Here is a 115,343-nt window from a genome sequence, read left to right on the forward strand (position 1 = left end):
GGCGGCATCTGGGCCAACGGCGGCAACAAGGGCGGCATCTGGGCCAACGGCGGCAACAAGGGCGGCATCTGGGCCAACGGCGGCAACAAGGGCGGCATTTGGGCCAACGGCTTCTCCAAGGATGCTCTGATGTAAACCTCTTCTTCTGAATCAGATCACCGGTTGGTCTTCGCCGGGAGACCAACCGGTGTCGGTCAGATAATTTATTCTGTGGACGTCGAGCGCCTTTTCATCAAATGCCCCCTCAATCGCTCGGCTTACAGGAGCATTCGTCACATGGCTGCACAATCTCACCTCTCAGATAGACAGCGTTGATTTGTCACAACCCTCGCTTTCTCGCTCACCCCACATTCTCAAGCCTCTTTGGGCGCAATCAGAATAGAAGTTACGCAGTTGAGCCTGGCCATCGTTCGACCGGATTGAGCAAATCGCCGGCGGCGAGGGAGGGTAGCTGCGGCTCTCCATCCGCACGTTCTCGAATGAAGCGGAAGATTTTGGGAGAATCCGGAAAGGGCAGCTACGAGCAGCGCCTACGGGTCGTTAGAATCATTTGTTCAGTTCCCATCTAGCCGACCGGGAAGATCGTACATCTACGAGAAAATCTCATCCGCCTGCACAACCCCTATCAGAAAAAAACGGCGCGTCATTTTTTGGCAGTTTGCGGGACGGCTTTATAATCGAAGACATCGCACAGGGATTGTGCATCCCGTCAACAAAGCTGCTTCGTGAACGCCCGTTTGAGCTTCCCACATCTGAATCTTTCGCCGAAACGTAGTACGACTTGGACAGATCTGTGTATCGACGCAAACTAAACAGAGCCTGGGATACGTTGAGGTCCATGCCAATGCCCGCCATCGCCTCCGACCGTTTGGTTGACCTCCACAACGACCTGACGCACTACGATACGACGGTTGCCCATGAATTGCGCGAGTTTTTGCGCGGCAACCCGGTGAATCGTAGCCGCCTGAAGGTGGACACGGAGTTGGAGGAGATGCTGCGGGCGTTCAAACCGGAGACGCCGGCCGAAGTGGAGTGTCGTCGCGATATGTTGCGCTACAAACGGCGCATCGACGACGTCGTGTGCGAGTTGCTGCGCATGCTCGACGACCGACCACCAACTCGGCGCAGAACCAACGAGGAAAAAGGCAAGAAGCGCGCTTCAACGTAGGCTCCTGCTCGTGCAGTGGAGCCAGAAATAGAGGGGCTGGCGCTGGAGTCACCGATTCAAATCAGCATCGCGCGCCAGCAGATCCGCCAGCGTTTCACGACGCTGGATCAAGGTGACGTTCCCCCTTTCCAACCAGATCACCGCCGGTCGCCTGGCGCCGTTGTAGTTGCTCTGCATCGCCAGATGATAGGCGCCGCTCATCGGCACAACGAGCAATTCGCCTGCAGCCACCGCGGGCATCGGCAACGCCTCGATCAACACGTCGCCGCTTTCACAATAGGGCCCGGCAATCCATGCCGGCCCGCTAGAGGGTCGCTCCGGATCGCTCACCGGTAGAGCGCTGTAGCGCGCGCCGTAGAGCGCGGGTCGCGGGTTGTCGGCCATGCCGCCGTCGATGAAAAGCCAGCGCCGGGAGGCGGTCTGTTTGACGGCGCCAACGCTGTAGACGGCGACGCCGGCGCGCGCCACCAGGCTTCGCCCCGGCTCCAGATGCAACTTCGGCAATGACAGGTCGCGGCGACGACATCCTTCCACCACAGCCTGGCTCACAAAGCGCACGTAAGTTTCAATCTCCGGGTGTGGCAGCTCGTCTTCATGATACGCCATGCCCCAGCCGCCACCTGGAGAAAGCGCCTCCATCCGCCAGCCCATTGCGCTCAGCGTTGCGGCGAGGTCGAGCACGGTCTCTAACGCCAGACCGATGGGAGAGGGATCGCGGAACTGCGACCCTTGATGAAAATGCAGCCCGCGGAGCAAGAGATTTTGCTCCTGGCAATACTGCGCCGCCTGCAGCGCTTCCTGGGGCGACATGCCGAATTTGCTGTCTTCCTGGCCTGTCTGGCGATAGGCGTGCGTCTCCACGGCCACGCCGGGGCGCACGCGCAGCCACAGCGTCGGTTGGTCTTCGGCGTTGCGCAGGCGCAGGGCGAGCCGTTGCAGCTCCGTCAGGTTGTCGACGACGATGACGCCTGCGTGCGCAACGGCGGCGTCGAGGTCTTCCTCGCTTTTGTTCACGCCATGCACCAGGATGCGTTGGCGCGGCGCGCCGGCGGCCACGGCAATCCCGATTTCGCCGGCGCCGGTGCAATCGAGCCAAAAGTCATGGCGCTGCGCCCACTGCACGATCGCACGCGACAGATACGCCTTGCCCGCGTAGGTCACGGCGGACTCAGCCGGATACCAACGGCGCAACGCCGTGCGATATTGCTCGGCGGCGGCGTCGAGCGTGGCGGCGTCGAAACAGTACAGGGGCGTGCCAAACTGCTCCGCCAGCGCCCGCACGCAACAACCGCCGATGGTCAGCTCCGAGCCTGCGCTCCCTTCTGCGCTAGGCTGATATGCCGCGGTGATGGGAAGCAATTCGAGGCGGCGTTGCACCACCGAAGCGTTTTCGCTCATGGCTGCCTTTCATACAGAACCAGAATGATGCCGCACAGCGTGACGGCGATGCCCGCCAGCGTCAGCAGGCTGGGAATTTCGCCGAGCAGCAGCGCGCCGAGCAACACGCCGCCGGTGACCTCCTGCGTGGCGACGAGATTGACGGTGGTGGCGCGCATGCGGCGCAGCGCAGCGTTATATAGCGTGTGTCCCAGGCCGAGCGGCAACGCCGCCAGCGCCACAACGCTGAGCACTGCGGGCAACGTATAGCCCCCGTTGGAAAAATTAAGCGCGGCCAGCGGCGTGAGCCAGACCCCCCCGAGCAGATAGACGGCGCCGGCGTACATCAACAACGACATGCGTTGACGCTGACGTCGTCCGGCGATGCTGTAGATGGCGAAGGTGATGGCGCTCACCAGGGCTAGAGCGTCGCCAATCAACATGCGCGTATCGAACTGCGGCTCAAAACCGGCCATGATCGCCACCCCGATGACGGCGATCACGACGCCGAGCCACTGATGCGGCCGCAACGCCTCCCCAAGGATCCACCACGAGAGCAGCGCCGAAAAGATGGGGGCGGTGTAGACGATGGCCAGGCTGTGGGCGATGGTCGTGAATTCCAGCGAAGCAATGTACGCGCCGAAGTGAAGGGCGGCCACCAGGCCGACGACGATCAACATCGGCCAGGCGTACGGGGAGGGCCGCGCCTCATGGCGCAAAAGCGCCACGCCCAACACCATGCAGCCCGCCAACAGAAGCCTGCCCGCCGCGATTTCATAGGCGGTCAGGCTCTCTGCGGCCCAGCGCACCAACACGGGGCTTGTGCTGAAAAAGAAAACAGCGACGCCCACCAGCAACAGACCGCTGCGGGAGACGACGTCGCCGGTCGGAGGGTTCGACTGGGGGCTCAAACTGACGAACCTTTAGAAGGGTGTTGTAATCAGGGATGCAAAGATGCTGAAGACCATGCTGAAGATGATCAGCAGACTCACCGCATAAAAAATCTTTTCGTTGCGCGTCAACTTCCTGCGAGCCATGATGCTGTGATGCCTCCTTCTATGCCAGATGCAGCCGGAATTTGTGTATTCCTGGTGCGTGTTTCGTGGTGCGTGTTTCGTGGTGCGTGTTTCGTGGTGCGTGAAGGATAGATTACACACACGAAACACGAAACACGGAGTACAGAACGCGCGCCCCTCACAATTCACGGCTACTTTTCCCATTTTTTCCTATTCTACCATGTCCGCCCACAGATGGGCATACTTGAGACCGCTGCCGGTGTTGAAAAGCACCACGCGCTCGTCGGGTCGAATCCAGCCTTGTTCGAGCAGATGAATCTGGGCCGCCAGGGTGGCGGCGCCTTCCGGAGCGGGAAAGACGCCGCTCTGCGAGCCCATGACGCGCGCGTAGCGCAGCATCTCCTCGTCGGTGACGGTGACGGCGACGCCGCCGCTCTCCCGAATGGCGCGCAAGATCAAAAAGTCGCCGATGGCGACCGGCACGCGCAGGCCGTCGGCGATGGTTTTGGCGCCTTGCCAAAGTTCAGCGTGCTCTGCCCCCTGCTCGAACGCGCGCACGATCGGCGCGCAGCCGCTGCTCTGCACCGTGACCATGCGCGGGCGTTGCGAGCCGATCAACCCCATCTTCTCCATCTCGTCGAAGGCTTTCCACATGCCGACCATGCCGGTGCCGCCGCCGGTCGGGTAGATGATGACGTCGGGCAGCTCCCAGTCCATCTGTTCGGCCAGTTCGTAGCCCATCGTCTTCTTGCCTTCGACGCGATAGGGTTCCTTGAGGGTGCTCACGTCGAACCATCCGTGGGCGGCTACGCCCTCGCGCACTTTGACGCCGCAGTCGTTGATCAACCCATCGACGAGCGTGACGTTGGCGCCCAACTCGCGACACTCGACCTGAAAGAGCGTCGGTGCATCTTTGGGCATGAAGACGTGCGCCGGCAGGCCGACGGCGGCGGCGTAAGCGCTCATGGCGCAGGCGGCGTTGCCCGCACTGGGAATGGCCAGCTCCCGCGCGCCCAACTCATACGCCCGGCTGACGGCCATCGCCAGGCCGCGGGCTTTGAAGGAGGCGGTGACGTTCAATCCTTCGTCCTTGATATAGGTGTTGGGGCAGCCGATAGCCTCACCGAGGCGCCGGGCGTGATGCAGCGGCGTCCACCCTTCGCCCAGCCGGAGCATGGCCCAGTCGTTCTGCACCGGCAGCACCTCTTCGTAGCGCCAGAGGCTTGCCTCCCGCTTGCGCAGCGATGCTTTCGTCATGGAGAGCGCAGCCTTGCCCAGGTCATAACGCGCCAGCAAAGGCTTTCCACATGCATGGCAGAGATTGAGCAGGCGGCCGGGATCGTAGATTTTGCCGCACATGCTGCACTCAAGATGGGTCAAGGTGGATAGCGTTCGAGCCATGAATTGCGCCTCCGCTAGGATTGCTCAGGGTTGATTCTCACCTGCAGGACGTCAGTATATTGCGAGACGGCGCTCCCCGGCAAATCGTTCCTCCGCAATCCCTCCGATAGGGCGCGGCGCGCTTTCATGGTAAAATCCTGCCTATCTGCCGGATTGGATAGAAAGGAAACGCTTTTGCCTATGGGCAACTCCAGAGTCCGCATCGGCTTTGTCTCCACCCGCTTCGCCGGCAAAGACGGCGTATCGTTGGAGGTGGAGAAGTGGGTGAGCGTGCTCGAAGGGATGGGGCATGAATGTTTCAACACCTCTATTATTCTTTCGCCAATTTGGAGCGCGCGCTGGCGGCGTTGCTGAGTCGATGCCTCGGCGCGTAATTGCATGGAAAGCAGAAGGACAGAAATGCAGAGAGAGACCATCTTCGCAATCCCTGAAAGGCCATCCCTTCTGCCAGCCGAGCCTTTTAAGCGTAGCCTGGCGCACCACGCTGCTTCCGCCATTCACAGCGCATTTGAAGACTATCACACGGCCTTCAAAGCCATCACGCATCGCGCCCAGGAGCGCTTCGAGCGCCGCGAGTGGACGAAATGGCAGAATGACTCGATCGAACGGCTGGAGCTGCGCGAGCAGATCATCCGGCGCCTGGTCCACGGCCTGCGCACGATGCTCGGCGAGCAGGTCAACAGTCGTTCCGTTTGGATCGCCATCAAAGACGCCTACGCCCGTCAGATCAACCAGCGCAAGGACGTCGAGCTGGCCGAGACCTTCTACAACTCGGTGACGCGACGCGTGCTGAACACCGTGGGCGTCGACCCGGCGCTGGAGTTCGTCTGGTTCGGCGCCACCACGCTGCCCACCGGCGAGACGCCGATCATGCGCGTCTACACGCAGGTCGGCTCGCTCGAGGCGATGATCAAGGCGATTCTCTGCGACTATCGCTTCGCCGCGCCCTACGAAGACCTGGAAGGCGATGCGCGCCGCGTGGCGCGCGCCATGGAGCGCGCCCTACGCGCCCACTGGGACGCGCCGGACTTCGACGTCGTCGAGATGGTCAAGTCGGTCTTTTATCGCAATAAAGCCGCCTATCTGGTTGGCCGCGTGCGCAAACGCAACCGCGTCATCCCGATCATTTTGCCGTTGCTGCATGAGGAGCGAGGAATTTATGTCGACACGGCGCTCTTTTCCGAGGAGGAGGCCAGCGTCGTCTTCAGCTTCACGCGCGCCTATTTTCACGTCGACGCCGAAATCCCGGGCGACCTGGTCGGTTTTCTGAAGAGCATTCTGCCGCTCAAACCGATCGCCGAGCTGTACATTGCCATCGGCTATCACAAGCACGGCAAGACCGAGCGCTACCGCGCCCTCTACCGTCACCTCAACAACTCCAACGATCAATTCGAGATCGCGCGCGGCTCCAAGGGCATGGTGATGACCGTCTTCACCCTGCCTTCCTACGACATGGTTTTCAAAGTGATCAAAGATCAATTTGCGTACCCCAAGACTACGACGCGTCAGCAGGTGATGGAGCGGTACCGGATGGTCTTTCAGCATGACCGCGTCGGCCGCATGGTGGATGCGCAGGAATTCGAAGGGCTGACCTTCAGCCGCGACCGCTTTTCTCCGGCGTTGCTCAAAGAGCTACAGGAGACCGCCGCCAAAACGGTGACGATCACCGACGACGAGGTCATCATCAAGCATCTGTACACGGAACGCCGCCTCTACCCGCTTGATCTTTACATCAAGGAAATGAGCTTCGAGCGCGCCAAAGCCGCCGTGATCGACTATGGTCACGCCATCATCGATCTGGCGACGGCCAACATCTTCCCGGGCGATCTCTTCATCAAGAATTTCGGCGTGACGCGGCATGGCCGCGTTGTTTTTTACGACTACGATGAGCTCTGCCTGCTCACCGACTGCAACTTCCGCAAGCTGCCCGAATCGCGCGATTACGATGATGAAATTGCAGATCAGCCCTGGTTTCCCGTCGCCGAAAACGACATCTTTCCGGAGGAATTCCGCAAGTTTCTCTGGTTTCCGCCGCCGTTGCGCAAGGTGATGGAGGAGCACCACGGCCAGCTCTTCACCGTGGAATTCTGGCAACAGTTGCAGGAGCGCGTGCGCAGCGGCGAAGTGATCGATTTTTTCCCGTACGACCCGGAGAAGCGGTTTCGGAGAGGGGCGAGGGGAGAAGAGTGAGAAAAGGACGATTGGGGATCGAGCGGTTTTATAAAGCGATCCCCAATCGCCGGCGCCCTGAGCTTAGTCCTCGATTTGCACCCACCGTCTTTCGCGGGCGGCCCGGTACATCGCTTCCATGACGGCGCTGCGGGCGGCGGCTTCCTGCGGCGTGACCAGAGGCCCGGTCGAGCCGCCGACGACGGCGTCCAGGAAGAGGTCGAACGCGTGCGGCCACGCCTCCGGCAGCTCGCTCCAGGGCGTCTGGCCGTCGGCGCCTTCGACGTGGCTGCTTTTGAAGAAAAGTTTTCCCTCACAGACGTAGGCGTGCCCCTCCGTCCCGCTCACGAGCAGGGTGACCGGGTTTTGCACGTCCACCCAGCCGGCGGCCAGCGTGCCGACGACGCCGTTCTCGAAGACCAGCAGCCCTTCACCGAACTCGTCGGTCTCGCCATAGTTGCCCACCGCCGTATCGATCACCGCCGTCACGCGCGCCACGTCGCCGAGCATCCACATCAAGATATCGAGCGAGTGCGTCCCCAGGTCGCCGAAGGCGCCCACGCCGGCCTGCGCCAGGTCGGTCATCCAGAGCCACTCGCTGTCGAACCAGCGTCCCAGCGAGCCGCTATGACAGTTGGAGTGGCGCACACGCGTGATTTTGCCGAAATGGCCCAGGCGGATCTGCTCGCGAATGAACTGATGCACCGGCTGACCGCGCATAAAATAGCCGGTCTGGAAGATCACACCGGCAGCCTCGATGGCCTCGGCCATGCGCGCGGCGTCGTCGCGGCCCATGCCCAGCGGCTTTTCGACGAAGAGATGCTTCTTCGCCGCCGCCGCTTCCATCACCAACGGCTCGTGGCGGTTGGTCTCGGAGCAGATGATGACCCCCTGGATCGATTCATCCTCCCAAATTGCAGCCAGCTCGGCGACCGTTGCAGCGCCCAGTTCGGCGGCGTAGCGGGCTGCGCGATGGGCGTCGTGGTCCCAAACAGATTTCACGCGCACGTCGTTGCGCGCCAGAAGGCGCCGAATAAAATTCGGCGTGTGAATGTGAGCGGCGCCGACCAGCGCCAGGTCAAGCGGCGGCACGCATCACCTCGATCGGAACAATCGGCGCGAGCGAATCGAGCAGAATTTCGCGCCCTTCTTTCTGGCTACGATAGATGCCGTCCAGGATCGTGATCACCTGCAGCGACTGCTCCGCCGGCACAGGCGAGGGCAACCCTTCGTACACCGCCTTGGCGAAGGCGACGCATTCGGCGGCGTGCGGCTCCATGCTATCTTTGGTCAGGCGCAGGCTACGGTTGTACAACTGGCGCGTCGCGTAGTTGGTCTGATAGATTTCGCATTTGGGCCAGTGGCAGCCACCCTCGGTGCCGTAGAGCCAGAGCTGCATATCCTCGTTTTCGGTGTCGTGATGCAGCAGCCAGCTCACCTCCAGGATCAGCGAGGCGCCATTTTCAAAACGCACAAAGGCGGCGGCGAAATCCTCCACGTCGAAGTCCTTGGGGATGGGCGTATCCTGCCACACCGCCCAGGCGCCGTCGTGGGTCGCCAGCGCCGTGCGCGAGACGCCGCTGACCGAGACCGGCCGCGGGTTGCCCATCAGCCACAGCGTGAGGTCGAGGATGTGCACGCCGATGTCGATGCCGGGGCCGCCGCCGCTCAGCTCGCGCCGGATAAAGGTGGGCGTGGCGATCAGGCCATTGCGGCGCAGCATCCAGGCGCGTGCGTGGTATATGTCGCCGAGCGCGCCAGCTTCGATCTCGCGCTTCATGGCCTGAGAGCTGGCCTTGAAGCGGAAATGCTGAGCGGTCATCAACAGCTTGCCCGCCCGATCGCGGGCGGCGATCATGGAGCGAATTTCTTCTGGCGTCGGCGCCAGCGGCTTCTCGCAGAGCACATGCTTGCCTGCTTCCAGGGCAGCCAGCACGAGCGGCGCATGCAGTCGGTTGGGCGTGCAGATGTCGACGATGTCGATCGATGGATCGGCGAAAATCTCGCCGGCGTCCGGGTAGAGTCGCTCGACGCCGAAGCGACGTCCGAACTCTGAAAGCGCCTCTGGATTTGGATCGGCGGCGGCCACCAGCTCCGTATAGGGCGAGGCCTGCCAGCCGGGCACGTGCGTGCGCGCAATTCCGCCCGCGCCAATGATAGCAACCTTCAATGGCTTGCTCATACACTCTCCACTTGTCGTTGTGAACCAGAAAGGAAGGAAAAGTAAACCCTTTTAGTATGCAATAGAAAGGGATGCGATGCAAACTTTGCCTCCTTTTCATCAGGCTTCTTCTGAGTGCAACCGCTGCACGCGCAAAGAATAACAGGAGTGCGGCTCGTAGGGGCAGGCCCTCACCCCCTGGCCCCCTCTCCCAATCCTGGGAGAGGGGGAGGAAGGGAGCGTCGTAGGTGCGGCTCCCAGCCGCACATTCTCAATAGACCATAAATTTTTGGATGATTCGAGCGAGCGCAGCTATGAGCAGGCGCCGGATTTCCCACCGGCGGGCGTGTTGGCATCGCCGGCGTCATTTTTAAGGAAAAGATGCGATTGCGATAATGATGCAAAAAGCATCCACCCGCTCATCAACCGACCATAATTGAGAGGAAAACCATGGACGCAGAAGTCACCGTCGCAACCTTGCGCCAGCTTGTGCAACGCTTTGTCGAGGAGCGCGACTGGCAGCGCTTCCATACGCCGAAAAATCTGGCCATGAGCATCGCCATCGAGACGGCGGAGCTGATGGAGCATTTCCAGTGGCTGACCGTCGAAGAAAGCATTGCGCTCGTGCAAGACGAAACGGCGCGCGCCGCCATCGCCGAAGAACTGGCCGACCTCCTCATCTACTCGCTCAGCTTCGCCAACAGCGCCGACATTGATGTCAGCGATGCAATCTTTCGTAAGATGGATCGTAATCAAACCCGCTTTCCGGCGAAGGCAGTTCAAGGTACACTGAGTCGCAGCAGCGGAGGAAGCAAGGAGCACAACATGTGAGTCTCTCACTATCAGGTTCTACGCCGCAGCTGGTGCGCAATACTCAGGCGCGGATTCCCACCGCCTATGGCACATTCTTTCTCTATGACTACACGGACAAACGCGATGGGAAAGAACACCTCGCCCTGGTGATGGGAGAAGTCAATGGCTGCGACGATGTGCTGGTGCGCGTTCACTCCGAATGCATGACCGGCGACACCTTCGGCTCGCTGCGCTGCGACTGCGGTGAACAGCTCCACATGGCCATGCAGCGCATCGCCGAGAGAGAACGCGGGGTCATCGTCTATCTGCGCCAGGAAGGCCGCGGCATCGGCCTTGTCGATAAATTGCGCGCCTATAATCTGCAAGACAAAGGCTATGACACCGTCGAAGCCAATCTTTTGCTTGGTCATCAGGCCGACGAACGCGACTACTGGGCCGCCGCCGACATCTTACAAGATCTCGGCGTGCGGAGCGTGCGCCTGCTCACCAACAACCCCGCCAAAATCGAAGCGTTGCGAAGCTACAATATCCGGATCAATGAGCGCGTGCCCTTGCAGCCGACCCTTCATGCCGAAAATGCAGCCTATCTGCGCGCAAAGGTGGCGCGGATGCGTCACCTGCTGCAGTTGCCGTCGACGCCTTCTCCATCGGTCAGCGTCCCGCTGACGGTAGACTTGCATATACGCGTCACCATCCTCCAAGAGCGCATGGCGCGCCATTTCGCCCACACCCAAACGCCCCATGTCACCTTCGCGTACGCCCAGAGCCTGGACGGCAGCCTGGCCGCCGCACCGGGGGCGCCTCTGGCGTTGAGCGGCGCCGCTTCGATGACCCTGACCCATGCTCTGCGCGCAGCCCATGACGCCATCCTCGTCGGCGTCGGCACGGTCCTGGCCGACGACCCGCGTCTGACCGTGCGCCTGGTCGCAGGTCGCGATCCCCAACCGGTCGTGCTCGACAGCGTGCTGCGCACGCCGCCGACGGCGCGACTGTTCGACCATCCGCGCAAGCCGTGGATTTTTACGACAGAACGCAGCGAAGAAGATGCACGACGCAGACTCTCCGAACGAGGCGCTGAAATCGTCCTCTTGCCCGCCGACGCAGCGGGCCGCGTAAGCCTGCTGGCTGCACTGGAGGCCATGCAAACGCGGGGGGTGCGCAGCGTGATGGTGGAAGGGGGCGCGCAGGTGCTGGAGAGTTTCGTCGCTGCGCACCTTGCGCATTACGCCGTAGTCACGCTGGCGCCGCGCTGGATCGGCGGGGTGCATGCCTTTCACGCCAGCGCTAACGGCGCACTCCCCCGCCTGGCCTATGTAGCCTATACGCAGGCGGGCGACGACCTTATCGTCTGGGGCGAACCCACCTGGACGCCGACTTCCAACGCAGGGGGCGAAGCAGCTTAGCTCAATGGTGCGCAGAAGCGTGATTTTTACAGCGCCAGGCAAGGTGGTTGTTCGGGCTGAGCCAATTCCCCAGCCCCAGCCAGGAGAGCTGCTGGTGCAGACTCTAGTCTCCGCCATCAGCGCCGGCACCGAGCTGCTCTTTTTGCGCGGAGAGGTTCCCGCCAATATGGAGGTGGACAGCGCCATTCCTGCGCTCAACGGCGCCGTGCGCTATCCGTTGCGCTACGGTTACGCCTGCGTCGGTCGCGTCATTGAGGCCGGGGAGGAACAGGACAGAGGCTGGCTAGGATGCACCGTCTTCGCCTTTCATCCCCACGCCAGCCATTTCGTAGCGTCGACGGCGCAGATCCTTCCCGTGCCTGACGATCTCACGCCCCATCGGGCTGCGCTGTTGCCCAACATGGAGACCGCCGTGAACCTGGTGATGGATGGGCAGCCAGGGATCGGCGAACGCGTGGCGGTCATTGGGTTAGGAGTCGTTGGGCTGTTGACCATTGCCCTGCTGGCGCGTTTCCCGCTGGAGAGACTGCTCGCCGTCGACCCGCTGCCACAGCGACGCGGCCTGGCGACGGCGCTGGGCGCGCACGCTGCCCTCGCCCCTGAGGAACTGACCGAGCGGTCAGGCTATGATCTCGTTTACGAAGTGAGCGGCTCACCCATTGCGCTCAACACTGCGCTGGCGCTGACCGGCTTCGCCGGCCGCATCGTGATCGGCTCCTGGTACGGCGTCAAGCAGGCGCCGCTCGACCTGGGCGGGGCGTTCCACCGCAGCCGCATCCGTCTGCTCGCCAGCCAGGTCAGCACCATCGACCCGCGTTGGTCGGGACGATGGAATAAAAAACGGCGCATTGACCTTGCCTGGGCGATGTTGCGCGCCGTAGAGATCGAGCGACTGATCACTCATCGCCTGCCTGTGGAAGAAGCGCCTACAGCCTACCGCCTGCTCGAACAGGAGCCTGAACGCACGTTGCAGGTGCTATTTGAATATGGATAAGGAGCAGCGTTCATGTACACACTGGCCGTCCAACGCGACTTTGTCGCCCAGCACTTTTTAATCGGCGGCGATTGGGGTGCGGAGAATTTCTGGCACTCCCATCACTATCGGCTGGAGCTCATCCTGGAAGGCGATGCGCTCGATCAACACGGGTATCTTGTCGACATCGTGCATGTCGAACGAGAACTTGAAGCCATCGTCGCCCACTACAAAGACAAAACGCTCAACGATCTGCCCGAGTTCGCCGGCCTGAATCCAAGCATCGAACACTTCACACGCATCGTCTGTCTCAAGCTGAACGAGGCGATCCCTGCGCCGAATATCCGGGCGCTGACGGTGAAAATCTGGGAGAATCAGATCGCCTGGGCCGCTTATCGCTGCGAGCGATAGAGACGATGCACGTCGGCCTCATCATCTACGGCAGCCTGGACGCGCTTTCCGGCGGCTATTTGTACGACCGCATGTTGGTGCGGGCGCTCGAAGAAGCCGGCCATCGCGTCACCCTCTTCAGCCTACCGTGGCGCAGCTATCCTCGCCATTTGGCCGACAACTGGCGCCTCGATTGGAGAGCGCGCCTGCTCGCTGCGCCCGTCGATCTCTGGCTGCAGGATGAGCTCAACCATCCTTCCCTGTTCTGGTTCAACCGCACCCTGCGAAAACGTCGCCCGACGCCAATTGTGAGCATCGTTCACCACCTGCGCAGCAGCGAAGCGCACCCGCGTCCCCTGCTGCACCTGTATCGACAGGTCGAACGCGCCTATCTCGCCTCGGTCGACGCAAGTTTGGTCAACAGCCACACCACGCTCTCCACGGTGCGAGCGCTGGCGCCGACGCACCGGCCAGCCCATGTAGCCTATCCCGCCGCCGACCATCTGCCCGCCTTCCCCGAAATCGACGCCGAAACCATCGCCGCCCGCGCTTTACTTGCCAACCGCCTGCGCGTCCTGTTCGTCGGCAACCTCATCCCGCGCAAAGGATTGCATTTTCTGTTGGACGCACTGGCGATGGTCGGTGAGGAAATTGAGTTGACCGTAGTGGGAAGTCTTGATCTCTCTAATGACTATACAAATTTATTGCGACAAAAAATCAACACACTGCACTTGCATCCACAGGTGCGCTTCGTCGGCAGAGTTGATGACGCAACGCTGGTCTCACTCTACCGCAGCCACCATGTGTTTGCAGCGCCGTCCTATGAAGGGTTCGGCATCGCCTATCTGGAGGCGCAGCGCTTCGGGCTGCCGGTGATCGCCCTGACGATCGGCGCCGCTCCTGAAGTCGTGATCGACGGCCATACAGGCGTATTGGTCAAACCCGGCGACAGCGCCGCGATCGCCGCAGCGCTCCAACGGCTGAACGGCGATCGCAGTCTATTGCTGGCGATGGGCCTTGCGGCTCGCCTGCGGTACACGCTTCATCCAACTTGGAACGAAAACATGAACGCCGCAGTGCGCTGGTTAGAGGCCATAGCAACGTGCGCCGCACATAAAAGGCCGGTTCTGACGAATCAAGGGTGAAAATGGATTCACGACCAGTGCCGCATCGGCAAGCCAGGAATCGGCGAACGGAACGTCGGCAGCCGCTGCATTCCCAGCGAGCCAACGTACACCGTACGCAGATCGGGGCCGCCAAAGGTGATGCTGGCGGGCAATTGCAGGTGAGCGCCTGCGCACGCAAACATGTCCATCGGCGTCAGCGAGCCATCTGAAAGTTTCGCAACAGCGTTGTCGATTGCCGGTCGATTGGCGTCCGACAGAATCGTGTACACCTCGCCGTCAGGCGTGACGACGACCACCTCATTGCGCACCACCAGCGTGACCCACAGATTTCCTTCCACGTCAAAGGCGAAGCCGTCCACATAGGCGCCGTGGCCTAAATCTCCGGGCGGCGCAACCTCTTGTGCGCCAAGTGAGCCATCGGCCAGGACCGGATAGCGCACAATTCGACGCTGCATGGTCTCCGCCACGTACAGATAGGACTCATCGTGATTCATGCGCACTTCGTTGGGAAAATAAAGGCCGTCGGCGACGATCTGCGCGCCTTTTTCGTCGATGCGCACAAGATAGCCGTCCGGTCGCGCGTGCTGGACGGCCGGCCACCACGGCAGCTCGCGTGAGGAGACGGAAACCCACAGGCGGTCGCGACGGTCGACAAAAACAAAATTCGCTGCGCCCAGGGGCGACCGTGCGCCGACGCTTTCGAGCAAGACCTGTTCCTGCCCCGCCCGATCCATGCGATAAACGCGACCGTCGCCGATGTTGGCGATGTAAATCGTTTGACGATCTGCGCTCATGGCAAGGCCGTTCGGCTCATGGCCCTGTGCACCCAAAAGCGTCTGCCTGCCATCCGGATCAATGCGTGTAACGGCGCCGCGGGCGTCGGAGCACCAGAGGACGCCGTCAGGCTCGGCGAGCACGCTTTCGGGGCGAGCGAGGTCGTTCCCCCAAAACGCCAGCTCGGTCACATCCACGTGAAAGTCCTTCAGTGACATCAAAACACCTCCTTGCTCACCTTGTTCTCCCTAAGAATGAAAACCCCGTCCGGGAAGTTTAGGGTTTCCAGGACGGGGGCCGGCAACGGCTACGCCACGCCGTATTGCTCCTGAACAAAGGGCAACAGCCCTACCTTCTCGAGGCGATCGAGCGGCGCGCGGAAGGTCACCTGCACCACGCCGGGGTGACGGCCGATTTCGATGGCGCCCGTAATGGTGGCGCGATTCTTGACCTCGGGCACGCTCATCTCCAGCAAGCGGGCCGCCCGCTCCAGGCCGTTGTCGGTGGCGGCGTTGAGATCAGGCCCGGTGCCGATCACGGAGATCGGCGCAGACTCCTCCAGCGCATCCAGCCCCCACTGTTTTGCAATGGCCAACGCCCGGGCCTTCTCTTCGGCGCTGAGCGGTTTCGCCAGGAAAGGCAGGTCCTCGACGACGGGCAGCAAGATCGGCCCGTCGATGGGAAAGTTCTTGAGCACATGCACCTGCAAGGTCACCACGCCCGAGACATCGCAGGTGTGTCCGGCGATCTCGCCGTCGCCCTGCAAGGCGTGCATATCGCCCAGATAGACGCCGCCGCCAGGCGTTTTGACTGGGCAGATCAGGATGGCGCCGGCGCGCACGGCGTCGATGTCCATGTGTCCATCCGTGCGGTGAGCAAGCTGCTCGGCGGTGAGGCCGTATTCATGCGGCGCGCCGATCAGAAATGAGCCGAAGTCGCCGGCGTTGTGGGAGTCGGGGAAGGGGATCGAAGGGGTGGTGCCCAACTGCCCCATGAACGGCCGCAAACGCGCCGCCAACCCCACCAGATCGTGAGGCGCAAAGGTCAAAATCGGGTTCTGGATCGAGTTGTCGGGCAGGGCGGCGTAGCGCCTCGCCTCCCACGCAATGGCCTCGGCGGCTTCCTTGTGCAAAGTGACGCCGATGGAACGATCGGCGTCGAAGACGATGGTGTAGCCGTTGGTGAAGGTGAACGGCGTGGCGTCGGCGCCGCAGTGGGCGCAGCGCACCGCCGTTTGACCGATGCCGCGCAATACGGTCTTGGGGTAAAGGGCACCGCACTGGGGGCATTTCCCTGCCACGTAGGGATCGCCCAAGAAGCGGCCGCTCATGATGCGGTCGTTGCCGGAGGAGGTGGCCAGCGAGGTGACCGTGATGTCCTTAATGCGAATGACGATGGCGTCGCCGACTTCTGCGCCCGCCACGGCCACCGGCCGGGTGACTTCGTGGCCGCCGCGAATTTCGGGCGTGATCATCGGCCCCCAACAGCCCGGCGCCGTGTTGGCGACGATGTGGCCGCCATCGCGCACAGGACCCAGCATGGGCTGATTGGGATCGAGGACGCCGTTGGTGAACTCATTGACAAAGACGGTTTCATAGCCCGTCGTGGCGCTTGTTTCCACGGACGGCGTCTGCAAAGCGGAAGGCGAGACAGTCATAGGTTATTCTCCTTTGTTAAACAAACGGTGAAACAGACAACGAATCGATCCTGGTCGAAACACTCGAAACTGGGGAGCGAGTGTTATTGAGAATAGCCGGCTGAAAGCCGAACCTACGTGAACTTCCAGATGCGTTTATCCGGCTCCGCCCGCCACGGGCAGCAGAAACGCCACTTCTTCGCCCTCGTTCACCCGATCGTCGAGAGCGGCATGCCTGCCGCCGACCATCGGCACCGCGCGTTGCAGGCGAGAAGCCAGCTCCGGGTGAACGGCGGTCAACGCTTCGATCACGTCCGCCACGGTTGCGCCGTCGGAAACTGCGATCTGGAGGCGGGGTGCACCGCTGATTTGCGCCAGCGCTGCGCTGAGTCGCACAGGAATTTGCATTTGCGTCGCTCCTTTCAATTTCCTAGCGCCAGCGTCCCCCACTCCGTCGGGTTGTTATACGTCGTGCGAGCGGGGGAGGAGGAGATCACCGTCTGCTGAGCAGGGACGTCGCCGTCGTTGTCGTTGACGCTGACGTTGAAACCGAAGCGCATGCCGGGCAGCAGCTCGGCCGGGCTGATGTCGAAATAGAGCCAGGGAATCAGCGCCTCGATGGCGTACTGGCCCGGCCCGCTTGTCACGGCGCCGGGCGGGTCGAAACGCGCCTCGCCGGCGAGCGGCAGCCAGCGATAGCCGCGCAGATAGACGAAGGTCTCGTTGGGCGTCAGCCCGATCTGCGTGTCGTCGTCGTTGGCGCGCGCGTCGAAGAAATCCTCGGCCAGCAGGCGGTCGAAGTGCACCTCAACGCCGTCCCCCTGCCACATGTTGCTGCCGTCGGGGCCAGCGCGCAACACATCATCGTTGACGGCGACGGCCAGATACAGCCCCTCCGGCGCCCACATCACCTGAAAGGCGGCGGATAGATCGCTGGGGCCGCTCCATTGCTCGCGCCCCTGCACAACTGCGCTGATGGGATACCAGGGGCCTGGCCAGTCGTCGAAGCGGCCATCGAGCGCGCTCGGTTGACCGCGACGGGCAGTGAAGACGCCGTGCTGCACCGGCCGCGTCGATGTATCGACTGTGCTCGTCGCCGGAGGGGGCGCCTGCGGGGAAGCGGCAGGAGGTGCAGGCGTTGCGCCGCCGGGCGCCCACGTCGTCTCGGCGCTGCGCCAGCGTCCACCGTTGAGGAGGGTGAACAGGAGCGGCCGCCAGTCGGCGTCGAAGACGTGGTTGTAAAGATTCTCCGGCGTACAGCTGGGAACGGCGGCGCTGGCAAGGGCGAACCCCTGTTCAAAGGGTTGGATGGCGGCGCAGAAGCCCTTTTCCGGCATCGTAGCCCAGCCAAGCCGCGCAAAGACGTCGTCGCGCATGGCCCACACGTAGCCAAAGCCGCGCTCCGGTCGATACAGCCCTGGCGGAGGCTCGCCGCGCGTCGGAATTTCGCGACCGTCCCACGCCAGGTTAGAGAGCTCCCAGCTGCCGTCGTTGTACAGGATGTAGGTGAGATTGGTGTCGCTGCGCCACACCATCGCCCCGCGCTCGAAGCGTTCGTAGGCGGCCCAGACGATGCTCGTCGGCGCCGTCGGGCAGCCCAGCGCGCCCGGGTCGAAGAGGACGGTGAACTGTCCATCGAGCGGGACGGGGCAGACGCGCGTGGGCGGCGGTTCGGTCGCCGTCGGCGAAGGCGAGGGCGTCGGGGAGGCGGGCGCCGGCGAAGGCGTGGCCTCAGGCGTCGGCGTCTGCGCAGAAGGGGTGAGCTCCGTCTGCGTCGCTTCGCCGGTGGGCGTTCGGCCGGGTTGCGAGGTCACCGCCACCACCGGCGCTTCGGTGGCCGCGCCCGGCCCCAGCCGGTCGGTCAACGTCGCCCAGCCGACGCCAACGGCAAAGGCAAAGATAAACAACACGACGGCGCCCGCCACCCAAAGCCACAGACGGCTGCGGCGCGACGGCGGCGGCTCAGAGGGCGCATCAGGAATAATCTCAAAATCCTCGGGATTCGCCACGATTCTCCCCTCGATTACTACCTACCCAGCCAGGAGGTCGCTTGTTCCAACAACGCCTCCCAGGAGATCCCTTGTTCCATTGTCAGCACCGAGAAGGCAAGCAGCGCAACCAACAGGGCGACGCCGACCATCAGCCACCCAGAGGGTTTTCCAGGTTCGGTCGGTGAAGAACGCCTGAAACGCATGGCGCCCGCTTCGGGAGCGAACAGCCGCACCGTCTGCATCCGTTCTCCGCCTGGCCCGCTCTCTTCCACCACGCAAACCGCCACCTTGAGGCCAATCCAGTCGCCGGCGAAGGGGCTTGCGCTGAGCCGCACCAACGTCTGGACGTCGCTTTCCGACAGTGCGACCGGCTTGCTTAGGCCGGTGATGTAGACCAACGGCGTCAGCGCATCCAAGCCCTGGGTGTTGACGCTGTGAATCGCTCCCACATGGCGTCCGTCCGGCAGGTCGGACGGTTGGAGGCGATAGCGCCGGACGATCCACTCGGCGCGGCCTGCGATCGTTTGCGGAGCAAGCGTGTGCTGCATCTCGGCGGCGATGCGCTCGGCTTGCGCAATTTTGTTGCTCATGGCCCCGCCTACCGTTGCAGAATCTCGTCGATCACCTTGCGGTTGATGGCGCCGGGGCGCACCTCCTGGATCAGGCCGTCGGCGTCCAGAAAGACGCTGGTCGGCAACCCGCGCACGTTATAGCGATCGCTGATGGCGCCTTGGGGATCGAGCACAACGGCTGCATCCATGCGAAACTGCTCGGCGAAGCGGCTGACCGCCTCCGGCGTTTCGCTCACGTTGACGGCCAGCAACACCAGGTCGGGATATTCGCGCGCCGCCTGCAACAGCTCCGGCATCTCGGCGCGACAGGGCGGGCACCAGGTCGCCCAGAAGTTGATCAGCACCCGCTTTCCTTTGAGATCGGAGAGCGCCGTGTAACGACCGTCGGGCAACAGCAGGAAAAAATCCGGCGGCGCATCCCCGCGGCGCAGCATCTGCGGCGGGCCTGGCTCCTTCAGCACCCCTTGCGGATAGCCCAGGCCGAGGCTGTTCGGAAATTCGCTCAACGCCACGCGGCGCGCGCCGGCCGGCAGAGCGCTGTGCGCCTTCTCCCCACAGCCCGCCAGCAATACAACCAACAACAATAACGGCAAGATGCGTTTCATCTGTCTACCTGCGTGATGCGTGATGCGTGTTGCGTGACGCACCTCGCATCACGCCTCTCCCTCTTCACCCCAAATCACGACGCACCTGTTGCACCCACGCCTCGTCCTGCGCAGAGAAGATTTCGCCGTTGTGGTCGCGGCTCCAGGGGCCGACCAGCCAGTAGATCAATTCGGCCACCTCCGAAGGCGGGCGCAGCGCGCCGCGCTCATACAGCTCGTGGAAATAGGATGTGTCCAGCCGCGTGCCGGCCGTGTCCACGCTGCGGATGTCCTCCTGCATGGCTGTGTCGACCACGCCGGGATGCAGTGAATTGACGGTGACGCCTGTGCCGGCCACTTCCAGCGCCAACACGCGCGTGAACATGTCCAGCCCGGCCTTCGCCGCGCAGTAGGCGCTGGCGCCGGCGATCGGCTTCGTCGCTGCGCCGCTGCTGATCGAAAGGATGCGACCGTAGCCCTGCTCGAGCATCAAGGGCAGTACGTTGCGCGCGAGCATGAAGGGCGCCACCAGGTTGACCATGATGTTGTAGGTCCATTCGTCGGGATCGGTCTCGGCGACCTCTTCGATGGGCCAGATGATCGCTGCGTTGTTGATGAGAATATCGACCCGATTGAACTGATCCAGCGCGGTTTCGACCACTTCTTCCACTACATCCGGGTCGCTGACGTCGCCCGGAACCGCCAACGCCAGACACCCACGTTGACGCAGCTGCGCCGCCACGCCTTCGACCTCTTCCTCCGTGCGCGCGGTCAAGACCAGCCTGGCGCCGCTCGCCGCCAGCCGCTCCGCCGCCGCTGCGCCGATGCCGCGGCCGGCTCCGGTAATGATTGCAACCTGTCCTTGCAGCTTCTTCTTCGCCATAGCAGGCAGTGTAGCAGATTGAAAGAGGACTGTCTATTTGTGCAGGAGGAAGTGCGCAAGACAGGAGGATTTGCCATGGCGTGAACAGAGTTCGACCTCCGACGGAGGACCACAGCCGCAGCGCCTCTCCTCCGGCGCACCAGGAGGCGGCATGCGCCGGGTGTTTCTGGCAGCGACGTTCGTCGCACCGATGAACCTTTTCACCTATCAACGGCCATATGACCTCAGCGCCGGCTTGACAACATCCCAGAGGCAGATATATATTTCTGCACGGAAAATTTCTGAATAGAAATTTTCCGTGCAGAAGCATTTAAGAATGATTCAAACGGAGGAAGCCTTGAGCGCCCCATCCCAGGAGTTGGCCGGCGAAGCCATCCATAAATTTCTGATCATCAATCGCTATTTACGTCAGTACGCCCTTCAGATGACGGAGCATGGCGTGCGGCCCAGGGAGTTTTCTGTGCTGCGCTTTCTGTTGGAATCGGGTCCGGCCACCGTCGGCCAGATTCAAGAATACCTCTACCGCAGCGCCAGCGTAGCGTCCACCGTCATCGCACAGCTAGAGGCGGATGGCTACGTCACGCGAACTCGCTCCCCTGAAGACAACCGGGTGGTCATCGTGGAGCTGACGCCGGCGGGCCGAGAGATTGCAGAAAAGGCGCCGATGGGCGGCATCCCTCTGCTGCGACGAAGGCTGGTCACGCTGCCTCCGGAGCGGCTCCAGATCATTATCCAGGCGTTGGACGACATGATGGCGCTCATGGAGGTTCAAGAAGTCGAATGAGATCGTTGCGTCGGATGAGCCGCTATTTAGGCCCCTATCGTTGGGTGCTTCTGGCAGGGCTGGCGACGACTGCGCTGCCGGTGGCGATGGAGCTGTTGACGCCGCGGCTGCTCCAATATGTGGTCGATCAAGGGATCCGCGTTGGGAATTGGGAGGCGATTTGGCGAGGCTCATTGGTGATGCTGATCAGCGCCCTGGTCGGCGCCGCCGCCACCTTGGGGCAGGGGGTTTTTCGGGCGCAGCTTTCTCAGGGCATCGCCTATGACTTGCGCAATGAGCTTTTCAGGCATATCCAGAACCTCTCCTTCGCCAATCTGGATCGCATGCAGACCGGGGAGCTGATGACTCGCATCTCCAGCGACGTCGATGTGGTGCGCATGTTCCTCAGCGCCGGCCTGGCGCTCCTTTTGCGAGCCTTGCTCATGATTCTCGGCAGCGTCATCATGCTGACCCTCACCGACCTGCGGCTCTCGTTGGTCATCTTTGTCATGTTAGGGGCGGCTGCAGTGCTCATCCGGACCATCCTTCGGGTGGCGGCGCCGCTCTTCATGGTGGTGCAGAAGAAGCTGGCGGCGCTGAACACCATCGTCCAGGAGAATCTGGCGGGAGTGCAAGTGGTGAAGGCTTTCGTGCGCGAGCCTTACGAGATTGAGCGTTACCAGCAAGGCAACGAGGCCTACATGATGGAAAACATCAAAGTGGGCCGGCTGATGGCGCTGGCGATGCCCGGCCTGGATTTGATCACCAACGTCGGGATCGTGGCCGTAGTCTGGTGGGGCGGCCTGGACACCTTCAACGGGCGCATCACGGTGGGCCAGTTGATCGCCTTTGTCAACTACCTGATGATCGGCATGGCCCCGCTCCTGTTGCTCAGCAACATGCTGAACATGGTGTCCAGGGCCCAGGCCTCCTCCACGCGCATCCTCGAAGTTTTGGACATGAAACCGACCGTCGAAACGGTGGAATCGCCCTATACAGCGGAAGCAATGGACGGGGCTGTGCGTTTTGAGCGAGTCTCTTTCCGCTATGAAGCGACCTCTTCTGCACAAGAACTCCCCGCAGAAGCCGGCGCCTTCCAGGGCAACGGCGCCGGCTTTCGCGCCGCATCGGTCGCCGACAAGGGGGGCGCGCTCGAGAACGGTCATCGGGATGTGTTAGAGGAGATCAGCTTTGAGGTGAAGCCCGGACAACGCATCGCCTTGTTGGGGGCGACCGGCTCGGGGAAGAGCACGTTGGTGAATTTAATCCCCCGTTTTTATGAGGCGACGCATGGAAGCGTCTCCGTGGACCGGGTGGACGTGCGGCGCTGGTCGCCTACGGCGCTGCGTCGACACATCGGCATGGTCATGCAACAGACGGTGCTTTTCAGCGGCACAGTGCGAGAGAACATCGCCTATGGCCGCCCCGACGCCTCGCTGGAGGAGGTCATCGCCGCCGCCAAGGCGGCCCAGGCGCATGACTTCATCATGGCGATGCCGCAAGGGTACGACAGCTTTGTAGAGGCCAGGGGCGCCAACCTTTCCGGCGGGCAGAAGCAGCGCATCGCCATCGCACGCGCGCTGCTGGTTGCGCCCAGCATCCTCATCCTGGATGACGCCACCAGCGCCGTGGACATGGACACCGAGTTCAAGATTCAAGAGGCGCTAGACGCCTACATGCGCCATTGCACCACCTTTATTGTTGCGCAGCGCATCAGCAGCGCGCTGAACGCAGACCAAATTTTCATCCTGGATGGCGGTCACATTGTGGCGAAGGGGACCCATCGGGAGCTGCTGACCACAAGCCCCATCTATCGCGACATCTTCCGTTCTCAGTTTGGCGAAGAGAGCCTGGCCAACCTTCCCCTCGATATTTCCCAATCTTTGCACGCGGACCGGAGGGATCAATGACGCAAAACACAGGCGGAGCCGCCAACCCCATCCGTCTGGGCATGGGTGGAGCTGGGCGCCTCAGCGGCGACAGCGCAAGAGACACGCGCTCCACCCTGGTGCGCCTGGGGCGGTATCTGCGCCCTTACGCGGGCCGGCTGCTGTTGGTGACGGCGCTGGTGATCGTCGGCGCTCTCTTGAGCCTATCCGGCCCGATCTTGTTGGGGCGAGCCATCGATCAATCTGTCATTCCTCGCGACCTCGCCGGTTTAGGGCGGATGGCGTTGTTGATGCTGGCCGTCTATGCCGGCGCAGGGCTGGCTGCTGCGCTTCAGGGGCTCCTGATGGTGAACATCGGTCAGCACCTGGTGGCCGACATCCGCGCCGCCCTCTTCTCGCATCTCCAGAGGCTCTCCATGAGCTATCATGACCGTCACCGGACGGGCGATCTGATGAGCCGTCTCTCCAACGACACGGAAGCGATCAACAGCGTGCTTTCCAACGGGCTGATCGATTTCACCACCAATATTCTCTCGCTGGGCGGCATCATAATCGCCATGTATATCCTGAACTGGCCCCTTGCGCTGGCCATGTCGGTGCTGCTGCCTTTGATGTTGTTCATCACAACGCTGGTCACCCGCTACAGCCGCAGGGCCTTCCGCAATGTCCAGCGCAATTTGGGCGGCTTAAACGCCGTTATGGAGGAAAACATTGCGGGCATTCGAGCCGTCAAGGCCTTCGCCCGCGAGGAGACGGCCATCGCCAGGTTTCAGGAAGCCAATGCGGCCAACCGGGCGGCGGGAATCAAAGCGGACATCATCACTGCGGCGCTGGGGCCGATGTTCACCACCATGAGCACGATCACGATTGCGATCACGGCGCTCCTGGGCGGCTGGTTGGCGCTGCGAGGGGTCGTTCAGGTGGGCGTGTTGGCGACCTTTGTCATCTACATCATGAACTTCTTTCAGCCAATGCGAGGCATCGCCATGGTCTACAACTCATTGCAATCGGCGTTGGCCGGCGCCGAGCGCATCTTTGAGGTGTTGGACGCAGAGCCGGATGTTTCGGACCTCCCCGGCGCCAAATCGCTGGAAAATCTCCGGGGGCATGTGCGCTTTGACCACGTCACTTTCTCGTATGAGCCGGGCAAGCCCGTGCTGATCGACGTCAGCCTGGAGGCGTCGCCGGGCCAGACCATCGCCCTGGTGGGGCCGACGGGCGCGGGCAAGACAACGATCATCAGCCTGCTCAGCCGCTTTTACGACGTGGACCAAGGCGCCATCTATATCGACGGCCATGACATTCGCACCGTCCAGCAGGCGTCTCTGCGCAAGCAGCTGGGCATTGTCCTGCAAGACACGTTTCTTTTTTCCGGCACGGTCATGGACAACATTCGCTACGGTCGCCTGGACGCCACCGATGAAGAGGTGATCGCTGCGGCGAAGCTTGCCAACGCCGACCGGTTCATCCGCCTGCTCCCCGAAGGATATCGCACGCATGTTTCCGAGCAGGGGCACAATTTCAGCCAGGGACAGCGGCAGCTTTTGGCCATTGCACGCGCCATCCTGGCCGATCCGCGCATCCTCATCCTGGACGAGGCCACCAGCAGCGTGGACACGCGCACGGAGATGCAAATCCAGGAGGCGCTGCTGCGGCTGATGCGCGGGCGCACATCTTTTGTCATCGCCCATCGCCTGAGCACCATCCGCAACGCAGACCAGGTGTTGGTGGTCAACGACCACCGCATCATCGAGCGCGGCTCGCACGAGGAGCTGCTCGCCCGCAAAGGCTTCTACTATGAGCTTTACATGAGTCAGTTCCGGCGCTTCGAGACGGCGCTGGCGCAGGCGCAGCGGGAGCCTGCCGGATGAGCGCCGCCTCCACTCACCGCTCCGAGGCGCCGAAAACCGACGGGTGCTCGCGAATCTGCTCGGCCAGGTCTCTGTTATAGCGCAGCGCGATCACCTCATAGCCGCGCGCCTGCAGCTCCCGACGCAACGCTTCATCGCGGCTTCGTTGCTCCGGCGCGTCGTGCACGGCGCCGTCGCAGAAAACGCAGATGTTGGGCGCATAGAAGAAATCGACGTTGCAGCGAGGCTCCGGAATGGCGACCTGCGCATCGTCCGGCAGGCGATAGCCGCCCGCCGCCAGCGCGTCGAGGAAGCGACGCTCCAGCTCAGAACGCGCGTCGGTCAGGCTGCGCAGCCACGCCAGGTGTTGGTCGTAGGAGCGGCCGGCGATGCGCGGCAGCGTACGCCCTGCGCTCAGCGCCCGCAGAGTTTCGACCACTTTATGGCGATTGAGCAGCAGCGCTTCCGTCTGGTTGTTGTAGCTCATCAGACACTCGTAACAGGCGGCGATGCAATCGGGCTTCTGGTCGGCGCCGGCTTCATCGAAATGACAGATCGTCAGCGCCTGGGCCGCCGCCTGCGCCAGCGCATCCGCCTCTTCGATCAGCCTGCGCAGCACGCCGCCGCCCCCCTCCACCGTCTCGTACAACAAAATGGCCGTGTGCGCCCCCTGGCCGACCATTTCCGCCGCCAGCTCGTTTTCTTCCAACTGAAAGCGCTGCTCCAGCCCGCGCTGGAGCGCATACCGGAAGGTGGCGGCGAATCCTGGATCGCTCAGGAAGTCGGGAGCGGCCCCGCGCAGCAGCAGAAGATTCTGGTCGTCCTGCACGGCGAGCCGCACGCTCTCCACCTGTGATGGATGCGGCTTGGGAGTGCGAGACTCTTCTTGAAGCTCCATCAGCTCCCCGCTCGTCAGGTCGACCAGAAAGCCGGGCGTGCGCGCCGTGTACGGCCCATGGTTCACGCGCATCAGCGTGGCCGTCGGCGCATAGAGCAGGCGCAACAGCGGCTTTCCGTGCACGACCACGTCTGCCTCCTGGAGACGAGCGCCGTCGCTCTCCGGGGCGAACTGATAGTAGGTTTCAATGCGGTAGCCGCGGCGCAGCCGCTCCTCTTCGTCGGACGTGATGCGTTCTCGCCGACGCAGCCTGACGTTGGGCATCTCCAGCAGCGTGACGAGCAGGCTGTTTTCGCCGTCGAAGCGCGTCCGGCAGACAGGGCAGAGATCGAGATCGGGCGCGCAGAAGCTTCCGCAGGTGTGGCAGAGCCGCATGCGCCGGCGGCGTTGCTCCAGACCGCCGGGCGGAGCCTGAAAGGCGATGACTTCCCAACGGGCGCCCTCGTGATACACGACGGCGTGCGGCGCGAACTCGCGAATCGCCAAAAAGCGGGGACGGGAGATAAACTCGCCCTCTCCGCGTGGAACCCAAGCGCGCACAGGCAGCGCCGGAAAGTTATAGCCGGGCAAGAAGCCTTCGCTGGCAAGATAGCGATAGGGATAGAAGTCACTTTCCTCGCGCTGCACGTCGATCTGCAACAGCAAGTTGCGTTGGCGGAGCGCCTCTTGTTGCAGACGGGTGGCCTGCTGTTGCTCCTCCGCCTTCCGCGCGCGCAAGAGCATCTGCTGCGCAGCGCGGAGCTGCTGATCGGCGGCGCGGTACAGCTCGCGCCAGCGGTCGAAGGCGCGGTCGAACGCGGCCGGCGCGGCGTCGATCACGCGATCGATCCAGTCATCGGTGAACCAGGCCGCCTGGCGCAGGCCGGCTTCATCGCTTTGCAGCACCTGGCGAATGCGGCTGCGCAACCTGGCGCGTCGCACCGGATCGAGTTGAATTTGACCGGCGACGTTCTCGCGCAAGGGCAAGGTCTCGAAGTCTGTGTCAATCACCTGCTCGATCGACTGTCCCAGCGGCAGGCGCACCTCGGCCAGCCACATCGCATGCATGTGCGCAATGAGCAGGCTTTCGTTGGTCAGGTCGAGGCGGGGAGGACGCACGCTGCCTGCGACCATTTCCTCGCGGCGGCGGAAGTAGTACTGGTCGTGGCTGTTGAGTGCGCCGCAATAGGTGAAGATCAGCCCGGCTTGCCCCTGGCGGCCGGCGCGGCCGCTGCGCTGGGCATAGTTCGCCGGCGTCGGCGGCGCGTTGCGCAGGTGCACGATGTCAAGATCGGCGATGTCGACGCCTAGCTCCATGGTGGGCGAGCAGATCAGGTAGGGCAGACGCCTGCCCAGCTCGCTCTCTTTGCGTTCGTCGTTGGCCTCCCAGCGAAAGCGACGCTCGCGGCGCTCGCGTTCGCCCGGCGTCACCACCTGTGCTGTGTGCTCGCGCGCCTCGAGCTGCGCCAGCTCCGCTGCGGCTTCCTGATAGAAGCGCTGAAAAAAGCGGTTGACCCGCTCCGTCGGCGAGACGCCGCCGCGGCGCATCGAAAATGGGTCCGCAGCAGGCGCGCCGTCGCCGGGTTGCCAGAGCAGGCAAGCGGCGTCCAGTTGAAAGCGTTGATGGTCGGCCACCGGCGGCAGCCGCGTGAGCAAGCCGTGGCGCACAAGCAGGTCGAGCAGCGGGGGAAGCAGGGCGTCATATTCCTTGCCGTCCAGGTGCAGCTCCCGTCGCAGATAGCGTCCGATGGCGCTGCGCGGCCCCAGACCGAAGCCATCAACCGACTTGGGCGAGCGTCCCCACAGGACAAAATCGTTGGCCGGCCGCAGCTCGCTCGCTTCTGGGTCCAGCCCCCAAAATTCGTTGAGCTGTTGCTCGCAACGCCGACGCAAGTTGACCTGCTCCTGTTCGCGCAGGAAGCGGGCGTCGATGGCAAGCTTGCGACGAAAACGGTCGAGCAGCGCGGTCAGCAACGCCTGGCGTTGGGCGGGCGAGCGCGCCGCCAGCTCCGGATGAAAGGCGAAAGCGGCTTCATCTGCCGCCAGCTCCGTCAGCCCGCGATAGCCGATGCGCAGCAGCCCCAGCTCCTCCAGATTGGGCTGGGTGATGCGCCAGCCTCGGCGCAGATCGTCGTAGAGCCGATACTCCACCAAGTCGGTGAAAACGCGCCAGACCTCCTGGCCGGCGGCGGAGTCGGGCGCCAGCTCCGGGTTGCGGGCGATGTCGCGCAGCGTCAGGCCGCAGTGGGCGACGACGACCTGAGCGACGCGATCCGACGTGAGGACGCCATGTTCCCGGAGCGCCGCGCAGAGCGCCGCGCGCAGGACGGCGAGATGCACCAGGTCGTTGAAGTGACCGGCCTGAAGCGCGGCGTCCTGGCGATTGTCGGTGAAGGTAAGCAGTTTGTCGCGGGCGACGCCGCTGCGCCTGGCGTGACGCAGCAGGGAGGCGGCGAGGATGGTGGTGGCGCTGCTGCGCGCCTCGCTGGAGAGCGTGGCCAGTTTGGTGAACTCGCGCTCGCGCGCGGTGTAAAATTCGCCGCAGCTCAGGCAGAGGGAAAACGGCTGAGGTTGAAACCACATTTTGACTGCATCTGCGCGCGGCGTCGCAAAGCAAGCGCCGTCGGGTCGCACCCAGAGAGGCCGAGGGACGCGGGCGCGATAGGTGGATTTGATGCGGCCACCGGGATCGCGCCATTCTTCGGGCAGAAGCTCCTCGCTCCAGTCGTTTGCGGCGGACGCCAGCATCAGGTAGCCGGCCTGCGCGTCTTCTTCCTCCTCGGCCCCGCGCTCGCCGATAGGGTGAGGGATGACGCCATCGCCCTGAAGCACTACGTGATAGTACTCCTGCCCGCACTGGCGGCAGAACTTGATCGGCGCCAGGATGCGCCCTTCGACGCCCTGCACCTGCCCTTCCAGCGAGAGGAGGCGGCGCTCGGCCGGCTCTAACGAAGCGTAGAGCGCGCGGCCCTGGCTGATGAACTGATGCAGCTTGAAAGCGAAGGCGCGGCCGCCGTCCTCGCGCCGGAGTTGCCCGCCCAGCGCCAGCCATGCACGCAGCGCCTGCTCGCACTGCTGCGGCTCAAGGCCGGTCTCCGCGGCGAGTTGTTTCGCTGCGTCGGGCAGCGTGCGCGGGGCGCGGCGTCGATAGCCGTCCTCCTCCGCCTCGAGGCCGAAGGTGTGCTCGATCCAGCGCGAGAGAGGATGGGCGCGGTAGGCGGAAAGGGCCCTCTCTTCCGGCCCCTCGGCCCTCTCCCCCGGCCCCTCTCCCAAGATGGGAGAGGGGGGTGGAGGCTCCCCTCCCCCTGTATGGGGGAGGGGTTGGGGGTGGGAGCCTATCGCCGCGCGCAACTCCTCCGCCGTCGGCGGGCCGCCGACGGTGAAAGGGACGAGCGTCTCTTCGATGACGTCCTCGGCGCGGAGGGGATGACCGAAGAGCTTGCCGGCGACGTCGGCCACCGTCTGGCGGCGCTGCGCCGGCGCAACGGTGGGGCCGGCGACCATGGTGGCGGAGGCGCCGATGTGCACAAGATCGGGCCCGGCTGCGCGCTCCTTGAGGCGCCGGATGAGCATCGCCACATCGGCGCCCTGCCGACCGCGATAGGTGTGCAGCTCGTCGAAGACCAGGAAGCGCAGCCCGCCGCCGGCTGCGTCCAGAAAGCGTTGGTCTTCGGGGCGAACGAGCATCAGCTCCGCCATCATGTAGTTGGTGAGGATGATGTGCGGCGGACGTTCGCGCATGGCCTGCCGCGCCTGCTCGCCCGTCTCACCGGTGTATTTGGCGAAGGCGACCGGAAAGGGCCGTCCGGTGCGGGATTCGTAGCCCGCCTTGAGCGTCTCCAGCGCCTGCAGCTGCGAGTTCACCAGCGCGTTCATCGGGTAGACGATGAGCGCCACCGTGCGGTCGACGGCGGGATGGCGCAGCACGGAGTCTACAATCGGCAAAAAGTAGGTCAGGCTCTTGCCGGAGCCGGTGCCGCTGGTGACGACGTAGCTTTCTCCGCGCTGCGCTTTGGCGAGCGCCTGCACCTGGTGGCGATAGAGATAAAAGGGATCGCCCCTGGCCGTGCGGAAGATGCGCGCCGCCTCGGGGTGCAGGTCGCCCCGCGCGGCCAGCTCGTCCACGCTGGCGTCGCGTGCGTAGGCCGGACTGACCTGGAGCAGAAAGGCGGGCCAGAGGTGGGCCTCCTCCGCAAAGGCGCGGTCCACGCGCTCGCGGATGCGCGGGTCGGCGACGAGCAGGAAGGAGCGTACAAAGTCGCGGTAGTCGGCCAGGACGGCGGCGTGCAGGTCGAAGATGGTCATGTGCGCCTCCGCATTTACAGCGCTTCCAGGTAGTTTAACCAGGCGGCGAAGTGGGGACAGCGAGCACGCAGGTTGGACAAGCCGATGCGCTCTGCGATCAAGGGGCCGTGGAGCGCCTTGCGATAACCTGGCAGAACCTGCATGATGCGTGCGGCTGGATGTGTCTTCTCGCCCTCGTTGATCTCTTCTGGAGAATCGAATTGTCCGATATTCTTAAAGGACGCGTCTGCCGGGCCCCTACTCAGCGCTGTAGGGATAGCCGACGGCTGCACGAACAGCAGCGCCTCGAACTCGTGCAACATCAGATAGGGACGAAAGCGGGGATGGTCGATGTCTTCGGCAAAAGCCTTTTCCAGGTGCGCCACGCGGTCATATGGGGTTGTGGCCGACAATGTCGCTTTGCCCGGAAAGTCCGGGGGTAGGCCATAATAGTCGAGCATCGTCGTGATACAGACGGCGTTGCTATCGCGCAGCAAGCTGTACACATCGCGGCGCACACGGGCGTAGGAGGTGACGCCGCCCTGAAACTCTTGCCCCGACTTGACCTTTTTGGTGACCAGGCCTGTGGGGGTGATGACTTTGTCAAACCGCAGAAGGTGCGGCGGCGCCAGGATGCGGGTGACAAAAGTCTCCTCGGTTTGACCTTCGCACAAGATCAGGATGCGCTTCATAGAGCCGGCCGCCCTCCCAAGACATTCTTCTCCCACAAGTCTCCCAGGCCGTACTCATCCAGCCAGTGGGCGATCTCGGCCTGTTCCAGGCGGCGGATGTCGGAAACACCTCCAGGACGGTCCAACACCAGGATTTCCTCTGGCGTGAACTGGTTGACCAGGGAAACCGACTGCGTCGCCAGGATGACCTGAGTGTGGTGGGCCACGCTATGCACCATCTCGGCCAGCAGGACGATGGCGTACGGATGCAGACCCAGCTCTGGCTCGTCGAGCACGATGGTGGCCGGCAGGTTTTCAGGGGGTTGCAAAAACAGCGTGGTCAGACAGATGAAACGCAAGGTGCCGTCGGAGAGGGCGTTGGCGCCGAAAGTCAAATCGGAGCCGCGCTCGCGCCATTCCAGGCGGATCTTTTCCGGGTTGAAGGGATGCGGTCGCAGGATGAAGTCGCCGAAGAAGGGCGCAGCCAGGCGAATGGTCTCGACGATGTTGCGGTAATGCTGAGGATGTTTTTCGCGCAGCAGGTAGAGATACGCCGCCAGATTGCCGGCGTCGGGCAGAAGATAGCGATTGTCATAAATGTTGCCCATCTGCTTAACGCGCGCACCTTCGCTGGTGTCATGGAAATGGTAGAGTTGCCACGAGCGCATGGCGTCGAACACGTAACGCGCCACTCTGCTAGAGGTCTTGGTCCATCGCGGCAGTTGGCTTTCCTCAAAAAGACCGCCATGCGTTACGTCCTGATAGGGCGCGGCGTATCGGGATCGATCGTGAAAATAGGTCCCTTCGCGCGCCACCAGGAGACGGTCTTCGGCTGGGAGCAGATGGCAGATGTAGCCGTTGGCCAGCTCTTCGCCGCGGCGAAACCACAGCTCGATCATCAACTGCTCCGTCGTCTTGCGCCCATAATGCAAAATCTGATCGGCGCCCCTGCCTGGGCCACGTAGACTTGTAGCTCCTCGTTCATCATGCGGTTGAGCATCTTGAACAGGCCAATGAAGTTCGACTTGCCGGAGCCATTGGCGCCGATCAAGACGTTCACCGCGCCGAGGACTAGGTCCAGTTCGCGGAAGGATTTGTAACCTTTCAGATTGATGCGCTCAAGCAGCAGGTCAGACATGATTCTGTTCGCTTTGTATGATTGGACGTCATTGTATCATGCCATCCCTTCCCATGCCTCCAACACCAGCCGCCGGGTGCGATATTCCCCAAACTCGCGCAGCTCCTTCTCCTTGAGCACGCGGAAGGTCTCGCCGGGAAAGTCGCTCTTGGCCGCGCGCTCGGCGTAACCCTGCGGATCGAGCGGGTCGGCGACCTCCTCCCACGGGTCGAGGATCTCCTCCAGCTCCCGCTCCGTGAGGTCCGCCGGGTCGAGGATGTAGCGCAATTGCTTGCGCGTCAGGCCGTAGAGCCGGGCGTAGTAGGCGTCCAGCTCGGCGCGGAGAACAGCGCGGCGCTCTTCGTTCCACCGGAAAGGCGGTATTGGGAGAGCGGGAGAGGGTGAGAGCGGGAGAGCGGGAGAGCGGGAGAGGGTGAGAGCGGGAGACCCGTGCTCTCCTGCTCTCCCGTTCTCTTGCTCTCCAGAATCGCCGCACGCAGCGCGTCGTCCGCCTCTCTCCACACGTCGGCGGCGAAGGGAGCGAGATTCCAGGCGGTGTAGGTCAGTTCCAGCACGCGCGGGACGATGAAGCGCAGGTGCTCCGTATCGGCCAAGGGCGGGAAGCCGACGCCGTCAGATGCGCTGCGGCGGCTGCAACACCCGCAGCCCAAGGTGGGCCTCGTAGGCGTCGAAGTCTCTGTCGTTGTGCAACAACGGAACGCCGTTTTCGATGCACCAGGTCGCGATCAGACTGTCTATCGTCTTGCGCACCGTCACGCCCCTGCGCCGCGGCAGACGATGGTTGCGGGCGCTCTGCAAGGCCAGGGCCGGTGTGACCATCTGCACTTGTTGAAATTTTGCCAGGGCCCGGCGCGCCGTGTCGAAGTCGGCGTCCTCGCGAAAGCCCTGAAGGACCTCTGCCAGGATCAGGTCACCCACCAGGATCAGGTCCTGGTCAAGCAGCGCGTCCAGGTAGTCGGTATGGGGCGTGCGCAGGCCGTTGAAGTAGTCCACCCAAACGGTGCTGTCCACCAGCAGCACGTCAGTCCTCCAGCCGGGCGAGACGCTGCTCGTGCAGGTCCCCCTCCCACTTCAACTTGCCGCGCAGCGCGCGCACCTCAGCCTGCTCGTGCAACCGGATCAGGGTGCGCAGGGCCTCGTGAACCACCTCGCGCTTGGTCTGCAGGCCGGTCAACTGGCGTGCTCGTTCCACTAGCTCGTCGTCCAGGACGATGTTGGTGCGCATGGTAGCCCTCTGTGTGTACTCAAATGACCTAGCATGTGTATTGTACGTTCATTTGCGCCTGGGTCAACCTGAGGCGTACTGCCAGGGGACGACCGGCGGGGTAGTAGCTCACGACGGCGGGAGCGTCAAGTGGCCCTCTCCCATGCCTCCAACACCAACCGCCGGGTGCGATACGCGCCGTACGGCGCAGCTCCCTTGACATTTTGAGGATCCGGCCACACGAACTGGACACCCTACACCTTGGGGAAGCACTTCACGCCCTCCAGGCCATCGAAGTGCTCGTCTTGCGTCCACAGGATGGCGCCATACTCGCGCGCGATAGCCAGGATGAGACTGTCCGCCATGGGGAGGCGATGCTGGGCTGAAAGCAAGGCGGCGTTAAGCGCTATGGGCGCAGTGATCTCAGCCACCTGGCCCTTCATCATATCCGCAGCGCGCAGCTCCGCCTGGGCTTGCCCCTGCGTTTGGTAGACTTTCTTGAAGACCTCGTAGAGGCAGATCACCGGCACGAGCAAGTTTCCGACGTCTTCAATGGCCGGTGCAAAGAGGTCGGCGCGATCGGTGTCGGCGAAGTACTCCAGCCATCCCGAGGAGTCCACCACGTTCACAGGCGGTCCTCCTCGCGTTCGATGGTGGTGTCCATGCCCTTAAGCGAGCCGCGCGCCTCTTGAATAGGGCGATCGGGCACCAGGACGATGCGCTGGTCGTAAGCGAAGACGATCATCTTCTGTCCGACCTTGAGGCCCAGCGCGTTGCGCGCTGCCTTGGGAAGGACCACCTGATACTTCGGCGAGACCGTCACGGTTTCCATACGTTCCTCCTATCGAACCGTCTTTTGTCGCACCGATTATAGCATGCCTTGCGCACCGGGTGAATTCCTTCCGCGCCAACAGGCGGATCGCTCAACCGGGTGGCTCTCGCATCCTCTCCCATGCCTCCAACACCAGCCGCCGGGTGCGATACTCGCCGTACTTGCGCAGCTCCTTCTCCTTGAGCACGCGGAAGGTCTCGCCGGGGCAGAACCAGGATGTGGATGACTCAGCGAAAGCGAAAGTTCAGCCTGCGCAGGAGGTCAAACGTGTTAATGACCGGAACACCGACCTGCTGACACACGTTGGGTATCTGGATTTTCCTTCCACCGATCTTTCCGGTGTTGCGGTCTGGGGTCTCCTGGCGCAAGCTCTCCATGGTCACCACAGTCAAGTTATGAGCCGCAGCATGGGCAATCACCCAGGGATCAGCGCCCCCCAGAAACGGCTGAACCAGATGGGGCTGATAACGCGCCTGGGCCAGGTTGGCTATGGTTTGGAAGTGGCTGTAAGTTTGCTCGTCCGGTTCGAGAAAGAGCGCTGAGCCTTCACTTTTGCACCAGCGACCAAGCGGGTCGTTGTTGCCGACCAGCTCGTCATAGACCGCCTGTGGACTGCAGATGATCTGCGCCTGCCCCCATTGCGCCAGCGCCTCCCAGAAGGACGGCGCAATGTCGAAAGCGTAGTAGAGCCTGTGCGCCTGCACGAACACGTTGGCATCGAGACAGAAGTCCACAGGCCTCTCCCCTACATCCGTTCCAGCGCTTTTTCCAGCGCACCCACGCGCACGTTGAGCAGGATGGCCGCCTCGCGGTAGAGCGCCTCCCCCTGGCGCAGCGCCAACAACACCTCGTCTACGAGCACCCGGCTGTTGCGAGAGCGCAGCGTGCGATAGAAGTCGCCCCCTCCACCCCCTTTGACCTCGACCGCGCTCGCCGCCTGCCGGGCCTGCTGATAGGCGTCGTCGAGCGCAGAGCGGCTGATCAGCCCTAGCTCGTAGGCGCGGATAAGCGCCACGAAGACGCTCACCCGAAACTCCTGGGCCAGGGCTTGAGCGCGCTTGTCGAGGGCCAGGCCTTCATGCCGCCGCCAGGCCGGGAGAAAGGCCTCTTTCGGGACCAGCAGCTCGCCCGCCACCCGATTGCAAAAGCGCTCGACCACGGGCATCTCCGGAGCCTCTCCAGGGATGGGATTGGAGACGCCGCTGGTTCCGCTCCACAGGTGCGCCAGCTCGTGGGCCAGAGTGAAGATGCGGCCTGCAATGCTATCGCGCGTATTGATGAAAATGACGGGCGCGTAGTCGTCCACCAGCGTGAAGCCGCGGAACTCTTCGACGGACAGCGGGCGCCGGTTGTCGCCGAGGGCAACGCCGCTCTGCAACACCACGATGCCGGCCTCTTCGGCGTGGGCAACCAGCCGCTGCAGGTGCGCTTCCCAGCTCTTCAGCCCGGCGGCGGGCGGCATGGGCAAGCCAAGCTGATCTCGGATGTCCGCCGCCACTTGATCGGCCGGTGCATCGGGGGTAAAGCGCCCGACAAAGGGCAGCGGCGACGCGCCCTCGCCGATCCGTCGCTCGCGCAGCCAGTCGCGCTTGCGCAGGGCGTCGTTGAGGGCGTCCTCTAGCTCCGGGCTGAAGCGGCCGGCCTGGACGCCGGGCAGGGTGCGGAAGTCGGCGATGGTGGGGAGCACGGTCTGGGGCGGCTCCGAAAGAAAAAGATAGCCGAAAGGAATGTGCAGGACACGCGCCAGCTTCTGCGCCTGGGGCCAGGAGGGACGCGCGGCGCCGCTTTCCCATTCGCCCACCCGCGCCGGCTGAAGCTGCAGCTTGCGCGCCAGGTCGTCAACCGTCAGCCCGGCGCGCTGACGGGCCCAACGCAGCAGTTGGGGATTGATGGGGACCTGGCTCATGGCGACCTCCTGTGGCGCGGATTATACCACTTTCCACGCTTCCCATACCAGCGACGAATGCGACACTCGCCGCACTGACCTAGTTCCTTCTCTTTTTAGCACGTGGAATTAGGGGATAATCCCTGTTGCATCCTGTAATCTCTTCATCACCAGACTAATCACCACTAATTGGTCAAGAGCTTCGTAAGCACCTATGCCAACCCAGTTTTTGTCTTTGGGCTGATGCCCTTTGGGGTTGCGAAACGCCTGAAAAACGCCTATCGTCATTGAGGAGAATCCTTTTTGTTCATCCAGCTGTGAAACAAAATCTGTAGATGTGGTATCTAGCGGATTCACCTTGACAAGGGGAGCCGAGAAATTATGTGAGCTCATATTCGGTTTGCCAAGTACGTCTTCTACCAGGGCAACGCCAATTCTGCTGGAACCAGATATGCGCTTTAGATAGTCTTCCAACGCCTTACATGCTTCAAAGACCGCTCCAAGGTAATTTCCTTGCTTGAAATCTTCTCCCGCAATCTGTCTTACTCTGGAGTGCAGCGGATAGTAATCGAATAACATGATCGGTTCCGGCTTGTTGGTTTGACCGATGAGCGCCTCGTAGAGCAACACTAGCTCCCATTCGGATAAAACGCGCCGATTATCGAAGACGTCCGACTTTTGAAGCAGGAGCGTATCTGCAATGTTCTCAAATTGCGACCACCTGTGAGTTTTGTTTGTGCTCTCTTCATACCTTTCGGCCCACCACAGCATAACAATCACATCAGTTGCGTCTGTTGGTGAGAGCGAGGGTAAAACCGGCGCTTCTCCCACTTCCTTCAACGCGGCAGCAAGCAGCACTTGGCGCCCCAGACTGCCTCTCATCTGTGTCGAGAGAGTTTTGACGAATCGGCTTTGTGTTTTTCTGCCTCGCGTAGAAATTCCGAGTGATATGAGAAAAACCTGCTCCGGATAGCGCCATGGCGAGAACTTGTCATCTGGGTTCAGGTTCCAAAGGGCTTTTGTGGCCCTTGTTACGAAAGCCTGACCTGCAGGGCGATTGAATTGTTCTTTAAGCCAGATGAGAAAAAGTAAGGGCGCAACGTTGCGTCGGAACTGCCAGACGACTTCTTCCTGCGACCATGCTTCCAAGCGCTCAAACACCTCCTGGGCCAATAATGATGTTGTACCACCTTCGCGCAGAAAGGCATAAGCCAACCAAGAGGCGACAAAGGGGTCCCATTCCTGGTTGAGTTCATCCTTGCGCGCAAGCAGAGCACGCTTTACTTCCGCTTGGTATTGAAAAAGATTTAGAGAAACCATGCCTTATCTGCCAGCAATTCCAGTTGGGCGATATGTTGAGTCCAGGTATCAACACCGATTTCAGCAATCATATTTGCAATCAAGCGCGAATAGTTTAGAGTGGCAGGTTTGGCTTGAGCATTGAATCCGCGCCAGTTGACTGCTGCAAAATCAAAAACTTGTCGCACTAAACGGGGAAATTCGCTTACATTGAGCGTGGATCGCGTGTCAAAACCAATTTCATACACGCCAGGAACACCTCGTCGAGTGCGGGTTTCTTCGCCAGTTCGAAAATCCCGCTTACGGCCATCTAGAAATAGCAAGTTTCTGGTTTCCGAGAGAGCGACCTTTATTCCAGGCTGAGGAACATAACTCGGATGGGCCGTATCGAACAGGCGATAAGTACTGTATTCATTCAAATGTAGAATGGCATAGGGCACTTTAGCTGCCAGTTGCTTCATAGCCTGCTCTGCCGCGGGAAACTCGCGAAACCTCCCAGGCTTTTTACACAGGTGGATCACAATTTCCTCTGGCTGTCCGTTCAGATCGCTGTAGTCATGATAGGCGCTCACGATAACGCTTGCCAGCGCTTCCTGATAGGCTTCTCGGTCATCCCAAAGGGTTGGGTTAGGAGCAATACTGGAGAAAAACAAGTAATCTCCATCACTGCTGAACAAGGTAACGAAGCCAACTACCAATCGCTTTTTCTCATCTTGGGCGCGACTGATACCCAATACCAGACTTCTTTGCCTTTGTAAAGACAGGACCGTCCAGGGCGTGCCGCCGATTTTGGCATACATTTGTAAGGCGATGTTTTCTAAGGTCCAGGGCAATTGATTGGTGTTGCTGAGTTTTTCCCGCGTGACAATCTGGCTTGGGACGCCAAGTCCAAGCAGCACAGATTTGGCAGTAGTATAAAACGACGGATTACGAGTCGAGGATAACAACAGCACAATATCCGGCCTCGTATCTCTCACTAAAACGGGCAAAGTCCTTTGTAATTGCACAGCAGTTTCGTCTGGCAGACTTCGTTCACCTATGATGGCAAGAGGAATGCGAAACAGTTTTTGGAATCCGGCAAATGCGCCATTCCCATTTTGTAAGCCACCGACGAGGGTTTGTTTTGCAGTCTGAAGATGACCTGGATACATGATCAGGCAATTGACCCTGTCTTTGCCCAACGTCAGTGCATCGTAGGGACCATAGTTTTGTAACCCGCGCCGGGGATGGTGGTCTCTTTGGCTGATGGATGACGCGCTGAATCGCAAAGCTGGAAGCGAGAGTCTTTCACCAACGAAGTACAACATGACACTCCTCCCTACAAAAGAACCGGAAAAGGAAGCGGCGCTATGCGCGCCTCACCGCCACAGGGTAAGGGGACGTTTTGAAATTCCTGTGCAAAGGGCAACAGGTAGCGATGCATTCTGATTTGAGAAATCTGCTGGTTGATGCGGTTGGTGCCGCGCAGGAATTCCTCTTGCACAACCAGGGCTTCGGTCAGAGCATTGCGCTCACTCATTTGTCGGGTATTGAGCGGGTCTCCATTTTTGTCCTGGTAAGCCCAGACGACATCAACAATCAATCCCAGTCTCTCGACCGCCGCATGGTACGTGCAACGAAGATCGTATCCAGCAAAAACCCTGACGTTTCCCCGCGCGACAACGCCGGCCAGTTGCTGCCGAAAAATCTCGGTACGCCCAACTACGCTATGCGGAGAAAGCCGCCTGCGCTGCCAAAAGCCGCGCGCCAAAGCCAGGGATACTATCCCGTCTATGACAAGATGAGCGCCGAGCGCAGGCAGAGAAGGAAGATGGATTTGCGTTGCTTGAAACCCTTTGGTCGAAAGGAAACTTGCTGCGTCTTGACCATATCCATACACGCGGTCTTGGTGAGCATAGACCTGCACAGGGACGCCAGAAGCCCGAATCTCATTAATCAGCGGGCGCAAGTCAACAGCTTTGGCGCGTTCAATGGCCATAACCGTAACCGGCTCTTCAGGCAGAGCGACCGGAAAAATGTTGGTGTAGATACCAGGTGGCAGCTGCACCTCATCCATGTTGACTCTCCTCTCGTGCAATTTGTTCATTCAACTCCATCAACCTGAAGATCAACTCCCGCCTTGCCTCCGCGCACGGCATGAAGCGGATCTGGCCGCGGTCGTTGGGGTAGAAGTCGTGCCTCAGCGCCAAATCCTCCCAGCCGTAGCAGGCAAGGATCGCGTTGTCCATCGCGGCGTGCAGCTCGCGCAGGCGGACGATGTCGGCGTCGCCCACGGCCGGGTTGTGGAACAGGTTGTAGGTCTTGGTGAGGCCCAGCCACCGCGTCCGCATGACCTGGCGGCGGTGCTCGTGATATTCCGCCCCCAACTGCGCCGCGCGCCGAAACGCCTCCGGCCACTCTCCCGCTCTCTTGCTCTCTTGCTCTCCTACCCTCCCGCTCTCCCGCTCTCCCGCTCTCTGATACTCCAACGACGGAAAGGGGAAGGTGTCGAAGCAGTCGGTGGGAGTGTAGCGGACGTCGGTGCGCAGGCTGGAGGCTTGCTTGCGTAGCCAGGTCTCGTGCACGGCGGATTGGAGCAGGGCAAAGTGGTAGTCGTCGTCGAAGGCGAAGACGATAAGCTGCTCATTATAAACATAGCCTGGTGGAACAAAGGCTATCGAATGAAGCTCGCTGACCCTGCTCCGCACCAGCACCCGCCGCAGGGGGGCGATGGCCTGGCGCATGCCCGCCCGATAGGCCCCGAATTGCCACCAGTACTCGCGATTGCGCTTGTCGCCGGGTCCGGCTAGCCGCGCCCGATCCGGCCAGACCCGCTCTTCCACGATTGCGAGCAGGTCGGGGTATTCCTCGGCCTCCTCCAGGGGCCAGTCGTGGAAGCAGATCACCCAGCGGCTGGGCTGCTGCTCGGGGTCGCTGTTCAGGTCTTCGCCGTTCAGGTACGGGAAGAGGCAGTCGGCGTTGCGCGGGTCGCGCGCCAGCAGCTCCTCGGCTTCCTCCGGCTCCAACACAAAGCCAATACCACGCACATAATACCCAATAAACGCCTTGCCCTCGTTGCGCCGCAGGCGGACCGGCTCGCGTTCAGGCTGGTCGTCCAGGCGGGAGGAGATGAAGGGGGTGGGGTGGCCGTCGAGAACGGGAGAGGTTGAGAGCGGGGGAGAATGAGATCTGGAGAGCGGGAGAGAATGAGAGCTGGAGAGCGGGTGAGCGGGTGAGGGCAACGAGGTTGACTTCGACCGATGCCTGGCCGGGCCATTTGACGAAGCGCTGCGCGAAGTGGATGGCGCCGCCCTGCTGCAGGATGACGGCCAGGCCGCTCTCGCGCGTGTCGCCCTGGCCCAGGGTGTTGGTGGCGATCATGCCCAGCCGGCCGCCCGGCTTGAGCAGGCTGAACGCGCGGCGGAAGAAGGCCGCGCACAGGTCGGCCGTGCCGGCGAAGGGTTGGTAGGCAAATTCCAGCCACTTGCGGTAAGCCTCGCCGAAGTGGCCGCTGATGCGCAGTCCGCCCATGAAGGGCGGGTTGCCGAGGATGACGTCGAAGCCGGTTTGGAGAGCCGGAGAGCGGGAGAGGGGGAGAGCGGGAGATATCCCGTGCTCTCCCGTTCTTCCGCTCTCATGCTCTCGTGCCTTCACGCTCTCACGCTCTGCAAACACCTCCGCAAACTCCAAAGCCCAATGGAAGAAGGCGCGTTCGCTGCGGGTGGCCAGTACCTGCCCGGCCAGTTGCGGGTCGGAGAGGTCGCCGCGCGAAAGGGCGTCTTGCACGAAGGCGGTGGTGAGGAGAGCGGGAGAGGAGAGGAAGAAGGCCGCGGTGTAGGCGTCGCAGGCGAGGCGCAGGCGCTCGAATTCGGGGCTGGATTGCGCCTGCTGGTAGGCGGCGCGTTTGGCGCGCACCTGCTCGATGGTCGCTTCGGGCATTTCGGCGATGCGGCGCATCTTTTCGGCAAAATCGGCGAGCGGCTGAGAGACGAAACCATGCCGGAAGAGCGAAGCGCCGCGCTCGCGGGCGTTGCGCTTGCGGGCTTCGGCCAGGCGGGTGCGGTCGGCGTTCCCCAGCGGCTTGTAGGCTTCATCGGGGATGCCGTCTTCCAGCGCGGTCAAGTCGTGCAGGCCGACTAGCGAGTCGCCGTGCCGGATGTGATGCTCCAGGAAGGTGAGGGGCTTGTCCCGCTCATGCCCCTCCAGCCAGAGCGCCACGCGGCAGAGCTCCACCGCCAGCGGGTTCTTGTCCACGCCGTAGATGCAGTGGGTGATGGCGTCGCGCACGCCCTGGTGGATGGCTTCGGGCGCGGGTTCGTCTTCGCCGGTGCGCAGGCGGGCCAGCTCCTTGCCCAACCGCCGCGCCGCGGCCAGCAGGAAATGTCCCGAACCGCAGGCCGGGTCGAGCACTTTCAGGTTCAGGATGGCGGCCTGCTTTTCCTCGTTGGTGCGGCAGGCGGCCAGGCGCTCCTGCAAGACCGGCTCAAGCGTGTGTTGTATCAGCGGGGCGACCAGCTGTGGCGGCGTGTAGTGAGAGCCGGTCAAGCGGCGTTCTTCGCCGTCCGCTTTCATGTGGAAGACAGGGCGGCTACCGCTCCATTCGATGATGGGGTGCAGTTCCAGCAAACTTTCATACACCGACCCCAGCTCCTCGGTGTCCAGCGCGGCGTAGTTGACGCGACGGGGGACGCCGTTCTCCTCGTAGAAAGCCAGATGCCAGAAGGCGGAGAGCAGGTCCCGGTTGCGGATGAGGGCGACGTCCAGCGCCTGCTCGGCGAAAAGCTCCCCGTTGAGCGGCGGCGCGCCTAAAATGGCGGCCAGTTTCTCATCGCGAAAGATTTCCCACAAGGCGCGCAGCCCCAGCCAGAGATCGACGTCGTCGGTGTACGCGGCGCGGTTTTCGCACAGCCGGCGCAGGCGCGTGACGCCGTAGCTTTCCAGGTAGAGCGGATTCCGCCCCATCAGGCCGCGCTCTTCGGAGACGAGCAGGAAGAGGAAGCGGTAGACCAGGCGAAGGAGTTGTTGGTAGAGCGTGAGAGCGTGAGAAGAGGAAAGCGCAAGACTCGCACTCTCCCGCTCTCGTGCTCTCCCGCTCTCCCGCTCTCGTGCTCTCCCGCTCTCCCGCTCTCCCGCTCTCACGCTCTCCCGCTCCCCCGCTCTCAAGCTCTCCCGCTCCCCCGCTCTCAAGCTCTCATTCACCGGATGCCCCAGGAAGCCGTTGGCCAGGATTTCGATGCAGCGCTCCACCCCTTCGCGCAGCCGCTCGCGCACGCGACCGCCCTGCTCCAGCGAGTTCTGGTAGTAGCGCTCCAGCAGGCACTCCTCGGCCCGTCCGTCTCCCGGCAGCCGCGTGCGGTGCAGCAGGCGATAGAGCAGGACGAAATCGGCGAAGCGCTCCTCCTCGAAGATGTCTTCCAGGTCGAACTCCACGTAGGCCTGGCGGCGCACGAAGGTCGAATCGCGCAGCAGGCGCAGGGTGCGGCCGTTGGTCACCAGCCCCCACAGCGCCTCAGAGCGGTTGAGGTATTCCTGCACCAGGGCGTGGGGCGAGAGCCGCGGCCGGCCGGAGGGCGCCGGTTTGCCCAGCTCCTGCCGGTAGCCGACCAAATGCACCGGCGGCGCGTGTTCGCCCGCCCCGGCGTAGTGGGAGATGGCGAAGGTCAAGCCGTCCACCTCTTTGGCGCGCGGGCTGAAGTGCAGGTCATAGCCCAGCAGGCGCAGGAGGGGAACCGTCCACAGCTCGCGCGTCTCCGAGGTGGCGAGGTCGCCTTCGGGCAGGCGCTCCAGGCGATGCTGAAAGACCTGCCACAGGCTGCGGGCGTCGTGGTAGAGGCTGGCGATCTCCTCGGTCAGGTTGCGGCGCGGGGGCAGGCGGAAGTCCTCGGGCTTTTGGCCGGGCAGCTCGCCGCGAGCCAGGGCCTCCAGCAGGTCAGGGCCGAAGAGGCCGCCCTCGATGCGCAGAGCTTGAGAACGAGAGAGGTTGAGAGCTTGCGTGTTCATGGCGTCCACTTATCAACGTTCTTACTAATGCTCACGAGCATTGCAATAATTTCTTCATATGCGCAATCCAGTTCGGCGGCAGTTTCAGATTTCAGATAACCGCAACGGAGAGCAATCTCGATATGCGTTTGCATCTCTGCAGCCTCTCCTTCAGCTTCACTAAATTTATTCACAAAAGCAGCGCGATACCTGCGTCGGCGCCACCCTTCTGCAATTTGAGCCGCCACAGAACGAGAAGCACGACGCATCTGATCGGTCAATGAATACCGCTCCTCGACTGGAAACGTTTTAGTCACTTCAAACACCTGCATTGCAACGTCCATCGCTTTTCGCCAAACGATCAGGTCCCGATGATTCTGTATTTTCATCTTCCCCTCTCCCCCTCTCAACCTCTCAACCTCTCAACCTCTCCCCCTCTCCCCCTCTCCCCCTCTCAACCTCTCCAACACCACCACGCCCAGCACATCGACCGGCCACTGCGCCTCGACGGTGAGGTCGCGCACGCGCAGGCGCACGGCCTGGCGGATGCGTCTGTGCGCTTCGGTCAGTTCGCGGGCGCGGGCTTCGACGCGGGTGCGCAGAGCCGCTTCCAGGGAAGAATAGGCGTCGAGGGTCGCGGCCAGGATGGCTTTTTTCTGTTCCAACGGCAGGTTGGCGTCGGGCCGGGCCTCGGCCAGCAGGCGCAGCGCTTCGGCTTCGGGCAGCCAGTGAGGAGCGGAGGCCTCGCCGGTGTACGCGTAGACGCGCACTTCCTCGGAGAAAAGCGGCGCGCGATCGGGGATCTGAACGAGATAGCGCACGCGCACAAGGAGCAGGACGGTGGTCTGCGTCACGCTGCGGGTGGCGATCACGCCTCCGCGGGCTGCGTGCGCGGCCCCGCCTTGGGTGAGCGCCTCTTCGAGCAAAAAGCGCGCCAGCGCGGCCACGAAGGGATGGTTGCGGCCCAGGTACTCGGCGCCTTCGGGGGTGGGTGATTGAAAGCTCACCCGCCACCAGCCGTCCTTGCGTTGAGGAAGGGCGAAGCGGACTGCGTCGGGCAGATGCCCCGTCGCCGCCGGCGACACATCGATCCCCCACACCTCTCCCCCTCTCCCGCTCCCTTGCGCTCTTCCTCTCCCCTCTTGCTTGATCACCATCCCCAGGCGCTGCGCCGCCTCCAGCAGGAAGGTGCGCACGGCCTCCGGGTCGCCGAGCACGGCGTCGGCGGCCTCCAGCTCGCGGCGCACTGCGTCGGGCTTCAGGCTGCGCTGGGCGAAGCGCGTGCGCGTAATCTTCTCGCGCTCGGCGTCGCGCTCCCAGCGGCGATGGAGCGTCTGCACCTCGTCTGGCGTCAAATCGAGCGCCAGCTGCAGGCCGCCCCCCTGGTAGCCTGCGCGCAGGAAGAGGGCGTTCAACACCGCTTCGGTCACGCTCTCGCTCTCCGCCGGCGCTGGCACGTAGGTGCCCAGCGCCTTGTAGATTTGACGCGCCTTGTTGAGCAGCACATCCAGCACCACCCCGTCGACCGGGTTGTCGGCGCCGTAGTAGCGGATCACGCGCACTCGTTTCGCAGGCTGCCCATACCGATCGACGCGGCCCTCCCGCTGCTCGAGACGGTTGGGATTCCAGGGCAGGTCGTAGTGAATGGCGGCGGTGAATTTCTCCTGCAAATTGACGCCTTCGGAGAGGCAGTCGGTGGCGACCAGCACGCGCGGACGGTCGGCGGAAATCTCCTCGATGCGGGCGCGACGCTCCTCGTCCGCCTGCCGGCCGGTGATGCAGGCCACCTGCGCATCGGGATGCTTCGCCGACAGGCGTTTCCGCAGCGCGTCGGCCACGTACTCCGCGGTCGCCACGTAGCGGCACCAGACGATGGGATGATAGCCCTCGGCGAGCAACCCCTCGACGCTCTGGATCAATCCTTCCAGTTTTGTATCCTGGCCGGGTTGCAGCAGCGCCGCGGCAAGCTTGCTCAGCGCGCGCAATTTACGCCGTTCTGAATCGGGCAGGGTGGCTTCGGCCTCTGCGATGGGCGTGGCGGGCTGTTCGTCGTCGGTGCGCCCCTGATCGAACTCGAACACAAAACTGCGAAAATCGATCTCCTCCTCTCCCGCTCTCCCGCTCTCAAGCTCTCCCGCTCTCCCCCTCTCCTCCTCTCCCGCTCTCAAGCTCTCCCGCTCTCCCCCTCTCCCATACCGCGTCTCCAGCGCCGCCAGCGCCGCCGCCGGGCTGGACATCACGCAGCGCAGCAGCGCCAGCGCGCCCCAGTAGCGCACGCGACGCTTGCGCTCTTCCAGACGTTGGCCGGTGCGCACGATCTCGGCGCAGAAGGCGTACGTTTCCTCAAAAAGCTTGCGGTAGGCGGGGGAAAGGCGATAGCTCTGATCTTCGGGGATGCGCTCCGGAAAGCAGGATTCCTGCTCCCAGTCGTGTTCGATGTCGCGGCGCGTGCGCTGGACGAAGCGCTGCGCCAGCTGCGTCAGGCGCTCTTCGTTCAGGGCGTTGACATCCCACGCGCCAAAGCGCGGGTCGAGCAGCCCCAGCAGCGAACGAAAGGCCGACTCGACGCCGCTGTGCGGGGTGGCGGTGAGCAGGATAAGATGGCGGTTGGGGTCTTTGGCGACCTCCTGCAGGAGCTCGTGGCGCTGCTGCTGGCTCTGGTTGGACGCCATGGCCGCGCCGTGCGCCTCGTCCACGATCACCAGCTCGGGCGCATGCAGCAGAAAGGCGTGACGGTTGCGCTCGCTCTTCACCCAGTCGATGCTGATGACCTGCACCGGGTAGTGCTGGTAGATCGTGTGCGTGGGCGGCTTGTTGCGCTCCAGCTGCCCCAGCGCGCCGGCGCGGATGACCACCGCCTCGTGGAAGTTGAATTTCTCCGCCAGCTCTCGCTGCCACTGATCGCACAGGTAGGGTGGACAAAGCACCGCCAGACGCCGAATTTCCCCGCGCTCCCACAGCTCGCGGGCGATAAGCAGCGCCTCGATGGTCTTGCCCACGCCTACGTCGTCGGCAATGAGCATGCGCACAGGGTCTAGCCGCAGGGCCATCAGCAGCGGGACAAACTGATAGGTGCGCGGGCGGATGGAGATGCGCCCCAGCGAACGCAGGGGCGAAGCGCCCTCGCGCAGCGTCAGCCGCGCCGCCTGCCAGAGCAGATGGGCCGCGGTTGCATCGGCGACGTCCTCCGGCGTCGGCAGCGGGAAGTGCGCCGGCTGGAGGCGTTCCTCCGGCAGGGTGTAGGCGAGCAGGTCGGTCAGGCGGCGGTCCAGCGCCAGCGTCTCATCGACTGCGCCGGTCAAGGGCCGGAGGACGTAGCGGTTGGGGTCTGGATCGGGCAGCAGCACCCAGTAGCGTTGGCGAACTCGAACAATGGAGCCGGGATTCATGGCGATGATCCTTTGCTTTCATCCTTCGGGAAGCTTCACCGCTTTTCGCAAAATAACATGAAATGATCCCCCGATGCAATGCACGTTCGTCCTACCTGCGCACCAAAGGCAGGTGGACCTTGCGCTCGACCGCAAACTCGGCTGCGACTTGCTGATCGCCGATCATGAGGATGGTGCAGGTTGACGCAAGTCCGACGCATTCGCCGCGCCAACCCACAAAGATCATTCCCGAGGCCGGCTGCGCCATCAAGGTGAGCGCAGCGCGCGTCGACAGCTCGAAGGTGCAAGCTTCTGCACACTGCTCCTCGGCGTCTTCATGCTCAAAGCGGACGAGCCCCTCGCCTTCACCGATCACGGTGATAGTCAATGTGGAGGTCGGCGGCGCAAAGACGGCGAGGGCGCTGCGATCTGCGTTCATGAAGAGCGTGCAGGGATCGTCGAACACGGCGCAGTCTCCGCTGCGCCAGCCGGCGAAGATCGAACCCGGCTCGGGCGACGGCGTGAGCACAGAGGCGACGCCGCCCTCCACCTCCTGCAGGCACGGCGAGTCTTCCGTGCAAAGCAGGTCGCCCGGCGTCACCGTCACGGAGCCGCGCCCCGTGCTGCGCACCTCCAGCGGATAGAGCGGCGCAAATGGAGCGGCTGTCTGGACCGAGCCAAATTGCGAGCGCACGGTGATCGGGCCGACCACTGCGCCTTGGGGGACCGCCGCCGTCAGTTGGCTGTCGGAGACGACGGTGAAGCTGGCCGGCGCGCCGGCGAACTCGACGCCGGTCACGGCGGAGAAGCCGCTTCCGGTGAGCGCGACGGAGGCGCCGACGCGGCCACGCGTGGGTGTGAACTCGCTCACGGCGAGCGGCGCAACCCATTCACCGATCCATGGAGTGAAACGCGAGACGCGCGTGTAGACCCCATACTTATTCGGTTGGGCGCAGCCGTAGCCGAAGCTGACGATGCCCGCCTGTTTCCAGCCGCCGGCGCCGTCGGGAACGATCAAAGGGCCGCCGCTGTCGCCCTGGCAGGAATCCTTGCCGCCCTCGGCGTAGCCTGCACAGAGCATATTGGCCGTGACGCCGCCGCCCAACGCCGCGTTGCAGGTCTGGTTGGAAACCACCGGCGCCGAGACCTTCTGCAAGATGGGGGAGATAGGGCCATCCTCCTCGATGGCCCCCCAGCCGGTGACGGTCGCCAACGCGCCGGGTGCAGCCAGGGCGTCGTCGGCGGGGCTTTGCAGCAGCCGAATCGGCGCAACGCGGTCGTTCAACGTCGCCGGCGTCTGCAGACGAAGCAGCGCCAGGTCGCCGTCCAGGGTGTACGGATTGTACTGTGGATGGACCAGGATCTGCGCCACGCTTCTGCGCTGCTCGGAGGGTTCCCAAACGCGCAGATCGTGCTTGCCCAGATATACGGTCACCAGCCAGGTCGGTGCGACGTTGCCCTCTTCATCGGTGACGCAGTGCGCTGCGGTCAGCACCCACTGAGGCGCAACCAGCGAGCCGCCGCACATAAAATTGTCGATCGTGAGAAACGCCTGCCAGGGGAATTCTCCAGGCGTTGCGTCTTCGCCGCCGACGATGTCCGGAGCGGCGCCGCTCTGTGCGTAGACACGCGGCGCGGCCAAAACAAAGGTCAGGCAGAGGATCAGCCCTCCGGCGAGCAGCACTGTCCTCACCCAAACCGTCCAACGAGGAAAAGCCGGTTTCTCATACATCATGGACGCGCTCCTTTCGGCGAATGAAATGCAGAACTCTCGATGACCTCTCGACTGTGCAGGCTCGCCAGCACGACGCCCTCTCGTTCGACGCGGGCGAGCGTCGGCTTGGTCGCCGCCCATTCCAGCTGGGAGGCGTATTCTGGAATCTTGTCGTTGAAGGTGGTCTGCCGGCGTTCGATCAACGCATAGTCGGCGTCGTCCAGCCCACCGTAGTCGAAACGCACTCCCGCATCGTCGTAGAAACTCCCCCATCCCCAGGGGCGCAACACGACCAGATCGCGCTCGAGCAGCTTATACCGCTGATAGTAGTAGAGGACGTCCCAACTGTTCGGCATCACCCACAGCTTGCTGCCGTCGGGCAGGCGGTTGAGTTCCGGCAGGAAGGAGCCGTAGGTGCTGGCGAAATAGATGGTCTCCATGTTCCACTGTTTGGCCCCGCGCACGCCGCCGATCAGCTCGTTGTAGTACGCAAGCTGAAAGGGATGGAGCGTCCAGCCAGCCCAGGCGCCCGGCGCCAGGAAGAGGGCGCCCAACGCGACGCCTAGCATACTGCGAGTGGTTCGCAGGCGGACGGACGCCCAACGCCAGAGCCGTTGAAACCCTTCGCCCGCCAACACGGCGAGATGCACAAACGCAGGCAGCATCAGGCGCTCCTGATCGTGCAGCGTAGTGAAAGGCAGCGCATAAAAACCCAGCACGGTCAGGAGGCCCAGCAGATGCAACCCGGTCCATGCATCGGGCAGCCAGGGATTTTTGCGAGGGCTGCGCCAGCCGGCCAGGACGCCGAGCCCTGCGCTCAGCAACAGCGTGGCTGGCGTCGTGACGGCCAGCAGCACAAAGGGCATGTGCCAGGGAGGGATGGTGTACAGTTGACCCGCATACCACTGGCGAATTTCGTAATGCTGTCGGAAGAATCCAACCCAGTTGAGCAGGCGGGCGACCGGGTCCATCCAAATCCACGGCCACCCTGCGATCAACACCGCCAACGTCGCGCCTGCGCTCAGGCCGAAGATCAGCCAGCGCCGCCACGAGGGCCGATAGAGCAACAGCCAGAAAGCCCAAAACGGCCAGAGCAGCACGGCCGTAATCTTGGTGAGCAGCGCCAGCCCTGCGCCCAGCCCGATCCCCAAAGCTGCGCGCAGGCCGGGTTGCGGCTGCCGCATGAAGTAATAAAACAGGACGGTCGCCAGCAGCCAGAAGACCGTCACCGGATAGTCCAGCACAGCGAGATGCATGTGAAAGAAAAGGCGAGGCATGGCGAGCGCCGCCGCCCCCGCAAAGACGCCGGCGCCGACGCCTCGCTCACGCGCCACCCACGCCGTCAACAGCGCGATGGAAAAGGCCGCCAGCGCGATGGCGCCGACGCGATGCGTGAGCGGCGCAGGAAGCCAGGCGTGCGTCAGCGCCCATCCCGCGCCGGTGACGAGCCGCGTCAGCGGCGGATGTTCGTTGTTCAGCCCCCAGCCCACGCCAAACGCAACTTGCTCAAAGGCGGCGGCCGGGCCGTCCCGCCACAGCGTCTGAAACCAGCGCATCGCCTGCTCCGCCGCCTGAATGTTGATCGGTTCGTCCCAGGTGACGCCGATCTGCGGCGCGGTGAACAGCAAAAGCCCAAAGGCGAGAAGCCCCATCGCCAGACCGATGAGCGCCTCTGAACGAGTTGCTCTGGGCGAAGATGGGATAACGGTGAATGCGTTCATGGGTACACTTTCACTTCCACTGCATCATCTGCAAAGGGGAGCACAGCATGGAGTACAGGAAGCCGCCTACCGGTGTTCGGGTCGTACATGCCCACCAGCAGGCGAATCGGACGGCGCAGCGCGGCTTGTTGGAGCGGAATACGATAGTTGTCATCAAAAATGGCTCCCGGCATCCAGGATATAGTCGGGGTTTCGCCTGCGTCGGGCGGCTGGTCCCACTGTCCGACGATTGCGCCGTCGGCGTTCACAATATGAAAAAAGACCGTGTAATCCTGGGCGATGACCGTTTCGGCGTGCCAAAGCAGCGTTGCGTGCAGCGGATTTTGGATTTGCTCAGGCAGGCGTGCGCCGATCAGCTCGACGCCCTCGGCAAATTTGGCGAGGGGAACGAGGTCGGCGCCATTACAAAACCAGAGTTCCACGCCTTCCGCCTGTCGCCGCTGAGGGCAGAGATTTCTCTCTTCCAGGTAGGTTGAAATTTCGCTCCCCTCCGCCCCTTTTCGGACAAAAACAAATGGCTCTTGCCTTTCCGCCAACACAGGAATCGGCTCGAAGCGTCCCGGCAGGCCGCCTGCAACGATCACCTGCTCCGGCGCTTTCAGCAACGGACGCATCCGCCGGGCGAGCGTCAGGTCGGCGAAAATCACCGGAGTGCGGCCCTCCATGGCGTCAATCGTCAGGATGGCGGTGCGCAGCGGCGTCGTCACCAGTCTGCCGGCGGTGTAGGCCTTCAGGAAGTTAGGGATGTTCCAAAGCAACGCCATGGCCATCGCCGCCGACGCTAGCACAGGCGCCCAACGCCGAGAACGAGAAGTGGGGCGAAGCAGCATCCACCCCAGGTCGACGGCGACCATCGCCAACACGCCTGTACGTAAGAGCACAATCAGCCAGAGGATGCGGGTGTAATCCACTTCGATCAGTTGCTGAAAGGCTGGCGAATAGTCGTTAGGGCCGATCAGGTTGAAGTAAATCGGGTGTTCGGCCAGCGTCAGTGCGCTCAGCGCCAGGGCGTAGATTAGCCCGCGCGCCGATGGCCAGACCAACACTAGAAACGGCAGCAAGTAAAGCGCATACTGAGGATTCCACGCAGGGTAGGCCAGCAACAGAACCACATAGGTCAGCGCAGCAAAGGCGATGACAACAGCGTCGCGGCTTTCAGAGGATGCCGTTTGCTGGCGCCGCCAGACCAGAAAAAACATGACAGCGCCAACGGATAGCCATCCCAGCCAGATTGCACCTTGCGGGACGCTCGCTTCATACAGCCCCACTTTGGCCCCGGGGTCGAACGGATCGCCGACAACTGCGCCAAGGCGGGTGAAGCCATCGGCCAGCGCATAGACGGTGCTCCAGCCGCTGCGCTCCACCAGCGAACGCAGCGAAGCAAGGGTCATCGTTGGGCCCAGCAAGTAGGCGTACGCATAGACGCCGAGCAGCACGGCTGCAGCTGCGAACGCTGCCAGCGCAACCTCGTGTCGGCGCAGCCTAGTCAACGGTGCAGCCGCCAACGCTGCCAAGGGGACAAGCTTCCACGCCGCCCCAACGCCGGCAACTGCGCCGGCCAGCAAGGCGCCTCCCGGCGAGGGAAAGTAGAGCAAAATCGTGAGTGTCAGAAAAATCGTCATCACTGGCGCCGCGTCGAACCAACCGCTGAGCAGATACACAGGCAGGAACAGCCCTGCGTACAGCCAGGCTGCGCGCAGCGCATTGACCCTATGCAGCCGCCTCGCCAGCGCATAGAGGCAGATGAACGTCGCCGTCTCGGCGAGCGTCATGGCCGCGCCGAAAAACACCGCATACCAGAGGCGCTCATCGTCCCACAGCGGCAAGCGCTGCGCCAGTGCGTCGATCCAGACGCTGAACCAAGCGAAAAGCGGCGGATACTCCGACCAGTAGTCGCGATAGGGCAGAAAGCCGAAATCCTGCCAGCTTGCGCGCGCCTGATAGTAGATCAAATCTGTGTAGTCGCGGATGTAGCCGCCTGGACGCATGAACCAGACCGAAGCTAGCCGAAAGCTGAAAAAAGTCATCAACAACAGAAAAAAGTCGCTGTGAGACGTCCAACGACGTCGCCACATAGCTGTTTGCATCAGAAGCAAGGACTTCAGATACGTCACCCTCTTCTCCATTTCTACTCTGCACTTCTCCAACTCTGCGCATAGCGCATCCACAGTTGCCTGCAGACGCGACCGATGCTACGATGGACTACCGTCCGTCACAGCGTTATCGATGCGCTCTGACGGTTTAACGCCTGCGACGTCGCCTACTGTAGCGCAGAGTCCAGCGATTGCCCAAAACTGTCGAGGATGTAAGCAGAGGCGTTGATGCAACAATGAAAGAGATGGAAGCGGCAAAAGGAGAAAAACAAGGCGAAAACGCAGCCTTCTCCGGCGCACGGGGCCAGGACGACCGTCAAGTGCACCGGCGCGCAGAGGCGGATTCTGCGCAGACGCCCTCCGCCCTGCCGCCTGTGCTGGTGGGGCTGGCCTGCGCCGCCTTGCTGGTCACGGCGGGCGGACGCACCTTCGGCTTCTATGAATGGTGGGCCTTTGCGTTTCTGGAGTTTGTTCCGGTTGGTCTGCGCTGGGCGGCCGGCGCGCTGGTGGCGGCGGCGGCGACGCCCTTCGCCTACGCACAATGGCGACGCCATGAAGCGCAGCTGACCTGCGCTCTGGAGCGCGTCGCCATCTCGCTCTGGCCGGTCACGCCTCTCCTCATGCTCGCCTTCTGGCTCTTTCGCGAACGCACCCCGCACGGCGATGCGCTCTACAAGCTCGACCTGTTGACGCACACGCCGTTGAACGAAAACCCCTACGTCTGGAAAGAGCCGCTCAACAGCCTGGTGGAGTACGGCATGACGGCGGCGGTGCAGCCGCTCGGCTGGGGGCCGGAGGAGGCCGTCGCCCTGGCCAGCGTGCTCGCGGGGGGAGTCTTCGTCGTCGCAGCCTGGACGCTGGCGCATTGGCTGTCTACGAAGCTCTGGCGTCGCATCGCCATCGTCTGGGCGCTGTGGGCAAGCGGGGCGAGCCTGCTCTGGTTTGGGCACGTGGAGAACTACAGCGGGTCCACCGCCCTGGCGCTTGCTGCGCTTGCGCTGGCCATCGGACATCTGAACGGCCGCGCGCCGCTGTGGGCCGTGGGCCTGGTCGCCGGCGCGGCGGTGAGCTTCCATCCTCAGGCGACGTTTGCGTTGACTGCGCTGGCGCCCCTCTTGCGTCGCGCGCAGTGGCCGCGCCAAGTCGCTGTATTGGCCGTGAGCGGCGCCGTCGTCCCTGCGTTGACCGTTTTGACAATGGGGCTGCTGAAGGTTCCATGGCCTGCGCTTGACGGCGGCTTCGCCGGCGATTCCCAACTCTTCTGGACGCCGGCGCAGGCGGTGGCGCCGGCGCAACTTTCCGACGCGCTGCAAAATTTGTGGCTGATTGCGCCGCTGTGGCCTTTCTGGATCGGAGGCGGCGCAATCGCAGCATTCAAAATGGTGCAGGACTGGCGCCAACGTCGGAGAGCCGAAGCGTCGCCTCGCGAGTCAAACCGCCCGCCCGAAACGCAGCGCAACTTCACAGCGGCCGACTCCACGCGCAAACTGCTTGTGCTCATGGGCGCCGCCGTCGGCCTGCTACTCTATTTCTTTACCTTTCAAAACGATCTGCCGCGGCCCCAGGACTGGGATCTCTTCGCCATCGCCGGCCCGCCGTTGGCGCTGTGGGGCGTCTGCGCCTGGTTTCTGGTGATCGATGGCGCGCCCTCTCTACGCACGGCGTGGACGCTGCGCCAGATGTTGGTCGTCGGGCTGCTCTTCGCCGGGAGCTATGCGCTGTTCTGGGTGGGCGTCAACCACGCCTACACCCTGCTGACGCCCGACGCTGCGCAGCGCGAACGCTACGCCCGCTTTCGGCTGCTCGATCTCACCGAGCTGCTGCCCCAGGCGACCGTGACGCCCGACGCGCCCATCTGCGCAGAGCCGGTGGGCTGCGAACGCGTCATGCTCACCGAATTCATCATGCCGCACACGGGCGACGCTCGTCCTGTGATCTTCGCCCATGCGCCCGCGCAGATCGCAATTCCCCTGGATGTTCCGAAAGAGCGCAGCTTTCTCTGGCTCAGCCCGGCGCTCGACCCGCAGGCGTGGGGCTGGGGCGGCGACGGCGTGACCTTCATCGTGCGCGTGCGCACCGCCGAAGGCGAGCGAACTCTGTGGGAGCGACACGCCACCCCGGTCGATCCGGCCGACCGCGAGTGGCTGGAGGCATGGATCCCGCTCGACGACTATCGAGGCCGGCGCATCGACCTGATCCTAGAGACGGATCCCGGCCCTGCGGGGGATGACGCCGCCGACCGCGCCGGATGGGGCATGCCCTGGCTGATGCGAGGAACGATCCGGCGATAAAAAATCAGGCAGTCGTTCGCAACCGTTCGACAAAAGCGGCGTGCGCCTCGCTCTGGAGCCCCTGCTGCAGCGTCGCCAGCAGTCCGGGCAAATCCTGGCGCCACAACGCGGCGACGTCGAGCCAGAGGCCGGGGAAGATTTCGCTGCGCAAGACGCCGTCCTCGCCGGGCGTCAACTCGACGTACTCTCCCGCGCGCAAAACAAACCAGTGAACCGCCTTTTCCCAGGTCAACACGACCAGATATTCGGCCACGCCGCTGCGAGCGTAGGCGCGCTTTTTGTCGTGCATGTCATAGTTGGCGCTGGTGGCGGCGACTTCGATGATGAGCTCCGGAGCGCCTGCAATGAAATCGTCTTCGTCGATGCGTGAACGTCCGCCCAGAGCGGGTTCGAGGCGCAGCAGAATGTCGGGCTGCACTTCGTTGAGGTTGTCGAGACGCACAGTGGCGTTGTCGCCGCCCTGCACGCCCGGGGTGGCAGCCAGGTAGACGCCGGTCCAGGTGACGAGCCGATGGCGGGGATCGGCGTGACCGGCGAACGTGACCGGCGACGGCGTATACACCACTCCTTCGATCAATTCTGCTTTCTTGATGGGGGGTTGGCATCGATAGCGGCGTTCAAACTCCGCGCGCGACAGACGGTCGCCCGCCATCAGCGGCGGGACATCTTGAGAAAAAGTTTCTCGGCCTCGCTCGAGCGTCTGAACAGCCATGCCCGGCCTCCTTTCGTCACCTCGTGGCTCTGGTGTACGCCCCCCAATGTACCACGAGATGATTTTCGCGTAAACTTATCTGTGCACTCCTCGCTGCTACACTCGCTCCGGCGTGCGCCGCAGTAATTGGAAAATTTCCCGTTCGCCGAGCGCCACGTAGACGAGCGCATAGACGCCTGCGCCGACGCCAATGCCGACGACGACGAACAGCGTCTCCGGCAGGTGCATCTGGCCCAGGAAGCGCACGGTGAGCGCCATCGCCAGCGCCGCGGCGACGATGCGCCCCAGCGTGCGCGCCAGTTCGCCGCCGGCGATGCTGTGGAAGCGCCTGCTCACGCCGTAGAAATAGGCCAGCGCCAGCCCGGCGGAAGCGAGCGAAGAGGCCCACGCCAGCCCATAGACGCCCAGCGGCCCCACCAACAGCAGGCTGAGCGCCAACACCGCCAGCATCCAGAGCACGCTGGCGATCATCGGCGTGCGCGTGTCATGGCGGGCGTAGAAAGCCAGGGAGAGGATGTCGACGCAGGAATCGCCGATCAGCCGCACGCTGAGAATGGCGACCAGCGCAAAGACCATCGCCAGCGCCTCCCCATCGAGCGCCTCGCCGGGAAAGAGGAAGTGCATGGCCGGCATGCCCAAGGCCAGGATGCCCACGGCCGAGGGGACGACCAGAGAAAGCGCTGCGCGCAGGCCGCCGGTCACGGTGTGCTGCAGGCCCCGGAGATCTCGACCGTTGTACTGGCGGGCCATGGTCGGGAAGATCACCGTGGCGATGGCCTGTGCGAAGAGGCCGCGCGGCATGTAGGCCATGATCAACACCGCATAAAAATAGGCGGACATGCTGCCCGTCGGCAGCCCAGAGGCCAGCCGCACGACGATCAGGTCGGCGGCCTGGATGGCGCCCATCGTCACCAGCCGCGGCCAGAACAGATGCGCCAGCTCGCGCATCCCTTTGCTGCGCAAAGCCAGCGCAGGCCGTGGGCGGACGCCCAACCGCCATAGGAAGGGGGCTTCCACCGCCAGGATCAAGAGGGCGCCGGCCACCAGTCCCCACGCTGCGCTGAGTATGCCCAGATAGGCCGAAAGCGCCAACACCCCAACGATCTGACCGACGTCGATGAGCACGGTGCCGAGCGCGGGCGCCAGAAAATGATTGTGCGACTGCAAGATGCTGGCGTAGATGCTCCCGATCGCATAGACCCACATCGCCGCCATCAGAATGCGCACCAGGTCGGCGGTCAACTGTTGTTGCGCCGGCGGGAAGCCCGGCGTCAAAAGATGCGTCGTCACCCAGGGCGCGCTGTAGAAGACGAGCCCGGTGACGATCCCCATCCCCACGACTGTGAGCGTCACCACCGTGTTCGCCAGCCGTTCGGCGCGCCGGCGGTTTTTCGAGGCCAGCTGCGCCGTGTAGACCGGGATGAACGCCGCCGCCACGGCGCCGCCCGCCAACATCGTCACCAGCAGCTCCGGCAACTGATAGGCCGCGGCGAAGGCGTCCGCCTCTTCGCCGATCCCGAACAGCCGCGTCATCAGGAGCAGCTTGACGAAGCCGGTCAGCCGACTGAGGCCGTAAAAGGCTATCACCAGGATGGAGGAGCGGAAAAGAAAGCGCGCGTCAGCCAAGATGAACACCCAATGCAGCGAAGGTGACGGACAGCCTGGGACGCTCAGGACAGCGCAGACGGACGTCGTGGAATGAAACGCCCGTCTCCTGGTGCGCCCACGTACTGCTCATCCTCGACGATGACTTTGCCGCGCAACAGAACCGTGCGCGGCCAGCCGCACACCTCCATGCCGTCGTAGGGCGTCCAACCGGCGGCTTCGTGCAGCGTCGCCGGCGTAATTTTTTTGATGCGCGCGGGGTCGAAAATCACAATGTCGGCGTCATAGCCAGGGGCGAGCCGACCTTTGCGCGTTAACCCCATCCAGCGCGCCGCATTGGTCGAGCAGACCTCCACCCAGCGCTCCAGCGTCAGCAGCCCCTGGTTGACGCCGAAATGATGCACCAACGACAGGCGAGCCTCGATGCTGGGCACGCCGCCGGGGATGCGCGTGAAGTCGGGCTGCTGTTTCTCCTCGAACGTCCAGGGGCAGTGGTCGGTGCTCACCACTTGCAGCGCATCCTGGGCCAGCGCGTGCCACATGGCGCGGTTGTCTTCGACCGAGCGCAGCGGCGGCGCGCAGACGTACAGCGCGCCGTTCGGCCCTCCAAGATGCTCCTCGGCGTTGAGCAGCAGGTACTGTGGGCAGGTTTCTCCCCAGATGTCGATGCGTCGGCTGCGCGCCTGCAGGATCGCCTCGACGCTTTCCTGACAGCCGACGTGAAAGATGTAGAGCGGACAGCTGGCCAGGTCGGCCAGCTCGGCCGCGCGATGGACGGCGGAGGCCTCCAACGGCGCCGGCCGCGTATAGGCGTGCCAGATCGGCTCGACGTGCCCTTCGGCGAGCGCCTCGGCGCGCAGATAGTCGAGCACAGGGCCGGTCTCGCTGTGCAGCACCGTGCGCCCGCCCGCCTCGCCGACTGCAGTCAACGCGCGCAGGAGCGCCACGTCGTCCAACATCATGCCCTCGTACGCCTGATACATTTTGAAACTCAGGCAGCCGGCTTCGACGACGGCCGGAACTTCCTTCAATCCATCCGCCGCATTGGCGTGCCAGGTGGGAATGGTCATGTGCAGGCCATAGTCGATGGCGACCTTGTTTTTGGCTTCTTCCTGACGCAACGCCAGCGCCTCGAGCATCGACTGCCCGGGCTTCGGCTCGACGAAGTCGATGATGGTGGTGACGCCGCCGCAGGCCGCAGCGATCGTGCCTGTCCGGAAATCGTCGGCGCTCACCATGCCGGCCAGCGGCATCTGCAGGTGCACGTGAGGGTCGATGGCGCCTGGCAAGACGTAGCAATCGGTCGCATCGATCTCGCGGCGCCCCTGCAAAGAAAGACCGACGGCGGCGATCTGCTCTCCGTCGATCGCCAGGTCGGCCTTCGTCACGCCATCGGCTTCGATCAACAGCCCGTTGCGGATCACAAGGTCAAACATGCTTCACACCCATTCCTCTCTGCTCGCATTCAAAACCAAATGGTCGGCGGCGCAGGCTTCTGGCCGCCAGGAGGCGCTGGCTTATGGTTGTCTGCAAAATTATCCGGTTCATCCGGCGCATCGTCCTCCCACGGCGGCGCATCGTCCACACCCTGCGCCTCGGCGTCCTCAAGATCGTCCTCCGCCTCCTCATCCCATCGCCGCCCGCCTTCCTTGGGCGCCTCTGCGTCGATATAGCGGAGCGGGCTCCGCGCGCTCCCCGGCTCGCCGAGATACTCCCGCCCACGCACGCCGCCCAGGTCCGGCCCGAGGACGCCCGCTTCATGAAGCTGCTCGATCAGCCGCGCGGCGCGCGTGTAGCCGATGCGCAGTTTGCGCTGCAACAGGTTGACCGAGCCGCGGCCATGCTCGCGCACGATGGCGACGGCCAGGTCGAACAGTTCATCGCGCGCCTCCACTGCTCGCAGCTGCTCGATCTGCTCAAAGAGCGACGGTTGATCCGATCGAGTTGGGCCGTCCGCCGGCGGCTTCTGCGCCGGCTCCAGCGCCGCCGGCGCTGGAGCGGGGCTGGACGACGTCGCCTCTCGCAGTCCAGAGGCCTCAGAAAGGTCAAGCGACGGCAACGTTGCGCCTTCCAGCGTGCGGATTCTGCGCCAGTAGTTGACCAATCGCCCGATCTCCTCATCGGTGACCATGGCGCCCTGAATGCGCTCTAGCTTCGATGCGTCCGGCGCCATGAAGAGCATGTCGCCGCGGCCGAGCAGTCGTTCGGCGCCCGGGATGTCGAGGATCACGCGGCTGTCGGTCTGGCTGCTGACGGCGAAAGCGATGCGCGCCGGGAAGTTGGCCTTGATCAGGCCGGTGATGACGTCAACGGAAGGGCGCTGCGTGGCGATGATTAGGTGAATCCCCACGGCGCGCGCCATCTGCGCCAGCCGGCAGATGTGTTTTTCCACCTCTTCCGGCGCCGCCATCATGAGGTCGGCCATCTCGTCGACGATCACGACGATGTAGGGCAACGGTTTCTCGCCGTTCTTTTCGAGATAGGCGTTGTAGCGCACCAGGTCGCGCGCGTTGGCCTTGGAGAAGAGCGCATAGCGGCGCTCCATCTCCTTCACCGTCCAGAAGAGCACGCCGGCGGCCTTGTCCACGTCGGTCACGACCGGGCTGAGCAGGTGCGGGATGCCGTTGTAGACGCTCAGCTCCACCATCTTCGGGTCGATCATCAGCAGGCGCAGCGTGTCGGGCGTGTGCGTCAACAACAGACAGGCGATGATCGAGTTGATGCAGACCGATTTGCCGGAGCCGGTGGCGCCTGCAATCAGCAGGTGCGGCATGCGCGTCAGATCGGTGATGATAGGCTGGCCTTTGACGTCCTCTCCCAGCGCGATCGGCAGGATGCGCTTTTTCTCGGCGAAGGCCTCGCTCTCCATCAGCTCTTTGAGGCCGACGATGTTGCTGGCCTGGTTGGGCACCTCGATGCCGACGTAGTTTGTGCCCGGGATCGGCGCCTCGACGCGCACGCTGGGCGCAGCCAGCGCCAGCGCCAGATCGTTGGCGAGCGCGGCGATCTTGGCCACCTTCACCTTGACGCGCTGCACCTCATTGCCGACCTTGCGCTCCACGTAGCCCGGCTTGATCAGATATTGCGTCACCGCCGGCCCCTTGTAGGCGCCCTCGAAGTCGGCGGGCACGCCGAAAAGCGCCAGCGTCTCCTGGATGAGGCGGCCCTGCATGCGGATGTGATTGTCGTCGTCGGTGACGCGGTCGTAGTCGGTGAGGATTGCGTCCAGCGCCGGCAGTTTCCACTCCTGTGCGCCGCCGACGATGCGCGGCGGTCGCAGCTCTCCCTCGCCGATCGGCTTGGTCAACGGCAGGTTCGGCCCGCTTTGGCGAGAGGCGGCGGGCTTCGACGCAAGATTGCGCTCCTGGGCGCTCGCCTCTGAGGGCGAAGGACGCAGAGGCGTCGGACGCACAAGCGTCGTCTCTTCAGGAGGCGCGAAGCTTCGCTCCGAGGGGGCGGAGGGCGCAAACAGACGCTTCCACCATGGCAGGTCGCCGCCGGGCAAGGGGGTGATCGGCTGCCCCGGCAACGCCGCCGTCGGCGTGCGAGCGACCTCTCGCCGGGCGCTCCACTCCTGCAGCGCCCGCCAGGCTTCGAGCAGCCGGTGATCGAGCAGCAGAAAGACGCCCGTCACCATAAGAAATGTGACAAACGCCCAGGCGCCCGCTGCGCCGACCGATTGCTGCAAGGCGTCGGCCAGAAACCTCCCGACCAGCCCTCCCGCATCTCCTCGCTGCGCCATCTGGGCGCGCAGCTCCGGATCGACGAGCAACGAGATGGCGGTGATCGAGGCGAAGAACAGAAACGCCAGGCCGGCGGGACGCTGCCAGGGCACATCGGGCATCTGGTCAATGGCGCGGATCACCATCCACAGCCCCCAGATGCCCAACACAAGGGGAACGCCCCAGGCGCCCCAGCCGAAAAGCGAACGCAAGAAGTCAACCCACCCGCCGGTGAGCTGGCCGCGATTGGCGGTCAACAGACTGAGCAGCGTGAAGACCGCCAGCAGCGCCAACAGCGCGCCGCCGACCTCCGCGCGAAAAAGCGAGCGGGCCAGCGCTTCAACGCCGCCGCCCGGTTGCCGTCTTTGCCCCAGTTTTCGATTCGACCGCTTCCGTCTGGTTGATTTACTCGCCATCTTGCGCCTGGAAGACGAACATAAGTTCTGATTTATTATACCATGGATGGACGGGACGCAACAAGCCAAAAAAAGCTTACATGCTCCCAAGCGCAGATGCGCCTGGAATCGCCAATGCATATCTTTTTCATTTTTCAAGATATAATGCTTCCATGGGGTTTTGCCGGAAAGCTCGCAATGCCTGCAGAGAGTCATCTGAACACACCCTCTGCACCTCCTTGGATCGTCCAATGGGGCCTGCGTCGCAAAGGAATAGGCTTCTATAGGCGGAAGTCCCTCTCGTGGCGCAGCTTACATTCTGACATAAGCGTGAAAGGAGCGTAAGTTGAGATGAGTGTCCGACAAAAACAAGACCCAAAAAATCAAGACGTGGTCGACAAAAACAGCGGCGCCACCCCCTGGCATGCGCTCTCCGTCGAAGAAGTGCGCACGATCCTCGAGACAGACCTGGAGGGTTTGAGTCCCGCCGAGGCCGAAAAGCGGCTGCAACAGTATGGCAGAAACACCTTGCCTGCGCCCAAGCCGCCCGCGCTGTGGCAGGTGATCCTGCATCAGTTCGCCAGCCCGCTGATTTACATTTTGCTTGTGGCGGGGGTGGTCTCTCTGTTTATCGGCGATCTGAAAGACGCCGCCTTCATCTTCATTGTGCTGGTGCTCAACGCTTCGATCGGCACGGTGCAGGAATGGCGTGCAGAACAGCAGGCACACGCCCTCCAGAGCATGCTGAAAATTCAGGCCAAAGTGCGCCGGGAAGGTCGCATGCTGCGGCTGCCCGCCGAAGAGGTGGTTCCCGGCGACGTCATCGTGATCGAATCGGGCGACAAAGTGCCGGCCGACCTGCGCCTGGCGCAGGTCAACAACCTGACCATCGACGAATCGTTCTTGACCGGCGAGTCGGTGGCGGTGGAAAAAGAGGTGGCCGCCACCGACGAGGACACCCCGGTCAGCGACCGCCATAATATGGCCTACGCCGGCTCAACGGTGATGACCGGCCGCGGCGTCGGCTTTGTCGTCGCCACCGGCCTGCAGACGGAGGTGGGGCGCATCGCCCAGTCGATCACGGAAACCGAGTCTGCGAAACCGCCTCTGCTCATCCGCATGGACCAGTTCGCACGACAGATCGCCATCGTTATCCTGGGCGCGTCCGCCATCCTGGGCGTGTTGATGTTGATCCGCGGCGAACCCTTCCGCGATGTGTTCTTCCTGGTCATTGCGCTGGCGGTGGCCTCAATCCCGGAAGGGCTGCCGGTGGCCCTCACCGTGGCGCTGTCGCTCTCGGCCTCGCGCATGGCCAAGCGCAACGTCATTGTGCGCAAGCTGGCGGCGGTGGAAAGCCTGGGGAGCTGCACGACGATCGCCAGCGACAAGACGGGCACGCTCACGGTCAATCAGCAGACGGTCAAAAAGATTCTGTTGCCGGACGGCGAGACGCTCATCGTGACCGGCCAGGGCTACAACGATCAGGGCGAAGTGCGCACGGCCGATGACAGGGCGCCGGATGAGAGCCTGCGCCGGCGTCTCGATGCGTTGGTGATCGCCGGCGTAGTCTGCAACGAGGCGTCGTTGATTCCCGAAGACGGCGAGTGGCGCCACGCAGGCGACGCCATGGACGTCGCCCTGCTGGCGCTGGCGTACAAATACGGATGCAACCCGGAGGAGCTGCGCAAGCGCGTGCGCATCGTAGGCGCCATTCCCTTTGAATCGGAGCGCCGCTACGCCGCAACAGCTTACCTCAACGACCAGAAGCCGTTTGTGGCGGCGAAAGGGGCTGTGGAAGCGATCCTCCCCTTCTGCAAGACGATGCGCACCGCCAATGGCGATGCGCCGCTGGATGAAGCGCAGATTCACCAACGGGCGCACGCGCTCGCCGAAGGCGGCTATCGCGTGCTCGCCGTCGCAGCAGGCGCGCTGGATGCAGCCAGGGACGACGGGCTGAAGGAGGACGATCTGCGCGACCTCACGCTCTTGGGCCTTGTAGGCTTCATCGATCCGCTGCGCCCTGAAGTGAGGCAGGCGGTCCTGGAAGCGCAGGGGGCCGGCGTGCGCGTCATCATGATCACCGGCGATCACCCCTCGACGGCGCTGGCGATTGCCCGCGAGCTGGGCATCGCCGAGGATGCGAAACAGGTGGTCACCGGCAAGGAGCTCGATCAACTCGACGCCTACGGGACGCCGAAATTCCAGGAGGCGATCAAAGATGTGCTGGTTTTCGCCCGCGTCACCCCCCAACAGAAGCTGTACATCGTCGATGCGCTGGTCAAAATGGGCGAATTCGTGGCGGTCACCGGCGACGGCGTCAACGATGCGCCTGCGCTGCGCGTCGCCCACATCGGCGTGGCGATGGGCTCCGGCACTGACATCGCCAAGGAGACGGCGCTGATCACCGTCGTCGATGACAATTTCGCTTCGATCGTGGCGGGCATCGAGGAAGGGCGCGTCGCCTACGCCAACGTGCGCAAGGTGACGCTCTTCCTCATCTCCACCGGCGCCGCCCAGGTGCTGCTGATCGGCGCCTTCGTTCTCTCGGGCGCGCCTGTGCCCCTGCTGCCTGCGCAGATTCTCTGGCTCAACCTGGTGACGAACGGCATTCAGGACGTGGCGCTCGCCTTTGAGGCCGGCGAGAAGGGCGTCATGAAAGAGCCGCCGCGTCGCCCCACGGAAGGGATCATTAACCGCAAGATGATCGAACAGGTGCTTGTCAGCAGCATCACCATGAGCGTCACCTGCTTCATCGCCTGGCTGGTGATGCTGAACAATGGCATGGACATGGAAGCCATTCGCTATCACCTGCTGACGCTGTTGGTGCTGATGCAGTTCTACTACGTCCTGAGCTGCCGCTCCGAGACGGTCTCGGCCTTCCGCGTGCCGCTGCGCAACAACCCCGTGCTCATTCTCGGCATGGCCGTTGCGTTCGCCGTCTACGTGCTGGCGACCGAGCTGCCTCTGCTGCAGGAGCTGCTGCGCACGCAATCCATGCCCTTGCAGACCTGGCTGACCTTCGGCGCGATCGCCTCCGTCATAATCTTTGCGATGGAAATTTACAAGTGGATTCAGAATCGCAGAGCGCAGACAATCTGACGCCAGAGGTGCACGTGACGCAGTCTCAGGCAACAATCTTCTTGATCCTGGCCGCCACGATCGTGCTCTTCCTTTGGGGCCGCTGGCGCCACGATGTGGTGGCGCTGGCCGCCCTGTTGGCGTGCGTCTTCACCGGCCTTGTGCCTGCGGAGGAAGCCTTCGCCGGTTTCGGCCATCCCGCCGTGATCACAGTCGCCTGTGTGCTGGTGCTCAGCCACGGGCTGCAACAGTCCGGCGCCATCGACGCGTTAACGCGGCGCCTCCTGCCTGCCGCCGCCGGGCCGATCCTGACCATGGCTCTGCTGACCTCGCTGGCCGCCCTGCTCTCGGCTTTCATGAACAACATCGGCGCGCTGGCGCTGCTGATGCCGGTGGGCATTCACGTCGCTGCGCAACACAAGCTCCCGCCCGGGCGCATGCTCATGCCTCTGGCTTTCGGCTCGATCCTGGGCGGGATGACGACGCTGATCGGCACGCCGCCCAACCTGATCGTCTCCGGCTTCCGCGCCGAAGTCAACGGCGTCAGCTACGCAATGTTCGACTTTCTGCCGGTCGGGCTGGCGGTCGCCGGCGCCGGCATCCTCTTCATCACGCTGGTCGGCTGGCGATTGGTGCCGGCGCGCAAGCGCATCGATCTGGAAGGATTTGAAACCAGCGCCTATCTCACCGAGGTGCGCGTGCCGGAAAAAAGCAAGGCGGTCGGCATGAACCTCTACGAGCTGGGTAAGTCGCTGGAAAAAGCCGACGCGCAGGTGGTCGGCTTGATCCGCAACGAGGTGGAAATCCCTGCGCCGCAGCCCAACCGAAAGCTACGCGCCGGCGACATTCTGGTGATCGAGGCCGAGCCGGAAACCCTCTCCGCCGCGCTTTCCGACCTTGATCTCAAGCTGGAAGAAGATAAACGTGAGGCGATCACCGAAGAGAACGCCAGAAAAAGCTCCAGAAAAGCAGTGCGCTCCGAGGAGATCGCTCTCGCCGAACTGGCTGTTTTGCCTAACTCGACGCTCGTCGGGCGCTCCGCCGCCGATGTCCGTCTGCGCACTCGCTACGGCGTCAACCTGCTCGCCATCTCCCGTTACGGGCGCCACTCCATCGGGCGCCTGCGCTCGACGCTGCTGGAAGCCGGCGATGTGCTCTTGCTTCAAGGTGCGCCCGCCAATATTGCGCAGCTTGCGGCGGACACCGGGTGCGTGCCGCTGGCCGAACGCGAGCTGCGCCTGCCGGACAAACGCCAGATGTTGACCGCCGTCGCCATCATGGCGGCGGCGATCGCCGGCGCCGCCTTCGGCCTGATTCCCGCGGCGGTCTCCTTCGCCGCCGGTGTGCTGGCGACCATGCTCCTGGGCGTGATCCCGTTGCGCCGCATCTACGACGCCATCGACTGGCCTGTGATCGTGCTGCTGGCGGCGCTGCTGCCGGTGGCCGGCGCCTTCGCCGCCACCGGCGCGGCCGACCTGATCGCCCGCGCCTTGATGGAGAACATTGCCCAAGGCTCCCCCGTCGTCGCTCTAGTCGTGATCCTGGTCGTCACGATGACGCTTTCGGACTTCATGAACAACGCCGCCACGGCGGCGGTCATGTGCCCCATCGCCATCGGCGCGGCGCAGCAACTGGGCGTGCGCGTCGATCCGATGTTGATGGCGGTCGCCGTGGGCGCGTCGTGCGCCTTTTTGACGCCGATCGGCCACCAGAACAACACGTTGATCCTGGGGCCGGGCGGTTTCCGCTTCGGAGACTACTGGCGGCTCGGCCTCCCGTTGGAGCTGCTGGTGATTGCGGTCGGCGCGCCTATGATCCTGCTGGTGTGGCCGCTTCACTGACCACAAGAGGGTGCGTAGTTGGGTGAAAATACAACCTCTGATTCTGGCTGCCTTGTAGGCGCAGCTACGAACTGCGCTCCCTCGGGTTTCCCAAGACCTTGCGCCCACCGAGCATGTGTGGCTGGGAGCCACACCTACGGCGTTCTCATCTCCCCCTCTCCCAGCCTTGGGAGAGGGGGCCAGGGGGTGAGGGCCTCCGTTCACCCGGAAGTCAAAGGAAGAGCTTCTCCAAATACGGCGGCGTAAAGGGCGTCGCTCCTGGCAGTTCCGGCACAGGGGCGGCGGACGGCATCGGCGCCATCGGCGCGGGGGCGGCCAGGTACGCTTTCGCCGCCTCGTATCCTTGCGCCACCATCCGACGCGCCTTGCTGAAATCAAAGAAGGACAACCCGGGATCGGTCTGCACCGGAATGTGATGCAAATCGACGGCGTCGTCGGCTTTGGCGCGGGCGATGTCCTGGATGATATTCTGCGCCAGCATCGTCGACAGCGTGCGCATGAGAATCTCAACCACGCCCTGGGCTGGGTCCAGCGTCGTTTCATTGTAGCCGGCGTTGATGGCGTAGATCGTCGTGGCGCCCCGGTCAATGGCGACGCTGACCGGCACATTGGCGACGACGCCGCCATCGACCAGTTGCGCGCCGGCGTAACTCACCGGCGGATGAACGGCCGGGATGGTGGCGCTGGCCATCACGGCGTCAAGCAGCGGCGCATCCGCCGCATCGCCGAAGACATAGAGTCGGCTGGTGCGCAGATCGGTGGCGGTGGTGTAGAGCCTGGTCTTGCATTGACCGAAGGAGACGACTCCCTGCGGCAGCGCCCGCGCCAGCAATCTGCGCATCCCGCCGCTGGTGAAGAGGCTGTTTGCCTTGCTTTTGAGTCGCCACAGAATCTCTAAAATGCTTTCAGGGTAGACCTCTTCGACTCTCGCCGAAGCCCACATCTTCTCCATGTGCTCGGTGACGGCGACCGTCGGGCCATGCGCAGCCAGCACGCTGCCGTTGAGCGCGCCCGCCGAGGTGCCCACGATCATGTCGGGAACAATGCCTGCCTCCAGCAGCGCGCGCACCGCGCCGACCTGCAGCGGCCCGCGATTGCCTGCGCCGCTCAATACGAATGCGATCATGCTCCTTCTCCTTTGTGTGTCTAGAAATGACGCAGCAAGCCCGCCTTCCAGAAAGCCTGGAGCTTCCTGAAAGGCGATTTCCCATGAATGCACCTCGATGAACGAGCGGCTGCGCTGAAGCGAATCGAAATCTCTATTCCGTCTGCGGCGCCCCGGCGATCACAACGATGTATTCGCCCTTAAGCTTACCCTGTTGTTGAACAAATGACAACAGCCCGGACAGCGGCGCCCGTTCGATGTGCTCGTAGAGCTTGGTGAGATCGTTCGCCAGCGCGGCAGGACGATCGCCGTAGACGGCCAGCGCATCTTCGAGGAAGGCCGCCAGCCGAAAGGGGCTTTCGTAGAAGATCAGGGTGTGCGGAGAATCTTTGTCGACGGCGAGAAAGCGGCGACGTTGTCCGCTCTTACGTGGAGGGAACCCCCGAAAGGTGAAACTATGCAGCGGCAAGCCGGAAAGCACCACCGCCATGATCAGCCCGCTCGGACCCGGAACCATCGTCACCGGCAGCTTTTCCTCAATGGCGCGACGCACCAACGAATAGCCGGGATCGGAGATGCCCGGCGTGCCGGCGTCGGTCACCAGCGCCACCGATGCGCCGCTCTTGAGCAGGCCGATGATGCGCTCGCCGGCGCGCGCTTCGTTGTGCTCGTGGAAGGCGATCTGCGGCTTGTGGATGTCGTAGTGTTTGAGGAGGACGCCCGTGGTGCGCGTGTCCTCGCTGGCGATGTAGTCCACGCTGCGCAGCGTCTCCAATGCCCGCAGCGTAATGTCGCCTAGATTGCCGATCGGCGTTGCAACAAGGTACAGCATCGTGACAAACTCTGTCGTGGACGCAAACGTTCAGCCTCATGGTATCATTTCCAGGTCAACGAATCCAATCCTGGAGACCTCGGAGAGATGAGGGAACTCCGGAACAATAAAACATTCCATCGCATTATGGCGACGTCTGTAGAACGTGGATGGCGAACGGCATCGGCCGGTTCTCTGCCGGAACTGGGGATTCTTCTGGTGGCGGCCCTGGCCCGCTTCTGGCGGCTCGACTATCACTCCTTTTGGTTCGACGAAGCCGTCAGCCTGGAATGGGCGCGCGCCGACGCTTCCTACATCTGGCAGAGCACGTTTCCGCTCATCAAAGACAAACACCCTCCGGGCTATTATCTTCTGCTGCATGGCTGGTGGAGTGCGCTCCAACCGATGGGGCTGGCCTACAACGAAGTCGCCCTGCGCATGTCCGGCGCGCTGCTGGGCGTCCTGACCGCGCTTGGCGTTTTGCTGCTGGTGCGCAGGGTGAGCGGTCGGACCACGGCGCTGCTCGCCGGCGCGCTGACGGCGCTCAGCCCTGCGCTCGTCTGGTACAGCCAAGAGCTGCGCATGTTTCAACCGGCGACGATGGGCGTCGTCTGGGCGGCGTGTTGCCTGGCGCACGCCTGGGGCAGCGCAAAAACCTCGGTGAGAACGGGCTGGTGGCTGGGCATGATCGCCGCCTTTACGCTCGCACTGTACAGTTACCTTTTCAGCGCATTCGCCCTGCCCGCCGCCGGCTTGACGCTGCTGGCGCTTTGGCTTGCCCCAAAGTTGAAGACAAGAGAGCGAAGAACTCAACTTTCCCAGAGCCGTCCGCGCTCCGGCGCAGCAATCGACGCTGCGCCTTCAAGGGTGGTCGCCGCTTCCGTCTCGCCAAATCGCCGTCTTCTCGAGGGCCTGCTCGCCCTGGCCATCACCGGCCTGCTCTTCCTGCCGCTGGCGCGCAACGCCTGGCTGGTCAACGAGAGCGAAGGCGCGCCGGGCTTCATGTTCATGAATTTTGCCGGCAACATGTTGCGTCAGGTGCAGGTTTTCACCTTCTGGCGCGCCCCATGGCCGGAAACGCTGATCACGGCGGCGCTCGTCTTTTTTGGGTTCCTGGCGTTGACCGGGCTGGCTGGGCCGCGGCGTGGACGCCCGGGCGAACGCGCTCGTTTGCATTTCGATCAGGCATGGCTGCTGCTCTGGCTCGGGACACCGCTCTTGATCGGCAACCTGCTGCTCGCCGTCAGCGACACCGTCTTCGCCGAAGATCGCTACTTTCTGTTTCTGGCGCCCTTCTTCCTGTGGGCTGTGGCGCGCGGCGTTGTTGTCCTCGGCGAACGCTGGCGCCCCGCTGCGTTCGGAGCCGGCGCCGCGACCGCGATGCTGCTGGCGTCGACGTTGCCGAGCCTCTGGTCGCCGGGCATGCTGCGCGAGGACTGGCGCGCGGCGGCGCAGTACATCGCCGACTATCAACAGCGCAGCCCGGGGCTGCCCGCCGCCGTCTTCGTCCATGCCGACTATACGAATATCGCGCTGCGCTGGTATCTCCAGCAAAGGGTGGACGAGGAAACGCTGCCCGTCTTCTACCCCTACACCGGCGTTCTGAGCGCCGACGACCCTGAGTCGGTTGTGGCGCCTCCCATCTTCGGCCTGATGGAGCTCGGCGTTGAAACGCTGTGGCTGGTGCAGAGCCATCTCGACGGCGTCGACGACGCGCGCGTCGTGCAGCGCTGGCTTGGCGAGCATTTTCCAATCATCACCGAACAATATCCCGCCGGCGTCCAGGTGATCGGCTACGCCCTGCGTCACCGCTATGAACAGCTTCCAACCTTGAGCGCCGCGGCGTCCTATCTCGACGCCGAGCTGACGCCCAATCTGCGTCTTGCAGCCTGCGAGGTGCTGACCCCTGCGCTTGCGGCCCGAGACGAGCGCCTGCACCCGCCGAGCGGCTGGGTGCATGTCCGTCTCTGGTGGCAGGCCACAGGCGCAGTCGATCAGGCGTACATGCCCTCGGTGCAGATGGTCGGGCCGGAGGGAGTTTGGGGAGAGCGTCTCTATCGCGAGGGGGAGCCGCTGCGGAAAGATCCACCCACCCGGTGGCCGGTCGGTTCGATCGTGCGCGATGAAGTGGACGTCAATCTCAATCCGGTGACGCCGCCCGGAGACTATCCGATCCTGGTTGGGCTACGCGACGAAGCAGGAAACGACGTCGGCGCAAGGGTGGAATGCGGCCGGGTTCGCGTCGTCCAGCGCTGAACATGAAGCCACCTCTGAAGAAGCGCAGATCAGCGTTGCCGAAGCTGCTGGGCATCCTTACTCAGCGCGCTCTCTTCGGCCTGCGAGTCGCTTTTCGAGTTCGGTGATGCGCTCGCCTTGCGCCACGATCAGCTCCGCCAGGAAGCCCACCAGGATCAACAGCACGCCGATGATGGCCAGCACGCCGGCGGCGATGAACACGGGGCGCTGCTGCGTCTCGGCGAAGACGTAGAGCAGAACCAGATAGGTGAACACCGCGGCGCTGATCGTCAGGGCAATCAGCCCCAGTCCGCCGAAGAAGCGCATCGGCGCCTCGCTGAAGGTGAGCAAAAACTTGAGCACCAGCACGTCGAGGAAGCTCTTCGGGATGCGCTCCCAGCCGAACTTGCTGCTGCCCGCCTGCCTGGGCCGGTAGACGGTGGGCACCTCGCCGAGGCGGAAGCCATTGTGCACTGCGATCATGAGCAAAAAGCGATGCCAGTCGCTGCGCAACGGCGGAAAGCTTTCCACCACCTCGCGCCGCATCGCTTTGATCCAGTTGCCGTCGTGCACATGCACGTTCGCCACTCGATCCATCACAAAGTTATAGATTTTGCTGGCCAAGACCTTGTTGTCGCGGCGGCCCTGGCGCCAACCTGCGACCACATCCAGATCATCCTGCTCCAGCTTCGTCACCAACGCCGGAATATCAAGCAGGGGGTCCGACTCCATATCCGCCGGGATCAAGATGACGATCTCGCCGCGGCTGGCGGAGAACATCGTCTGCAGGGCGGCGGTCATGCCGCGGCCGCGACGATGGGTGAAGACGCGTAAGGCGGGAAAGCGCTCTTGCAGTTTCGCCAACACCTCGCCGGTGCGGTCGGTGCTGCCGTCGTTGACGACCAGCACTTCGCCGCTGCATCCCATCTGCGCAAACGCCTGGAAAGAACGTTCGACGACCGCAGCGATCGTCGCCTCTTCATTTCTCGCCGGCACGACGATCGACAAGTAGGGTCGCACCTTTTCCGACGCCTGGGCCTCTGAAGATTCAAGAGGCAAAACTTCCTGAAGACCTGACATGGTTCACGCCCACAAAGACCCTTCTCTGGCTTCGATGCAGTCGACACTGCATCGGCGCTGTTGCAGCGAAAAACTTGTGCTGATTGTACTTCAGATGCAAGAGGAGAGCCAAAGGGGCTACGGCTGTTGGCGCAAAAGCGCCAGCTCATAATCGCGGCGAGCGTTGTACAGCTGACGGTTGATTCGATTCAGCTCCGCCAGCAACTCTGCACGCTCTCCGTTGCTGCTGCCGGCCAGCGCCTGCTGCAGCGATGCATGTTCCCGCTGAATACGCTCGATTTCCACCTGATAATAAAGAGGCTCGCGCCTGTAGCCGATCTGCAGCAACGGCTCGATGCTTTCGTCCGCCAACAACGTCTCGTTCATATGCGCGAGGCGCTCGCGCTCGTCATGCAGCCAGCGTCGTAGATATTCATTGCCGATGGAGAGTTGATTGAAGAGCCGCCGGACATGGCCAAGCTTTTCCAGCCCCCAGAGAAAGGTGCGAATACGCTGCGGAGATTCATCGGCGAGCTGAGCCAGCAGATCGGCCTCGCTCGTCAACGCGCGCTCCCCCACGGCCAACAGGATGCGCCGCTCCAGCAAGGTCAGCTGCTGAAAATCGATCAAGAAGAAGCCGGCCAGCAGGTGATCGGGATTCAGGTCCTCGTCGGTGGGTGGGCGCAGGTAGCCCTGGCCGTTGCGGTCTTCCTCATAAAGCCGCTGGCAAAGATACTGGATCAAGTAAGGATGACGATTGGTGTGGAGCAGGATCTCATCGCGCACGGCGGGATCGACGTGGACCTGGACGGCGCTCTGCCGCTGTTCGATCAATTCGACGGCGGAATCCGGATCGAGGCTCCAGAGATTGACCATATTGAAACCGAAGAGGAAGGGGCTGGTCGGCCAATCTGCGGTCAACTCATTGAGCTGCACCAGCAGCTTTGTCGAAGCCAGGATCGTCTTCAACGAAGGGTCTTGCAGCGTGCGGCGAAGGCGCGCAAGCCACGCCGCCTCCTTTTGCGCAATCGCGATCAAGGCCTCGGCTTCGTCGATCAACAGCAACAACCGTTTGCCCCTCGCCGCCAACATGCGGGTCAGCCGACGCAAAATGAGCAATGCGTCCAGCCCTTCCAGCTCTGCGACTTGAACGCCGGCTGCAGCGAAACGATCGCCGGCGTCTTCAATCGAAAGGTAGAGTTCGCTTAAGAGGTCGCCGCTGGTCTCGCATCCCTGCATGTCCCAGAAAAGGGGAATAAACTCCCCACTGCCGTCTTCGGTCAGCTGCTCAATCTGGCGCAGCAAGGAAGTCTTTCCGATGCGTCGCGCGCCGACCGCCCACAGCGCCGTATCCGGCGTATGCAGCAGATATGCGATCAGTCGATGGCGCCCATAGTGATTTGGGCCGCAGACCCATCTTCCAACGACGTAAGGAATGCGCATGGATGGTCAATCACCTCCTGGTGCTTGCGATTGAACCTCGCCTGCGGATATCGTTGCTGCCAATGCAGCAGCGCCGATTCCGGGCGATTCGACGCCGGGTTGGCCGTTTAACTGGATGATCGCATGGGCCGCCAAGGCATCCTCCTTTGTGATGCGGCGCCTCTTATGACGCAACATCTCGTTAACCGCCTCCAGGCCATATTGTTGCAGGCGGAAAGGTCGCCCTTCACATTGCTCGAGAATGAAATCAAGCGCATCCGGCTCATAGATGTAATAGCCGCGCACCGGTTCCACCAACAGCTGAATCGACTCTTGCCGTGTGAACGGCTGCATGGCGATCTCGTTGAACAGGTTGAACCAGGGACTCTCGATGCGCTCCCATTCCTTGCTGATTTCGATGCCGGCGACTACAGCGCCCAGGGATGCGGCGAATTCGCGCATGAAGATGCGGCGCAACTGCTGCTGCGTCAAGTGATTGAAATGATTGAGAGTGTCCATTTCATCCATCAACAGAATCAGCCGTAGCCGCTTTCCGGGGTGATGAAGGGCGCCATGCGCTTCCAAGATCTCAATCACTTGACGCAGGTCGCGGCTGAAATCTCGATCGTCGTACTCCTCGGCGGGCAGTGTGTGATAGGTCAAAGCGTTCAGTTTTGTCCGATGGGCGGGATCGAGATCGTCGAGTTTCTCGACTGCATGCGCGATTTCTTCCATCAAGAAATGAAAGAAGGTCGCTTCGGTTGTGCCTTCCAGGTCCATATAAAGCGCCACGAACCAGTAGTCCGGATCGTCAAGCGAACGCAATGCGTTGGCAAGCTGATAGAGCAGCGTCGTCTTGCCGATGCGTCGCTCGCCGTGAATCATGATGCTATTGTTGTGCAGCGTCGAGACAATGCGCTGCAGGAGTTCGTGTCGTCCAAAAAACATCTCTGTGCGGCGAATCGGCTCGCCGCTGATATACGGGTTATAGCCGCGCGCAATCGCCTCGTTGACGCGGCGGCGATGCTGAAAGATTTCGACGCTCACATACCCAAAGCCGACGAGCGCCATGGCGCCGAACAAAATCAGCAGCTGGAGGATCCGGACCTCGACGCTGCCGAGCAGCGGAAGCTTAACGTAGCTTGGCGCAGGAGCAATCGCAACAGACATCGTATACACGGGCGAATAGTTGAGCGCCTGATCGCGCACCTTATACTCCAGCGTGTAATGACCCGGCGCAGCAAAGAGAACCGGATGACTCCTTGCGTTTGGCGGCAAAGGCTGCCAATCCGTCGCTGCGGTTTCACTTACGATGCGCGTAAACACCTGCAGCTTGACCGGATGCGTCTGAAGGTCGCCATAGGTGAAGAGAACTTCCAACGGCGTTTCGGCCAATGCGCGCCAGCGTCCCTCGCGCGGCTCGAAGTCAGCGCCGCGCACCTGATTCAAGGTCATCCAGGGTTTGCCATGTTCGGGCATGTAATAGAAAAGACCTCGATCGCCGCCAAACCAGTAGGCGCCATCGTCGCTGCGCACTATGGTTCGCACAGCGCCGGGTTGAATTCCATCATGAGAATCGAAGCGCACAACGCCGTCGGCGTCCAGACGAGAAAGCCCCCCTCTCCTCCAACCCAGATGGAGCCGGTGGAAGGGTCCGACAACAGGGTCAAAATGCGCTCATCGCCGAACTTCCAGCCGTGCTTGATGCTTTCCCACCCCGTATCCAGGTGACGATACAGGCCCCGGCCCTTAAAAGCGGCGAGCATCGCCCCTGGAGGGTGCGCCTCCGTCCGGAGCGCAGTGACGACCGCTTCGCCCGGCAGGTTGTCGCCTGCCGTTTCGATCAGCTGCCACTGTCCATCGAGCTGGCGCCGCCAGATTTCGCCCGTTGCGCTCGCCGCCCACAGTCGGTCAGTCGAATCCAGTTCGATCTTGACAATCGGGCTTTGAGACGTCGGGCTTTCCATCGACAACTCCTGATCGACGAAGCGGTAGCGCCATAAACCGTTTGCCGCCACAATCCACAGCCCCAGCGAGTCGGCCTTCAGATCGCTCCCGGGCGAGAAGGTTAAATTGCGCAGCGCAGAAGGCTGTCTCCATCCTTGCGCCTCGAAATAAGTCACCCCGCGGTTCGTAGCCGCCCAGATTCGCCCGTAGTCGTCTTCCTCCAGTGCGTACACGATGTTTCCCGGCGCGCCGCTGCCATCGGGAAGGTATTGCACCGGTTGCGCGTAGCGCGCCGGACGCATCTGAACGCCTTCGCCATCCGTCGCCACCCACATGCGCCCGCTCTGATCCAGCAGGACGTCATAGACCGGCAACGCCTCGAAACGCTCGTCGATGTCTTGAAAAGACCAGGGCTGATACCGGAAAACACCCACCGCCGTCGCAAACCAGACAGAGCCATCCTGATCAATGGCAATATCGCGCACGTTGTTGGCGGTCAAGCCGCCCTGCGCCTGGCCTCCCCAGCTGCGCATGCTGACGATCGTTCGCCCTGACAGCCGATATTGCGCTGCGCCGCCGCCGCTTGACGCAATCCAGACGCTTTCAAAGGGCACGCCCCGAATCGCCGTAATTTCGCCCGAGTCGTCGCCAAAGGGGGAAGGATAGCTGACGGTTTCTGCGTTGGCGGCGAAATATTCGCCGATGACGGAGGAAGTGGCAAACCAGACGTTGTCGGCGGACTCGAGCCAGATCGCCGTGTAGGGGCCGCTGAGGATGGCGCCGGCGTCATCTCTGGGCTGATGGCGCTCGCGCAGCGTCAAGTCTGTGGAGAAACGCCAAAGCGCATCCTGCCCTGCCACCCAGACGACGCCGTCGCGCGCAGCGACGGCGCGCACCGGCGCATCGCCCAGCTCAGGGATGTGCTGCACCAATCCATTGTACAGATGAAACAGTCCGGAGTCGGCGCCGATCCACAAAGCGTCATTGCTGGCGGCGATGGCATGAATGGGCGTTCTCAGCATCCGCATCATCACCCAGCCGACGCCCTCCTGCCAGCGCGCCAGCAGGCCGGTTTCTGTGCCCGCCCACAGCGCTCCGGTTGCGTCATCGACCGCCAGCGCCGTCACACGGCCCAAAGGCTTAGGGTCAAGGCCGGTGTTCTGGGCAGGCGCTACGCTGGTGAATGACTGCCAAACGCCGTTATAGCGATTGACGCCGTTCGAGGCGCCCACCCAGATCGTCCCCTCATGAAGCGCGAGGGCGAAGGTGTTGCTCGAGCTCAAGCCGTCGGACGGGCGAAAGACCACCCACTGACGGTCGGAGACAGATTGCGCTGTGACAGAGGAGGGGAAAACGAGAAAAGAGACAACCAGCAGCAGAGCACAAACGGGCAGAGCGCAGCGAGTTCGTCTAAACAGCGCGATGGGAAAACAATAAGCACGATGACAGCGATGAAGCAGCGATGAGCGTTGCATACCTCAGCTGCTGACTCACCCGAAAACCAACGCCAAACTCTCCGCACAGAGTATGCGTCGCGGGACGAACCAACAGACCGCGTGTGTTTGGATTGTCAAGCGCCGTTATTCGGAATCCTGGATTCCGTCGTGGCGTTCAGCCAGCTTTAACAACTCCTGTCGAATAATCATGCGAAAACCTACAAACAAAGTTTCTTATATTGACATATTCTAGCAACAGCTCTAATTATTGTCAATGCCCTTTGCGCCAACTAAATGTCCCAGAGGGCCAAAATGGAAAAATTTCAATCATTTCTCCGAGCCTTCCGTAGGAAAGTCACGGCAAAATGCTCAGGCCGAACTTGAAGTTCTTATGTTTTGCGTCATATATTTGCAACAAATGTTGTATTCAACCTCCCGCATTCACATGTGACCTCTGACGCTTTTGCGCCTTTATAATTTGATGTTGAAACGGTGAGAAGCTTCGGTCTGCACACGAAGCTTCTCATCATTCCTGGGCGCCTTGCGTCTTTGATGCAATCAATGAAGCTTTGTAAGGTACTGATCTCAGGAGGTCACTCATGAAAACGTTGCCTCGCTTCGTGCAAGCCCGCTCTCCTACGTGCAGTCGTTCGTCGTGCTCGTTCTGGATGCAATTATCGAAGAGATTATGTCATTCGGTGTTGTCGTTGGCTTTGGTTTTCGGTCTTCTCCTGCAGCCCTCAGGGTTGGGCCGCGTTGAAGCAGGAGCGACCGGCCCCGCATCTGTGCGCTTCACAGCAGAGGGTGGATGCTATGGCGTATACCACATCGTCAAACCGGGGCAGACGCTGTACTCCATCGCCGCTTTGTACGGCACAACCGCATACCGGATCGCTTTATGCAACCGGTTGTCCGCCTATACGGTGTACGTAGGCCAGTCCATCCTGGTGCCGATCTACTGGCCAGCGCGGGGCAGGTGAAGACGACAGCTTTATGGGATGGATGAGTGCAGCGTCCATCCCATAGGCGCAGAGTCCTGGCCGCTGCAAGGCGCAATGGTGAGCGATCGCAGCCCCACGTACACCTCCGGGGCGTCGATCGGAGCGCCGAGCGCCACCGTCGCCGGGCGGATCAGGGACACTGCTTCCAGAGCGGCGCCAGGCGCAGCGCCCTTAACGCCGATGAAAGCGTGGCTCCACCGGAAATGGTTGCGCAGGTCCATCGCCACCCCCAGGCTGCGCAACGCCTCCACCGCTTCTCCGCTTAGCTTGAGGCTGGCTTCGTCGTTGACGGCTCCCAAAATCACCGCACCGGTCGGCCAACGGTCGATCCAGGCGACCAGTTCGGCGGCGGCTCGTTCGTCGCCAGATGTATCGAAGACGGCGCTGTCGAGCACAGTTCCTTGCGCGTCCAGCGCAACAAGGTTGTAGCCGCGTTCATCGCGGGCGACATTGCGGCCATCCACGAAAATCTGGGCAAAGTCGCCAACCTCCTCGCCTGCGCTGCGCACGACGATCCAGCGCTCGGCGGGAAGCGCAGCGTCGGTCTCGCCGACGCGCCATACGCCAGACGCCGGTTGGCGAATCGCTCGACTCGCCGGAATCGGATCGCCTTCGATGCGCAGCTCGATGCGGTCCATCGGCTGATCGGCGAGGCCGGCCGGAATGATTGCGCCTACCGCCCCTTCGGCAAGTGGACGCATCGCCACCTCGCGGCCGTTCACCTGCATGGCGGCGACGCGGGCCGGCCCTCGCCACTCGATGCGCAGCTCGGAGCAGGCCGTCGGCAGATCGAAGAGCAGTGCAGGATTGCGTCGCGTGGCGTAGCGAAAACCATCCTCCGTCGGCAGCGCAGCCCAGCCTTCGCCCAGGTGGAGCGCGGCGTCTTCGTCGGCCAGTGCAAATGTGCGAATTCCCGACGCTTCATCCCCCGCAAGCGCGTAGCGCACGATGCGCGTGGAGACGCTGGAGCCATCCTCGCCATGCCAGCGATCCACTTCCACAAGGGGCAACGTTTCCTGAATAAAGCGCAGCAACTGAGGCGTCGCCTTGTCTTCATGCACCACTACGTATCGCACGCCGAGATCGCGCAGAATCTGTGCGGCGCGGGGCCGGTAGTCGGCGATGAGAGCGTCCAGTTGTGGGTCGAGCGCAGCGCCGATGTGAGGACGGTCGGCGTTCATCAGGGCGATCAGCTCGCCGAGCAAGGGCGCTTCGGTGAAATATTGGAATTTGTAGAGCGGATTGCGACTGGTGTTGCCGCCGAGCCGACGCTTGCCGTGCTCGGTCTGCCACCATTGCTGCATCATGATGAGAATGTCAGAGCGCCCCAGCACGCGCGCGCCGTTGCGCCAGCCGGTCGGCAGCTCCAGGATGGCGAAGTCGCCCGGCTCCTGGGCCAGGCGCCGGTGGATGGGCGGCGTGCGCAGATCGTTCAAAGGCAACGGCGTCGACAGATGCTCCAGGAGAAAGGCTCCGATGACCACAAATGTGAGGAAGAGGAGCAAAGCGTTGGAACGAACGATGGGGAGGCCATGCACGCCTGCAGCCTGAGGGCGAGACTCTCCAGGCTGTGCTCTGTTTGCGCTCAATTTGTTCAGCAGCCACGCAAAGCCGGCGGCGCTCAAAACCGCCGTCGCCGTCAACAACATCACGCTGTAGCGGCTAGGATAGCGGTTGCCGCTGAAAAACGGGAGGTGGCTGACCACGCTGAATGGGCCGGGCAGGCCGGTGTCATGCCCGCTCCAGCGCAGCGTCGGCCCCAGCGTCAGCGCAAAGAAGAGCAGCCAGGCTACGCCCCACAGCCAGGCCGACATCCGCGTGGCGCGACGGCGCGCCAGCGTCCAAAGTCCCAACGCCGAGAGCGCCATGGCCGTGTAGCCCAGGAAAATATGCTGGCCTTTATCGTTAGGGAAAGGCAAAGTTGCGGCGAAAGCTCCCCACAGCGGATGGAGCCGGGTGGGGTGCAGGTAGCCGGCCAGGTCGGCGCTGAAGACGTCGGCGAAGCCGCCGCCGCTTGCGAAGAAGTCGCCCTCGCGCAGGAGATCGGGGATCATCGCCCACAGCAGCGGGGCCATGCCGACCAGGGAGAGAACGCCGAACAAGGCATAGGGCCCTAGCCAATGGAGCCAGGCGCAGCGAGCGCGCGGGCGCGCCACCAGGACCTGCCAGATGAAAAGCAATGCTATAAAAATGAGCAAGAACGAGGCGTAGGTCAGCTCCGCCCAAAGCTGAAAGGTGAAAAAGAGCGCCGCCAAAGCGGCCGCCCGCATGCGTTTGCGCAGCGCCTCGGAGTTCCCGACTTCCTCGGGTCGAGCCATGCGCAGGAGATAGAGCGCGGCGAAGGGGATCCACTGGCTGCTGGCGATGTTAAATTGGCCCAGGCTGGCGTAAAACAGCTTGGCGGAGGCGAAAGCGTAGATGACCCCGGCCAACAGCGCCGCCATCCACCCGATAGAAGCGCACCCGATAGAAGCGGATGCAGCTGATGCAAACAACTGCTTCCTCTGATCGAGCACAAGCAAAAACGCTCCGAAGGCGCTCAAGACAAAGGATGCAAGCAGCAGAAGGTTGTTCGCAACGACCAAGGAAACGCCAAGCTGCCAAGGAACGCTGAGCAGGCCGTTGAGGGGGGTCAACGTATAGAAGGCAAGGTTGATCTGGATGGGGTGGAACATCCAGTCTACATGAAAAATGTCTGGGTTGGCCTGCACCACCATCCGCTCCTTGACCCACCAGAGGTTCCAGGCCAGCGCAGGATCGTCGATGCCGTCGCCGGCGGTGTGCGTGGTGAAATGCGCAGCCAGCGGCCAGGTCAACAGCAGCGCCAGAAGGGTGTAGAAGCCGAGGACGCCAAGCCAGCGCAGGCCAGGGCGCAGGGAACGGTGAAGATGCATCGGCGCGCTCAGGGGCTGGCGGGCGGTGTGGATTCGGACGAATCTTCCGAAGGCGTCGGCGAGGCGTCAAGCCCAGGGTTCGCCTGGATTTGTTGCAACAAGAAACCGTAGCGCATTTTGCTGATCACAGTGAGCTGGGGGTCGCTCGCCTCCGCCAGCGTGGCGGCGCGGTCGAACGCCTCCAGGGCGGCGAAGAAATCCCCGCGCGCTTCGGCGATGTTGCCGAGCAAGAAGAACGCCTGCGGCTCGTCTGGGTTCAAGGCCAACGCGGCATTGGCGGCCGCTTCTGCGCCGTCCAGATCGCCGGCGCGGAAGCGGTCGTTGCCTAGCAGAAGGTGAAACTGAATCTCGCGGCCGGCGAACTGAGCAAGCGAACGCGCACGGTATTGCGCCGCGCGCGCCTCATCGCCCAGCCGCTCGGCGACGACGGCGGCCCACGTCAGCAGTTCGGGGCTGTCGGGCATCGTCCGCAGCCCTTCTTCGGCGGCGGCCAAGGCCGCCTCCCATTCCCGCGCTTCGACGTGGCGCTCGATGGTGCTGATCGCATCGACGAGCGCCAGCGTCTCCGGCGAAGGCGCAAACCAGGTGCGATAGGCCCATGCGGCGACAAGCAGCAGGACGGCGACGACCGCCAACGTCTGCAGCAGACGCCGAGTCTGCTGGCGGCGACGCGCAGCCACGTATTCATCCAGCCGCCACCATGCGCCTTGCGCCGGCGGATGCTGGGCGCGCAGCGCCGGAAAACCGCCGAGGAGCGCTGCTATTTTGACGATGCGAGCGCTGCGCCGCTCGAGCTGCTGTTGCAAATCCGCCCAACGCACCAGCTCCGGCTGCAAGGTCAGACCGCTGGCCGGCGCCTGTTGCGCTTCCTCCTCCTGAAGTTGCGCCAACAGCGCGGCGATGCGGTCGAGCCGCAGCAGATAATCGACCAGCGAAGAAGCGTCGAGCGAAGGCAGCTCCCGCTCGGCGCGGTCAAGCAGTCCACGCAATTCAGCGTAGGGAGTGGTGATGCGAGTTTCAACCGTGTGCGCCATGGTTTTTAGTCGTCGTACTCTTCCACTTCATCCTCAAGCGTCGCGGGCGTTTTGCCGCTGGCCTCCTCCTCTTCGCGCTGAATTTCGCGATAGACGCGATTGAGACCGGATTTGATTTGACTCTCGATCTTCGCTTTGCGCTCCGGCGGCACCGGGAACCACTCCAGCATCTCCGCCACCAGGCCGGTCTTCGTTTCGTTCTTGGTCTTGCCGGCGCGGTAATAATCGCGCACGCGGCTGCGCATGAACTCGATGTACTCGCCGACGCGGTAGGTGGCTTCCGGCCCTACGACCGGCCCATGGCCCGGCACGAGATAGTCGGCGCCGAGGTTGCGGATCAGCTCCAGGGCGCGCAGCCATTCCAGGGTGTTGCCCTGCGCCATGTAGGGGTGCTGATCCACCCAGACGATGTCGCCGACGAAACAAACTTTTTCCTCCGGCAGCCACACGATGCTGGTGGCCGGCGTATGGCCGCCGACGAAGATCAGCTCGATGCGCCGGCCGCCGTAGAGCAAGGTGGCGCGTTGGGTGAAGGTGATGTGCGGCGGGATGATGATGATGTTGTTGAGCTGCGCCTGAATTTCCGGCTCGCGTTTGAAGCTGTTGCGCACGCGCTCCTTGAAATTTTCGGTGTAGCCGGACATCTCCTTATAAGCGCGCTCGTGCGCCATCACCTTAACCGGCATGAAATATTGATTGCCCAGGGCGTGGCCGCGGTGATGATCGGTGTTGATCAGGTAAAGAAACGGCATGCCCGGGTATTGTTCATGAATCTGGTTGCGCCAATCGATCGCCTGCGCCGGAATCAAAGGGGCGTCGACCAGAATGATCCCCTCCTCCGTGTAGATGAACCCCGGCGTGCATCCCCGATAGTGGGTGTTGATGAAGACGCCGGGCGCCAGCTCCTCGCGCTGCCCCAGCCCCGTCACGCCGATGCGAACTGCACTTCGTCTGCGCGCCATAGCAATGTTTCCTCGCACCTTTGCTGGTCTAATACTGCGTCAGCCGCCCGGAATCGCTCTTCCGTTTCGGCCTGTCTTCATTCCTGATTGGCAAAGTATAGCCGAAGAAATGAGTTTCGTCAAAACATTTGAATTTATGTCAAGTAAGACCCGATAAGGTTAACCACCAAGACACCAAGATACAAAGGGATACTCCGGAAGAAAAAACGCCAAGTCTGCATGTTTCTTGGTTTCTTCGAGGCTTTGCGTCTTTGTGGTGATCTTTAAGCGCCTAGCTGCAAGGCCGGTGGTGAAAGCAAGGAGCAGGGGACAAAAGCAAACATCCTCTGTGTAACATGAGTTATGAAGTTAATCTTGCGATAACTTGCGTGGGTTAGAGTTCTGTAGAAGTTAGATTTCTTCAGAAGCCTAGATGCGTGCGCCGTGGGTGCAAATGTCCCGTCGTTTAGTGTAAGTGCGACACGACCTTTGCACGGGGCGCTGTGGTATACTCGGAGATTGTGGGTCATTCAGAAACTCTGGATGATGCGACCCCTTGGTCACAGCAAATGCTGAAAATAGGGAACGAGATTTCACTCTTCGCATCTTGTCCTCGCCCCTATTTTCGGATGACAACTCCAGCTACACAGAAACGGTGAAGGTTTATGAAGCGAATTGGCGTGATGACCAGCGGCGGAGACGCGCAGGGAATGAACGCAGCATTGCGCGCAGTCGTGCGCGCCGGGCTGGATCGCGGCCTGGAGGTGTACGCCATCTACGAAGGCTATCGTGGGTTAGTGGAGGGCGGGGAGCTGATCCGCCCGATGAGCTGGAACAGCGTGGGCGGCATCTTGCAGCTCGGCGGAACGATCATCGGCACGGCGCGCTGCGCGGAATTTCGCACGCGGGAAGGCCGCGTGCGCGCGGCCGCCAACCTGATCCGACGCGGCATCGACGGCCTGGTGGTCATCGGCGGCGACGGCAGCCTGACCGGCGCCGATGTGCTGCGCTCCGAATGGCCGGCGATTCGCCAGGAGCTGCTCGACGCCGGACAGATCAGCCGCGACGAGTACGAGGCCTATCCCTATCTGGCGATCGTGGGGCTGGTCGGCTCCATCGACAACGACATGTGGGGCACAGACATCACGATCGGCGCCGACAGCGCGCTGCATCGCATCACCTACGCCGTGGACGCCATCAGCAGCACGGCGGCCAGCCATCAACGCACCTTCGTGGTCGAGGTGATGGGACGCAACTCCGGCTATCTGGCGCTGATGAGCGCGCTGGCGACCGGCGCCGACTGGGTTCTGATCCCCGAAAGCCCGCCCGACGTCGAAAACTGGGAAGAGAAAATGTGTCAGGTGTTGAAGGCGGGACGCGCGGCCGGGCGACGCGATAGCATCGTCATCGTGGCCGAAGGCGCCATCGACCGCAACGGCGCCAAAATTACGGCGGACTACGTGCGCCAGGTGTTAGAGCACCACCTCCACGAAGATGTGCGCACCACCATCCTGGGGCATGTGCAGCGCGGGGGGGCGCCGAGCGCCTATGACCGCACGATGAGCACGCTGGTGGGCGTGGCCGCCGTCGACGAGCTGCTGAACGCCACCGCCGAGTCCACGCCGCAGCTGATCGGCGTCAAGGGCAACCGCGTGACGCGACTGCCCTTGATGGAGTGTGTGGAAAAGACGCGCGCCGTCAACGCCGCCATCAAGGAATGCAACTTCGCCAAGGCGATGGAGCTGCGCGGCCGCGGCTTCCAGGAATCCTTCCAGATTCTGCGCACGCTGGTGCGCGCGCTGCCGCATGAGCCGAAGGTGGGTCAGCGACGGCTCACGCTGGCCGTGCTCACCGCCAGCGCGCCTGCGCCGGGCATGAACACAGCCGTGCGCGCGGCGGTGCGGCTGGGTCTCGACCGCGGCCACTATCTGCTGGGCGTCAACAACAGCTTCCTCGGCCTGATCAACGACGATATGCGGCCCTTCAAATGGATGGACGTGGACGGTTGGGCGTCGATGGGCGGCTCCGAGCTCGGCACCAATCGGCATGTCCCCAGCGGCAAAGATTTTTACGCCATTGCGCGCACGATCGAAGAGCGACAGATCGATGGCTTGCTCATCATCGGGGGGTGGGCCGGCTATCTTTCGGCGCTGCGCCTGATGCATGAACGCGAGAATTTTCCGGCCTTCGAGATCCCCATCATTTGCCTGCCGGCATCCATCAACAACAACCTGCCCGGCAGCGAGCTCAGCGTCGGCGCCGACACGGCGCTCAACAACATCGTGGACGCCGTCAACAAGATCAAGCAGTCGGCGGTGGCCTCGCGACGCTGCTTCGTGGTGGAGGTCATGGGCAAATATTGCGGTTATCTGGCGCTGCTGAGCATGGTGGCCACCGGCGCCGAACGCGCCTATTTGCATGAGGAAGGCGTCACGCTCAAAGATCTCTACGAAGATGTGATGTTGCTGAACACGGGCTTTGAACACGGCAAGCGACTCGGCGTGATGATCCGCAACGAACGGGCGCATCCACTCTATACGACGCAGTTTATGGCCAACCTGTTCGAGGCGGAGGGCGGCGATCTGTACGAAGTGCGCACTTCCGTGCTAGGGCATCTTCAACAGGGCGGCGACCCTTCTCCGTTTGACCGCATCCTGGCCACGCGCTACGCCTATCGCTGCATCAACTTCCTGGAGGAAGAGGCGCTGGCCGGGCGCAACACCGTCGCCTGCGTCGGCGTACAAGGCAGTCAATACCACATCACACCGCTGGAAGATGTCATTCGGCAGTATGATATGAAGCTCGAGAGACCCAAGGAGCAGTGGTGGATGACGCTGCGCCCGATTGCGCGGATGCTCGCCCAACCTGGACCGCAATACTATCAACGGCGCAATGGGGAGTGAACGCAATGAGGAGATGAGCACAAAAAATCAAACACAAAATCGTCGGGCCAAAAATTTTTCTACGCCGCTCTATTTTATAAAATTGGAACGTTGTTTATCGATTTCAAAATCATCACGAAGAAGGCTAAAAGGTCATGAGTGTAAACAATCCCACATCAACCGGTTTCGGCGCCGTCTCCTCCAACGGACATCAGCACGATGAAAACCCTCTTCATATTGCGCAACGGCAGATCGAGCGCGCGTGCGAGGCGTTGAATCTGCCGACGACGGCGCGCAAGTCGCTGCGCCAACCGCTGCGCGAGTTTCACGCCATGCTCTCGGTGCAGATGGACAACGGCTCGGTGGAGGTTTTTCCGGCCTATCGCGTGCAATGGAACGACGCCCGCGGACCGGGGAAAGGGGGCATCCGCTTTCACCCGCAGGAGACGGTCGACACGGTGCGGGCGCTGGCGGCGTGGATGACGCTGAAGACGGCGGTGATGGATCTGCCGTTAGGCGGGGCCAAAGGCGGCGTGATCTGCGATCCCAAGCATCTTTCCAAATCGGAGCTGGAGCGCCTGAGCCGCGCTTACATCCGGGCGATGTCGCAGGCGATCGGGCCGGATATCGACGTGCCGGCGCCGGACGTCTACACGACGCCGCAGGTGATGGCCTGGATGATGGACGAATACGAGTCGATCTTCTCGCGTCGGCAGCCTGGCGTCATCACCGGCAAGCCGCTGTGCGTGGGCGGCAGCATCGGCCGCAACGACGCCACCGCGCGTGGGGGCATTTACGCAGTGCGCGAGGCCGCCAACCTGCTCAAGATCGACCTGAAAGACAAAACGGCGGCCATTCAGGGCTACGGCAACGCCGGCAGCTACGCGCATCAGCTGGCGGTCGAGCTGCTGGGCATGCGGGTCGTTGCGGTGAGCGACAGCCGAGGCGGCGTCTATGCGCCGGAAGGTCTCGACTATCGCAAGGTGCAGGAGCACAAACAGCGCACCGGCTCGGTCGTCGGTTATCCAGGCGCGCAGACGATCAGCAACGAAGATTTGCTCGAGCTGAACGTCACGGTGCTCTTCCCCTCGGCGCTAGAAAACGTCATCACGGAGCGCAACGCCGAATGCATCCGCGCACAAATTGTCGCCGAGCTGGCCAACGGCCCGACGACGCCCGAGGCGGATGAGATTCTCCATCGTCGCGGCGTCTTTGTTCTGCCGGACATTTTATGCAACGCCGGCGGCGTCACCGTCAGCTACTTCGAGCAGGTTCAAAACGCCTCCAACTTCTACTGGGACGAAGCGACCATCCATCGTCTGCTCGACGAACGCATCACCAACGCCTTCGCCACTATGCATCAGACGGCAACCGAGTACGGCGTGCACAATCGGCTCGGCGCACACATCGTGGCGGTCAAGCGCGTGTACGAGGCGATGAAGGTGCGCGGCTGGGCGTGAATGCGAGAAGGGTCGCCATCTCTGTAGGAGAAAATCTTTTCTCGAAGGATGGCGTCTTAGCCGGATCGGTGGTATACTAATTTATTGAGCTTCACGCAAACCATTTCGATGGGACGCCTTTCGATCGCTCCAGGATGAAGTGTTGCAGGGAAGCAACAGCCTTCGGATCGAAATATCAACGGGGATAGACGTCCCTGTTTTACTTAACCACACATAGAAAATGTTTTGATTCGAAAAGAGGAGAGCAGAACATGAAAATTGGTGTTTTAACAGGTGGAGGCGACGTTCCCGGGCTGAATCCCTGCATTAAAGCTGTTGTGGAACGTGCGGTCGACGAAGGTCATGAGGTCATCGGCATCCGCCGCGGCTGGGCGGGTCTTCTTTATCTAAATCCGGATGACCCGGAGACTTACGACAAATGTTTCGTAAAACTCGATAAAAATAAAGTCCGCACGATCGATCGCACCGGCGGCACCTTCCTGCACACCAGCCGCACCAACCCGGCCAATGTCAAGCCCAAGGACGTGCCGGCTTTTCTGCGCGATCCGAATAAGCCCGAGACGGACGAAAAGGCGCGGCTCGATTTTACGCCGCACGTGTTGAAGAACCTGGAGTTTCTGGGCATTGACCGCCTCATCCCGATCGGCGGCGACGACACGCTCAGTTTCGGCGAACGGCTGCACAGCGAAGGTTTCCCGGTGATCGCCATCCCCAAGACGATGGACAACGATGTCTACGGCACCGACTATTGCATCGGCTTTGGCACGGCGGTCACGCGCAGCGTGCAGTTCATCCATCAGCTCCGCACCAGCGCCGGCTCGCATGAGCGCATCGCCGTCATCGAGCTCTTTGGACGCAACAGCGGCGAGACCAGCCTGATCAGCTCCTACCTCGCCAGCGTGGATCGCGCCATCATCTCCGAGGTGCCTTTCGACGTCGAAAAGCTGGCGGAGCTGGTCATGCGCGACAAGCGGGCGAACCCGAGCAACTACGCCATGGTGACGATCAGCGAAGGCGCCCACTTCATCGGCGGTCAGGTGATCGAATATGGCGAGGCAGACGCCTACGGCCATCGCAAGTTGGGCGGCATCGGCATGCTCACGGGCGAGGCGCTCAAAAAGCTGACGGGTGAAGACATCATCTATCAGCAGCTCTCCTACCTGATGCGCTCCGGCGCGCCGGACGCGCTCGACCTGATGGTGGCCGTCAACTACGCGAACCTGGCCGTGTCGCTCATCACCAGCGGCGTCAGCGGTCGCATGGTGGCGCTGCGCGACGGTACCTACACGCACATCCCCATGAGCACCGTCACCAGCGGCGTCAAGCGCGTGGACGTGGGCGAGCTCTACGACGTCAACGAGTACCGCCCCAAGGTGCGCCACGTGCTCGGTAAGCCGATGTTCCTGTATTAATTCAAAGCGCGCGGTTGGCTGAGATTTTCGCGTGAAATCCACCTTCCAGGGGCTTAATGATTATTTAGCAAATACTCTGAGGATCATTGCAAGTGCAGCTCCCAACGGCGCACGCCTGGCGGGCCGCAAGATTTTGGATAAAACATGAGGATACGGCAGCGGCGAGCTGCACTTCGCAGTGATCGGAATGGTTTGTTAATTTCTATAAGCTTCCTGGAAGGTGGACGCAAAAAAGCGCTGCGAGGCCCGCGCTTGCGCCTGGAATAGGCGTCCGCAGACGTCTGTGAAGAGATGGTGGGTCCTGATTTTTTAGGAAAGGAAACGCAAAATGATTTACGAAAGCGTATATGAACTCAGACAAGACTTGAAAGATGCGGCGATTGTCAAAGGCGACCGCGTAGAAGTCGTCGATCTCGACAAGTTGCAAGCGCGCGGGATCGACCTGTTGGCGCGCTCGGCGACCTTTGGGACGGAGCCGGTCAAAGCCTACGCACGCTGGATGATCTGGGAAATCGGTCAGGCGCTGGGCGCGCGGCCGGCCAGCATCCACGAATTCTACATGGCGCGCGCTCGCAATGCCTGGTGCGACCGCACCGTGCCGGCCATGAACATCCGCTTCACCGCCTACGACACGATGCGAGCGGCGTTGCGCGCTGCCAAGCAGACCAATGCCGGCGCCATCATCTTCGAGATCGCGCGCAGCGAGATGAGCTACTGCGAGCTGCCGCCGGCGGAATACAGCGCCATGGTGATCGCCGCCGCCATCAAGGAAGGCTACTTCCATCCGCTCTTCATCCAGGGGGACCACTTCCAGGTCAAGGCGTCCAAGTATAAAAGCGACCCCGAGGGCGCTCTCCAGGAGGTCAAAGACCTGATCCGAGAGGCGATCCCGGCCGGCTTCTGGAACATCGACATCGACACCAGCACGCTCGTCACGCTGGAGCCGCCGACGCTCGACGAACAACAGAAGCACAACTACACGCGTTCGGCGGAGCTGACCAAGTTTATCCGCGATCTGGAGCCGAAGGGCGTCACGATCAGCCTGGGCGGCGAGATCGGCGAAGTGGGCGAGAAAAACTCCACGCCGGAAGAGCTCGACGCCTACATGGAAGGATACAAGCGGACGCTGGCGCAGCTGGGCGACTACGTCGGCCTCAGCAAGGTCAGCGTGCAGACCGGCACCAGCCATGGCGGCATCGTCCTGCCCGACGGCACGATCGCCAAGGTAGCGGTCGACTTTGAAACATTGGCCGTCTTGGGTGAGCGGGCGCGCTATCACGGCGCCGGCGGCGCCGTGCAACATGGCGCCTCCACGCTGCCGGAGGACTACTTCAACAAGTTCCCGGAGGTGCAGACGCTCGAAATCCACCTGGCCACCGGTTTCATGAATCTTTTCCTGGATCATCCGGCCTTCCCCGCCCGCCTCACCGAGAAAATTCACAAGTTCCTGGACGTCGCTTCGGCGGATGAGCGCAAGCCCAACATGACCGACGCGCAGTTCTACTATAAGACGCGCAAAAAGGCCATGGGGCCGTTCAAGCCAGAGCTGTGGGCGCTGCCCGCGGAGGCCAAGGAAGCGATCTATCAGGCGCTGGAAGACAAATTCGCGTTCTTCTATCGCAAGCTCAACGTCGTCGACACGCGCGAGCTGATTGACCGCTTCGTCACCGTGGTGGAATATCACCAACCCAAGCCCGCCAGCGCTCGCGCCGCCGGCGACGACCTAGGTTTGGCGGACTAAAATAGACGCACGCCAGACGCTTCGTCAAAAGAGGCCTGTTAAGAAAATGTTCAAGATGAACATTTTCTTAACAGGCTTTATCATTCCACAACATTAAAAGTCCTTCAAAAAACGAATTTGCACAAACGAAATCTTTGCATTATAGTTTTATCGGCACCGATCAAAGGACTGCGATTCAAGTTGCAACGTCGTTGCATCGGTGTGGCCGCATCGTCTTTTCTCATCATCCTTTAACTTTACTGATTTATCATTAATGTGAAAGTCGCAGATCGAAGGAGGTGATGCCATCCCGGGCTCGAGCATTCTCTGAAAATTTGGCTTCCCCTTTTTTCCATGCCTTTTTACCTTAAGGAGGTTACCTTGCCATGAACAAAGGAAAGCAGATCTTTACACTCCTGAGCGCGCTGATGATCGCCGTCCTGGTGCTCACAGCTTGTCCGGCGCCTGCTCCCGCGCCAGCTCCGGCCGAACCGGCGCAACCCGCCGCTCCTGCAGAACCGACGCCGACCCAGCCGCCGGCGGAGGAGCCTGCGCCTCCTGTGGCGTCCGAACGCTCTAAGACGCTGATCATGGACATTGACGGCGGTCGCCTGCAAGACCCGGAGGGCGTCTGGAACCCCTACGTGCCCGGCGGTCGCCGCGACCAGGGCTTCCATCAGGTCTGTCTGGAGCCGCTCTTCATCCTCAACTACCAGACCGGCGAGTTCCTGCCCTGGCTGGGGGAGAGCTTTGTGGCCAATGAAACGCTCGACGAGTGGACGCTCACGCTGCGCGAAGGCGTCACCTGGCAGGATGGAACGCCCTTCACCGCCGACGACGTGGTCTTTACGATTCAGACGCTCATCGACAATGCGCCTCAGCTAGGCGACTCTGCGGCGATGAAGACGTGGGTGAAAAGCGTCGAGAAAATCGACGACCGCACCGTGCTCTTCACGCTGAACAACCCCAATCCGCGCTTCCAGCTCGACTACTTCTCGGTCAAGATTTGGGGCAGCGTCAACATCATGCCCAAGCACATCTGGGAGAACGTCGATCCGCTGACCTTCAAGAACTTTGACCTGGCAGCCGGCCTGCCCATGTGCACCGGCCCCTATAAACTGGTCAGCACGAGCGCCACCGAAGTGGTCTGGAAGCGCCACGACGACTGGTGGGGCGCCAAGACCGGCCTCTATCGCCTGCCGGAGCCGGAGACGATCATTTGGACCTGGGCCGGCCCGCCCGAGACGCGCGCTGCGCTGATGGCGAACCGCCAGCTCGACAGCCTGATGGACATTACGCTCGGCGCGCTGCAGGCGCTGCAGGCGCAGAACCCGAACGTCATCACCTGGTTCAACGAGCCGCCTTTCGCCTGGGTGCCCGACCCCTGCTCGCGCACGCTTGAATTCAACAACGCCATCGAGCCGTGGAACGACCCCGAGATGCGCTGGGCGATCAACTACGCCATCGACCGCGACCAGATCGTCGAGATCGCCTATGAGAACACCACGCTGAAGAGCCGCCACTTCTTCCCGGCTTATCCGCCGCTGGACGCCCTCGTCGACGCCGCCATCGCAGCGGGCGCCTGGGATCTCGACCAGCTGTGGACCCATGACCCGGCCAAGACCGCCGAGATCCTTGAGTCCAAGGGCTATGTGAAGAACGCCCGCGGCTACTATGAGAAGGACGGCAAAGAGCTGACGCTGGACATCACCACGCACGAGGCCTTCATCGAGAAACAGCGCATTGCACAGGTGATCGTCGAGCAGCTGCAGGCGGTCGGCATCAACGCCTCCACGCGCAACGAGGCCGGCAGCACCTGGGATGAGAACTGGCGCAACGGCAACTTCGAGGCGCGCGTCGGCTGGCAGACCTGCGGCTCCGTCAACGAACCGTGGGCGTCGATGGAGCAGTTCAACGCCAAGTGGCTGCGCCCGATCGGCGAGCGCGCCGACTACGACGTCTGGCGCTGGAGCGGCCCCGCCGCCGAGGAGTTCGGCAAACTGGTGGACGAGATCGGCAGCCTGCCGCTCGGCGATCCGCGGGTGGAGGAGCTCTTCATCCAGGCCATGGATCTCTGGTTCGACGAGCTGCCCGTGATTCCGGTCACCCAGGCCAAGAAGATCATCCCCTTCGACACGACTTACTGGACCGGCTGGCCGACGGCGGAGAATGACTACATCCACCCGCCGACCTGGTGGCAGCACTTCCATGTGATTCTGCAGAACCTGACGGCGACCGGCGCGCAATAGGCGCAAAAGGATGGCATCGTCGCCTTCCAGGCGTCCCTCTTCCAGGAAGCGCTTTGCTTCCTGGAAGAGGGCGGCAAACATTTAGAACCCTACAACCAGAAAGAGCAGTAAATCAGGGAATTTCAAATTGTCGAGGCATCGCTCCCAAAATCGTTCCCAAAAAGAATCGCCATGGGTGGACTGACCTGGAACTACATTCTAAAAAGAGTGGGCATGTGGTTTCTCACCGTCTGGTTGGGAACCACCATCATCTTCGTTGTGCCTCGTCTGGCGCCGGGCGACCCCGTCGCCGCCATGATCGGGCGCATGACTGCCCAGTCAGGGTATATCGAAAACGCCGCGCAAATTATCGAGGCCTGGCGTGCGCGCTTCGGTCTCGACGATCCCTGGCATATCCAGTATCTGCGCTATGTTGGAAACTCGCTGCGCTTCGATCTCGGCTATTCGCTCGCCAACTTTCCCAGCCGCGTCGAAGAGATGGTGATGCAGGCGCTGCCCTGGACGATCGGGCTTCTACTGGTGGCGACGTTAATCTCGTTCATCGTCGGCAACACGATCGGCGCGTTGATGGCCTGGGAGCGCACGCCGGGCTGGATCCGCAACTTGCTGCCGGTGTCGCTCACCTTCACCTCGATTCCGTTTTTCATGCTCGGCATCTTGTTGATCTACGTCTTCGCCTTCTGGCTGCGCTGGCTGCCCGCTTCAGGCGCATTTGGCCGCGGCTTGATCGCCGGCTTCAACTGGCCTTTTATCGCCAGCGTCGTCCAGCACGCCATCCTGCCCGCCACCGCAATCGTGATTTCGTCGATGGGCTTCTGGGCGCTGGGCATGCGCGGCATGATGATCACGACCGCCGGCGAAGATTACATGATTTTGGCCCAGGCCAAAGGACTGAAACCGAGCCGCATCTTCTGGATGTACGGCGTGCGCAACTCGATTTTGCCGCAGGTGACGGCGCTGGCGCTCAGCCTGGGCGGCATCGTCGGCGGCGCCGTGCTGGTCGAATACATCTTCGCCTATCCAGGCGTCGGCTATCTGCTCTATCAGGGCATCGTGACTTCAGACTATACGCTGATTCAAGGGATTGTCTTTATGCTCGTCTTCACGACGGCGACGCTCGTGCTGATTCTCGATCTGCTTTACCCGCTGATCGACCCGCGCATCACCTATGAACGAGGATAGACCATGACGACGACGGCTCAACGCGTCACCACCGGCGCCCAACCTCAGGCGCGCAAGCGATTTCGGCTCAACCGTTGGGATTCGCCGTGGTTGAATGCCAAATTTCTGGTCGGCCTTTCCATGGTGTTGTTCGTGATGCTGCTGGGGCCGGTCGGCCAGCTCTTTTGGGACACGCGGCTGGCGCTGCCGGCCTCGTCGCCGCTCAACCTGCCGCCGCCCTGGGCGCCCGGCTACGCATCCGAGACGGACAAGCCGGCGGTTCAACAGGTTGAAGCCTTGCGCCCGCGCACAGCAGCGACGCCGGCTGTAGAAAGTGCACCGCCAGCGCCAACGGCGCCGGCGGTCAGCCGCTCGATCACGGGCGGCAATCCCTTTGCGCGCACCCCCGCCGCCGAACAAGCCCAACCGGCTGCGACGCCCGCCCGCAGCTCGCTCACAGGGGGAAACCCGTTCGCCACACCGCGAGCGACGGAGAGCGCTGCAGCGGCCACCACCGCTGGACAGACCCAACAGCCGCGCCAGGCTGTAGGCGCCGCCGCCTATGCGCGTTTCGGCACGCCGACGTGGGCGCATCCGCTCGGCACCGATAGCAGCGGGCGCGACATGTTGGCCGTGCTGCTGGTCGGCGCGCCGCGCTCACTGCGCATCGGCCTGATCGCCGCCAGCATCGGCATGGCGATCGGCGTCATCCTGGGCTTTACGGCCGGCTATCTGGGCGGCTGGGTCGATTCCGTCATCCGCACCATCTCCGACGCCGTCATCGTGATCCCGGCGCTGGCCGTGCTCATTGTCATCGGCGCCTACGTCCGAGTCCTTCAGATCGAGACCATGGCCTTGCTCTTGGCGCTCTTCGCCTGGCCTGGGCCGACGCGCCTGATCCGCGCCCAGGTGTTGAGCATGCGCGAGCGCGGCTATGTACAGATGGCGCGCATCTCCGGCGCCAACGCATTTCACATCATGTTCCTGGAGATGATGCCCAATATGCTGCCCTACATCGCCGCCAGCTTCACGGGCAACGTCTCCGCCGCCATCCTGGCCGCCACCGGTCTGGAAGTGCTCGGTCTTGGCCCTACGCGCATCCCCACGCTGGGCATGACCATCTACTACGCCATCAGCGCCGCCGCCATCCTGCGCGGCATGTGGTGGTGGTGGGGCGTCCCGATCGTCGCCCTGGTGATCGTCTTCTCCGGCCTCTTCTTGATGACGGTCGGCCTGGATGAAATCGCCAATCCACGTCTGCGCGGACGGAAGGTGACCGCATGAGCGTCAAGATGGAATATCGCTTGGGCCCGGGGCAACGAGCTGCCGACGGCCGCGAGATCACGTTGGAAGTCAAGAACCTCAAAGTCTATTACAGCACGCCCACCGGCGACGTGCGCGCCGTCGATGACGTGAGCTTTCACGTCTACAAAGGCGAAATCCTTGGCCTCGTCGGAGAGTCAGGCTGCGGCAAGACCACGACGGCGATGGCGATCCTGCGCATGGTGCAGCCGCCGGGGCGCATCGTCAGCGGTCAGGTGCTGCTCGACGGCGTTGACCTGGTGAAACTCAACGAAGCGCAACTCCGTCAGGTGCGCTGGAACACGCTGGCGCTCATCCCACAGGGCGCCATGAACTCGCTGAACCCCGTCATGCGCATTCACTCGCAGATCGCCGAAGCGATCGTGACGCACGAAGGCAAGCAGCCCAAAGACAAGCTCCGACAGCGCATCCTTGACCTGTTGGCGATGGTGGGCCTGCCCAGTCGCGTCTATGACATGTATCCGCACGAGCTGAGCGGCGGCATGAAGCAACGCGTCTGCATCGCTATGGCGATCGCGCTGCATCCTTCGCTCATCATCGCCGACGAGCCGACCAGCGCGCTCGACGTGGTGGTGCAGCGCGTCGTTGGGCAGACGCTGCTGGACGTCAAAGAGCGCATGGATATGTCGATGATTCTGATCGGCCATGACATGGGTCTGCAGGCGCAGCTCGTCGACCGCATCGCCGTGATGTACGCCGGCCACATGGTGGAAGTGGCGCCGGTGCGAGCCATCTTCGCCGAGCCGCTTCATCCCTACACGCAACTGCTGATCGAGTCGATTCCGTCGATCAAAGAGCGCAAGCCGCTCAAACTGACCGAAGGGCTGACCCACGACCTGCGCAACCCGCCGCCAGGTTGCATTTTCCAGGAGCGCTGCCCCAAGGTCATGGAAGTCTGCCGAGTGGAACGACCGAAATTGCGCCAAATCAAGCCGGAGCATTATGTAGCATGCCACTTGTATGAATAGGTTCGACCCTGTAAACTGACAGACATGAGTGCAATGTACAAGATTCGATTGACGCTTGAATTGAACGAAGAAAGCGGAGTTTACACCGTGACCAGCCCTGACGTTCCAGGGTTGGTTACGGAAGGCGCCACACCGGAAGAAATCACCCACAATGTACAAGAGGCTCTTCAGGGGCTGCTCGAAGCCTGGCAAGAGCTCGGTATTGAACCTCCTGAAACGCTGCGCATCGCCCAGGCGACGTCGCCTGACACCGTCGAAGTGCTCGTTGCAGCATGAAATATCAGCAGTTGGCCAGGCGATTACGCGAGTTGGGCTGTGAAGAGCTACGTCAGGCAAAGGGCAGCCATCGCTTCTGGTACAATCCAGCCACTCGTCGAGTTGCGTCGGCCCCTGATTGGGGTGCAAAGGACCTTGCGCCGGGCACAGTGCGGAGCATCATCCGTCAACTTGGAATCAGCCGAGAGGAATTCGGCCCCATCAAATAGTGAAATTACGAATCGCAATGTCCCAGCCATTACTCGAAATCAAAAACGTAACCAAAATCTACGGGGGAACCGGCTTCTTCAGAAAGAGCCGCATGACCGTTGCGCTGCAGGATTTCAACCTGACCATCGCCGCCAAACCGGCGACCATCACCACGATCGCCGGGGAAAGCGGCAGCGGCAAGACGACGCTCGCCAACCTGGTGCTCGGCTTTATCCGACCCACCAGCGGACAGATTTTCTACAAAGGCGTCGACGTCGGCGCCATGGATGGACGCCAATTGATGGAGTATCGCCGCGAGGTGCAGGCGGTTTTTCAGGACCCTTACGCCGTCTACAACCCGTTCTATCGGGTCAAGCACATCTTCGATCTGGTGATCAAGAACTTCAAGCTCGCTCGCTCGAAGGCAGAGGCGCGCGAGATGATCGAAGAGGCGCTCAACGTCGTCGGTCTGCGCGGAGAGGAAGTGCTGGAAAAATACCCCCATCAGCTCAGTGGGGGCCAGCGCCAACGCATGATGGTGGCGCGCGCCTACATGCTGAAGCCGAGGCTGATCGTCGCCGACGAGCCGGTCTCGATGGTCGACGCTTCGCTGCGCGCCATGATTCTCGACATCATGCTGCGCCTGCGCGACCAATACAACATCTCATTCTTGTACATCACGCACGATCTCTCCACCGCCTACCAGATCGGCGACAACATTCACCTGCTCTATCAAGGCTCCGTGGCTGAACGCGGCGCCACCGTGCAGGTGATCGAAAATCCGAAGCATCCTTATGTCCAGTTGCTGATCGACTCGATCCCAGTGCCCGACCCCACCGTCAAATGGGGCGGCGAAGAGATCTCCACGCTGGACGACGAACAGATGCGCACCAGCGTCACGAGCGGCTGCCGTTTCTACGGGCGCTGCCGCTATCGCATGAATCATTGTCTGGAGAAGGCGCCGCCGCTCTACCCGGTCGGCGAAGCCGGGCACGAGGCCGCCTGCTACCTCTACGCCCCTGAACGTGAAACCGTCCGGTGACCACGCGTGAACGACAGGAACGACGCTATTTTTGGCTGGCGCTGGGGACGCCGCTGCTTTTCCTGATCGCCTACTTTGCCTGGGTGTTGGGCGTGCGCAATCTGTTCGCCGTCTGTCCTCCTTCCTGTCGCAGCCAGGATTTCAGCGGCGGCAACCTGAGCGGGCTGACCCTGCGCAACGCCGACCTGCGCGAGGCCAACTTCAGCCGCGCCTTCCTTGACGGGGTCGATCTGAGCGGCGCCGACCTCTCCTTCGCCAACCTCAGCGGCGCATCGCTCGCAGAGGCCGATCTCAGCCGCGCCAACCTGACCGGGGCGACGCTCCTCCAGGCTCGCGCCGCTAATGCGAACTTCGCCGGCGCGCGTCTGCGAGGCGCGCGCCTGGATCAGGCCGACCTCACCGCGGCCAACCTGAGCGACGCCGACCTGACCGCCGCCTCCCTGACGCACACCCGGCTGCACGGCGCCCTTCTGACCGAGAATACGCAGCTTGCACCCAAGTGGCGGCTGGTCTGGCGCATCCTCAACGCGCCGGAGTCGATCGATTCCCTCGCGGAGGCCGACCTGCGCGACGCCGACCTCAGCGAGGCCCGGCTGGCAGGATTCGATCTGCGCCGCGCCGACCTGCGCAACGCGCAGCTCGCCGGCGCCGACCTCAGCGACGCCGACCTAGCGTTTGTCCGTTTTCAACAGGCGAGACTCGACGAACGGACGCGCATCGCGCCCAAGTGGCGGCTGGTCTGGCAGGTGGTCAACACGGTCGAGCGCGAACAACAGCTCGCCGGCGCCGACCTGTCGGAAGCGTGGCTGGCAGGCGCATATCTGCGCGCCGCCGACCTGACGCGCGCGACGCTGACCGGCGCCGTCCTCACCGACGCCGATCTGCGCTACGCCCGGCTCGACGGCGCCGATCTCCGCCGTGCCGACCTCCGGCGCGCGGCGCTGCAAGAAGCTTTGCTGACGGAAGCCGACCTGCGCGGGGCCAACCTCACGCTGGCCGACCTGCGGCTGGTCAACTGGCGCGGCGCGATGCTGGACGATCACACCGTCATCGACCCGGCGCAACGGCTGATCCATGATGTGGTCAACAACGGCGCTGCACAGCGCGACCTGCGCGGGGCCCGCCTCGCCTGGGCCAACCTTGCCGGCGTCGACTTTACAGGCGCGGATCTCAGCGGCGCCGACTTGCGCCACGCCGACCTGCGCGGGGCGACTCTGGCGCAAACGAACCTGACCGGCGCCAATCTCGACGGCGCACGGCTGCCTTAGGGCGACTTCCGGAGATTGCCCGGAGAATACGGGGTCTCATATAATGAAACTGGGATGCGCAATTCAATCTATCACCAAGACGCGACGGAACAGAAGTCTCGGCATCCGCTCACTTCACGCCGTCGCGTCCTCATGATTTTAATCCGCCATAAGGAGTGACAAGCGTGTATCACAAAATATTTTGGACCGCAGAAAAGATCGCCCGTCGCCTGCAGCTGCTCGAAGCAAGCCAGGTGGTCTACCGTCGCAGCGTGGAGCTGCCGGCCTTTCGCTATTGCGAGCTGGAGCCGGAGGGCTTTGAGCCGCCAAAACCGCTCGTGGGCCCAGAGGTCGACCGCAGCGGCTGGCGGGTGATCGAACCCAACACTTTTTGGGGTAAACGCTACACCAACTTTATGTTAAGCACGACCTTCACTGCGCCCGCAAACTGGCCCGTCGACGCGCCTGTTGCGCTTTATCTGCCGTTGGGCGAGTCGGGCGATTTCAGCCATCCAGAGGCGCTCGCCTACATCGACGGCGTGGCCTACGCCGCCTGCGACCGCCATCACCAGGAAATTCTGCTGCCCGCGCAGTGGCGCGACGGCGCCGAACATCTGCTCGACCTGTACGGCTGGAGCGGCCTCTTCGGCGCGGCGGTGAATCCGAGCACGCCAGCGCTCTTCATGCGGCCATGCAAAGTCGTGCTTATCGACCAGCCCACGCGCAACTTCCTGGTCACCGTGCGCGTGGCGCTGGAAACGGCCAACCGGCTCGACGACGACCACCCCGCCAAAGGCCATCTGCTCAACGCGCTTGACGCTGCCTTCAAAGCGCTCGACACGCGCAGCCCGGCCGTGCAGAACCTGGAAAATCTCTCCATCGTTCCGACCGACGCTGTTGCGTTCGGCGACGATTTCTACGCCAGTGTGCCCGTCGCCCACGCCATCCTCAAGGAGGGCATCGCCAAGGCGGGGCCGGCGCTCGATGTGGAAGTGATCGGCACGGGTCATGCGCACATCGACGTCGCCTGGCTGTGGACGTTGGGCGTGACGCGGCAAAAGGCGGGCCGCACCTTCCACACCGTGCTGCGGCTGATGGAGCAGTTCCCTGAATACCACTTCACGCAGAGCCAGCCCCAGCTCTACGACTACGTGCGCAAGGACTACCCCGCCCTTTTCGAGGGCATCAAGCAGCGCGTGGCGGAGGGCCGCTGGGAGCCGATCGGCGGCATGTGGGTGGAGGCGGACTGCAACCTGAGCGGGCCGGAGTCGCTGGCGCGACAGTTCCTGCTGGGGCGCACCTTCTTCCGTCAACACTTCGGCCCCGACGCAGAATCGCCCGTGCTCTGGCTGCCCGACGTTTTCGGCTACGCCTGGAACCTGCCGCAACTGATCAAAGAAGCCGGGCTGGAGTACTTCTTCACCATCAAGATCGGGTGGAGCCAGTACAACCGCCTGCCCTACGACTCCTTCTGGTGGCAGGGGCTGGACGGCACCAAGGTGCTCACCCACTTCAGCACCACGCCCGACTTCGGCGCATACGCCAGCACCTACAACGCCATGGCGACGCCAGCGCAAAATCTAGGGACATGGCAAAATTTTCAGCAAAAAGAATTGCAACATACGCTGCTGATGGCTTTCGGCTACGGCGACGGCGGCGGTGGCCCCACGCGCGAGATGCTCGAAAACATTCGTGAAATGGCCGACTTCCCCGGCCTGCCCAGGATGCGCAACGGCTCAGTGATCGAGTTCTACCGCAAAATGGAGGCGGAGGCGGGCGACCGGCTGCCCACCTGGAACGGCGAGCTGTATCTGGAGCTGCACCGCGGCACCTACACCACCCAAAGCCGCAACAAGCGCGCCAACCGCAAGAGCGAATTTCTGCTCCACGACGCCGAGTTCCTGGCCACGTTGGCGCGTCTCACCGCCGTCGACTACGCCTACCCGCAGGAGACGTTGCGCAAAGCTTGGGAGCTGGTCTGTCTCAACCAGTTCCACGACATCATTCCCGGCAGCTCGATTGCGCCGGTTTATGTCGAGTCGCAGGCGCAATACGCCGAGATTCGCCGCATGGCGGAGGGCGTGATCGAGGAGGCGCTGGCCGCATTGACGCCGACCGACGCCTGGGGCGTCGTCGTCAACCCGACAAGCTTTGCGCGCCACGACCTGGCGTTTTTGCCGCTGGCGAAAGAGGAAACGCAAGGGCCGCCGACGCTGACGGCCAACGGGCGAACGGTCGTCGTGCAGGCGGTCGACGGCGGGCTGCTGCTGGACGCCGGCGAGCTGCCGCCCTTCTCGACGACGCCGCTGAGGGCGGACGCATCCGCTGCGCCTGCGCCGCAGCCTGGCCTGTTGGAGGTGACGCCTAATCGGCTGGAGAATGCCTTCGTGCGCGTGGAACTGAACGCCGACGGCGACATCACGCGCATCTACGACAAGGTGAATGCTCGCGAGGTGTTGCCCGCCGGCGCAGTCGCCAACCAGTTCCAGGCGCACGAGGATCGGCCGCTCAACTGGGACGCCTGGGACGTGGATATCTTCCTGCGGGACAAGATGTGGCTGGCCGATCCCGCCAGCTCGATTCGAGTGATCGAGGCGGGGCCGCTGCGCGCCACGCTGGAGATCAAGCGGCGCATCCTCAGCAGCGACTATACGCAACGCATCAGCCTCCGCCACAACAGTCCGCAGATCGACGTCGTCACCGATATTGACTGGCGAGAGCGGGCCATCTTCCTAAAGGTGGCTTTCCCGGTCGATGTGCTCAGCCCCAAGGCCACCTACGAAATCCAGTGGGGAAACACCGAGCGACCGACGCACTGGAACACAAGCTGGGACTGGGCGCGCTTCGAGACATGCGCGCAGAAGTGGGTCGATCTAAGCGAGGGCGGCTACGGCGTCAGCGTGCTCAACGACTGTAAATATGGCCACGACATCAAGGACAACGTCATTCGCATCAGCCTGCTGCGCGGCCCTGGCTCGCCCGATCCCACCGCAGACCTCGGCCATCACACCTTCGCTTACAGCATCTTGCCGCACGCCGGCGGCTGGGATGAACGCACAGTGCGCGCCGCCTACGCGCTCAACGACCCGCTGATTGCACGGAAGAGCGCAGGACGAAGTGCAAAAGGGACGAACGCTCCGCTTGTCGTCTGCGATGCGCCAAACGTGATTATCGAGACGGTGAAATGGGCGGAGGATGGAAACGGGATCATCGTGCGCCTGTATGACACGCAGCGACGTCGCGGGCCGATCACGTTGACGACAAGTTTTCCGCTGCGGGCCGCCATGCGCACGAATCTCCTGGAGGAGGAGAAGCAGGCGCTCTCCGTCGAGGGAAATCGCGTGCGCTATTCCATTCGTCCCTTCGAGATCGTGACGCTGCGGTTGATTCCGGCGTAGAGGTTCGCCGGAATCAACCAAACGAGGAGGCGTGCGGCGCTCTTCTCCCCCTCACCCAAGGTTAGGAGAGGGGGTCAGGGGGTGAGGGCCCGCACGGGCCCATCGAGGACGTGCGGCTGCGAGCCGCACCTACGAAAAATCATCATTGCTCCGTAGGCGCTGCTCGTAGCAGCGCCACCTCGGTTTTTCCACGGCGAATGTGTCTGTCGAGGACGTGCGGCTGGGAGCCGCACCTACGGTGTTCCCTTCTCCCCCTCTCCCAAGGTTGGGAGAGGGGGTCAGGGGGTGAGGGCCCACCCAAGCCGCGCCGCGTCTTTGATTGACGGTTTCTCAAAACAGGCGAACGGTCGTCACCTGGCGCGGAGCCAGCGCAACCTCTACGCTCCCGTCGTGTACGCGCAGATCTTCCACAGGTTGACCGAAGAGATCGCAGCGTTGGGCGGCTGTCACGGTGAGCAGGCCGGAACCGATGCGCGCAACCTGCGACGAATCGCCGGCGTTGAGCAGGCGCACAAGCACGCCGCCCCCATGCGCCGGCTTGAGATGCAGCGTCAGCACCGGCGGCTGCGGCAGCGATAGCAGCGAGCCGCTCGTCGGCCAGGGCGTCGCCGGCGTCGGTTCGCCGAGGTGTTGGAGCAGCAGACCGTCCCAGGCGGCGTCCAGCCCGAAGCGATGCGCCTGCGCTTCATCAAAGCTCCCAGCATAAGGTTCAATGCGATAGCGCGCTGTCACCAGCCCCGGTTGATGGGCGCGGAAATTGGTCTCCCAGTAGTTATTGGTCACCCAGCCCAGCAACATCGCCCGGTCGAAGGTGAACTCGGCCTGATTGTGGCCGAAGTGGAAGTCGCCGATCTGCACCATTGGGTTCTCCGGCATGGCGATGCGCACGCCGTAACGGCCGTTGTTGAAGTCGACCCAGTTCTGCACGGTGAAATAGTCGTAGCAGACGCCGGGAATCTGATCTACGCCTGGGATTATGGCCTGGCCGCCCAAATCGAGGCGCGGGGTGGCGCCTGGCAGGTTGAACGGATAGAGCAGATAGGTCGCCTCAGGATGTGTGGTCAGCCCCATATGCCAGGCAGCGCGGAACTCCACCCATTCGGCGTAATCGGGCAGGAAAACGCTTTGGATGAGGGTTCCCTCGACGCCGGGCGCCTCCAACACCTGCACCACGCGCAGGCCGGCGGGCGTGCGATAGACGTTGTGGGTGAGGACGCGGGTCGGCGTGCGTCGTCGCGCCCGCCAGCCGCGTTTCCAGCCCCGCGGTCGCTCAACATGCTCCGAATCCCATTTCATCTGGAAGAGACGATGCCGCGGCCAGGGATGGTCGAGGTCGGCCACCTCCTCGTGCACAAAGCTATTGAATCGATAGCCGGCGTCGCCGTCCACCCATTCGCGCGCCAGGCGCTTATCGCGCCAGAGGATGACGCCGCCCTGCTCCAGGTCGAAGGTGAGGCGGTGGTAAGCGTTCTCGATGACGTCGTCCTCCATCAACTGGTCGGCGGGCGAGTAGGTCGTCAACCGGCTACGCGGCACGACGACGTAACCAAAGGCCGGCGCCACGGTCGGCGGCAGCGCTGTGCGCGGGGTGAGCAGGTCGGTGAACTCGTCCTGGACGCCGGGCATATCGGGGCGGCGTCGCGTTGACTCTCGATCCTGGAAATGACGACCGGAGGTCGAGTCCTCCGGTGCGCCGCGCGGCTTGAGCACCCACTCGGAGACGTCGCCGGCGAAGGTGTGCGGCCAGGGTAGAGGGTTAAAGAGCAGCAGGTCGTCGGGCCGCTCGCGATGCACCTGCCGGGCCAGCGCCGCCAGTGCATCGCGCTGCAAGAGCAGGCTGAGACTGCGCGCCTGATAGGCGAAGTGCGCCTTGTGGTTCCACTGGCTGGCGGTGTCGTCGCTGTCGGGCCGGGTCACGGAAAGGTCTGCACCCCAGGTGTGTTCATCCCACAACATCAGGCTGTCCCACGCCTCCTGTCGATAGTGCGTAAAGGAGCGTTGCAGCCAGGGATCGAGGACGATAGTCTGCTCTGTGGGAGCAGCGGTCGGGTTTTGTTTGGCGCCGGCGAGCAAGGCGGCGGTCACAGCGTCCGCTGTGCGCAGGCGCAGCCGACTCTGCCGATTGATCGCCTGCTCGCGAGCGCTGCTGATGCAGCCGAAGTTCCAGAAATCGGTCCAGTCGCCTCGATAGGTCGGCAGACGGTCGGCGTAGGCTTTGACTGCAGCCCACCACTGCCGCGGAGTTGCCAGCTTGATGTACGGCGCTTTGCCGGAAGCGTTCCACTGCTCGATCCAGGGGACAAAGCCCTCGAAAGCCGAACCGTTGTCGCCGAAGGGGTGGAAGCTCTGCACCATCACGATCGGGAAGGGATAGTTGATGGCGTCAAGCCGCTCTAACACACGCGGCCACCAAACGCGCTCGAAGTCATCGAAGCTGCGGCCGACGCCATAGCGCCAGCCCTGGTCATAGGGCCAGCCGCTGTACGCCAGGATGGAGCGTCCGCTCGGCCCCTGCCAGTAGAAGAGATCGGGGCGATCGAGCGGCGCGCCGCCGAAGTGGGTGTTGATGGCCATGGTGAAGCCCTCGACGCCAGCGTCGAGCAGGAGGTCCACCAGCGGCCAGTTTTCGCCGTTGACGTCGCAGTTCATGGCCGAGGTGATGGTGAAGCCATAGTCGCGGCGCAGGCGGTCGACGCGCTCCAGACTTTCGATCAGCTCGTCGGTGTCGTAGAGCGGCGTGATGTTGGCGAACATGGCCGTGACTTCGATGCGTCCGGCGCGCTCCATGGCCTGGAAGCGCTCGATCTCGGCGGTGGAGGCGCGCTGAAGCCAGCGTTCGAGCACGTAGGTGTTCTCGACCGTCCAGCGAAAGGCGGCGTCGCTGTCACGGTCGGCGTAGCGCTCGGCGAGCAGAAGCGCCTCGGTCAGGAAGCGCTCGTGCAGGTCGAACACGATCGGTTGATCATGGGTGTAACCGACGTCGGTGTGGCTGTGATGGATGAAATAGAGCGTTTCGATTTTCGTCATGGCAGGGAGCTTTCTTCGTCATCGTGAATCGTTAGATTCTCACCTTATCGGCCCGCAGGTGTTTTCATGCTTTCCTTCAGCACCTGTTTCACCAACGCTAGAGAGGCGACGCATTCCTCGTTCGGATTGCGGTCTTCCGGCTCGTGCTCGATGCTGATGGCGCCCTTGTAGTCCATTTCCACCAGCGTGCGCACGCAATCGACCACCGGCACGACGCCTTTCCCGAGCTGACAGGTCTTATGGCCGCCCGGCGCAACGACGTCCTTAAGATGCACGTGGAAGAGACGCGGCCCGACTGCGCGCAGGGCGGCCACGGCGTCCACGCCATAGGTGCCGAACCAGCCGGTGTCCACGCAGAAGCCAATCACGTCTTCGTCGCCGTCGCCCACCTTGTCGAGCATCTCCTGAATCGACTTTTCGGGATGGTTTTCATAGCCGAACTTCAGGCCGTAATGGCGCAGCGTGTCGGCCATCCAGGCGCGGTCGTTGACGAGCAATGCACAGTTGCCGCCCATCACCGGCGCGCCCAGCTCGCGCGTCAGCCAGCAGGCTTTCTCGAACTCGGCGCGCGTGTTGCCGAACCAACCCGCCGTGCTGACGACCTGCATGCGATGGCGCACCAGCGTCGTGCGCGCAATGCGGATGTGCTCCCGCGTCGCCCAGGCGTAGTGAAGATGGGCCAGCCAGATGTCGACGGCGGTGAACCCCAGTTCGGCGATCTCGGCGATCAACGCGTCGAAGCGCCGGCTGTAGGTGATCAGGGGCCGGAAGTAGGCTTGCGTGGCCTCGTCGCCTTGCTTCCAGCCTTCGGTCATGTGGTAGTTGAGCTCTCGCGCCACATAGTTGGCGGACATAAATGAAATCGTAATCATGGGGCGATCCTTTGTTGGGTTGCGTGTTGCTTGTTGCGGGTGAAGAGAATCTTTGAATTATCCTTAAGCCGTCACCGCCGCAGCCGCTCGAAATATTGCTTGCGGAACTTGGCGACCTTCGGCGCAATCACGACCTGGCAGTAGGGTTGCAACGGATTGCGCGCAAAGTAGCGCTGATGATACTCCTCCGCCGGATAGAAGGCGTCGAAAGGCTTCAGCTCGGTCACGATCGGGTTCGGCCACAGCCCCTGGCGCGTCACCTCCTCCATCACCTCCAGCGCCGTCCGCTTCTGCGTCTCGTCGTGATAGAGAATGATCGACCGATACTGCGTCCCCACGTCGGCGCCCTGACGGTTGAGCGTCGTCGGGTCGTGAATCGTAAAGAAAATGCGCAACAGATCGCGATAGCTGATCACCGAGGGATCGAAGGTGATCTGCACCACCTCTGCATGGCCGGTGGCGCCGCTGCACACTTCACGATAGGTTGGGTTCCTGACATGCCCACCTGCGTAGCCGGAGACCACTTGCTCCACGCCCTGCAGCTCGCTGTAGACCGCCTCCAGGCACCAGAAGCAGCCGCCGCCGAGCGTGGCGACTTCCAAAGTTTTCTGCTCGTTGCTCATGCGCTCGCTCCTCTCTTTCACCGTAAAGATCCCGAAAAGTGGACGGTCTCGCCTCTCCTCACTCTCTCTTCTCCTTCCACGCCTGCTTGAGGGCCAGCAGCGCAGCGCCGACCGCAGCATCCAGGTGAGGCGTGACGACCTCGGCCTGGGGCGCAACCTCTTCCAGGCGCAACGTCAACAGATGACGCAAGAGGTCGCCGTGCGTCAGGTTGCCTCCGGCGAGGACAAGCGGGAAGCGCTCGCGCTCCAGGCCCAACCCGCGGATCACCGTCTCGGCCCGCAACGCCAAATTATCGGCGGCCCAGGCGAGGATGTGATAGGCGACCTCGTCGCGTTCGGCGGCGCACTCCTCGGCCAGGTGCGCCAGCGCAGCCACGTGCGCCCAGCCGCTCTGATTGTACGTCCAGGCGATCAGGTCGTTGACTTCCCTCAGCTTCAGATGCGCCAGCACGCGCGCGGTCAACGCCGTGGCCGGCCCGCAGCCATCGGTCGCCGCCGTGATCGACTGCAGGATCGCTGCGCCGATGCTAAAGCCGCCACCGGGGTCGCCGAGGATCGGTCCCCAACCGCCGGCGCGTCGCCTGCGCCCCTGGTCATCCACGCCGAAGACGATCATTCCCGTGCCGCTGATGACGACGACGCCGTAGAGGTCGCCGCCTGTGCCGCTCGCCAACGCCGCTGCGGCGTCATGATCGACGTAGGCGTAGGCGCGCGGCAGCATCTCCGACGCCCATTGGCGCACCCTGCGCGCATCCTCCGGCCTCCCCACGCCGGACATGCCCAGGCCGATTGCGGCCACCTCGCCCGGCTCGGCGCTGGCCTGGGAGAGCACCGTCACCACGGCTTCCGCCAGCCGCTCGCGCACGGTGGCGTGATCTACGGCGTTGATGTTGGTGGAGCCGACGGTGACCGTCGCCAGCACGTCGCCTTCTTCGTTGACGGCCACGCAGCGCGTCTTCGTGCCGCCGCCGTCGATGCCGATTGTGATCATCCTTCCGGCCACTCCGTAGACCCTCTCGTTAAGCCCCCATGATTGCGCCAGAGGCGACACCCTACGGGAGCGCCTTTGATGAACCAGACGCAGCTCATAGCTGCTTTTTGTAGGTTCACTTCGCAATCTCACGGGTCTGCCGAAATGGGCGGCTGCGAGCCGCCCCTACAGATCCAATATCACCCTCCGATAATTCCTTCCCGGCGCAATTTTGCCCAGCACGACCGCTTCCTTTGCGCCGGTGCACGCAGGGACGTTGCCCGGCAGCCCATGCGCGCACAGATACGCCAGTAAAGCAAAAGTCAGCGCTTCTTTGGCGTCGGCGGAGAAGCCCAGCGCGTCGTGTGGGATAAGCGGAACTTCCCATCCGAACTGCACCGCCAGCCTGGCGCGCAACGCCGCCATCAACACAGGATTGTGCACCCCGCCGCCGGCCACAACCACCTCGGCGATGGGGCCAGGCGCAAAACGGGCATATGCGTCCACGATGCTGGCCGCCGTCAGGACGGTCACGGTGGCGACGAAGTCCGCCGGCCTTGCGCCCATCGCCTCCGCCTCCCTACGCATCGCTTCCGCCAGTTGTACAGAGAAAAGCTCGCGGCCGGTCGTCTTCGGCGGCGGCTGATGAAAGTAGGGATGCGAGAGCCACCGCATTAGCAAAGGTTCGATCACCCGCCCCTGGCCGGCGAGCCTGCCGTCCTGATCGTAAGTCAGTTCGCCGCCGCTGACAAACCGCACAGCCCAGTCGATCAGCACGTTGCCGGGGCCGGTGTCGAAGGCCAACGGCGCTGCATCCAGGTCAACCGGCGGCAGAAACGTCACGTTGCCGATGCCGCCGATGTTTTGCACGGCGCGCCAGCCGCCTGCAACGCCGTGAAGGTCAGGCGGCGGCCGCAGCAGCAACCAGTCGAAGATGCTCACCAGCGGCGCGCCCTGGCCGCCCATGGCCACATCCGCCACGCGAAAGTCGCCGACCGTCGTCACGCCCGTGCGTGCGGCGATCACCGCTGGCTCTCCGATCTGCAAGGTGCTGGTCACCCGTCCGTCGCCGGCCACATCGTGCCAGAGGGTCTGTCCGTGGCTGCCAATGAGATCGAGGCTCGAGAGCGGAAGACCGGCGTCCGCCGCCACGCGCTGCACCGCGTCTGCAAAGACTTCGGCGAGGCGGAAGTTGGCGCGACAGAGATCGGCGGGCGTCCCGCGTCCGGCGAAGAGGTCGAAGATTAGCGCGCGCTCCGCCTCCGGCCAGGGCAGGGTGGCGAAGGCGAGCATCTGTATATGCACGCCTTCGCCCTGCGGTGAAGGCAACCCCGTGATGTCTGCGATCGCCACATCGACGCCGTCGGCGGAGGTGCCGCTCATCAGCCCGGCGACGCGCATCTTCACCTCAGCGCCTGCGTCAACGCCTCCGCCTGCGCCCGATAGTCGGCCATGTGGATGACCTGATGGCTCAGGCGGGCGTCTTCGGCTGCGAAAGCGAGCAGGTGGCTTTCCAGCGAAACGCGCGCGGTGGTGAGCGGCGCAATTTCCCCGCGCAGCACGCGCACGAAGTCGCGCATGATGCCTTCATCGCCGCCGCCGTGCCCCATTGCAGCCGTGTCCACGCGGATGGTTTCCGTCTTGCCGCCGTGGATGTTGATCTCGATCTCGCCCGGCTCCACCGCACGGGCGCGCAGCGTGCCCTTGGTGCCGTCGTAGCGCATCGAGCGGTGCTCCTGGTTGGAATGACCGTGCATGACCAGCGTGACCGAGGCGCCGTTCTCCAGCTCCATCAGCACCGTCTGATGATCGACGACGTCGTTGTCGCAGCGATAGACGCAGCGGCCGTAGGGTCCGGTCTCAATCGCCTGTTTTCGTCCGGCGCGGCTGACGTCGGGCGAGATCGTGATGAAAGGCCAGATGTTGGGGGCGTCCGGGTCCAGGCCGGCTGCGGCCAGGCGCTGGCGCGCATCGGGAATGGTGCGTTCGTAGTCAAGATAGATGGCGATCGCCGAGAAGGGGCATTCCGGCTCGATCGGGCAGCCGTCGGTGCAGCGCGCCGGAATTTCCGGCCCCACGTTTTCGCTGCGGAAGTGAATCAGCGAGCCGACCGAGGAGAGCCGCACGACCGGCTGCTTGAGGTTCCAAACCAGGATGTCGAAGTCGTGGCAGCATTTGGCGAGAATCATCGGGCTGGAGAGCGCCTTGTTGCGCCAGTTGCCGCGCACGAAGCTGTGCGCCATGTGCCAGTAGACGACGTTTTCGCGGTGCTCCACGGTGACGATCTCGCCGATGGCGCCTGAGTCCAGAATCTCGTGCAATTTGCGCCAGAAGGGTGCATAGCGCAGCACATGGCAGATTTGCAGCACGCGGCCGGTGCGCTCCGACGCCTGCACCAGGCGGACGCAGCCTTCCAGCGTGTGCGCCATCGGCTTTTCCAGCAGCACGTCGTAGCCCGCCTCCATGGCTGCAATCGCCGGCTCGACGTGCATCTGATCCTGGGTGGCGATGATGGCACCGTCGGCCAGTTGTCCGGCGGCGATCAAATCCTCCCAGGTGACGAAGCAACGGCTGTCGTCGATGTCATGCGCCTCGGCCAGGCGCTGCCGTCGGATCGGGTTCGGCCACGCCGACGATGCGCACTTCATCCGGGTGACGCAGCGCATACGAAGCATACGCGTTGGCCCCACGCGAACCTGCGCCGATGACAACCAATTCAACCGGTTTCGACATCATCCACCTTCTTTCTATCGTTCAATAGCCTGTCGCCAGGCGGCTTCCAACAACGCAATGCTCTTGGGCATGGCGGTCTCCGCCGGTTCATGCCCCTCCATCTCTATAGAGACGTAGCCGGTGAAGCCGGCGTCCAACAGGATGCGGAAAATGCGCGCGTAGTCCAGATCGAGCGTGTAGACCGTGCCGCCGCCCGGATAAGTCTTGGCGTGGGCCAGCCAGACATAAGGGGCGATCTTTTCCATGGCCGCGTACATATCCGGCTCGAAATAGAAGTTGCCCATGTCCAGAATCGCGCGCAGCCAGGGCGAGCCGACGCTGCTGAGGATGCGCACCATGCCGTCGGCGGTGGTGGTCAACCCCCAGTGATTTTCCAGCAACAGCATCACCCCGCGACGCTCGGCGTGCGGCAGGCATTGCTCGATGGCGTCGATGCACCAGCGAAAGCCGTCGTCCAACGTGTAGCCTTCCCACGGCTCCACCCACCCGCGCGCCGCAATCAGCTCCGAAAAGGGCGCTCGCTTGCGGAAGCCGCCGGAATTGATGCGGATCGAAGGGATGCCCAGCTCATGCGCCAGATCGATGCAATGCAGCGTGTGTTCGATCTCGCGGCGTCGCTCTTCTTCCTCGGCCCAGACAAAATCCTGATGAATGCTCAGGTTGTAAAGGTCGAGGCCGAGCTGGAAGGCGCGACGCTTCAGCGAGCGCAAGTACGCAGGCTCCTCCGACGCCATCTGGCGATGCAACAGCTCGACGCCGGCCAACCCCAACTGTGCAGCGGCTTCGAGCACCTGCTCCAGCGGCGTCACCTCCGGCGTGAAATGCCAGTAGGAATAGCTGGATGTCCCCAAACGCAATGTCGTCATGTTCTCCTCTCTTTGCAGTTGACTTTTCCATCCGGCGCCGGACTTCACCGATTCAGGGTCGGGAGTGCGTTTTCCAATGGCACCGGCTCCCCCCGACGCGCCGACGCGTAGGCTGCCAGGGCCACCGCCAGCGCAGCCAGGCCGTCCGCTCCCGTGATGGAAGGCGCGCGCTCGCTGCGCACCATGTCCACGAAATCCGCCATCAATCCACGATCGATGTCGCTGCCGTAACTCACCCACTGCGTCTTGCCCGTTGCGTCCGACGCCACGGTGACATATTGGTGCAACGCATCCAGGTAAATTGCGCCGCGCTCTCCCACCACCTCGATCTTCACATCTCCCCAGACGGGATAACTCGGCGGGCGCGACCAGCTTGTGTCGAGCGAACCGTAGACGCCGTTGCTGAGCGTGAAGGAGAGCAGGCCGGCGTCGTCGATGCCCAGATCGGGATGCAGCAGGCTGTCGCCCACCTCGGCGTAGACCTCCGTCACTTCGGCGTTCCAGAACCAGCGCAACAGGTCGATCACGTGCACGGTGTGGTCGATCACTGCGCCGCCGCCCGCCAGCTCCGGATCGACGAACCAGCCGCCCGGCATTGAGCCGTGATTCGTGCAATTGACGGCGAAGACCTGGCCTAACTCGCCGGCGTCGAGCCGGCGCTTGAGCTCCACGACCGCCGGCGCAAAACGCACCGGAAAGGCGATCTGCAGCCGCGTATTGGCGGTCGCGCACCGTTCGATCATCGCCTGCGCGTCGGCGAGGGTGACGGCGATGGGCTTTTCACAAAGGATGGCGCCCACCCGCCCCGCCGCCAGCTCCACCAGCGGCCGGTGCAGCGCGTTCTCGCTGCACACGACGACGGCGTCCGGTCCGGCGTCGAGAAGCTGCTCCGCCTGTTCGTAGCGACGGACGCCCAGCCGCTGCGACCACTCCACCGCCAGCGACGGCGAACGATCCCACATTCCGACAATCTCGACGCCCGCCATCTGCAGCAGATTCGCTGCATAGCTGACCGAATGCATGTGGGCGACGCCCAGAAAGCCAATGCGCACTGTCTTTTCGCTCATGGCGTCATCCTCCGAACTCTTTGAGTGCAACGGGGCGACCGCTGCGCATCGACTCGATGGCGGCCAGCGCGGCGCGCACCGCCTCCAGTCCATCGCGCGCGGTCACGATCGGTTGCGCGCGCCCTTCGAGCACGTCGATGAAGTGGGCCAGCTCCGCATAGTAGGGTTCGTCCTCCGGCGCAGTGGGGCTGCTGGAGAGGCGTTGCAGGCCGCGCGCTTCGTCGTACAGCTCCGCCAACAGCGGCGGACGATCCAACGAGTCCCACTCGATCAACCCCTCGTCGCCCGCCACTTCGACGCGCGTGCGGAAGACGCCGCGCGGATGCGCCCAGCTCACCTCGATGAAACCGATGGCGCCGGTGGCGAAGCGCAAGGTGATCTGGGCATGGTCCTGATAGGGGCGGCCGGCGAAGGTCAGCCCGCGGGCAAAGACGCGCTCGATGTCGCCGCAGCACCAGCGCGCAAAATCGATGTCATGCACGCCGACGTCAAGCACGACGCCGCCGCTCTGGGCGAAGTCGGCGTAATGGGCGGCGGAGAACTTGCCGCCCGGCCGGGGAAACGCGCCGCAGCGCGCGCTGCGATAGACGGCCGGCTTGCCGATGGCGCCGGCGTCGATGCGCTCCTTTACGCGGCGATACATCGGGAAGAAGCGCACCACCTGCGCCGGAAAGAGCATCACGCCGGCGCGTTCACACGCCTCCACCATCTCGCGCGCGTCGGCGGAATGGCGCGCCAACGGCTTTTCGCAGATGATAGCCTTGCCGGCGTCCGCAGCGGCCAACACGAGTTCCTTGTGCGTGGAGGCGGGCGTGCAGATATCGACGACATCCACAGCGGCCAGCAGCGCCTCCAACGAAGCAAAGGCGCGGCCGCCGTAACGCTGCGCCGCGCGCGCCGCCGCCTCTGGCAAAAGATCATAATAGCCGACGATCTCGACGCCCGGCATGCGCCGCCAGCCTTCGAGGTGAACGTCGGCGATGGAGCCTGTTCCGATCACGCCTATTTTTTGCATGGTTCTAAACCGTCGTCTTCAGGGAAATAGTCATTTGTGAAGATGTTCGTCTAAACCGGTCATCCTGGAATCCATCTAGGCGGGGTCAACGCCAAGGTGCGCCGGCGCAGCCAGAGAAAACAGAGCGCGCTGCTCAGCGCCAACCCTGCGCAGACGATGAACAGGGCGTGAAAGCCGGCGGCCTGCACCACCATCCCGCCGGTGAGGCTGCCGGCGAGCTGACCGACGACGCCGGCCATGTTGAAGACGCCGCTGTTGCGGCCGCGCTGCGCCTGACCGCCGGTTTCGGCGGCGAGGGTCATCGAGGCTGCAGTGTAGCTGCCGAAGCCGAAGCCGCGCACAAGTTGAACGCCGATCAGCGCAGGCAGACTTGCGGCCAACAGCAGATAGCCGATCTGCACCAGCGCAATGCCCACGCCGCCGGCCGCCAGCACGATGGCCCGCCCCACCACGTCCGAAAGCGCGCCGCTGAGCACCATCGCCGGCATCTCGACGACGGCGGCCAGCCCCCACAGGCTGCTGATGGCCGCCTTGCTGTAGCCGAGCGCGCTCATGTAATTCGGCCACATCGTGGTGGAGGCGACGTGCGCCATCGTCCACAGCGCCACGCCGCTTAAAAAGAGCAGCGGCAGGCCCGATGGACGGCCTTGGGACGCGGACACAGCTGCGGAGGGGGTCTCTCGTACAGGCGTCTCATGCAGGCTGAGGGCAACGAGGGCGGCGACGAGATAGAAGCCTCCACAGACCAGAAAAATGAAGCTGAAGCCGAAGACGTCCGCCAGCCAGCCGCCGCCAAATGCGCCTGCAGCGAAGGCCAGCGAGCCTAGCCCGCGGAAAAGCCCCATGCTGCGCCCTTTGTGCGTCGAGGCGTCGAGCGCGTCACCCATCAGCGCCAGGCTCAAGGTCGCCACGCCGGCCATGCTCACATCGTTGAGGAGCCGCGCCAGCCAGGCCATCGTCAGGTCGTCGGCTGCGCTGAGCCAGACATAGGCGAGCGCCACGCCGGCCAGGGCGGCGACGAAGAGCCGTTTGCGCGCCTGCAACCCATCGGCCAGCCAGCCCCAGGCTGCGTTGCTGGCGAGCATGGCGACCATGGCGCTGGTGATGATCAGAGAAATCAGCGCAAAGGTGGCGCCCAATTCTTGGAGATAGAGGGTGAACAGCGGGGAGCTAACGCCGATGGCGACTAGGGTCAGCAGGTTGATTGAGGTCAGAATTCGATAATTGTTCATTGTCGCAACAGGAGCCGGTGTTGTGCACCGGCTCCATCTCCTCATTCTCTCAGTTGGCCGGGCGTCGACGTCATCGTGATGGACGATGGAGCGCCAACCCCCGGCGTTGCAATAAAACTGGACCCACCTACTGCTTCGGCTGCAGGCGGCCGGTCAACAGCAGCACGATGACGAACGGATCGTTGTAAGTGCCGTTCTGATAGACCGGGTCGCCGTCCGGCGGCCAGCCGGTGACGCGGATGTCCGGCGCCGGGTTGTTGCCATAGCGCTCCCACAGCGGAATCTGCGGCAGCAGCTCGTTGTAGGCCAGCGCCAGCTCGTTGACGACAGCCTTCTGCGCCTCGAGATCATTGCCGGCGCCCGAGGCCACCACCATGGCGCCCAGGTCCACTTCGCCGAGCACGTCGGTCTGCTGCACCAGCGGGAAGGAGATGCCCGGCTTGGTGGGATCGCCGACGCCTGAAATCACCTGATTATACGGCGTGCGCAAGTTGAAGTTGTACGAGAAGTGCGGATGCGGGTTGCCGGCGCCCCAGGCGCGGATGGCCATCTCGAACTTGCCGTCCTGCACGTCGATGTCGTGCTGCGTGAAGGTGATGCCGCGGAAGGCGGTCTTGATGCCGAAGTCGGTGAGCTGTTGCGCCAGATTTTCGGCGGCGGCCGACCAGTCGGCGAACTCGGCGGGCGCGGTCAGCTCGAACTCCATGCGCTTGCCGGTCTCATCTTTCCAGACGCCGTCGGAATCGCGCGTCCAGCCCAGGCCGGTGAGAATTTCAGCCGCTTTGTCGCGGTTGAACTCATACTTGTTGAGGCGATTGACCGTCTCTTCCGTCAGCCAGAGCGGCACGAGGTTGTCGGAGAAGCCCACCATGTTGATGACCGCCTTGCCGGAGTCGCCCAACGAGACCACGCCGTTTTCGTGGCGGTCGATGGCGTAGGCGAGCGCCTGGCGCACCAGCTTGTTGTCGAACGGCGCCACCTTGTGGTTCAGGTAGAGCGCCGGGCCGTTGTAGTTCGGTGCGCGGATGATGCGGTAGCCCTTGGCGATGAACTCACGCTCGGTGGCGGGCGGGAAGCCGTGCGTGGCGTAGTCGATGTCGCCGGCCAGCACCAGCGGCGTCACGACCGGCGTCTCGCCGTTGTAGTTGACCAGGCGGTCGAACTTCACCCAGTCCGCCATGAAGGAGGTCGGCACCTTGTTCAGGATCATCTGCGACTCGGTGATGCTGGCCGGATCGATCTTGTACGGGCCAAGCACGACCATGTCCTCCGGGCGGAACTCGTTGAAGGCGTTGAGCAGGTCTTTCCACTCCTGATCCTGCGGCGTCTTGCCGGCGGCGACCAGCTCGTTGACGCGCTGCGCCCACTCACCGTAGACCGAGGAGGCGTGGATGAAGCTGTCGCGCAGGAGGCGTCGCGGCGCCACCGAGGAGGGGCTGCGCAGGATGAAGTCGACGGTCGTGTCGTCCACCGCCACCACATCCGCCAGATGATCGGTCCATGCGACGGTGTTCTGCAGGCGATAGATGGCGAATGTGTCGACGACATCCTTGGATGTGTAGGGGCTGCCATCGCTCCACACGGCGCCCGCAGGCAGCTTGACGCGCAGCGTCACATCGTCAACCCACTCCCATGATTCGCCGGCGATGGGCATCCAGCTTGCATCCGCCCACATGTAATAGAAGAGCGGCGGCTCCATCAAGGCTTGATAAATTGCCAGGGAAAGACCGTTGGTGACGAAGGTGTTGAAGTGGCCGGTCGGCGGCACAGAATAGGGCCAGGCGATATGCATCTCGCTGACCGCCGGCGCCGCAGCCTCTCCTGGCGCAGCGGACGGCGCTGCGGCCGGCGCAACACAGGCCGAGAGGGTCAACGCCAACACCAACAACAGCGCAAACCATTTTGACGTCTTCATACCGATTCTCCTTGAAATGGTTGAACGTGGAAAACAACAGATGCATCCAAAGTCGGCGTCATCGACAGCGCTCAGGATCCATTTTTAAGGCGCCGATCGCATGACCGCCCTCGAAAAAAGCGCTATTCCCCTCGCTTCACCTCCTTTTCAATCAACGTTGATGGATGCGAACGACGATGACCA

At 62.9% G+C, this 115,343-nt stretch carries 87 protein-coding genes and 1 pseudogene (1 of these 88 running past the window's edge); 29 read left to right on the forward strand and 59 right to left on the reverse strand.

All coding sequences use genetic code 11. From position 1 onward, the window contains the following. Positions 1–838: 838 nt before the first annotated feature. Positions 839–1,168 carry a hypothetical protein gene (locus tag Q0367_RS11630; protein WP_297641261.1) on the forward strand — a complete coding sequence of 110 codons (330 nt, stop codon included), beginning with the start codon at positions 839–841 and terminating at the stop codon, positions 1,166–1,168. Positions 1,169–1,216: 48 nt separating this feature from the next. On the opposite strand, the gene lysA is transcribed toward Q0367_RS11630, so the two are convergent. The 3 genes from lysA to Q0367_RS11645 all read right to left on the reverse strand — a co-directional run bounded on the left by lysA (position 1,217) and on the right by Q0367_RS11645 (position 4,962). Further along, positions 1,217–2,566 carry a diaminopimelate decarboxylase gene (gene lysA, locus Q0367_RS11635; RefSeq protein WP_298982389.1) on the reverse strand — a complete coding sequence of 450 codons (1,350 nt, stop codon included), beginning with the start codon at positions 2,564–2,566 and terminating at the stop codon, positions 1,217–1,219. Next, positions 2,563–3,456, reverse strand: a complete 894-nt coding sequence (locus Q0367_RS11640; protein WP_297641257.1) for a DMT family transporter — start codon at positions 3,454–3,456, stop codon at positions 2,563–2,565. Before Q0367_RS11640 ends, lysA begins: the two co-directional genes overlap by 4 nt. Positions 3,457–3,771: 315 nt before the next feature. Next, the gene (locus tag Q0367_RS11645; RefSeq protein ID WP_297641256.1) at positions 3,772–4,962 is read right to left on the reverse strand and encodes a threonine synthase; all 1,191 of its coding nucleotides are present in this window, start codon (positions 4,960–4,962) and stop codon (positions 3,772–3,774) included. A gap of 180 nt (positions 4,963–5,142) precedes the next feature. Here Q0367_RS11645 and Q0367_RS11650 point away from each other — a divergent pair, with 180 nt between their 5' ends. Next, the gene (locus Q0367_RS11650; RefSeq protein ID WP_297641254.1) at positions 5,143–5,316 is read left to right on the forward strand and encodes a hypothetical protein; all 174 of its coding nucleotides are present in this window, start codon (positions 5,143–5,145) and stop codon (positions 5,314–5,316) included. A gap of 45 nt (positions 5,317–5,361) precedes the next feature. Beyond that, positions 5,362–7,152 (forward strand): bifunctional isocitrate dehydrogenase kinase/phosphatase, encoded by a 1,791-nt coding sequence (gene aceK / locus Q0367_RS11655; protein WP_298982392.1) that lies wholly within the window; start codon positions 5,362–5,364, stop codon positions 7,150–7,152. A gap of 63 nt (positions 7,153–7,215) precedes the next feature. Here the strand turns inward: aceK and Q0367_RS11660 are convergent, their stop codons facing one another. Both Q0367_RS11660 and Q0367_RS11665 read right to left on the reverse strand, forming a co-directional pair. After that, positions 7,216–8,223, reverse strand: coding sequence for a Gfo/Idh/MocA family protein (locus tag Q0367_RS11660; protein WP_298982394.1), 1,008 nt, complete (start codon positions 8,221–8,223; stop codon positions 7,216–7,218). Next, on the reverse strand, positions 8,210–9,313 hold the full coding sequence (locus Q0367_RS11665; RefSeq protein WP_298982396.1) for a Gfo/Idh/MocA family protein: 1,104 nt from the start codon (positions 9,311–9,313) through the stop codon (positions 8,210–8,212). The genes Q0367_RS11660 and Q0367_RS11665 overlap by 14 nt, the downstream gene beginning before the upstream one ends. A 429-nt stretch (positions 9,314–9,742) precedes the next feature. Between Q0367_RS11665 and Q0367_RS11670 the strand changes: the two genes are divergently transcribed. From Q0367_RS11670 to Q0367_RS11690, 5 genes are read left to right on the forward strand one after another with little or no spacing between them, the layout of a single operon-like run. After that, the gene (locus Q0367_RS11670; protein ID WP_298982398.1) at positions 9,743–10,123 is read left to right on the forward strand and encodes a nucleotide pyrophosphohydrolase; all 381 of its coding nucleotides are present in this window, start codon (positions 9,743–9,745) and stop codon (positions 10,121–10,123) included. Next, a complete protein-coding gene (ribA, locus tag Q0367_RS11675; RefSeq protein WP_298982400.1) occupies positions 10,120–11,508 on the forward strand; it encodes a GTP cyclohydrolase II in 1,389 nt (462 codons plus the stop codon). Before Q0367_RS11670 ends, ribA begins: the two co-directional genes overlap by 4 nt. 4 nt (positions 11,509–11,512) lie before the next feature. Beyond that, positions 11,513–12,502, forward strand: a complete 990-nt coding sequence (locus Q0367_RS11680; protein WP_298982402.1) for a zinc-binding alcohol dehydrogenase — start codon at positions 11,513–11,515, stop codon at positions 12,500–12,502. A 12-nt stretch (positions 12,503–12,514) separates the two neighbouring features. After that, positions 12,515–12,892, forward strand: a complete 378-nt coding sequence (locus Q0367_RS11685) for a 6-carboxytetrahydropterin synthase (protein WP_297641241.1) — start codon at positions 12,515–12,517, stop codon at positions 12,890–12,892. A 5-nt stretch (positions 12,893–12,897) separates the two neighbouring features. After that, positions 12,898–14,016, forward strand: coding sequence for a glycosyltransferase family 4 protein (locus Q0367_RS11690; protein ID WP_298982405.1), 1,119 nt, complete (start codon positions 12,898–12,900; stop codon positions 14,014–14,016). Positions 14,017–14,024: 8 nt separating this feature from the next. Here the strand turns inward: Q0367_RS11690 and Q0367_RS11695 are convergent, their stop codons facing one another. From Q0367_RS11695 to Q0367_RS11725, 7 genes are all read right to left on the reverse strand, one after another. Then, positions 14,025–14,990, reverse strand: coding sequence for an SMP-30/gluconolactonase/LRE family protein (locus Q0367_RS11695; RefSeq protein WP_297641237.1), 966 nt, complete (start codon positions 14,988–14,990; stop codon positions 14,025–14,027). Between the two features lie 89 nt (positions 14,991–15,079). Beyond that, positions 15,080–16,429 carry an acetamidase/formamidase family protein gene (locus tag Q0367_RS11700; RefSeq protein WP_297641231.1) on the reverse strand — a complete coding sequence of 450 codons (1,350 nt, stop codon included), beginning with the start codon at positions 16,427–16,429 and terminating at the stop codon, positions 15,080–15,082. A 135-nt stretch (positions 16,430–16,564) separates the two neighbouring features. Then, positions 16,565–16,816 carry a MoaD/ThiS family protein gene (locus Q0367_RS11705; protein WP_297641229.1) on the reverse strand — a complete coding sequence of 84 codons (252 nt, stop codon included), beginning with the start codon at positions 16,814–16,816 and terminating at the stop codon, positions 16,565–16,567. A gap of 14 nt (positions 16,817–16,830) precedes the next feature. Next, complete coding sequence (locus Q0367_RS11710) at positions 16,831–18,417, reverse strand: sugar-binding protein (protein ID WP_297641227.1); 1,587 nt, start codon at positions 18,415–18,417, stop codon at positions 16,831–16,833. A 17-nt stretch (positions 18,418–18,434) separates the two neighbouring features. Continuing rightward, complete coding sequence (locus Q0367_RS11715; RefSeq protein WP_297641225.1) at positions 18,435–18,989, reverse strand: hypothetical protein; 555 nt, start codon at positions 18,987–18,989, stop codon at positions 18,435–18,437. A gap of 8 nt (positions 18,990–18,997) precedes the next feature. Then, positions 18,998–19,576, reverse strand: a complete 579-nt coding sequence (locus tag Q0367_RS11720) for a TlpA disulfide reductase family protein (RefSeq protein ID WP_297641224.1) — start codon at positions 19,574–19,576, stop codon at positions 18,998–19,000. A gap of 64 nt (positions 19,577–19,640) precedes the next feature. Further along, positions 19,641–20,438, reverse strand: a complete 798-nt coding sequence (locus Q0367_RS11725; RefSeq protein ID WP_297641223.1) for an SDR family NAD(P)-dependent oxidoreductase — start codon at positions 20,436–20,438, stop codon at positions 19,641–19,643. A gap of 337 nt (positions 20,439–20,775) precedes the next feature. Here Q0367_RS11725 and Q0367_RS11730 point away from each other — a divergent pair, with 337 nt between their 5' ends. Genes Q0367_RS11730 through Q0367_RS11740 form a run of 3 tightly spaced genes read left to right on the forward strand, consistent with a single transcriptional unit; the run spans position 20,776 to position 24,961 of the window. Beyond that, positions 20,776–21,222 (forward strand): MarR family winged helix-turn-helix transcriptional regulator, encoded by a 447-nt coding sequence (locus Q0367_RS11730; protein WP_297641221.1) that lies wholly within the window; start codon positions 20,776–20,778, stop codon positions 21,220–21,222. Positions 21,223–21,236: 14 nt separating this feature from the next. After that, a complete protein-coding gene (locus Q0367_RS11735; RefSeq protein WP_297641220.1) occupies positions 21,237–23,111 on the forward strand; it encodes an ABC transporter ATP-binding protein in 1,875 nt (624 codons plus the stop codon). After that, positions 23,108–24,961, forward strand: a complete 1,854-nt coding sequence (locus Q0367_RS11740; protein WP_297641218.1) for an ABC transporter ATP-binding protein — start codon at positions 23,108–23,110, stop codon at positions 24,959–24,961. Before Q0367_RS11735 ends, Q0367_RS11740 begins: the two co-directional genes overlap by 4 nt. A gap of 13 nt (positions 24,962–24,974) precedes the next feature. Here Q0367_RS11740 and Q0367_RS11745 read toward each other — a convergent pair whose 3' ends face one another. The 21 genes and pseudogenes from Q0367_RS11745 to Q0367_RS11850 form a co-directional block, all read right to left on the reverse strand. After that, the gene (locus tag Q0367_RS11745; RefSeq protein WP_297641216.1) at positions 24,975–30,122 is read right to left on the reverse strand and encodes a DEAD/DEAH box helicase; all 5,148 of its coding nucleotides are present in this window, start codon (positions 30,120–30,122) and stop codon (positions 24,975–24,977) included. 14 nt (positions 30,123–30,136) lie between these two features. After that, entirely contained in the window at positions 30,137–30,793 is a 657-nt protein-coding gene (locus Q0367_RS11750) for a DUF4276 family protein (protein ID WP_297641214.1), read from the reverse strand. Continuing rightward, positions 30,790–31,910, reverse strand: a pseudogene (locus tag Q0367_RS11755) (AAA family ATPase). Before Q0367_RS11755 ends, Q0367_RS11750 begins: the two are co-directional and overlap by 4 nt. 36 nt (positions 31,911–31,946) lie before the next feature. Continuing rightward, positions 31,947–32,177 carry a hypothetical protein gene (locus Q0367_RS11765; protein ID WP_297641208.1) on the reverse strand — a complete coding sequence of 77 codons (231 nt, stop codon included), beginning with the start codon at positions 32,175–32,177 and terminating at the stop codon, positions 31,947–31,949. 11 nt (positions 32,178–32,188) lie between these two features. After that, a complete protein-coding gene (locus tag Q0367_RS11770; protein ID WP_297641207.1) occupies positions 32,189–32,503 on the reverse strand; it encodes a hypothetical protein in 315 nt (104 codons plus the stop codon). Positions 32,504–32,522: 19 nt separating this feature from the next. After that, on the reverse strand, positions 32,523–32,930 hold the full coding sequence (locus Q0367_RS11775) for a PIN domain nuclease (RefSeq protein ID WP_297641206.1): 408 nt from the start codon (positions 32,928–32,930) through the stop codon (positions 32,523–32,525). A 1-nt stretch (position 32,931) separates the two neighbouring features. After that, complete coding sequence (locus Q0367_RS11780) at positions 32,932–33,135, reverse strand: type II toxin-antitoxin system VapB family antitoxin (RefSeq protein ID WP_297641204.1); 204 nt, start codon at positions 33,133–33,135, stop codon at positions 32,932–32,934. A 233-nt stretch (positions 33,136–33,368) separates the two neighbouring features. Further along, positions 33,369–33,743 carry a type II toxin-antitoxin system VapC family toxin gene (locus Q0367_RS11785; RefSeq protein ID WP_297641202.1) on the reverse strand — a complete coding sequence of 125 codons (375 nt, stop codon included), beginning with the start codon at positions 33,741–33,743 and terminating at the stop codon, positions 33,369–33,371. Beyond that, positions 33,740–33,946, reverse strand: a complete 207-nt coding sequence (locus tag Q0367_RS11790) for an AbrB/MazE/SpoVT family DNA-binding domain-containing protein (RefSeq protein ID WP_298982414.1) — start codon at positions 33,944–33,946, stop codon at positions 33,740–33,742. Before Q0367_RS11790 ends, Q0367_RS11785 begins: the two co-directional genes overlap by 4 nt. A 227-nt stretch (positions 33,947–34,173) precedes the next feature. Then, complete coding sequence (locus tag Q0367_RS11795; RefSeq protein WP_297640768.1) at positions 34,174–34,680, reverse strand: DUF4411 family protein; 507 nt, start codon at positions 34,678–34,680, stop codon at positions 34,174–34,176. A gap of 11 nt (positions 34,681–34,691) precedes the next feature. Next, entirely contained in the window at positions 34,692–35,852 is a 1,161-nt protein-coding gene (locus Q0367_RS11800) for an XRE family transcriptional regulator (protein WP_298982416.1), read from the reverse strand. Between the two features lie 108 nt (positions 35,853–35,960). Then, the gene (locus Q0367_RS11805; RefSeq protein WP_298982418.1) at positions 35,961–37,151 is read right to left on the reverse strand and encodes a TIGR02391 family protein; all 1,191 of its coding nucleotides are present in this window, start codon (positions 37,149–37,151) and stop codon (positions 35,961–35,963) included. After that, positions 37,139–38,437, reverse strand: coding sequence for a Piwi domain-containing protein (locus tag Q0367_RS11810; protein ID WP_298982421.1), 1,299 nt, complete (start codon positions 38,435–38,437; stop codon positions 37,139–37,141). The genes Q0367_RS11805 and Q0367_RS11810 overlap by 13 nt, the downstream gene beginning before the upstream one ends. 11 nt (positions 38,438–38,448) lie before the next feature. Next, positions 38,449–39,186, reverse strand: a complete 738-nt coding sequence (locus Q0367_RS11815) for a hypothetical protein (protein ID WP_298982423.1) — start codon at positions 39,184–39,186, stop codon at positions 38,449–38,451. Beyond that, positions 39,179–40,156 carry a type IIL restriction-modification enzyme MmeI gene (locus Q0367_RS11820; RefSeq protein WP_298982426.1) on the reverse strand — a complete coding sequence of 326 codons (978 nt, stop codon included), beginning with the start codon at positions 40,154–40,156 and terminating at the stop codon, positions 39,179–39,181. Before Q0367_RS11820 ends, Q0367_RS11815 begins: the two co-directional genes overlap by 8 nt. Positions 40,157–40,211: 55 nt before the next feature. Next, a complete protein-coding gene (locus Q0367_RS11825; RefSeq protein ID WP_298982428.1) occupies positions 40,212–43,109 on the reverse strand; it encodes an Eco57I restriction-modification methylase domain-containing protein in 2,898 nt (965 codons plus the stop codon). After that, positions 43,106–43,477 carry a four helix bundle protein gene (locus Q0367_RS11830; protein ID WP_298982430.1) on the reverse strand — a complete coding sequence of 124 codons (372 nt, stop codon included), beginning with the start codon at positions 43,475–43,477 and terminating at the stop codon, positions 43,106–43,108. Before Q0367_RS11830 ends, Q0367_RS11825 begins: the two co-directional genes overlap by 4 nt. A 33-nt stretch (positions 43,478–43,510) precedes the next feature. Beyond that, positions 43,511–46,477 (reverse strand): helicase-related protein, encoded by a 2,967-nt coding sequence (locus tag Q0367_RS11835; protein ID WP_298982432.1) that lies wholly within the window; start codon positions 46,475–46,477, stop codon positions 43,511–43,513. 91 nt (positions 46,478–46,568) lie between these two features. Further along, entirely contained in the window at positions 46,569–48,191 is a 1,623-nt protein-coding gene (locus Q0367_RS11840; protein WP_298982434.1) for a serine protease, read from the reverse strand. Then, the gene (locus tag Q0367_RS11845) at positions 48,188–49,891 is read right to left on the reverse strand and encodes a glycosyltransferase family 39 protein (protein WP_298982436.1); all 1,704 of its coding nucleotides are present in this window, start codon (positions 49,889–49,891) and stop codon (positions 48,188–48,190) included. The genes Q0367_RS11840 and Q0367_RS11845 overlap by 4 nt, the downstream gene beginning before the upstream one ends. Then, a complete protein-coding gene (locus tag Q0367_RS11850; protein ID WP_298982438.1) occupies positions 49,888–52,005 on the reverse strand; it encodes a hypothetical protein in 2,118 nt (705 codons plus the stop codon). Before Q0367_RS11850 ends, Q0367_RS11845 begins: the two co-directional genes overlap by 4 nt. Positions 52,006–52,229: 224 nt before the next feature. Here Q0367_RS11850 and Q0367_RS11855 point away from each other — a divergent pair, with 224 nt between their 5' ends. Then, positions 52,230–54,275: a hypothetical protein gene (locus tag Q0367_RS11855; protein WP_298982440.1), complete on the forward strand. Its 2,046-nt coding sequence runs from the start codon at positions 52,230–52,232 to the stop codon at positions 54,273–54,275. Between the two features lie 4 nt (positions 54,276–54,279). Here the strand turns inward: Q0367_RS11855 and Q0367_RS11860 are convergent, their stop codons facing one another. The 4 genes from Q0367_RS11860 to Q0367_RS11875 form a co-directional block, all read right to left on the reverse strand. Continuing rightward, positions 54,280–54,987 (reverse strand): Uma2 family endonuclease, encoded by a 708-nt coding sequence (locus Q0367_RS11860; protein ID WP_298982442.1) that lies wholly within the window; start codon positions 54,985–54,987, stop codon positions 54,280–54,282. Between the two features lie 96 nt (positions 54,988–55,083). Continuing rightward, on the reverse strand, positions 55,084–56,613 hold the full coding sequence (murJ, locus tag Q0367_RS11865; protein ID WP_298982444.1) for a murein biosynthesis integral membrane protein MurJ: 1,530 nt from the start codon (positions 56,611–56,613) through the stop codon (positions 55,084–55,086). Positions 56,614–56,657: 44 nt separating this feature from the next. Then, entirely contained in the window at positions 56,658–58,028 is a 1,371-nt protein-coding gene (gene hydA, locus Q0367_RS11870; protein WP_298982447.1) for a dihydropyrimidinase, read from the reverse strand. Between the two features lie 29 nt (positions 58,029–58,057). Further along, the gene (locus tag Q0367_RS11875) at positions 58,058–60,730 is read right to left on the reverse strand and encodes a DNA translocase FtsK (RefSeq protein WP_298982449.1); all 2,673 of its coding nucleotides are present in this window, start codon (positions 60,728–60,730) and stop codon (positions 58,058–58,060) included. A 330-nt stretch (positions 60,731–61,060) separates the two neighbouring features. Here Q0367_RS11875 and Q0367_RS11880 point away from each other — a divergent pair, with 330 nt between their 5' ends. Both Q0367_RS11880 and Q0367_RS11885 read left to right on the forward strand, forming a co-directional pair. Beyond that, positions 61,061–63,808 carry an HAD-IC family P-type ATPase gene (locus tag Q0367_RS11880; protein WP_298982452.1) on the forward strand — a complete coding sequence of 916 codons (2,748 nt, stop codon included), beginning with the start codon at positions 61,061–61,063 and terminating at the stop codon, positions 63,806–63,808. Between the two features lie 14 nt (positions 63,809–63,822). After that, on the forward strand, positions 63,823–65,628 hold the full coding sequence (locus Q0367_RS11885) for an SLC13 family permease (protein ID WP_363325863.1): 1,806 nt from the start codon (positions 63,823–63,825) through the stop codon (positions 65,626–65,628). A gap of 211 nt (positions 65,629–65,839) precedes the next feature. Here Q0367_RS11885 and Q0367_RS11890 read toward each other — a convergent pair whose 3' ends face one another. Together Q0367_RS11890 and rsmI are read right to left on the reverse strand one after the other, a co-directional pair. Continuing rightward, positions 65,840–66,754: a patatin-like phospholipase family protein gene (locus Q0367_RS11890; RefSeq protein WP_297640741.1), complete on the reverse strand. Its 915-nt coding sequence runs from the start codon at positions 66,752–66,754 to the stop codon at positions 65,840–65,842. Positions 66,755–66,887: 133 nt separating this feature from the next. Next, the gene (gene rsmI / locus Q0367_RS11895) at positions 66,888–67,565 is read right to left on the reverse strand and encodes a 16S rRNA (cytidine(1402)-2'-O)-methyltransferase (RefSeq protein WP_297640739.1); all 678 of its coding nucleotides are present in this window, start codon (positions 67,563–67,565) and stop codon (positions 66,888–66,890) included. Between the two features lie 126 nt (positions 67,566–67,691). On the opposite strand from rsmI, the gene Q0367_RS11900 reads away from it, so the two are divergent. After that, positions 67,692–69,800, forward strand: coding sequence for a glycosyltransferase family 39 protein (locus Q0367_RS11900; protein WP_298982456.1), 2,109 nt, complete (start codon positions 67,692–67,694; stop codon positions 69,798–69,800). 57 nt (positions 69,801–69,857) lie between these two features. Here the strand turns inward: Q0367_RS11900 and Q0367_RS11905 are convergent, their stop codons facing one another. From Q0367_RS11905 to Q0367_RS11920, 4 genes are all read right to left on the reverse strand, one after another. Beyond that, positions 69,858–70,799: a glycosyltransferase gene (locus tag Q0367_RS11905; RefSeq protein WP_298982458.1), complete on the reverse strand. Its 942-nt coding sequence runs from the start codon at positions 70,797–70,799 to the stop codon at positions 69,858–69,860. 177 nt (positions 70,800–70,976) lie between these two features. Then, a complete protein-coding gene (locus tag Q0367_RS11910; RefSeq protein WP_298982460.1) occupies positions 70,977–72,281 on the reverse strand; it encodes an AAA family ATPase in 1,305 nt (434 codons plus the stop codon). A 6-nt stretch (positions 72,282–72,287) separates the two neighbouring features. Continuing rightward, on the reverse strand, positions 72,288–73,808 hold the full coding sequence (locus Q0367_RS11915) for an AAA family ATPase (RefSeq protein ID WP_298982462.1): 1,521 nt from the start codon (positions 73,806–73,808) through the stop codon (positions 72,288–72,290). Further along, the gene (locus tag Q0367_RS11920) at positions 73,796–75,439 is read right to left on the reverse strand and encodes a two-component regulator propeller domain-containing protein (protein ID WP_298982464.1); all 1,644 of its coding nucleotides are present in this window, start codon (positions 75,437–75,439) and stop codon (positions 73,796–73,798) included. Before Q0367_RS11920 ends, Q0367_RS11915 begins: the two co-directional genes overlap by 13 nt. Before the next feature lie 872 nt (positions 75,440–76,311). Between Q0367_RS11920 and Q0367_RS21105 the strand changes: the two genes are divergently transcribed. Next, on the forward strand, positions 76,312–76,623 hold the full coding sequence (locus tag Q0367_RS21105) for a LysM peptidoglycan-binding domain-containing protein (protein ID WP_363325864.1): 312 nt from the start codon (positions 76,312–76,314) through the stop codon (positions 76,621–76,623). An 11-nt stretch (positions 76,624–76,634) separates the two neighbouring features. Here the strand turns inward: Q0367_RS21105 and Q0367_RS11925 are convergent, their stop codons facing one another. The 3 genes from Q0367_RS11925 to Q0367_RS11935 are packed head-to-tail and all read right to left on the reverse strand — an operon-like array spanning position 76,635 to position 81,534. Beyond that, on the reverse strand, positions 76,635–79,538 hold the full coding sequence (locus Q0367_RS11925) for an interleukin-like EMT inducer domain-containing protein (protein WP_298982466.1): 2,904 nt from the start codon (positions 79,536–79,538) through the stop codon (positions 76,635–76,637). 8 nt (positions 79,539–79,546) lie between these two features. Further along, positions 79,547–80,572 (reverse strand): tetratricopeptide repeat protein, encoded by a 1,026-nt coding sequence (locus Q0367_RS11930; protein ID WP_297640725.1) that lies wholly within the window; start codon positions 80,570–80,572, stop codon positions 79,547–79,549. A 5-nt stretch (positions 80,573–80,577) separates the two neighbouring features. Then, positions 80,578–81,534, reverse strand: coding sequence for an MBL fold metallo-hydrolase (locus tag Q0367_RS11935; RefSeq protein ID WP_297640723.1), 957 nt, complete (start codon positions 81,532–81,534; stop codon positions 80,578–80,580). Positions 81,535–82,178: 644 nt separating this feature from the next. Between Q0367_RS11935 and Q0367_RS11940 the strand changes: the two genes are divergently transcribed. From Q0367_RS11940 to Q0367_RS11995, 13 genes are all read left to right on the forward strand, one after another. Continuing rightward, complete coding sequence (locus tag Q0367_RS11940; protein WP_298982469.1) at positions 82,179–84,416, forward strand: 6-phosphofructokinase; 2,238 nt, start codon at positions 82,179–82,181, stop codon at positions 84,414–84,416. 134 nt (positions 84,417–84,550) lie between these two features. Next, the gene (locus tag Q0367_RS11945; protein WP_298982471.1) at positions 84,551–85,855 is read left to right on the forward strand and encodes a Glu/Leu/Phe/Val dehydrogenase; all 1,305 of its coding nucleotides are present in this window, start codon (positions 84,551–84,553) and stop codon (positions 85,853–85,855) included. A 251-nt stretch (positions 85,856–86,106) separates the two neighbouring features. Continuing rightward, complete coding sequence (locus tag Q0367_RS11950) at positions 86,107–87,267, forward strand: 6-phosphofructokinase (protein ID WP_298982474.1); 1,161 nt, start codon at positions 86,107–86,109, stop codon at positions 87,265–87,267. Positions 87,268–87,595: 328 nt separating this feature from the next. Continuing rightward, positions 87,596–89,008, forward strand: coding sequence for a class II fructose-bisphosphate aldolase (locus tag Q0367_RS11955; RefSeq protein WP_298982476.1), 1,413 nt, complete (start codon positions 87,596–87,598; stop codon positions 89,006–89,008). A gap of 365 nt (positions 89,009–89,373) precedes the next feature. Then, positions 89,374–91,236, forward strand: coding sequence for an ABC transporter substrate-binding protein (locus Q0367_RS11960; RefSeq protein WP_298982478.1), 1,863 nt, complete (start codon positions 89,374–89,376; stop codon positions 91,234–91,236). A 171-nt stretch (positions 91,237–91,407) separates the two neighbouring features. Further along, on the forward strand, positions 91,408–92,418 hold the full coding sequence (locus Q0367_RS11965; RefSeq protein WP_297640712.1) for an ABC transporter permease: 1,011 nt from the start codon (positions 91,408–91,410) through the stop codon (positions 92,416–92,418). Between the two features lie 3 nt (positions 92,419–92,421). Beyond that, the gene (locus Q0367_RS11970) at positions 92,422–93,681 is read left to right on the forward strand and encodes an ABC transporter permease (protein WP_297640710.1); all 1,260 of its coding nucleotides are present in this window, start codon (positions 92,422–92,424) and stop codon (positions 93,679–93,681) included. Then, positions 93,678–94,688, forward strand: a complete 1,011-nt coding sequence (locus tag Q0367_RS11975) for an ABC transporter ATP-binding protein (protein WP_297640709.1) — start codon at positions 93,678–93,680, stop codon at positions 94,686–94,688. Before Q0367_RS11970 ends, Q0367_RS11975 begins: the two co-directional genes overlap by 4 nt. Before the next feature lie 24 nt (positions 94,689–94,712). Further along, on the forward strand, positions 94,713–94,964 hold the full coding sequence (locus Q0367_RS11980; protein WP_297640707.1) for a type II toxin-antitoxin system HicB family antitoxin: 252 nt from the start codon (positions 94,713–94,715) through the stop codon (positions 94,962–94,964). Beyond that, on the forward strand, positions 94,961–95,173 hold the full coding sequence (locus Q0367_RS21110) for a type II toxin-antitoxin system HicA family toxin (protein ID WP_363325862.1): 213 nt from the start codon (positions 94,961–94,963) through the stop codon (positions 95,171–95,173). Before Q0367_RS11980 ends, Q0367_RS21110 begins: the two co-directional genes overlap by 4 nt. 92 nt (positions 95,174–95,265) lie before the next feature. Further along, positions 95,266–96,195, forward strand: a complete 930-nt coding sequence (locus Q0367_RS11985) for an ABC transporter ATP-binding protein (protein WP_297640705.1) — start codon at positions 95,266–95,268, stop codon at positions 96,193–96,195. After that, entirely contained in the window at positions 96,192–97,463 is a 1,272-nt protein-coding gene (locus tag Q0367_RS11990) for a pentapeptide repeat-containing protein (RefSeq protein WP_298982483.1), read from the forward strand. The genes Q0367_RS11985 and Q0367_RS11990 overlap by 4 nt, the downstream gene beginning before the upstream one ends. Positions 97,464–97,627: 164 nt before the next feature. Next, positions 97,628–100,840, forward strand: coding sequence for an alpha-mannosidase (locus Q0367_RS11995; RefSeq protein ID WP_298982485.1), 3,213 nt, complete (start codon positions 97,628–97,630; stop codon positions 100,838–100,840). A gap of 330 nt (positions 100,841–101,170) precedes the next feature. Here the strand turns inward: Q0367_RS11995 and Q0367_RS12000 are convergent, their stop codons facing one another. The 13 genes from Q0367_RS12000 to Q0367_RS12060 all read right to left on the reverse strand — a co-directional run. Next, positions 101,171–103,867 (reverse strand): glycosyl hydrolase-related protein, encoded by a 2,697-nt coding sequence (locus tag Q0367_RS12000; protein ID WP_298982487.1) that lies wholly within the window; start codon positions 103,865–103,867, stop codon positions 101,171–101,173. Positions 103,868–103,911: 44 nt separating this feature from the next. Next, positions 103,912–104,739: a sugar phosphate isomerase/epimerase gene (locus tag Q0367_RS12005; RefSeq protein WP_297640698.1), complete on the reverse strand. Its 828-nt coding sequence runs from the start codon at positions 104,737–104,739 to the stop codon at positions 103,912–103,914. A 71-nt stretch (positions 104,740–104,810) separates the two neighbouring features. Further along, on the reverse strand, positions 104,811–105,362 hold the full coding sequence (msrA, locus tag Q0367_RS12010; protein WP_297640697.1) for a peptide-methionine (S)-S-oxide reductase MsrA: 552 nt from the start codon (positions 105,360–105,362) through the stop codon (positions 104,811–104,813). A 58-nt stretch (positions 105,363–105,420) separates the two neighbouring features. Next, entirely contained in the window at positions 105,421–106,353 is a 933-nt protein-coding gene (locus Q0367_RS12015) for an ROK family protein (protein WP_297640695.1), read from the reverse strand. 165 nt (positions 106,354–106,518) lie between these two features. Beyond that, positions 106,519–107,733, reverse strand: coding sequence for an anhydro-N-acetylmuramic acid kinase (locus tag Q0367_RS12020; protein WP_297640778.1), 1,215 nt, complete (start codon positions 107,731–107,733; stop codon positions 106,519–106,521). Positions 107,734–107,735: 2 nt separating this feature from the next. After that, positions 107,736–108,980 carry a Gfo/Idh/MocA family protein gene (locus tag Q0367_RS12025; protein WP_298982490.1) on the reverse strand — a complete coding sequence of 415 codons (1,245 nt, stop codon included), beginning with the start codon at positions 108,978–108,980 and terminating at the stop codon, positions 107,736–107,738. After that, a complete protein-coding gene (locus Q0367_RS12030) occupies positions 108,916–109,068 on the reverse strand; it encodes a hypothetical protein (RefSeq protein WP_298982492.1) in 153 nt (50 codons plus the stop codon). The genes Q0367_RS12025 and Q0367_RS12030 overlap by 65 nt, the downstream gene beginning before the upstream one ends. Positions 109,069–109,079: 11 nt before the next feature. Further along, on the reverse strand, positions 109,080–109,931 hold the full coding sequence (locus Q0367_RS12035; protein WP_297640691.1) for a sugar phosphate isomerase/epimerase: 852 nt from the start codon (positions 109,929–109,931) through the stop codon (positions 109,080–109,082). 44 nt (positions 109,932–109,975) lie between these two features. Beyond that, entirely contained in the window at positions 109,976–110,998 is a 1,023-nt protein-coding gene (locus Q0367_RS12040; protein ID WP_297640689.1) for a Gfo/Idh/MocA family protein, read from the reverse strand. Between the two features lie 4 nt (positions 110,999–111,002). Then, a complete protein-coding gene (locus Q0367_RS12045) occupies positions 111,003–112,013 on the reverse strand; it encodes a Gfo/Idh/MocA family protein (protein ID WP_297640682.1) in 1,011 nt (336 codons plus the stop codon). 59 nt (positions 112,014–112,072) lie between these two features. Then, positions 112,073–113,245, reverse strand: coding sequence for an MFS transporter (locus tag Q0367_RS12050; protein WP_297640680.1), 1,173 nt, complete (start codon positions 113,243–113,245; stop codon positions 112,073–112,075). A 127-nt stretch (positions 113,246–113,372) separates the two neighbouring features. Continuing rightward, complete coding sequence (locus Q0367_RS12055; protein WP_297640678.1) at positions 113,373–115,160, reverse strand: ABC transporter substrate-binding protein; 1,788 nt, start codon at positions 115,158–115,160, stop codon at positions 113,373–113,375. Between the two features lie 151 nt (positions 115,161–115,311). Further along, positions 115,312–115,343 carry the 3' end of a hypothetical protein gene (locus Q0367_RS12060; RefSeq protein WP_298982496.1) on the reverse strand. 151 nt of this gene lie beyond the right edge of the window, so the window shows 32 of its 183 coding nt (coding positions 152–183); its start codon lies beyond the right edge, outside the window; the stop codon is at positions 115,312–115,314.

Origin of the sequence: uncultured Caldilinea sp. (assembly GCF_937128415.1) — a bacterium.
In the GTDB taxonomy this organism is placed as follows: domain Bacteria; phylum Chloroflexota; class Anaerolineae; order Caldilineales; family Caldilineaceae; genus Caldilinea.

Excerpts from the sequence above, each read along its gene's own strand:
- Q0367_RS11630 (WP_297641261.1), top strand. The coding sequence starts at position 839 with ATGCCAATGCCCGCCATCGCCTCCGACCGTTTGGTTGACCTCCACAAC.
- lysA (WP_298982389.1), bottom strand. The coding sequence starts at position 2,566 with ATGAGCGAAAACGCTTCGGTGGTGCAACGCCGCCTCGAATTGCTTCCC.
- Q0367_RS11645 (WP_297641256.1), bottom strand. The coding sequence starts at position 4,962 with ATGGCTCGAACGCTATCCACCTTGACCCATCTTGAGTGCAGCATGTGC.
- Q0367_RS11650 (WP_297641254.1), top strand. The coding sequence starts at position 5,143 with ATGGGCAACTCCAGAGTCCGCATCGGCTTTGTCTCCACCCGCTTCGCC.
- aceK (WP_298982392.1), top strand. The coding sequence starts at position 5,362 with ATGCAGAGAGAGACCATCTTCGCAATCCCTGAAAGGCCATCCCTTCTG.
- Q0367_RS11665 (WP_298982396.1), bottom strand. The coding sequence starts at position 9,313 with ATGAGCAAGCCATTGAAGGTTGCTATCATTGGCGCGGGCGGAATTGCG.
- Q0367_RS11670 (WP_298982398.1), top strand. The coding sequence starts at position 9,743 with ATGGACGCAGAAGTCACCGTCGCAACCTTGCGCCAGCTTGTGCAACGC.
- Q0367_RS11680 (WP_298982402.1), top strand. The coding sequence starts at position 11,513 with ATGGTGCGCAGAAGCGTGATTTTTACAGCGCCAGGCAAGGTGGTTGTT.
- Q0367_RS11685 (WP_297641241.1), top strand. The coding sequence starts at position 12,515 with ATGTACACACTGGCCGTCCAACGCGACTTTGTCGCCCAGCACTTTTTA.
- Q0367_RS11690 (WP_298982405.1), top strand. The coding sequence starts at position 12,898 with ATGCACGTCGGCCTCATCATCTACGGCAGCCTGGACGCGCTTTCCGGC.
- Q0367_RS11695 (WP_297641237.1), bottom strand. The coding sequence starts at position 14,990 with ATGTCACTGAAGGACTTTCACGTGGATGTGACCGAGCTGGCGTTTTGG.
- Q0367_RS11700 (WP_297641231.1), bottom strand. The coding sequence starts at position 16,429 with ATGACTGTCTCGCCTTCCGCTTTGCAGACGCCGTCCGTGGAAACAAGC.
- Q0367_RS11705 (WP_297641229.1), bottom strand. The coding sequence starts at position 16,816 with ATGCAAATTCCTGTGCGACTCAGCGCAGCGCTGGCGCAAATCAGCGGT.
- Q0367_RS11715 (WP_297641225.1), bottom strand. The coding sequence starts at position 18,989 with ATGAGCAACAAAATTGCGCAAGCCGAGCGCATCGCCGCCGAGATGCAG.
- Q0367_RS11720 (WP_297641224.1), bottom strand. The coding sequence starts at position 19,576 with ATGAAACGCATCTTGCCGTTATTGTTGTTGGTTGTATTGCTGGCGGGC.
- Q0367_RS11725 (WP_297641223.1), bottom strand. The coding sequence starts at position 20,438 with ATGGCGAAGAAGAAGCTGCAAGGACAGGTTGCAATCATTACCGGAGCC.
- Q0367_RS11735 (WP_297641220.1), top strand. The coding sequence starts at position 21,237 with ATGAGCCGCTATTTAGGCCCCTATCGTTGGGTGCTTCTGGCAGGGCTG.
- Q0367_RS11740 (WP_297641218.1), top strand. The coding sequence starts at position 23,108 with ATGACGCAAAACACAGGCGGAGCCGCCAACCCCATCCGTCTGGGCATG.
- Q0367_RS11745 (WP_297641216.1), bottom strand. The coding sequence starts at position 30,122 with ATGACCATCTTCGACCTGCACGCCGCCGTCCTGGCCGACTACCGCGAC.
- Q0367_RS11750 (WP_297641214.1), bottom strand. The coding sequence starts at position 30,793 with ATGAAGCGCATCCTGATCTTGTGCGAAGGTCAAACCGAGGAGACTTTT.
- Q0367_RS11780 (WP_297641204.1), bottom strand. The coding sequence starts at position 33,135 with ATGCGCACCAACATCGTCCTGGACGACGAGCTAGTGGAACGAGCACGC.
- Q0367_RS11790 (WP_298982414.1), bottom strand. The coding sequence starts at position 33,946 with ATGGAAACCGTGACGGTCTCGCCGAAGTATCAGGTGGTCCTTCCCAAG.
- Q0367_RS11800 (WP_298982416.1), bottom strand. The coding sequence starts at position 35,852 with ATGAGCCAGGTCCCCATCAATCCCCAACTGCTGCGTTGGGCCCGTCAG.
- Q0367_RS11805 (WP_298982418.1), bottom strand. The coding sequence starts at position 37,151 with ATGGTTTCTCTAAATCTTTTTCAATACCAAGCGGAAGTAAAGCGTGCT.
- Q0367_RS11810 (WP_298982421.1), bottom strand. The coding sequence starts at position 38,437 with ATGTTGTACTTCGTTGGTGAAAGACTCTCGCTTCCAGCTTTGCGATTC.
- Q0367_RS11815 (WP_298982423.1), bottom strand. The coding sequence starts at position 39,186 with ATGGATGAGGTGCAGCTGCCACCTGGTATCTACACCAACATTTTTCCG.
- Q0367_RS11825 (WP_298982428.1), bottom strand. The coding sequence starts at position 43,109 with ATGAACACGCAAGCTCTCAACCTCTCTCGTTCTCAAGCTCTGCGCATC.
- Q0367_RS11830 (WP_298982430.1), bottom strand. The coding sequence starts at position 43,477 with ATGAAAATACAGAATCATCGGGACCTGATCGTTTGGCGAAAAGCGATG.
- Q0367_RS11835 (WP_298982432.1), bottom strand. The coding sequence starts at position 46,477 with ATGAATCCCGGCTCCATTGTTCGAGTTCGCCAACGCTACTGGGTGCTG.
- Q0367_RS11840 (WP_298982434.1), bottom strand. The coding sequence starts at position 48,191 with ATGATGTATGAGAAACCGGCTTTTCCTCGTTGGACGGTTTGGGTGAGG.
- Q0367_RS11845 (WP_298982436.1), bottom strand. The coding sequence starts at position 49,891 with ATGAACGCATTCACCGTTATCCCATCTTCGCCCAGAGCAACTCGTTCA.
- Q0367_RS11855 (WP_298982440.1), top strand. The coding sequence starts at position 52,230 with ATGGAAGCGGCAAAAGGAGAAAAACAAGGCGAAAACGCAGCCTTCTCC.
- Q0367_RS11860 (WP_298982442.1), bottom strand. The coding sequence starts at position 54,987 with ATGGCTGTTCAGACGCTCGAGCGAGGCCGAGAAACTTTTTCTCAAGAT.
- hydA (WP_298982447.1), bottom strand. The coding sequence starts at position 58,028 with ATGTTTGACCTTGTGATCCGCAACGGGCTGTTGATCGAAGCCGATGGC.
- Q0367_RS11875 (WP_298982449.1), bottom strand. The coding sequence starts at position 60,730 with ATGGCGAGTAAATCAACCAGACGGAAGCGGTCGAATCGAAAACTGGGG.
- Q0367_RS11880 (WP_298982452.1), top strand. The coding sequence starts at position 61,061 with ATGAGTGTCCGACAAAAACAAGACCCAAAAAATCAAGACGTGGTCGAC.
- Q0367_RS11890 (WP_297640741.1), bottom strand. The coding sequence starts at position 66,754 with ATGATCGCATTCGTATTGAGCGGCGCAGGCAATCGCGGGCCGCTGCAG.
- rsmI (WP_297640739.1), bottom strand. The coding sequence starts at position 67,565 with ATGCTGTACCTTGTTGCAACGCCGATCGGCAATCTAGGCGACATTACG.
- Q0367_RS11900 (WP_298982456.1), top strand. The coding sequence starts at position 67,692 with ATGGCGACGTCTGTAGAACGTGGATGGCGAACGGCATCGGCCGGTTCT.
- Q0367_RS11910 (WP_298982460.1), bottom strand. The coding sequence starts at position 72,281 with ATGCGCATTCCTTACGTCGTTGGAAGATGGGTCTGCGGCCCAAATCAC.
- Q0367_RS21105 (WP_363325864.1), top strand. The coding sequence starts at position 76,312 with ATGCAATTATCGAAGAGATTATGTCATTCGGTGTTGTCGTTGGCTTTG.
- Q0367_RS11925 (WP_298982466.1), bottom strand. The coding sequence starts at position 79,538 with ATGCATCTTCACCGTTCCCTGCGCCCTGGCCTGCGCTGGCTTGGCGTC.
- Q0367_RS11930 (WP_297640725.1), bottom strand. The coding sequence starts at position 80,572 with ATGGCGCACACGGTTGAAACTCGCATCACCACTCCCTACGCTGAATTG.
- Q0367_RS11935 (WP_297640723.1), bottom strand. The coding sequence starts at position 81,534 with ATGGCGCGCAGACGAAGTGCAGTTCGCATCGGCGTGACGGGGCTGGGG.
- Q0367_RS11940 (WP_298982469.1), top strand. The coding sequence starts at position 82,179 with ATGAAGCGAATTGGCGTGATGACCAGCGGCGGAGACGCGCAGGGAATG.
- Q0367_RS11945 (WP_298982471.1), top strand. The coding sequence starts at position 84,551 with ATGAGTGTAAACAATCCCACATCAACCGGTTTCGGCGCCGTCTCCTCC.
- Q0367_RS11950 (WP_298982474.1), top strand. The coding sequence starts at position 86,107 with ATGAAAATTGGTGTTTTAACAGGTGGAGGCGACGTTCCCGGGCTGAAT.
- Q0367_RS11955 (WP_298982476.1), top strand. The coding sequence starts at position 87,596 with ATGATTTACGAAAGCGTATATGAACTCAGACAAGACTTGAAAGATGCG.
- Q0367_RS11960 (WP_298982478.1), top strand. The coding sequence starts at position 89,374 with ATGAACAAAGGAAAGCAGATCTTTACACTCCTGAGCGCGCTGATGATC.
- Q0367_RS11965 (WP_297640712.1), top strand. The coding sequence starts at position 91,408 with ATGGGTGGACTGACCTGGAACTACATTCTAAAAAGAGTGGGCATGTGG.
- Q0367_RS11970 (WP_297640710.1), top strand. The coding sequence starts at position 92,422 with ATGACGACGACGGCTCAACGCGTCACCACCGGCGCCCAACCTCAGGCG.
- Q0367_RS11975 (WP_297640709.1), top strand. The coding sequence starts at position 93,678 with ATGAGCGTCAAGATGGAATATCGCTTGGGCCCGGGGCAACGAGCTGCC.
- Q0367_RS11980 (WP_297640707.1), top strand. The coding sequence starts at position 94,713 with ATGAGTGCAATGTACAAGATTCGATTGACGCTTGAATTGAACGAAGAA.
- Q0367_RS21110 (WP_363325862.1), top strand. The coding sequence starts at position 94,961 with ATGAAATATCAGCAGTTGGCCAGGCGATTACGCGAGTTGGGCTGTGAA.
- Q0367_RS11985 (WP_297640705.1), top strand. The coding sequence starts at position 95,266 with ATGACCGTTGCGCTGCAGGATTTCAACCTGACCATCGCCGCCAAACCG.
- Q0367_RS12000 (WP_298982487.1), bottom strand. The coding sequence starts at position 103,867 with ATGACGAAAATCGAAACGCTCTATTTCATCCATCACAGCCACACCGAC.
- Q0367_RS12005 (WP_297640698.1), bottom strand. The coding sequence starts at position 104,739 with ATGATTACGATTTCATTTATGTCCGCCAACTATGTGGCGCGAGAGCTC.
- msrA (WP_297640697.1), bottom strand. The coding sequence starts at position 105,362 with ATGAGCAACGAGCAGAAAACTTTGGAAGTCGCCACGCTCGGCGGCGGC.
- Q0367_RS12015 (WP_297640695.1), bottom strand. The coding sequence starts at position 106,353 with ATGATCACAATCGGCATCGACGGCGGCGGCACGAAGACGCGCTGCGTG.
- Q0367_RS12020 (WP_297640778.1), bottom strand. The coding sequence starts at position 107,733 with ATGCGCGTCGCCGGGCTGATGAGCGGCACCTCCGCCGACGGCGTCGAT.
- Q0367_RS12025 (WP_298982490.1), bottom strand. The coding sequence starts at position 108,980 with ATGAAGTGCGCATCGTCGGCGTGGCCGAACCCGATCCGACGGCAGCGC.
- Q0367_RS12030 (WP_298982492.1), bottom strand. The coding sequence starts at position 109,068 with ATGATGTCGAAACCGGTTGAATTGGTTGTCATCGGCGCAGGTTCGCGT.
- Q0367_RS12035 (WP_297640691.1), bottom strand. The coding sequence starts at position 109,931 with ATGACGACATTGCGTTTGGGGACATCCAGCTATTCCTACTGGCATTTC.
- Q0367_RS12040 (WP_297640689.1), bottom strand. The coding sequence starts at position 110,998 with ATGAGCGAAAAGACAGTGCGCATTGGCTTTCTGGGCGTCGCCCACATG.
- Q0367_RS12045 (WP_297640682.1), bottom strand. The coding sequence starts at position 112,013 with ATGCAAAAAATAGGCGTGATCGGAACAGGCTCCATCGCCGACGTTCAC.
- Q0367_RS12050 (WP_297640680.1), bottom strand. The coding sequence starts at position 113,245 with ATGAACAATTATCGAATTCTGACCTCAATCAACCTGCTGACCCTAGTC.
- Q0367_RS12055 (WP_297640678.1), bottom strand. The coding sequence starts at position 115,160 with ATGAAGACGTCAAAATGGTTTGCGCTGTTGTTGGTGTTGGCGTTGACC.